This is a genomic window from Sphingobium nicotianae, from assembly GCF_018603885.1.
In the GTDB taxonomy this organism is placed as follows: Bacteria; Pseudomonadota; Alphaproteobacteria; order Sphingomonadales; family Sphingomonadaceae; genus Sphingobium; species Sphingobium nicotianae.
Map to the genome: position 1 here is coordinate 1 of NZ_JAHGAW010000012.1, position 110,729 is coordinate 110,729.

General features: G+C 65.4%; 125 protein-coding genes, 1 tRNA gene and 1 pseudogene (1 of these 127 running past the window's edge). 57 read left to right on the forward strand and 70 right to left on the reverse strand.

The window, feature by feature from the left end:
• Positions 1–124: 124 nt before the first annotated feature.
• The 7 genes from KK488_RS16860 to KK488_RS16890 all read right to left on the reverse strand — a co-directional run bounded on the left by KK488_RS16860 (position 125) and on the right by KK488_RS16890 (position 6,014).
• Complete coding sequence (locus KK488_RS16860; protein ID WP_214624879.1) at positions 125–325, reverse strand: hypothetical protein; 201 nt, start codon at positions 323–325, stop codon at positions 125–127.
• 901 nt (positions 326–1,226) lie between these two features.
• Positions 1,227–3,245, reverse strand: coding sequence for a relaxase/mobilization nuclease RlxS (rlxS, locus tag KK488_RS16865; protein WP_214624880.1), 2,019 nt, complete (start codon positions 3,243–3,245; stop codon positions 1,227–1,229).
• A 197-nt stretch (positions 3,246–3,442) separates the two neighbouring features.
• The gene (locus KK488_RS16870) at positions 3,443–3,802 is read right to left on the reverse strand and encodes a hypothetical protein (protein ID WP_250890622.1); all 360 of its coding nucleotides are present in this window, start codon (positions 3,800–3,802) and stop codon (positions 3,443–3,445) included.
• A 232-nt stretch (positions 3,803–4,034) separates the two neighbouring features.
• Positions 4,035–4,643, reverse strand: a complete 609-nt coding sequence (locus tag KK488_RS16875) for a lytic transglycosylase domain-containing protein (RefSeq protein WP_214624882.1) — start codon at positions 4,641–4,643, stop codon at positions 4,035–4,037.
• Positions 4,631–5,212, reverse strand: a complete 582-nt coding sequence (locus KK488_RS16880) for a S26 family signal peptidase (RefSeq protein ID WP_214624883.1) — start codon at positions 5,210–5,212, stop codon at positions 4,631–4,633. The genes KK488_RS16875 and KK488_RS16880 overlap by 13 nt, the downstream gene beginning before the upstream one ends.
• The gene (locus KK488_RS16885; RefSeq protein ID WP_214624884.1) at positions 5,209–5,439 is read right to left on the reverse strand and encodes a helix-turn-helix domain-containing protein; all 231 of its coding nucleotides are present in this window, start codon (positions 5,437–5,439) and stop codon (positions 5,209–5,211) included. Before KK488_RS16885 ends, KK488_RS16880 begins: the two co-directional genes overlap by 4 nt.
• 275 nt (positions 5,440–5,714) lie before the next feature.
• Complete coding sequence (locus tag KK488_RS16890; protein WP_214624885.1) at positions 5,715–6,014, reverse strand: DUF736 domain-containing protein; 300 nt, start codon at positions 6,012–6,014, stop codon at positions 5,715–5,717.
• A 411-nt stretch (positions 6,015–6,425) separates the two neighbouring features.
• Between KK488_RS16890 and KK488_RS16895 the strand changes: the two genes are divergently transcribed.
• Positions 6,426–6,614: a hypothetical protein gene (locus KK488_RS16895; protein WP_250890626.1), complete on the forward strand. Its 189-nt coding sequence runs from the start codon at positions 6,426–6,428 to the stop codon at positions 6,612–6,614.
• Between the two features lie 15 nt (positions 6,615–6,629).
• On the opposite strand, the gene KK488_RS16900 is transcribed toward KK488_RS16895, so the two are convergent.
• The 5 genes from KK488_RS16900 to KK488_RS16920 form a co-directional block, all read right to left on the reverse strand.
• Positions 6,630–7,385, reverse strand: coding sequence for a hypothetical protein (locus KK488_RS16900; protein ID WP_214624887.1), 756 nt, complete (start codon positions 7,383–7,385; stop codon positions 6,630–6,632).
• A 148-nt stretch (positions 7,386–7,533) separates the two neighbouring features.
• Positions 7,534–9,306, reverse strand: coding sequence for a ParB/RepB/Spo0J family partition protein (locus tag KK488_RS16905; RefSeq protein ID WP_214624888.1), 1,773 nt, complete (start codon positions 9,304–9,306; stop codon positions 7,534–7,536).
• Positions 9,307–9,391: 85 nt separating this feature from the next.
• A complete protein-coding gene (locus KK488_RS16910; protein ID WP_214624889.1) occupies positions 9,392–9,802 on the reverse strand; it encodes a DUF2958 domain-containing protein in 411 nt (136 codons plus the stop codon).
• Complete coding sequence (locus tag KK488_RS16915) at positions 9,799–10,767, reverse strand: ArdC family protein (protein ID WP_214624890.1); 969 nt, start codon at positions 10,765–10,767, stop codon at positions 9,799–9,801. The genes KK488_RS16910 and KK488_RS16915 overlap by 4 nt, the downstream gene beginning before the upstream one ends.
• Before the next feature lie 367 nt (positions 10,768–11,134).
• A complete protein-coding gene (locus KK488_RS16920; RefSeq protein WP_214624891.1) occupies positions 11,135–11,392 on the reverse strand; it encodes a hypothetical protein in 258 nt (85 codons plus the stop codon).
• Positions 11,393–11,398: 6 nt separating this feature from the next.
• Here KK488_RS16920 and KK488_RS16925 point away from each other — a divergent pair, with 6 nt between their 5' ends.
• Entirely contained in the window at positions 11,399–11,701 is a 303-nt protein-coding gene (locus tag KK488_RS16925) for a helix-turn-helix transcriptional regulator (RefSeq protein WP_250890629.1), read from the forward strand.
• A gap of 64 nt (positions 11,702–11,765) precedes the next feature.
• On the opposite strand, the gene KK488_RS16930 is transcribed toward KK488_RS16925, so the two are convergent.
• The 10 genes from KK488_RS16930 to KK488_RS16970 form a co-directional block, all read right to left on the reverse strand.
• A complete protein-coding gene (locus KK488_RS16930; protein ID WP_214624892.1) occupies positions 11,766–12,275 on the reverse strand; it encodes a DNA -binding domain-containing protein in 510 nt (169 codons plus the stop codon).
• Between the two features lie 25 nt (positions 12,276–12,300).
• The gene (locus KK488_RS21825; protein WP_432653868.1) at positions 12,301–12,471 is read right to left on the reverse strand and encodes a transcriptional regulator domain-containing protein; all 171 of its coding nucleotides are present in this window, start codon (positions 12,469–12,471) and stop codon (positions 12,301–12,303) included.
• An 11-nt stretch (positions 12,472–12,482) separates the two neighbouring features.
• The gene (locus KK488_RS16935) at positions 12,483–13,319 is read right to left on the reverse strand and encodes a phytanoyl-CoA dioxygenase family protein (RefSeq protein ID WP_214625057.1); all 837 of its coding nucleotides are present in this window, start codon (positions 13,317–13,319) and stop codon (positions 12,483–12,485) included.
• Between the two features lie 26 nt (positions 13,320–13,345).
• Entirely contained in the window at positions 13,346–13,951 is a 606-nt protein-coding gene (locus KK488_RS16940; RefSeq protein WP_214624893.1) for an acyl-homoserine-lactone synthase, read from the reverse strand.
• Between the two features lie 69 nt (positions 13,952–14,020).
• On the reverse strand, positions 14,021–14,764 hold the full coding sequence (locus KK488_RS16945) for a LuxR family transcriptional regulator (RefSeq protein ID WP_250890631.1): 744 nt from the start codon (positions 14,762–14,764) through the stop codon (positions 14,021–14,023).
• A 125-nt stretch (positions 14,765–14,889) separates the two neighbouring features.
• Positions 14,890–16,119 (reverse strand): NAD(P)/FAD-dependent oxidoreductase, encoded by a 1,230-nt coding sequence (locus tag KK488_RS16950; RefSeq protein WP_214624894.1) that lies wholly within the window; start codon positions 16,117–16,119, stop codon positions 14,890–14,892.
• Complete coding sequence (locus tag KK488_RS16955; RefSeq protein ID WP_214624895.1) at positions 16,116–16,469, reverse strand: NIPSNAP family protein; 354 nt, start codon at positions 16,467–16,469, stop codon at positions 16,116–16,118. Before KK488_RS16955 ends, KK488_RS16950 begins: the two co-directional genes overlap by 4 nt.
• Positions 16,470–16,473: 4 nt before the next feature.
• Positions 16,474–18,030 (reverse strand): spinster family MFS transporter, encoded by a 1,557-nt coding sequence (locus KK488_RS16960; protein WP_250890632.1) that lies wholly within the window; start codon positions 18,028–18,030, stop codon positions 16,474–16,476.
• Between the two features lie 116 nt (positions 18,031–18,146).
• Positions 18,147–18,665 (reverse strand): cupin domain-containing protein, encoded by a 519-nt coding sequence (locus KK488_RS16965; protein ID WP_214624897.1) that lies wholly within the window; start codon positions 18,663–18,665, stop codon positions 18,147–18,149.
• Positions 18,666–18,865: 200 nt separating this feature from the next.
• A complete protein-coding gene (locus KK488_RS16970) occupies positions 18,866–19,816 on the reverse strand; it encodes a LysR family transcriptional regulator (protein ID WP_214624898.1) in 951 nt (316 codons plus the stop codon).
• A 296-nt stretch (positions 19,817–20,112) separates the two neighbouring features.
• Between KK488_RS16970 and KK488_RS16975 the strand changes: the two genes are divergently transcribed.
• From KK488_RS16975 to KK488_RS16990, 4 genes are read left to right on the forward strand one after another with little or no spacing between them, the layout of a single operon-like run.
• A complete protein-coding gene (locus tag KK488_RS16975; protein WP_214624899.1) occupies positions 20,113–20,811 on the forward strand; it encodes a dienelactone hydrolase family protein in 699 nt (232 codons plus the stop codon).
• Positions 20,812–20,837: 26 nt separating this feature from the next.
• The gene (locus tag KK488_RS16980; protein WP_214624900.1) at positions 20,838–21,827 is read left to right on the forward strand and encodes an amidohydrolase family protein; all 990 of its coding nucleotides are present in this window, start codon (positions 20,838–20,840) and stop codon (positions 21,825–21,827) included.
• Between the two features lie 31 nt (positions 21,828–21,858).
• Entirely contained in the window at positions 21,859–22,470 is a 612-nt protein-coding gene (locus KK488_RS16985) for a glutathione S-transferase family protein (protein ID WP_214624901.1), read from the forward strand.
• 56 nt (positions 22,471–22,526) lie between these two features.
• Positions 22,527–23,252 (forward strand): class II aldolase/adducin family protein, encoded by a 726-nt coding sequence (locus tag KK488_RS16990; protein WP_214624902.1) that lies wholly within the window; start codon positions 22,527–22,529, stop codon positions 23,250–23,252.
• Between the two features lie 5 nt (positions 23,253–23,257).
• Here the strand turns inward: KK488_RS16990 and KK488_RS16995 are convergent, their stop codons facing one another.
• From KK488_RS16995 to KK488_RS17025, 7 genes are all read right to left on the reverse strand, one after another.
• Positions 23,258–23,767 (reverse strand): MarR family winged helix-turn-helix transcriptional regulator, encoded by a 510-nt coding sequence (locus KK488_RS16995; RefSeq protein ID WP_214624903.1) that lies wholly within the window; start codon positions 23,765–23,767, stop codon positions 23,258–23,260.
• A gap of 99 nt (positions 23,768–23,866) precedes the next feature.
• Positions 23,867–24,217: a non-heme iron oxygenase ferredoxin subunit gene (locus KK488_RS17000; protein WP_284732224.1), complete on the reverse strand. Its 351-nt coding sequence runs from the start codon at positions 24,215–24,217 to the stop codon at positions 23,867–23,869.
• Complete coding sequence (locus KK488_RS17005; protein ID WP_214624905.1) at positions 24,214–25,539, reverse strand: Rieske 2Fe-2S domain-containing protein; 1,326 nt, start codon at positions 25,537–25,539, stop codon at positions 24,214–24,216. Before KK488_RS17005 ends, KK488_RS17000 begins: the two co-directional genes overlap by 4 nt.
• Before the next feature lie 184 nt (positions 25,540–25,723).
• Entirely contained in the window at positions 25,724–27,856 is a 2,133-nt protein-coding gene (locus tag KK488_RS17010; RefSeq protein WP_214624906.1) for a TonB-dependent receptor, read from the reverse strand.
• A gap of 114 nt (positions 27,857–27,970) precedes the next feature.
• A complete protein-coding gene (locus KK488_RS17015; RefSeq protein ID WP_214624907.1) occupies positions 27,971–28,624 on the reverse strand; it encodes a c-type cytochrome in 654 nt (217 codons plus the stop codon).
• Between the two features lie 5 nt (positions 28,625–28,629).
• Positions 28,630–30,567, reverse strand: coding sequence for a thiamine pyrophosphate-dependent enzyme (locus KK488_RS17020; RefSeq protein WP_214624908.1), 1,938 nt, complete (start codon positions 30,565–30,567; stop codon positions 28,630–28,632).
• Positions 30,568–30,676: 109 nt separating this feature from the next.
• The gene (locus tag KK488_RS17025) at positions 30,677–31,951 is read right to left on the reverse strand and encodes a gallate dioxygenase (protein WP_214624909.1); all 1,275 of its coding nucleotides are present in this window, start codon (positions 31,949–31,951) and stop codon (positions 30,677–30,679) included.
• Positions 31,952–32,150: 199 nt separating this feature from the next.
• Between KK488_RS17025 and KK488_RS17030 the strand changes: the two genes are divergently transcribed.
• From KK488_RS17030 to KK488_RS17045, 4 genes are read left to right on the forward strand one after another with little or no spacing between them, the layout of a single operon-like run.
• Positions 32,151–32,522 carry a c-type cytochrome gene (locus KK488_RS17030; RefSeq protein ID WP_214624910.1) on the forward strand — a complete coding sequence of 124 codons (372 nt, stop codon included), beginning with the start codon at positions 32,151–32,153 and terminating at the stop codon, positions 32,520–32,522.
• Positions 32,523–32,536: 14 nt separating this feature from the next.
• Positions 32,537–33,376 (forward strand): class II aldolase/adducin family protein, encoded by an 840-nt coding sequence (locus KK488_RS17035; protein ID WP_214624911.1) that lies wholly within the window; start codon positions 32,537–32,539, stop codon positions 33,374–33,376.
• A gap of 35 nt (positions 33,377–33,411) precedes the next feature.
• Entirely contained in the window at positions 33,412–33,552 is a 141-nt protein-coding gene (locus KK488_RS17040) for a hypothetical protein (RefSeq protein ID WP_214624912.1), read from the forward strand.
• A 42-nt stretch (positions 33,553–33,594) separates the two neighbouring features.
• Complete coding sequence (locus KK488_RS17045) at positions 33,595–34,443, forward strand: hypothetical protein (protein ID WP_214624913.1); 849 nt, start codon at positions 33,595–33,597, stop codon at positions 34,441–34,443.
• On the opposite strand, the gene KK488_RS17050 is transcribed toward KK488_RS17045, so the two are convergent.
• Together KK488_RS17050 and KK488_RS17055 are read right to left on the reverse strand one after the other, a co-directional pair.
• Complete coding sequence (locus tag KK488_RS17050) at positions 34,410–35,786, reverse strand: tyrosine-type recombinase/integrase (protein WP_214624914.1); 1,377 nt, start codon at positions 35,784–35,786, stop codon at positions 34,410–34,412. The two genes, KK488_RS17045 and KK488_RS17050, sit on opposite strands and share 34 nt — an antisense overlap.
• 182 nt (positions 35,787–35,968) lie before the next feature.
• Positions 35,969–36,059: transfer RNA gene (locus tag KK488_RS17055), tRNA-Ser, on the reverse strand.
• A gap of 78 nt (positions 36,060–36,137) precedes the next feature.
• Here KK488_RS17055 and KK488_RS17060 point away from each other — a divergent pair.
• From KK488_RS17060 to KK488_RS21460, 4 genes are all read left to right on the forward strand, one after another.
• Positions 36,138–37,070: a peptidylprolyl isomerase gene (locus tag KK488_RS17060; protein WP_214624915.1), complete on the forward strand. Its 933-nt coding sequence runs from the start codon at positions 36,138–36,140 to the stop codon at positions 37,068–37,070.
• A gap of 11 nt (positions 37,071–37,081) precedes the next feature.
• On the forward strand, positions 37,082–37,396 hold the full coding sequence (locus KK488_RS17065) for a DUF1905 domain-containing protein (RefSeq protein ID WP_349356919.1): 315 nt from the start codon (positions 37,082–37,084) through the stop codon (positions 37,394–37,396).
• 66 nt (positions 37,397–37,462) lie between these two features.
• Positions 37,463–37,648: a DUF1328 domain-containing protein gene (locus KK488_RS17070; RefSeq protein ID WP_214624917.1), complete on the forward strand. Its 186-nt coding sequence runs from the start codon at positions 37,463–37,465 to the stop codon at positions 37,646–37,648.
• A 251-nt stretch (positions 37,649–37,899) separates the two neighbouring features.
• Positions 37,900–38,910 (forward strand): PEPxxWA-CTERM sorting domain-containing protein, encoded by a 1,011-nt coding sequence (locus tag KK488_RS21460; RefSeq protein ID WP_250890634.1) that lies wholly within the window; start codon positions 37,900–37,902, stop codon positions 38,908–38,910.
• Here the strand turns inward: KK488_RS21460 and pyrE are convergent.
• The 3 genes from pyrE to KK488_RS17090 all read right to left on the reverse strand — a co-directional run bounded on the left by pyrE (position 38,897) and on the right by KK488_RS17090 (position 41,055).
• Entirely contained in the window at positions 38,897–39,418 is a 522-nt protein-coding gene (pyrE, locus tag KK488_RS17080; RefSeq protein ID WP_214624918.1) for an orotate phosphoribosyltransferase, read from the reverse strand. The genes KK488_RS21460 and pyrE overlap by 14 nt on opposite strands.
• Before the next feature lie 154 nt (positions 39,419–39,572).
• Complete coding sequence (locus KK488_RS17085) at positions 39,573–40,874, reverse strand: dipeptidase (protein WP_214624919.1); 1,302 nt, start codon at positions 40,872–40,874, stop codon at positions 39,573–39,575.
• Positions 40,875–40,881: 7 nt separating this feature from the next.
• Positions 40,882–41,055: a hypothetical protein gene (locus tag KK488_RS17090; protein ID WP_214624920.1), complete on the reverse strand. Its 174-nt coding sequence runs from the start codon at positions 41,053–41,055 to the stop codon at positions 40,882–40,884.
• Positions 41,056–41,061: 6 nt separating this feature from the next.
• Here KK488_RS17090 and KK488_RS17095 point away from each other — a divergent pair, with 6 nt between their 5' ends.
• The gene (locus tag KK488_RS17095; RefSeq protein WP_214624921.1) at positions 41,062–41,448 is read left to right on the forward strand and encodes a hypothetical protein; all 387 of its coding nucleotides are present in this window, start codon (positions 41,062–41,064) and stop codon (positions 41,446–41,448) included.
• Between the two features lie 253 nt (positions 41,449–41,701).
• Here KK488_RS17095 and KK488_RS17100 read toward each other — a convergent pair whose 3' ends face one another.
• Together KK488_RS17100 and KK488_RS17105 are read right to left on the reverse strand one after the other, a co-directional pair.
• On the reverse strand, positions 41,702–42,409 hold the full coding sequence (locus KK488_RS17100; RefSeq protein ID WP_349356920.1) for a metallophosphoesterase family protein: 708 nt from the start codon (positions 42,407–42,409) through the stop codon (positions 41,702–41,704).
• Positions 42,410–42,417: 8 nt separating this feature from the next.
• Positions 42,418–43,257 (reverse strand): diacylglycerol kinase family protein, encoded by an 840-nt coding sequence (locus tag KK488_RS17105; RefSeq protein WP_214624923.1) that lies wholly within the window; start codon positions 43,255–43,257, stop codon positions 42,418–42,420.
• Between the two features lie 166 nt (positions 43,258–43,423).
• Here KK488_RS17105 and KK488_RS17110 point away from each other — a divergent pair, with 166 nt between their 5' ends.
• The 13 genes and pseudogenes from KK488_RS17110 to KK488_RS17170 all read left to right on the forward strand — a co-directional run bounded on the left by KK488_RS17110 (position 43,424) and on the right by KK488_RS17170 (position 59,003).
• Complete coding sequence (locus tag KK488_RS17110) at positions 43,424–44,209, forward strand: succinate dehydrogenase iron-sulfur subunit (protein WP_214624924.1); 786 nt, start codon at positions 43,424–43,426, stop codon at positions 44,207–44,209.
• A 31-nt stretch (positions 44,210–44,240) separates the two neighbouring features.
• On the forward strand, positions 44,241–44,708 hold the full coding sequence (locus KK488_RS17115; RefSeq protein WP_214624925.1) for a GFA family protein: 468 nt from the start codon (positions 44,241–44,243) through the stop codon (positions 44,706–44,708).
• A complete protein-coding gene (zapE, locus tag KK488_RS17120) occupies positions 44,705–45,820 on the forward strand; it encodes a cell division protein ZapE (protein ID WP_214624926.1) in 1,116 nt (371 codons plus the stop codon). The genes KK488_RS17115 and zapE overlap by 4 nt, the downstream gene beginning before the upstream one ends.
• A gap of 63 nt (positions 45,821–45,883) precedes the next feature.
• A complete protein-coding gene (locus KK488_RS17125; RefSeq protein ID WP_214624927.1) occupies positions 45,884–47,581 on the forward strand; it encodes a glycosyltransferase family 39 protein in 1,698 nt (565 codons plus the stop codon).
• Entirely contained in the window at positions 47,578–48,678 is a 1,101-nt protein-coding gene (locus KK488_RS17130) for a glycosyltransferase (RefSeq protein WP_214624928.1), read from the forward strand. The genes KK488_RS17125 and KK488_RS17130 overlap by 4 nt, the downstream gene beginning before the upstream one ends.
• A gap of 82 nt (positions 48,679–48,760) precedes the next feature.
• The gene (locus KK488_RS17135) at positions 48,761–50,332 is read left to right on the forward strand and encodes a hypothetical protein (protein WP_214624929.1); all 1,572 of its coding nucleotides are present in this window, start codon (positions 48,761–48,763) and stop codon (positions 50,330–50,332) included.
• Between the two features lie 147 nt (positions 50,333–50,479).
• Entirely contained in the window at positions 50,480–51,442 is a 963-nt protein-coding gene (gene mdh, locus KK488_RS17140; RefSeq protein ID WP_214624930.1) for a malate dehydrogenase, read from the forward strand.
• A gap of 49 nt (positions 51,443–51,491) precedes the next feature.
• A pseudogene (locus tag KK488_RS17145) lies at positions 51,492–51,787 on the forward strand (GIY-YIG nuclease family protein).
• A gap of 55 nt (positions 51,788–51,842) precedes the next feature.
• Entirely contained in the window at positions 51,843–52,727 is an 885-nt protein-coding gene (gene sucD, locus KK488_RS17150; RefSeq protein ID WP_214624931.1) for a succinate--CoA ligase subunit alpha, read from the forward strand.
• A 102-nt stretch (positions 52,728–52,829) separates the two neighbouring features.
• Positions 52,830–55,652: a 2-oxoglutarate dehydrogenase E1 component gene (locus tag KK488_RS17155; protein WP_214624932.1), complete on the forward strand. Its 2,823-nt coding sequence runs from the start codon at positions 52,830–52,832 to the stop codon at positions 55,650–55,652.
• 27 nt (positions 55,653–55,679) lie between these two features.
• On the forward strand, positions 55,680–56,957 hold the full coding sequence (gene odhB, locus KK488_RS17160; protein ID WP_214624933.1) for a 2-oxoglutarate dehydrogenase complex dihydrolipoyllysine-residue succinyltransferase: 1,278 nt from the start codon (positions 55,680–55,682) through the stop codon (positions 56,955–56,957).
• Positions 56,958–57,039: 82 nt separating this feature from the next.
• Positions 57,040–58,443, forward strand: coding sequence for a dihydrolipoyl dehydrogenase (gene lpdA / locus KK488_RS17165; protein ID WP_214624934.1), 1,404 nt, complete (start codon positions 57,040–57,042; stop codon positions 58,441–58,443).
• A gap of 71 nt (positions 58,444–58,514) precedes the next feature.
• Positions 58,515–59,003, forward strand: coding sequence for a hypothetical protein (locus KK488_RS17170; RefSeq protein WP_214624935.1), 489 nt, complete (start codon positions 58,515–58,517; stop codon positions 59,001–59,003).
• Between the two features lie 38 nt (positions 59,004–59,041).
• Here the strand turns inward: KK488_RS17170 and KK488_RS17175 are convergent, their stop codons facing one another.
• On the reverse strand, positions 59,042–59,632 hold the full coding sequence (locus KK488_RS17175) for an NADPH-dependent FMN reductase (protein WP_214624936.1): 591 nt from the start codon (positions 59,630–59,632) through the stop codon (positions 59,042–59,044).
• 121 nt (positions 59,633–59,753) lie between these two features.
• The gene (locus KK488_RS17180; protein ID WP_214624937.1) at positions 59,754–60,071 is read right to left on the reverse strand and encodes an antibiotic biosynthesis monooxygenase family protein; all 318 of its coding nucleotides are present in this window, start codon (positions 60,069–60,071) and stop codon (positions 59,754–59,756) included.
• A 268-nt stretch (positions 60,072–60,339) separates the two neighbouring features.
• On the opposite strand from KK488_RS17180, the gene KK488_RS17185 reads away from it, so the two are divergent.
• On the forward strand, positions 60,340–61,002 hold the full coding sequence (locus KK488_RS17185; RefSeq protein ID WP_214624938.1) for a trimeric intracellular cation channel family protein: 663 nt from the start codon (positions 60,340–60,342) through the stop codon (positions 61,000–61,002).
• A gap of 48 nt (positions 61,003–61,050) precedes the next feature.
• On the opposite strand, the gene KK488_RS17190 is transcribed toward KK488_RS17185, so the two are convergent.
• The 7 genes from KK488_RS17190 to KK488_RS17215 all read right to left on the reverse strand — a co-directional run bounded on the left by KK488_RS17190 (position 61,051) and on the right by KK488_RS17215 (position 64,101).
• Positions 61,051–61,458 carry a DUF1801 domain-containing protein gene (locus tag KK488_RS17190; protein WP_214624939.1) on the reverse strand — a complete coding sequence of 136 codons (408 nt, stop codon included), beginning with the start codon at positions 61,456–61,458 and terminating at the stop codon, positions 61,051–61,053.
• 137 nt (positions 61,459–61,595) lie between these two features.
• On the reverse strand, positions 61,596–61,853 hold the full coding sequence (locus KK488_RS17195; protein ID WP_214624940.1) for an SRPBCC family protein: 258 nt from the start codon (positions 61,851–61,853) through the stop codon (positions 61,596–61,598).
• A gap of 3 nt (positions 61,854–61,856) precedes the next feature.
• Positions 61,857–61,967, reverse strand: a complete 111-nt coding sequence (locus KK488_RS21830) for an SRPBCC family protein (protein ID WP_432653869.1) — start codon at positions 61,965–61,967, stop codon at positions 61,857–61,859.
• Positions 61,964–62,269, reverse strand: coding sequence for an ArsR/SmtB family transcription factor (locus KK488_RS17200; RefSeq protein WP_250890636.1), 306 nt, complete (start codon positions 62,267–62,269; stop codon positions 61,964–61,966). The genes KK488_RS21830 and KK488_RS17200 overlap by 4 nt, the downstream gene beginning before the upstream one ends.
• An 89-nt stretch (positions 62,270–62,358) precedes the next feature.
• Positions 62,359–62,712 (reverse strand): TfoX/Sxy family protein, encoded by a 354-nt coding sequence (locus KK488_RS17205; protein WP_214624942.1) that lies wholly within the window; start codon positions 62,710–62,712, stop codon positions 62,359–62,361.
• Positions 62,702–63,199 (reverse strand): GNAT family N-acetyltransferase, encoded by a 498-nt coding sequence (locus tag KK488_RS17210; RefSeq protein ID WP_214624943.1) that lies wholly within the window; start codon positions 63,197–63,199, stop codon positions 62,702–62,704. Before KK488_RS17210 ends, KK488_RS17205 begins: the two co-directional genes overlap by 11 nt.
• Positions 63,196–64,101 carry a DMT family transporter gene (locus KK488_RS17215; RefSeq protein ID WP_214624944.1) on the reverse strand — a complete coding sequence of 302 codons (906 nt, stop codon included), beginning with the start codon at positions 64,099–64,101 and terminating at the stop codon, positions 63,196–63,198. The genes KK488_RS17210 and KK488_RS17215 overlap by 4 nt, the downstream gene beginning before the upstream one ends.
• A gap of 93 nt (positions 64,102–64,194) precedes the next feature.
• On the opposite strand from KK488_RS17215, the gene KK488_RS17220 reads away from it, so the two are divergent.
• Positions 64,195–65,376 carry an oxidoreductase gene (locus KK488_RS17220; RefSeq protein WP_214624945.1) on the forward strand — a complete coding sequence of 394 codons (1,182 nt, stop codon included), beginning with the start codon at positions 64,195–64,197 and terminating at the stop codon, positions 65,374–65,376.
• Positions 65,377–65,518: 142 nt separating this feature from the next.
• Here the strand turns inward: KK488_RS17220 and bla are convergent, their stop codons facing one another.
• The 5 genes from bla to KK488_RS17245 all read right to left on the reverse strand — a co-directional run bounded on the left by bla (position 65,519) and on the right by KK488_RS17245 (position 68,941).
• A complete protein-coding gene (gene bla / locus KK488_RS17225) occupies positions 65,519–66,439 on the reverse strand; it encodes a class A beta-lactamase (protein ID WP_214624946.1) in 921 nt (306 codons plus the stop codon).
• Between the two features lie 280 nt (positions 66,440–66,719).
• Entirely contained in the window at positions 66,720–66,902 is a 183-nt protein-coding gene (locus KK488_RS17230) for a hypothetical protein (RefSeq protein WP_250890637.1), read from the reverse strand.
• Between the two features lie 113 nt (positions 66,903–67,015).
• Positions 67,016–67,243, reverse strand: a complete 228-nt coding sequence (locus KK488_RS17235) for a hypothetical protein (protein WP_214624947.1) — start codon at positions 67,241–67,243, stop codon at positions 67,016–67,018.
• A gap of 101 nt (positions 67,244–67,344) precedes the next feature.
• The gene (gene ispG / locus KK488_RS17240) at positions 67,345–68,511 is read right to left on the reverse strand and encodes a flavodoxin-dependent (E)-4-hydroxy-3-methylbut-2-enyl-diphosphate synthase (protein ID WP_214624948.1); all 1,167 of its coding nucleotides are present in this window, start codon (positions 68,509–68,511) and stop codon (positions 67,345–67,347) included.
• A gap of 94 nt (positions 68,512–68,605) precedes the next feature.
• Positions 68,606–68,941 (reverse strand): metalloregulator ArsR/SmtB family transcription factor, encoded by a 336-nt coding sequence (locus KK488_RS17245; protein WP_214624949.1) that lies wholly within the window; start codon positions 68,939–68,941, stop codon positions 68,606–68,608.
• A gap of 87 nt (positions 68,942–69,028) precedes the next feature.
• Between KK488_RS17245 and KK488_RS17250 the strand changes: the two genes are divergently transcribed.
• Both KK488_RS17250 and KK488_RS17255 read left to right on the forward strand, forming a co-directional pair.
• Positions 69,029–69,994 carry an acyl-CoA desaturase gene (locus tag KK488_RS17250; RefSeq protein ID WP_214624950.1) on the forward strand — a complete coding sequence of 322 codons (966 nt, stop codon included), beginning with the start codon at positions 69,029–69,031 and terminating at the stop codon, positions 69,992–69,994.
• The gene (locus KK488_RS17255) at positions 69,991–70,179 is read left to right on the forward strand and encodes a hypothetical protein (RefSeq protein ID WP_214624951.1); all 189 of its coding nucleotides are present in this window, start codon (positions 69,991–69,993) and stop codon (positions 70,177–70,179) included. The genes KK488_RS17250 and KK488_RS17255 overlap by 4 nt, the downstream gene beginning before the upstream one ends.
• Positions 70,180–70,214: 35 nt before the next feature.
• On the opposite strand, the gene KK488_RS17260 is transcribed toward KK488_RS17255, so the two are convergent.
• The 4 genes from KK488_RS17260 to KK488_RS17275 all read right to left on the reverse strand — a co-directional run bounded on the left by KK488_RS17260 (position 70,215) and on the right by KK488_RS17275 (position 72,716).
• Positions 70,215–70,493, reverse strand: coding sequence for a hypothetical protein (locus tag KK488_RS17260; RefSeq protein ID WP_214624952.1), 279 nt, complete (start codon positions 70,491–70,493; stop codon positions 70,215–70,217).
• 104 nt (positions 70,494–70,597) lie between these two features.
• On the reverse strand, positions 70,598–71,473 hold the full coding sequence (locus KK488_RS17265; protein WP_214624953.1) for an SH3 domain-containing protein: 876 nt from the start codon (positions 71,471–71,473) through the stop codon (positions 70,598–70,600).
• Positions 71,474–71,574: 101 nt separating this feature from the next.
• Positions 71,575–71,775, reverse strand: a complete 201-nt coding sequence (locus KK488_RS17270) for a type II toxin-antitoxin system antitoxin (protein WP_214624954.1) — start codon at positions 71,773–71,775, stop codon at positions 71,575–71,577.
• 20 nt (positions 71,776–71,795) lie between these two features.
• Complete coding sequence (locus KK488_RS17275; RefSeq protein ID WP_214624955.1) at positions 71,796–72,716, reverse strand: SPFH domain-containing protein; 921 nt, start codon at positions 72,714–72,716, stop codon at positions 71,796–71,798.
• Positions 72,717–72,841: 125 nt separating this feature from the next.
• On the opposite strand from KK488_RS17275, the gene KK488_RS17280 reads away from it, so the two are divergent.
• Positions 72,842–73,069, forward strand: a complete 228-nt coding sequence (locus KK488_RS17280) for a hypothetical protein (protein WP_214624956.1) — start codon at positions 72,842–72,844, stop codon at positions 73,067–73,069.
• Positions 73,070–73,073: 4 nt separating this feature from the next.
• On the opposite strand, the gene KK488_RS17285 is transcribed toward KK488_RS17280, so the two are convergent.
• On the reverse strand, positions 73,074–73,952 hold the full coding sequence (locus tag KK488_RS17285; RefSeq protein ID WP_214624957.1) for an SMP-30/gluconolactonase/LRE family protein: 879 nt from the start codon (positions 73,950–73,952) through the stop codon (positions 73,074–73,076).
• A 230-nt stretch (positions 73,953–74,182) separates the two neighbouring features.
• Here KK488_RS17285 and KK488_RS21465 point away from each other — a divergent pair, with 230 nt between their 5' ends.
• Positions 74,183–74,923: a PEPxxWA-CTERM sorting domain-containing protein gene (locus KK488_RS21465; protein ID WP_250890638.1), complete on the forward strand. Its 741-nt coding sequence runs from the start codon at positions 74,183–74,185 to the stop codon at positions 74,921–74,923.
• Between the two features lie 69 nt (positions 74,924–74,992).
• On the opposite strand, the gene KK488_RS17295 is transcribed toward KK488_RS21465, so the two are convergent.
• The 8 genes from KK488_RS17295 to argH all read right to left on the reverse strand — a co-directional run bounded on the left by KK488_RS17295 (position 74,993) and on the right by argH (position 81,593).
• Positions 74,993–75,604 (reverse strand): winged helix-turn-helix domain-containing protein, encoded by a 612-nt coding sequence (locus KK488_RS17295; RefSeq protein WP_349356921.1) that lies wholly within the window; start codon positions 75,602–75,604, stop codon positions 74,993–74,995.
• 36 nt (positions 75,605–75,640) lie between these two features.
• Positions 75,641–76,588: a transposase gene (locus tag KK488_RS17300; protein ID WP_214624958.1), complete on the reverse strand. Its 948-nt coding sequence runs from the start codon at positions 76,586–76,588 to the stop codon at positions 75,641–75,643.
• Positions 76,588–77,460, reverse strand: a complete 873-nt coding sequence (locus tag KK488_RS17305; RefSeq protein ID WP_214624959.1) for a HEAT repeat domain-containing protein — start codon at positions 77,458–77,460, stop codon at positions 76,588–76,590. Before KK488_RS17305 ends, KK488_RS17300 begins: the two co-directional genes overlap by 1 nt.
• Positions 77,461–77,465: 5 nt before the next feature.
• Complete coding sequence (locus KK488_RS21615; RefSeq protein ID WP_284732228.1) at positions 77,466–77,597, reverse strand: hypothetical protein; 132 nt, start codon at positions 77,595–77,597, stop codon at positions 77,466–77,468.
• A gap of 66 nt (positions 77,598–77,663) precedes the next feature.
• Positions 77,664–78,437: a precorrin-2 dehydrogenase/sirohydrochlorin ferrochelatase family protein gene (locus tag KK488_RS17310; protein WP_214624960.1), complete on the reverse strand. Its 774-nt coding sequence runs from the start codon at positions 78,435–78,437 to the stop codon at positions 77,664–77,666.
• A gap of 58 nt (positions 78,438–78,495) precedes the next feature.
• Positions 78,496–79,758, reverse strand: a complete 1,263-nt coding sequence (lysA, locus tag KK488_RS17315) for a diaminopimelate decarboxylase (RefSeq protein WP_214624961.1) — start codon at positions 79,756–79,758, stop codon at positions 78,496–78,498.
• 12 nt (positions 79,759–79,770) lie between these two features.
• Complete coding sequence (locus tag KK488_RS17320; RefSeq protein ID WP_214624962.1) at positions 79,771–80,214, reverse strand: hypothetical protein; 444 nt, start codon at positions 80,212–80,214, stop codon at positions 79,771–79,773.
• Positions 80,211–81,593 carry an argininosuccinate lyase gene (gene argH / locus KK488_RS17325; protein ID WP_214625063.1) on the reverse strand — a complete coding sequence of 461 codons (1,383 nt, stop codon included), beginning with the start codon at positions 81,591–81,593 and terminating at the stop codon, positions 80,211–80,213. The genes KK488_RS17320 and argH overlap by 4 nt, the downstream gene beginning before the upstream one ends.
• A gap of 31 nt (positions 81,594–81,624) precedes the next feature.
• Between argH and KK488_RS17330 the strand changes: the two genes are divergently transcribed.
• The 3 genes from KK488_RS17330 (at position 81,625) to KK488_RS17340 (ending at position 84,013) form a co-directional block, all read left to right on the forward strand.
• The gene (locus KK488_RS17330) at positions 81,625–82,272 is read left to right on the forward strand and encodes a TlpA family protein disulfide reductase (protein WP_214624963.1); all 648 of its coding nucleotides are present in this window, start codon (positions 81,625–81,627) and stop codon (positions 82,270–82,272) included.
• A 238-nt stretch (positions 82,273–82,510) separates the two neighbouring features.
• Positions 82,511–83,224: a Bax inhibitor-1/YccA family protein gene (locus KK488_RS17335; protein WP_214624964.1), complete on the forward strand. Its 714-nt coding sequence runs from the start codon at positions 82,511–82,513 to the stop codon at positions 83,222–83,224.
• Between the two features lie 27 nt (positions 83,225–83,251).
• Positions 83,252–84,013, forward strand: a complete 762-nt coding sequence (locus KK488_RS17340; RefSeq protein ID WP_214624965.1) for a TerC family protein — start codon at positions 83,252–83,254, stop codon at positions 84,011–84,013.
• Between the two features lie 130 nt (positions 84,014–84,143).
• Here KK488_RS17340 and KK488_RS17345 read toward each other — a convergent pair whose 3' ends face one another.
• Positions 84,144–84,425, reverse strand: a complete 282-nt coding sequence (locus tag KK488_RS17345) for a hypothetical protein (RefSeq protein WP_214624966.1) — start codon at positions 84,423–84,425, stop codon at positions 84,144–84,146.
• A gap of 261 nt (positions 84,426–84,686) precedes the next feature.
• On the opposite strand from KK488_RS17345, the gene KK488_RS17350 reads away from it, so the two are divergent.
• From KK488_RS17350 to KK488_RS17375, 7 genes are all read left to right on the forward strand, one after another.
• Positions 84,687–86,102, forward strand: coding sequence for a hypothetical protein (locus KK488_RS17350; protein ID WP_214624967.1), 1,416 nt, complete (start codon positions 84,687–84,689; stop codon positions 86,100–86,102).
• 143 nt (positions 86,103–86,245) lie between these two features.
• A complete protein-coding gene (locus KK488_RS17355; protein ID WP_214624968.1) occupies positions 86,246–86,503 on the forward strand; it encodes a YjhX family toxin in 258 nt (85 codons plus the stop codon).
• A 138-nt stretch (positions 86,504–86,641) separates the two neighbouring features.
• Complete coding sequence (locus tag KK488_RS17360; protein WP_214624969.1) at positions 86,642–87,472, forward strand: alpha/beta fold hydrolase; 831 nt, start codon at positions 86,642–86,644, stop codon at positions 87,470–87,472.
• Between the two features lie 175 nt (positions 87,473–87,647).
• Positions 87,648–88,400 carry an ImuA family protein gene (locus KK488_RS21470; protein ID WP_349356922.1) on the forward strand — a complete coding sequence of 251 codons (753 nt, stop codon included), beginning with the start codon at positions 87,648–87,650 and terminating at the stop codon, positions 88,398–88,400.
• On the forward strand, positions 88,306–89,871 hold the full coding sequence (locus KK488_RS17365; RefSeq protein WP_490166840.1) for a Y-family DNA polymerase: 1,566 nt from the start codon (positions 88,306–88,308) through the stop codon (positions 89,869–89,871). Before KK488_RS21470 ends, KK488_RS17365 begins: the two co-directional genes overlap by 95 nt.
• A complete protein-coding gene (locus KK488_RS17370) occupies positions 89,868–93,284 on the forward strand; it encodes an error-prone DNA polymerase (protein WP_214624971.1) in 3,417 nt (1,138 codons plus the stop codon). The genes KK488_RS17365 and KK488_RS17370 overlap by 4 nt, the downstream gene beginning before the upstream one ends.
• A 460-nt stretch (positions 93,285–93,744) precedes the next feature.
• Complete coding sequence (locus tag KK488_RS17375; RefSeq protein ID WP_214624972.1) at positions 93,745–94,911, forward strand: L-lactate dehydrogenase; 1,167 nt, start codon at positions 93,745–93,747, stop codon at positions 94,909–94,911.
• 45 nt (positions 94,912–94,956) lie between these two features.
• On the opposite strand, the gene KK488_RS17380 is transcribed toward KK488_RS17375, so the two are convergent.
• Complete coding sequence (locus KK488_RS17380; RefSeq protein ID WP_214624973.1) at positions 94,957–95,331, reverse strand: MerC domain-containing protein; 375 nt, start codon at positions 95,329–95,331, stop codon at positions 94,957–94,959.
• Positions 95,332–95,528: 197 nt separating this feature from the next.
• On the opposite strand from KK488_RS17380, the gene KK488_RS17385 reads away from it, so the two are divergent.
• The 5 genes from KK488_RS17385 (at position 95,529) to rpsI (ending at position 98,774) form a co-directional block, all read left to right on the forward strand.
• Positions 95,529–96,581 (forward strand): COX15/CtaA family protein, encoded by a 1,053-nt coding sequence (locus KK488_RS17385; RefSeq protein WP_214624974.1) that lies wholly within the window; start codon positions 95,529–95,531, stop codon positions 96,579–96,581.
• Positions 96,578–96,895, forward strand: a complete 318-nt coding sequence (gene cutA, locus KK488_RS17390; RefSeq protein WP_214624975.1) for a divalent-cation tolerance protein CutA — start codon at positions 96,578–96,580, stop codon at positions 96,893–96,895. Before KK488_RS17385 ends, cutA begins: the two co-directional genes overlap by 4 nt.
• Positions 96,892–97,620 (forward strand): hypothetical protein, encoded by a 729-nt coding sequence (locus tag KK488_RS17395; RefSeq protein WP_214624976.1) that lies wholly within the window; start codon positions 96,892–96,894, stop codon positions 97,618–97,620. Before cutA ends, KK488_RS17395 begins: the two co-directional genes overlap by 4 nt.
• 156 nt (positions 97,621–97,776) lie before the next feature.
• Positions 97,777–98,256: a 50S ribosomal protein L13 gene (rplM, locus tag KK488_RS17400; RefSeq protein ID WP_214624977.1), complete on the forward strand. Its 480-nt coding sequence runs from the start codon at positions 97,777–97,779 to the stop codon at positions 98,254–98,256.
• Entirely contained in the window at positions 98,256–98,774 is a 519-nt protein-coding gene (gene rpsI / locus KK488_RS17405) for a 30S ribosomal protein S9 (protein WP_214624978.1), read from the forward strand. The genes rplM and rpsI overlap by 1 nt, the downstream gene beginning before the upstream one ends.
• A gap of 302 nt (positions 98,775–99,076) precedes the next feature.
• Here rpsI and KK488_RS17410 read toward each other — a convergent pair whose 3' ends face one another.
• On the reverse strand, positions 99,077–100,660 hold the full coding sequence (locus KK488_RS17410) for an ATP-binding cassette domain-containing protein (protein ID WP_214624979.1): 1,584 nt from the start codon (positions 100,658–100,660) through the stop codon (positions 99,077–99,079).
• Positions 100,661–100,766: 106 nt separating this feature from the next.
• Entirely contained in the window at positions 100,767–101,297 is a 531-nt protein-coding gene (locus tag KK488_RS17415; RefSeq protein WP_214624980.1) for a hypothetical protein, read from the reverse strand.
• A gap of 247 nt (positions 101,298–101,544) precedes the next feature.
• Here KK488_RS17415 and KK488_RS17420 point away from each other — a divergent pair, with 247 nt between their 5' ends.
• The 3 genes from KK488_RS17420 to KK488_RS17430 are packed head-to-tail and all read left to right on the forward strand — an operon-like array spanning position 101,545 to position 103,670.
• Positions 101,545–101,775, forward strand: a complete 231-nt coding sequence (locus tag KK488_RS17420; RefSeq protein WP_214624981.1) for a zinc-finger domain-containing protein — start codon at positions 101,545–101,547, stop codon at positions 101,773–101,775.
• A gap of 15 nt (positions 101,776–101,790) precedes the next feature.
• Positions 101,791–102,768 (forward strand): TauD/TfdA family dioxygenase, encoded by a 978-nt coding sequence (locus tag KK488_RS17425; protein ID WP_214624982.1) that lies wholly within the window; start codon positions 101,791–101,793, stop codon positions 102,766–102,768.
• Between the two features lie 20 nt (positions 102,769–102,788).
• The gene (locus KK488_RS17430; RefSeq protein WP_214624983.1) at positions 102,789–103,670 is read left to right on the forward strand and encodes an aldo/keto reductase family oxidoreductase; all 882 of its coding nucleotides are present in this window, start codon (positions 102,789–102,791) and stop codon (positions 103,668–103,670) included.
• An 88-nt stretch (positions 103,671–103,758) separates the two neighbouring features.
• Here KK488_RS17430 and KK488_RS17435 read toward each other — a convergent pair whose 3' ends face one another.
• Complete coding sequence (locus KK488_RS17435; RefSeq protein WP_214624984.1) at positions 103,759–104,484, reverse strand: Crp/Fnr family transcriptional regulator; 726 nt, start codon at positions 104,482–104,484, stop codon at positions 103,759–103,761.
• A 165-nt stretch (positions 104,485–104,649) separates the two neighbouring features.
• Between KK488_RS17435 and KK488_RS17440 the strand changes: the two genes are divergently transcribed.
• The 4 genes from KK488_RS17440 to KK488_RS21725 are packed head-to-tail and all read left to right on the forward strand — an operon-like array spanning position 104,650 to position 108,071.
• Complete coding sequence (locus tag KK488_RS17440) at positions 104,650–105,042, forward strand: response regulator (RefSeq protein WP_214624985.1); 393 nt, start codon at positions 104,650–104,652, stop codon at positions 105,040–105,042.
• A 57-nt stretch (positions 105,043–105,099) separates the two neighbouring features.
• Positions 105,100–106,542, forward strand: a complete 1,443-nt coding sequence (tldD, locus tag KK488_RS17445; protein ID WP_214624986.1) for a metalloprotease TldD — start codon at positions 105,100–105,102, stop codon at positions 106,540–106,542.
• 7 nt (positions 106,543–106,549) lie between these two features.
• The gene (locus tag KK488_RS17450) at positions 106,550–106,924 is read left to right on the forward strand and encodes a putative signal transducing protein (protein WP_349356923.1); all 375 of its coding nucleotides are present in this window, start codon (positions 106,550–106,552) and stop codon (positions 106,922–106,924) included.
• A 31-nt stretch (positions 106,925–106,955) separates the two neighbouring features.
• Positions 106,956–108,071, forward strand: a complete 1,116-nt coding sequence (locus tag KK488_RS21725) for a DUF924 family protein (protein ID WP_349356924.1) — start codon at positions 106,956–106,958, stop codon at positions 108,069–108,071.
• Positions 108,072–108,090: 19 nt separating this feature from the next.
• On the opposite strand, the gene KK488_RS17465 is transcribed toward KK488_RS21725, so the two are convergent.
• Positions 108,091–109,230, reverse strand: a complete 1,140-nt coding sequence (locus tag KK488_RS17465; protein ID WP_250890640.1) for an ATP phosphoribosyltransferase regulatory subunit — start codon at positions 109,228–109,230, stop codon at positions 108,091–108,093.
• A gap of 118 nt (positions 109,231–109,348) precedes the next feature.
• Between KK488_RS17465 and KK488_RS17470 the strand changes: the two genes are divergently transcribed.
• Positions 109,349–110,263 (forward strand): hypothetical protein, encoded by a 915-nt coding sequence (locus KK488_RS17470; RefSeq protein ID WP_214624987.1) that lies wholly within the window; start codon positions 109,349–109,351, stop codon positions 110,261–110,263.
• A gap of 131 nt (positions 110,264–110,394) precedes the next feature.
• On the opposite strand, the gene serA is transcribed toward KK488_RS17470, so the two are convergent.
• A protein-coding gene (serA, locus tag KK488_RS17475; protein WP_214624988.1) for a phosphoglycerate dehydrogenase crosses the window boundary here: on the reverse strand, positions 110,395–110,729 show its 3' portion. Its footprint extends 1,243 nt past the window's final position; the window shows 335 of its 1,578 coding nt (coding positions 1,244–1,578); the start codon falls outside the window, past its right edge; its stop codon occupies positions 110,395–110,397.

Sequence of the window (110,729 nt, forward strand, 5' to 3'; positions counted from 1 at the left end):
TGCTTCGGTCGCCTCAAGCATTTCCGCCGCTTCGCCACGCGCTACGATCGGCGCACTATCCATTTCGCCGGCTTCATCCACCTCGCTGCCGCCATGATCTGGCTTCGCTGAATGTCGATCCGGCCTAATTGGCGAAGTTCGAAGCATCCTGGTCCGGCATCGCTTTCGAATGCACGAAAACAAGATCTCGATCGTTCCGCCCGGTGGGCGGAAAGTGGTTCTTGGGCTGCTTGTCGATCGCGATCGCCCGCGCCTTTCGCGAGAGCTTCGCAGCAGGCTCGAGGATCACGTCAGAGGCATCGAGCTGTTCGGGATTGCCACGCACGCCGACAATCGCGGATTTGCGTCAAAAAGCGGCATGATCAATCATATTGCGGGTCTCATCAGGTTCGCCCGCGATGTTGAATGCGGCTTCTCTGACACGCTCCGCTCCCGCTTCGAGGCCGCATTGGCGAAGTGGAACTGGACTCCGCTCGACTAATGGATCGTATGTGGCGAACGATCGACCCGACGCTGACTGCTGTCACCCGCAAGCGGCTTGTCGGTGAACTGATGGCAGCGCCGCAAGCCGTCGCTACTGCCAACCGGAAACATGACCATACAACAGAGGCGACCGCCTCTGAGGCGGTTGCGCGCGCAAAGACTGCGCTCGGAGAGCGTGGTCCGGTCTGGTGGAGCGACAGTGCTCCTAAACTCAACCGCCATCTCGCCCGAACGGGGCCTCATGCAGACTGGGACGCGAAACTGCCGGGAAAAAAAGGCCGGCCCCGAGAGCCGGCTCCAAATTGATGCATGGGTGGATTATGGGACGTTACAGGGACAGTGCGTCAATGCCGACCGTGTGAAAAAGCACCGTGATTGGTGCAGCCTTCGCGAGTTCGCGGATCATTGATTTGCCCATATCTACCAACCTCGTCTTGTGTTTCCTTTTCGTCTTCTTCGTCTTACACTTGTTACACATCGGTCTGGCCTTGTCGTCCGGCGCCAAGAACCGGCATGCTACGATTGCGGCAAGAGCGGCCCAAGTGAGGACGGGACAAATCCCGCCCAATGTCGTCACGGCGGCGAGGACGAATCCACCCACGGTCTCTGTAACGTCCCACCACTGGCGTCGCCGAAGCGTGTCCCGTGGGGGCAGCTGCTATATAGGCGTCCGATCGACGAAACCCAAGGCCATCGAGCCTGCGCAAGATCCCTTCGTGCTGAACAGGCGCGCGCCTTTCGATCTAGGATATCTGCGGTCCTGATCGCCCTCGCGCGAACTGCCAGCTGATGCCGTCCGCGCGCAAAATCCCGGACGCCGCCTTGCCGATGTTGCGGTCAAGCACGTCACGCCATGGCACCAGCGTAAAATCCCGCGACCGCTCGACCACCGCAAAACTCCCGCTTTCGAGGTCGACCTTGCGCGCGATGACACCCTCGATCCGCTCTCCCGTGCGGGCAGGCTCGAAGCGCTTGCCGAGATCGCTGCCGAGCCGCTGGCCGGCCTCCCGCAATTCGCGCTGGCGAAGGCTGTTGATCGCGCCGTCGCGATACCTGAATGCTGACCGCTCGCCATCGGCCAGTTGCTGCTCGATCAGCCACTGCCGCCGCGCCGCCAGAGCCGTCCGGACCTCGCGCCCGAAACCGGCATCGCGAATGGCGCCATGCCCACCTTCGGCGAGCTCTCGGTCGAGCCATGTCGATGCCTGCCTGACAGCAAGTTCGGCGACCGGAGAACGCGATACGATCGACAGCGTCACCGGACGATCACGCTGCTGGCGCGCGGCATAGGCTTCCGCCCGGGCAAGATGGTCGTCGGGGATCGTCCAGTTCCCGTCCGCCAGGCGATCGGGCCCGGCGCCTGCGCGCCGCATCGCTTCCAAGCGGCGCACATGCCTTGTCGCGAATGCCTCGCTTGCGCTCGGATCATGGCGCAGATGGAGGTCGACCGAATAGCGTCCGTCATTCGCCCGCGCGACCGCATCGATGGTGCGGTCCGCCCGATTCGTCTCAGCCTTTGAAGGGTCGATCCGGATCATCGCGCCCTCGGGCACGGTCGGTGTCGCGTCGCCGCGGCCGATATCGACATAGTGGACCCGCCCGTCGACGCCATCCACCAGCACATAATGCCGATCGCCATGCTCGTCGGAAAAGCCGCGCTGGATCAGCCGTCCGACGATCGGCGCGCGCTCGCCGCTCGAGATCACCTGCTCGACACCGGCGCGGTCGAGTCGGCGTGCGGTCAGCTCGCGCTGCATAAGCCGTATGATGTCGCCGCGCTCGCCCATGCGACGCAGCGTGTCCTCAAGGCCGCTCGCAAGCCGATAGCGCCCACTGCCGATGTCTTCGGCGAGATCCATCGCTTTCAGCTTGCGCAGCCGCCCTGCCGCGACTGACTGCTGGAAGGGATCATTGTCGGCGGGAGACACCACGCGATCGGCATCCATGCGTCGCAACAATCGCCGGTCGATCGCCGTCAATCGCTCCTGGTCGACATCGTGGCGCAGCCGGGCCTCGATCTCCTGGTCGGTGCGTGGGCCAAGGTCGAGCGTCACCAGTTCGGAGGCGCGCTCGCGCAGCCCGTGTGAAATATACTCGCGCGCGATGATGAGATTGTCGCCACGATCGTCGACACCGCGCAGCACGATATGGGTGTGCGGGCGCTCGGTGTTGAAGTGGTCGACCGCAACCCAGTCTAGCTTAGTCCCAAGGTCCTGCTCGACCTGCGTCATAAGCCGCCGGACATAGGGCTTGAGGTCAGGATATTCGGCGCCGTCCTCGGCGGAGACGATGAAGCGGAACTGGTGGCGGTCGCCATCGGTGCGCTTTAGGAAATCATCACCGTCGGCGCGGTCGGTCCGCGGACCATAAAGTTCGCCCGGCAAGCCTTCGCGAGTAACTCCGTCGCGCTGGATATAGCGCATGTGGGCACGGGCGACCTGGCCGGCCTTGCCCTGCAGCCGGATGAGGCTCGCCTTCACCACTGCCCGGCGACTGCGGAACCCGGCCAGCCGCTCGCGGCTCGACAGCAGCCGGCCCATGCTCGCGCCGCGCCCAATGCGACTGCCATCAAAGCGCCGTGCGCGGACCCCTGTCTTGGTGCCAGCAAGCCGGGCGGCGGCAAGGATGCGCCCGCCATATTTGACGACCTTCTTTCCGTCCTTGGGACGCTTGCGACCGAGCTTCGGGGTGAAGTCGTCGTCAGGCATCGCAGCGTACCCGAGTCTCGCGATTTCGGGGCGTAAATGGCGGATTTTCGCCATTTCTTGCGCGACAGTCTCGCAGCCGCAGGCTGCTGTCTCCCAAAAAAAGGATGTGCAGACAATCACTTAAGTAGGGTCGCGAGACACTGCCTTTATCTTGTTTTCCCTTCTCCCCATCCTCCTCACCCTTCCGGCTCAAAAAAGGGGGAGAAGCAGCGCCGGTCCGACGCTGCCTCTCCCCGCCGATCCACGCGCGATCAGTGCGCATCGACCATCGCTTCGTGGGCCAATTTCCGCGACCGGCAGAACCGCTTTCCCATCGTCCCGTGCGCCATTCCCTCGCCATCCACGAGCATCACGCTCGCGAACCAGCGACCGCCCAGCCGCCCGCAGATCGCTATCCGATCCAGCTCCAGGTCATCGTCGTCGACGCTCTCGTAGGACCCGAGCCAGCGCTCCTCGATCCGCGCATCCCAGAGGAAATCGGTCTCTTCGGCTTCGAGAAACCGATGTGCCAGGGCCTCCCCGGCACCGCGTCCAAACTCCAATTCCAGACCCACCATCAACGTCGCCATCACGCGATCCGACGCCGTTCCGATGCTCTGATACATGCCCATGATGACCTCCAACGCTTGCGTCCTCACCATCGAGAACGGCGTCCGAGGGACGGGTGGCGGAGCGGCTGTCAGGGCCGCGAAGCGTAGCGTAGCGCCGCGAAGCGGACGCGGGGGGAACCGATTTGCGCAGCAAATTGGGGGGCACCCGCGGGCCTTGATAGGCGGTCCGCCAGCCGTCATGCTGGGCCTGTCGAGACGAGCCTCCCACCTCTCCGGCGACCGCAACCTCGCCTCACCGACTGTCATGGCGCACCACGAACAGAAACGCTGGAGAAGGTGCGAGAACCGGCGAATCAGGCTCGTTCGGCGTCCGATATTGAACGGCGAACAACGTCTCGCGCGGCGTTGCGGCAACCGTTCCGGTGGCAACTGAGGGCACACCGCCGACGGTCTGGAGGTAGGCGATCGTTTCGCCCGGAAGCGCGCTGCCGGTCGCAAGATGCGCGGCGTAGCGCCCGGGACCGGCATTGTAGGCGGCGAACAGGCCGGGATAGCCGAACCGATCGTACATCATGCGCAGGTAGAAAGTGCCGGCGAGGATATTGTCGCGCGGATCGTCGGGATTCGCGCCCAGGCCGAGCGTGCGGCGCATCGCTTCCCAAGTGTCGGGCATCAGCTGCATCAGCCCCATCGCGCCGGCACGACTTCGGGCCGGGCGACCATCGAGCCGGGTCTTCCCCCGGCTTTCCGCCTGCATGACCCGCTCGATCCAGGCGCTCGGCACGCCGAAGCGTAGCGACGCCTCGGTAACGTAGGGACGCCAGTCGGCGACGCTTTCCCCCTGCACTGGCGAAGCCACGACGAGCGCCGCCGCACATGCGATCATCCTCAGCGGCGCCACAGCAGACGCGCCTTTCCGATGATGTCCCGCCCCTCGGTGGCACCAAAATAGCGGCCATCGAAGGAGGCCGGATTGTCCATTAGCAGGAAGAGCTGGCTGCCATGGAGCCGGACGCAGCCCGACCACATCGGCATCGGCCGTCCCTGTCCATCCACTAGCCGGCGCTCGGCGGCCCAGCGGCCGTTGACGAATATCTCCTGCCCGAGGGCGCAGACCTCGTCGCCGGCATAACCCGCGACGCGCTTCACCAGCGGCACGTTTATCGGCACGTAGTGGCGCTCGGCCGCGAGGCGTCGGAAGGGATCAGGAACCTGCCCTATCACCATGTCGCCGGGCTCGGCCGAAGCGCCGGGCTTGACCGCATAGAGGCCGATCGCCGCGCTGGCGCTCGCGTTCCAGACCAGCCGCGGCGCGGGCGGAATGGCCGCGCTGGCGAGCAGGACGGCGATGCCGGTGCCGGTGATAGCAATGCGCCGGCGCAGCCGTGCGCGGCGGGTCTTGGCGGTGCGGAGCGCATCGCCCCAGGCGAGAAGCGGAGCGTCGCCGGCGCGGTCGCGGCGGCCGTTCATCGCCCGATCTCCCGCGCGGCCTGTTCGCCGGACCAGGCATCGAGGTCGTCGATATGGTACTGGACGAAACGGCTGTGGCGACGGAACACCGGTCCCTTGCCGGCCCGGCGCAGGCGCTTCAGCAGCCGGCTCGACAGCTTGAGATAGGCTGCGGCCTGGTCAGTATTGAGGAAGGGCGAGCCACGCTTGGCACGGCTGGCCCGGGAAATGTCATCGTCGGTGTCCATCGGGATCGGCATCCTTCGCGGGATCGCGACCGTGCGGTCGCGGCACCGGGGATGCCGCCGGGAGCACCTGTCGGGCAGTGTCGAAAGCCGATGATCGATTTTCGACACACCCGGGAGGCGAGCGGTGCGGGTTACACCGGGAGGCACGGGTCCGAGGTCCCGTGCGACGGAAAGCGGACCAGGCAGACGCCCTCGCCTGCAAGGTCCCTCGTGAGCTATGGCAAATCCGGCTCACCGCTCGAGTCCCGCGCGCCGGAGCGCGCGGGGCGTCGGGTTCAGCGCGACCAGATGAGCTTGTGCTCGCCGTTGTCGCCCTGCGTCAGGGTGGCGTAGATGGGCGCCGGGAAGGACGGATCGTCGAGCTTGAGGCTCAGATATTCGGCGCCGGTGTCACGCGCCGCCTTGGTCCAGCCCGCGCCGAACTCGACGCCGCCGGCGATCACGCGGTGATCCGGTGCCTTGTCATGCTCGCGCTCGACGGGCCGGATGCTGGCCTTGACGCGAAGGGTGAGGGTCCGGATTTCGCCATTGTAGACGCCGCCGTCGCCGCGAGTGAAGCTGCCGATCTGTGCCATGATAACCTCCGTTCGATGGATCGATGCCGCCCCATGCGGCCTCGATGCGGTTGTCAGGCCGCGGGCCTGACGGCGCGCACCGCCAGGCCGAAGCGGAGCGGAGGACGGCCCGAGCCGGCCTTCTTGTCTCGCGAGGAAGGCGCGGACACCGCGCCGGGGAAGAAGGTCGGCGAAGCCGTTGCGCGCCAGAGGAAGGCTTGCGGCAAACCGCGATCGATCAGGGCCGCCGGGGTTGCAGAGACCCAGAACGAAGCTGATCGCACACATGAATTGGCTCAGTCACCACCGCGATGACTGCACATCTACGGACGATAACCGTCGTCGCCGTGATGCTGGTTGGCCTTCCGTCCATCGGAAGCTAGACCGTAGGGGCAAGGGGGCGTGATGACGGTATTGGACCAGGTTCGCGGCTTGATCGAGCGGCTGTCGCCGGAGCCGATCTGCGATGACTGCATAAGCGAGCGGCTCGGCCTGTCAGTTCGCCAGCATGCCAATCACAAGACGCGGGAGCTTGCCGGCACACGAGGATTCGAACGCCGAAAGGACGCCTGCTCCATCTGCGGGGGCGACAAGAAGGTGATCCGTTTTCGCGCCAAATAAGGCGTGGCCAAGCGGTCAGGCGGCCAATGGCTGCGCATCCAACAACAGCTCGAACCGTCCCTCGAACGATGCCACCGCCTGCGCCGCGACCTCGTCGAACGGGCTACCATTGCCCGCGTATATGGCATCGCGCTTGAGCAGGTAGCGCCGGACCGCACAGGCGGCCATATCGGCTATCTGGAGCCCGATGACCTTGTGGGACTCGACCGAAATAGCGCCACCGCCGAGCAGGTTGCCAGCGTTTTCGATCGGATGGAGAACCGGACCGGGAGTGTTCTTGTCCCGATCGATGACGAGGACCGGGGTCGGCGCCGCCAGATATTCGGCCATGCTGGACAGGAAGACGGTCTTGAGGCTGCGCTTGTAGTCAGCAGTGATCAGGCCACCGCATTGCGCGACGAAGCCGTCGTGATCCTGCTTCGACAGATAAAGGTACGGGACGCGGGATCCGGCCATGCCCAAGGCTTGGGTCAGCCGCTCGAAAGCGTCGAGCCGGAGCGCGAAGGGCACGTCGCGCCACGGAGTACCGGCCTTCGGATTGACGACCTCGGTCGCGTGGAATTCCGGGAGCCCGTGCGCCGTCAGGAACGTGCCGAGCGCTTCCGCGACCGGGCCGTAGACCTCGGAAGATACGACGATGCCGACTTGGAGCCGCAGGTTCGCAACGAGCGTCGCCGTCGGCTTCTCGGTCAGGTTGGTCTCGTCGCAGAAGGCGAGCACTCGCGCGGGCGCGGCCAGGTCCTGGAGGATAGCGTCGAGATTCGCGTTCATCACGCGGTCGTATACCGCAACTCGTTGGCCCGCTGCCGCCCGAAAGCCGAATGCGTAAAAAGACCGCGCGCCGACGCCGGAACGGCGGAGGCGCGCGGCCGAATTTGAGGCCCCAATGGCGGGCGGGGTTGCCCCCGCCCGCTCGTGATCACGCCGCTTCGGCGAACGGCTCGGCCTGCTCGTCGGGGTCCGGTGCGGCCCGCAAATCGCGTGCGACAATGACCTTGGCGTGGGCCGCGACGGTGCCGACGCTGCCCCGCGCAGTATAAGCGCTCGGTGGGAACTGCATCCAGCGCGGCACCCAGCGCTCCACCTTGGCGCGGCCATCGGCACCGGCAAGATGGTCGCCGATGATCCGCTTCAACGTCTTGGACTTCTCGCCTGCATTGGCGGTGGAAACCATCTGGCCAGCCACGTCGGCGACGATCCGGCCCAGTACCTCGCGGTCACGGATCAGCCCGAACAGCGCGTCGTCGGCCTGCCACCAATCGGCCATGTCGATGCCGATCTCGGAGCCGACCGGCTCGACGGCGGCACTCCCCGCCGCCATCGTCTCGCCGATCACGACCGCGATCACTTCCATGACAGCGGGGTCCGGCAGCTCGATCAGGCGCAGGAATACGCCCGCCAGGCCATAGTCGTCGCCGTTGCCGCCGGTGACGGTCGGTTCTTCCGCCGAGAAGCCGAGCAGGTCGAGCACGGCACGGCGGCGCTCGTCGAACACCGTTTCCGCGCGGGACGTCTCGACGCTTTCACGCACCTCGTCGTTGCGGGTCGTCTGCGGCACGGGCCGCACGCTCCAAAGGTGCGAGCCGACGATTGCATGGGCGGCCATGAGGCGAAGCGCCACTTCTGGCCGGGTCAGCAGCGCGGCGCGGACGGCGGCATGACGGTGCAGATCGACATAGGTCTGCAAGGTCGAGGTCAGCTCGGGGCGCTGCGGCTTCGGCCCTTCCGGGGCATCGCCGCTCGCCACACGCCGCGCTTCCTTGCGGGTCAGATAGCCCTCCTGGAAGGTCACTTCGCCGGTCGAGCGGACATCGACATAGACCCGCCCGCCCTTGCGCTTCGCGGCCTTCTCATATTCCCAAGAATGGAAATGCTCGGAGGGTGGGACGATCACGACATCGCTCCAGCCATCCTCGATATAGGCCGCGCGGCGCGCGTCGATGGCCGCGCTCTGCGCCGTCCAGAAGGCATCGGGGTCCGCGAAATAGCGGTCGTCGCCGAACAGGTCGGCGACGGTCGCGCCCGCATAGCTGTCGAGGTCGAACAGCGCGACGTTCGCCGCGATCGACTGCCCCCCGAACAGCCATGCCTTCAACTGGTGGCCGGTCGGCGTGTAATTGTCGGGATCGTCGTAAAGCGCCAGCCACGCGCGCTGCTGACTCTTGCTGGCAAGGGTCAGGTGGCGGACGGTGGTGCGGTCGATCTTCTCGTCGCGGTAGAGATTGCGGATGCGCGGCAGCAGATTGCCGAGCGCCAGCACGCGGCGGATCGTGAGGTCTGGCAGGCCGAAGGTCACGGCGATGTCATCCACCTCGCGGGCTTCCTTCACCAGCCGGGTGAAGGTTTCCCATTGGGTCACCTCGTCGGGGTCGAGCCGGGCGATGTTCTCGATCAGCGAGGCTTCAAGTGCGGCGGCATCGTCGCCCGCCTCCATGATCGCGGACGGCACCCGGCCAAGCTCGGGGTCCGCGCCTTCCTCGGCGTGCGCCAGCCGCGCGGCGTGGACGCGCCTGCGTCCTGCAACCAGCTCGAAGCGGCCTTCGGCAGCGCCGGGGCGCAGGATGACAGGCACGATGATGCCGCGCCTGCGCACGGTCGGCAGGATGTCGGACACATCGGGAGGCTTCTTGCCGTGGCGCATGTTCACGGCGCTGTCGTCGATGTTGCCAATGTCGATGAATTCGAGTTTCATGACGTCACTCCTTGTGAGTGCCGGTCCGTCGCTCTTTCCGGGGTTGGCGGATCGGCTTACGAATGGCGGCGAACGGCCGCCCGCGTCATCCGCCTCGGGGCGGAAGCTGGTTGACTCCGGCGCTGCGGAGTTCCTGTTGGGCTGATAGGATCGATCCGGTTCGGCGGGCGGCATCGGCCCAAACCGACAAGCTGTGCGGCGTCGCGAAGGCGATGTCCTGCTCGATGCAGAGACCGAACGGCAGGCGAACCGAGGCGATCTCGGACAGGCTGAAATAGCCGAGTTCGGGGCAGCCGAAGCCAAGGTCGGCAAGGCCGAACAGGGTGTCGCCGTCCTCGTCGAGTTCGGTCGCGAGCCATGTCGCCGCGCCCACCGGATTGAACAGTTTCAGTACCGGCACCGGATCGGGTTCGGGCTTCTCGTCGCGCTGGGCGGCGCGGTGGTTGATCGCGTTGGCGCGCAGCGCGAAGCGAAGATCGGGGGTCAGGAGGATCATGCCGCGATCCTCCCTTGCGCGCGCGCCTCTTGGGCCTCGCGGTGCCGCGCAAGCAGCCAGTCGGCGGCTTTGGTGGCGGCGCTGGCGGCGCGGAAGATCGCGCGATTGTCCTCGCGCAGCACCTCGAGCCACGATCCGATATAGTCGGCGTGCCGCACGGTGGGGACGATGCCGAGCGCGGCGCAGAGGAAGGCCGAACCCATCTCGGCGACCAGTTCTTCCCGCGCATAATCCTTGCTGCCGAAGGCATTCTTCAAGTCGCGCCCGAGCCGCTTGGGGTGGCCGGTCGCGTGGGTCAGCTCGTGCAGGCAGGTCCGATAATAGTTGATCTGATCGAAGAAGGCGGGCTGCGGCGGCACCTGCACGAAATCGGGGTCCGGCGCGTAGAACGCCTTGGACCCGCCAATGCGAAAATCGACACCCGAAGCTGCGATGACTTCCTCGGCAACGGGCACGATCTCACGTTCGGGCAGCGGCGCAGGATCGGACGCCAGCCCGGCGCGCAGCCCTTCGCACTGCGCGACATTGAAGACGGTGAAGCGCTTCAAGAACGGCACGGCGCGGGCTTCGTCGCCGTCGCGCTGGGCGCGTTCCCTCTCGGCCTCGGGAGTGAAGCGGTCGGCATAGACCACGGTCACGCCATGCTCACCCTTGCGGACGCAGCCGCCTGCCTCCTGCGCCTGACGGAAGGTGAGCCACGATTGCGAAGGCCAGTCATGCTCGATGACCGCACCCCACAGGATCAGGATGTTGACGCCGGAGTAGGTCCGGGCGGTGAGCGCGTTGCGCGGCAAGCCGGGACCGGTGCCGCCGGTCCTCCCCCACGGCTGGACCCACGGGAAGCGCCCCGCCTCAAGCTCACTGATGATGCGCGCGGTCACCTCGTCATAGAGGTTCGCGCGGGGTTCCTGTTGCTGCTCCTGCGACGCCGGGCGGCGGGCACTGCGGCTCGATGATCTGGGCACGGCCTGTCCTCCACGCCACCCGAAAAGGCACAAAGCCTCCCCGCGAAGGCGGGGGTGGGCGGCGAGACGCGACCAAGAGGCCCGGCTTCGAGCGGGCGAAGACACCGCAGGGAGGAACGGACGTGGAGCACCCCGAAGGGGTTGGCTTCGCCCGCGTCGGGCCTAGCCGGGAGCGCCGCCCGCACCCGCCGTAACGGGAGAGGCACAAGCAGCGCCGCCGCGCGGGAGCGCGGCGTCCGCAGCCACGCCAGCGATCGTCACCGGATGGCCGAGACCCGGCACGGGGCTCGGCGGAGACCGCGTCCAAGCGGTCGAAGTAGAGCGCGGTCGCACTGCGGTGCGAGGCGCAGACATCAGCCTGTTCGTACTACTGCGTCACCTGCCGGTTCAACGCGACCAGCGCGGTGCCGAGGCCTTCGCCAACGATCCAGCGGGCGCGTTCGAGATGCGAGCGCCAGCAGGCTTCGGTATTCTCGTCGGCCAAGTCGAGGCGCATGAGAGAGGACGCGGCTTCACGCCAGTCGCGACCGGCATCGTCTGCCTCGAGCAGCGCCGCGTAGAGCGCGAGGTTCTTTCGGTCATATTCGACCACCTCTTTTCCCGAAGGAGCCAATGCCTCGCTCATGCCCAATTGAACAACTCTCCCGATCACCTTGACGAGTATACTCCGTGGATTGTCACTCGACTATGGCGTCCTTTTCGGCTGGTGGCCAGTCGAGAACATCTTGCCAGGAATCTGAAGCGCTTGCGGACAGCCAAGGGGCTCTCTCAGGAAGCGTTGGCTGATGCGGCGGGAATCGACAGGACGTATGTGAGCGCGCTGGAACGGCGGAAATATAGCTTGAGCATCGACCGGCTCGACCAAATCGCTCTGTCCCTAGGTGTTGAGCCGCACGTCCTCCTGATGCCGGTGCCGCCCGCGTCTGAGGATTGATCCATTTTGGTGTATAACGAAGCGGACCGCCAGCACTTACGTTAGCGGACGGGTCGGCATGCCCTCAGGTGTCGAGGACGGCGCGCGGACCGGCGCGGATCATTCGGTCGCCAGTGGCGATCATGCGTCGGACGAGGGATTTCCGGTGTTCGCCGTCACCGGGCCAATCACCATGGCCGAACAGGCCGTCGGCGATCTCCCTGAGGCTTGCCCCCGCCGCGCGGGCCTCCGCGGCATGTAACGCCTGGAGCCTGCCGGCGAGTTGAAGATGGTGGCGGGTGATGGCCGGCTTCGCGACGAAGGCGCGAACGACGGCGAGCCTGTCCTCGAGCCGGCGATCGTCTGGCAGCTCGAAACGCAGAAAAACCGGTCCCGCCAGCACAGTGCCGTCGATGACGTCCAGCCGGAACAGCGCGCCTCCGCGGTCGACCAGCACGTGCTCGCCGGCCGAGCCGCGGACGACGCGCCCGGCTTCCCGGATCATCTCGAAGTTGCGCTGGTCCCGCCCTCCGGAAGGCGAGGCGCGCACTGCAAGCACGCGCGGATCGGCGGCCGCCGACCAGATCGGCAGCACGAGAGCGCAGCTGTGCGCCGGGTCTTCAGGGAAAGTGCAGCCCCCAGTCGGCGGCGAATGCCGGTTCCGGCTGCGTCGGATCAAGACCGGCGAATGCCGCCTGGTAGGCCGGGTCCCGCCGCAACACCTCCCACGCAAGCGCCGGACGACCCCGCCGGATGACCGCCGCAACTGCGTCGGGATGGGGCGCGATCACTGAGCCGGACCTCAGCCGAGCTCGCCCATCTGGGATCGGACAAACAATGCGGCGGCCTCCGCCTGGTCAGGTCGAAGCGCGTCGATTGCGGGCAGATGCTCGGGAACATGATCGCCGAGCAGCACCGACGGGCACTGACCCTCGACATTGCCGAGGTTCGGCCGATGCTGCGCGTAGCCGACCAGCGCTGCCAATTCGGGCGAGAAGCGCCGTGCGACCTGGGGCGGGTAGACCAGCCACTGGAGCTCGAATGGTTTCAACCAGCCAAGGCAGTAGCTGATGATGATCCCCCGGCGCGGTGCCGGACTTCCGTTGCCGCCTCCGCCATGCAGGGTGGAGCCGAGAAACAGCAGGGCATCACCGGGCGCTACCGTCGGCACGAGGCTGTCGTTTTCGGGGAGCACGGCCACGTCCTGATCGAAGTGACTTCCCGACCATAGCCGGGTGCCGCCATTCGCGCGCGTGAACGGTGTCAGCGGCCACATGACGTTGACGAGATATTCGATGCTGCCCTTGGGGCCTTGCCACATGTCCTGGTCGCGATGCGGCAGCCGCGGGAGAGCGCCGGGATGGATCTCGATCGCCTGGGTCAGGTTGAGCGCGATCCGCTCGCACCAGGGCAGCAGCATCTGCTCGACGAGGCCGAGGATCAGCGGGTGCATGACCAGCTTCTCGATGCCTGCCGATCGGGTCAGCAGCGAGCCGAAGCGCTTGGTCCGCGCGCCGTAAAAAACGCCTTCGCACAGCGGCGTCGCCTGGAAGCGGGCGTCCAGGTCGGACTCGACCCCGGCAACGAGCTCCGGAGTCACGGCCTGGCTGAAGACGCACCAGCCGTCGCGCGCCAGCATGGCGGCGTGGCGATCGACCACCGCGCTCACGCCGCCACCCGATCGGTCGCGTCCGGATAGACGCCGGTCCAGCGCAGGCGCTCGCGCGTGTCAGGCCGGATGTGGATCAGGAAGGCGCCGATCGGCCCGCCGGGGATGCGCACGGCCGGGCCGAGCGGTTCGGCCTGCCAGCCCATCGAGAGCACCTCCTTGCGGAAGGCATCGGGGATGACGCCGGTGTAGCGCTCGATCCCGCGTTCGAGCGCGACGTCCACCATCGCGGCGAACAGCAGGTTGCGCAGCTTCCGGCGACGCTCGGCACCATGCCGCTGCGGCAGGCAAAGCCGGGTGCTTTCCCACGTGGCCTCGTCGGCTGGGACACCGAACGGGCAGAGATGCGGGAAGAGCGTTCCGAGCATGTGCGGCTGGGCACTGGGGAAGAGTCGGATCGACGCGGCGTGGCTGCCGTCGCTCTCCGCCGCAATGAGGTAGACCGTGTGCGAATTGTCGAACTGGTCGATCTCGTATTGGCCGTCCACCACCGGCAAATCCCAACCGAACAGGTCGACGAAGAGGCGCTTGCGATCGGCGAACATGGACTGGAGCAGCGGACGGTTCTCCAGCGCCAGATGGTTGTCGATGATGTGGATCAAGGGATGCTCCCGCTCGTGGTTTCGCCTGCGAGAAGAGCAGCGGCGGATCAGCCGAAATAGACCGAGTGATTACTCGGGTTGACGAGGCCGGAGTTCGTCCAGGCCGATCTCCCCGGCGAGAACGGCGCTCACCACCAGCTCCGTCCGGTCATGGGCATCGAATATACGACGGGCTTCCGTAAGGTATCCGTCGACAGTCCGCGGCGTCAGTGCGAGCGCGCGCGCGATCTCCTTGTTGGAATAGCCGCGCCCGGCGAGGATCACGCAATCACGCGGTCGCGGATGCAGTCCTGGCAGGGCCGGGACAATCGGCGCCTGGCCCAGCACCAGCCTCCTGGCTGCCTGAAAGGCGAAGATGCCGATCATCTGCGAGGCACCCAGATAGCGATGCGCCCGTTCGGGTTGGTGCGTGCCCGCGAAGGTGCAGGATCCCATGCGATCACCAAGCCGGACATATGGCACGGTGATACCTTCGTTCAGGCCTTCCCTGGCGCCCAATTCAAAGCTGGCGAGATCCTGTCGATCGAGCTCGATGAGGCGCGGCAGATCGGACCAGAGAAAGGCGCTATCGGCGAAGATGCATCCCCGGATGACTGGATCGCGACGATAGCGATGCTGTCCGATCAGACGCTCGGTGATCGCTGCAGGATAGTCCTTTAAATCAACGCGATCCGTGCGAGCTTCCCGGAGATCGTCGTGATGGATCAGCGCGTAGTGACGAAAATCCATTGCTCGTGTGACCGACTCCATCACGCTGGCCAGCTCCAGGCGCGAGCCGACCGCACGCAACGCGTCGACAACGGCGCTCGTCAACGCAAGGCAGGATAGGCTACGCAACTTGGCGGGGGCACGCGACACTCAGTAACCCCAGTCTCTCCCCATCGAGATTTCACAGGTCGGAGCATGCGAGCTCCTCATGACAAGTCAGATTGGGTGCATCATGCGACCAGCATCTCGCGGAGCGGGATTTCCGTTCTCGCAAGCATCGCTGGATCGGGGGAGACGCCCTTCGCGACCATCAACCGGCCTCCGACGTAATCCTTTGTGGCGTTGACGCAGTCCATCGCGATCGCGCGTCCATCCTTCAGATAAACCACGGTGAAACTGCGTGATGCCGGGCTGCCGCGAAGTATTGCGCGATCGTACCCCGACGATATGCCAACGGTCTGCAGGACCAGATCATACTGGTTGGACCAAAACCAGGGCAGAGCATCGTAAGCGACCTCGTGGCCCAAGATGGTCTTTGCCACCACGGTCGCCTGGTCGGTGGCATTCTGAACGGACTCGATACGAACCTGTGCGCCCGCGTAGCGGTTCTCATGCAGTGCACAGTCTCCCACCGCGAACACGTGGGTCAAGCTGGTCTGACACTGGGCATCGACCGCAACCCCGTTCCCGCCGACCGCACCTGCCTCCAGCAGCGGCGCCACCTGCGGCACGATGCCGATCCCGACAATCACCAGATCGCAGTCGATGCGCTCGCCTCCGGCCATAAGCACATGGCTGACCCGGCCATCCCGCTCCCCGATTGAGGTGACACAGGCGTCAAGGCGAACGTCGACTCCGCGGCTTTTGTGTTCGCGCTCGTAGAAGCGCGAGATTTCCGCGCCGGCTACTCGAGCAAGCAAGCGGTTCGAGGCCTCCACGAGCACGACATCCGTGCCGCATTCGCGAAGGGCTGCAGTAGCTTCAAGGCCGATATATCCTCCCCCGACGACAACGGCGCGCCGGGCATTCGGAATTTCAGCCCTCAATTTCCGAGCATCGCCGAGCGAGCGAAGCGTGTGCACGCCGGAGACCTCATCCCCGGCACAGCCGAGCCGACGGGCGCTGCCTCCCGCGGCCCATACGAGCTTGCCGTAGCCAATGTCCTGTGCACCCGGGCGCCCCACATGTCGCAGGACGGGATCTATCCAGCTCACACGTTGTCCCAGCAACATGACGATCGACTGCTCCGACCAGAACTGGGGTGGCCGGATGAGCATCTGGTCGAGCGTCCGCGTCCCGCAGAGATACTCCTTGGACAGCGGGGGGCGTTCATACGGTAGGTGCGGCTCTTCGCCGATCATGGCGATGCTGCCGTCGAACCCGCTTTGGCGAAGGGCAATGGCGGTCTGCGCGCCTGCGTGTCCGCAGCCGACGATCACGACATCGTAACGGGCGGTCACGCACACCTCCCGCTGTCGGCGTCAGACGAGGCGGCCGCCGCAACGCCATCCAACCTAGCAGGGACCATAAGGCGGCTTTCCTGCGCGACGACGATCGGTTTTATCGCCTCTATGAACTTGAGCCACGCGGCGTCGTTCCAAAGGGCAGCTCGCCGCGCCATGCGGTCCTCGAAGGAGGAATAGCTCCACAGGTGCACGACCTGATTCAGCGGGCCGACCTCGGTTGTGTAGTAACCGACCGGATTGCCGAGAATGCGCCACTGGGGAGCTTGCCCAAGCTCTCGGTAATGATCGAAGTATCGCGCCGTCGTTCCGAACGCCAAGGTATATGTGCGCAGCTCCGTGATCATCGTATCAATCTCCCCGGCCGAGCGTGGAAGCCGCTTGCGCGCGCGACTCGCGCGTTTCTTCAAGTTCGACGAGCCGGCGCGATGCGAACCAGAGCACCGCCAGAGTGAAGGGGGCGACGATATAGAGGGAGAAGATGCCGACACGCAGGCTGCCGGTCGCCATGCCGATCTTCCCGGCGACATAGGGGCCTAGCGCAAGACCGACGAGGCTCATGCCGAGGAGGAAGGTGGCACCTGCAGTTGCACGCATGCGGGGAAGGACAAGATCGTTTATGGTAGCGATTGCTGCACCCGACCAAGCCGAGCTCACGAACGTCGTGAGAGGCACCAGCGCGAAGAAGGTCAGGGGTTGCTGCGTCGCAAACATCACGGCGGTCAGAGGCGCGGAAAGGATCACGGAACCCGCAATCGTGAAGATTCGTCCCCTAGGATCCCTGCGCCGCCAGAAGTCTGCCACGAGCCCGCCAGCGATCACGCCGAACGCCGATCCGATCGCGGAACCCCATCCCACCAAGAGCGACACCTCCTGGAGCGGTGTCGTGTCCTGAAGGAAGCGCGACTGCGCGCCCGAGCCTTCGTAGAAGGTACGCAGGGCGTATGGTGACGCCCAGAAGCCGGTCGAATATGTGATGAAGGCGATGGCTCCGAACGCGATGACAAGTGCGACGACCACCGGAGTGCCCCACAACAGATCGAAGGTCGCTCTATCGCGATGTCGCAGCGCCTGCGCCCACGATGCGACGGCGTACACCCCTGTTCCATAGATCAGCCATTGGGCGACGTCGCCGCTCGCCCACGCCACCGCGGCCGAAAGGATGGCGACGACTGCCAGTATCGCGAGGTTGATGCGAAGTTCCCCTCGACGGCGGGAGGCCGCGAACAGGGTGAGCGGAGGAACGATGGTCGACAGTTCATCGCCCAGCCGGCGCCACGGCGTCGCGCCAGCAATCCTGCGCTGCTCCCACTCGGGATCACGAATGGCGAGGACGACGGCAGACATCAGCAGGCCAGGAATGCCGAGAAGGGCGAACGTGGCCTGCCAGGCCGAGAGGCCAAGCGGGGCGGCCGCCGGCGAGGGGAAGTAGGTCTTCCACAATGTCATGAGCATGCCGCCCACGGGCAGGCTGAGGCCGAGCCCGATGTAGAGCCCGCTCGTGTAGATCGAAAGCGCTGTCGCCCTGCGTCGCTGAGGAAAGAGATCGGTGATGAGCGAATAGGCGGCAGGCGAGGTACTTGCCTCGCCGATACCCACGCCGACGCGTGCGATGGCCAGGATGGCGAAGGTGCTCGCGAAGCCCGACAGGCTTGTCATGAGCGACCATCCGATCAATCCCGCGGCGACCATCCACACGCGGTTCCAGCTGTCCGCGAGGCGACCCAGCGGTATTCCGAAGAGCGCATAGAAGATGGCGAAAGCGGTGCCGTAGAGAAAACCGAGCTGGGCATCGTTCAGCCTGAGGTCGAGCTTGATGCTTTCAGCGAGGATCGAGAGGATTTGCCGATCGATGAAGCTGATGACGTAGACGAGCGTGAGTACGCCGAGGACAAACCACGCTCGCATTCCTCCCGCCGCCTGAGGGCTCGCTTGGGGTAACATTCATCTCTCCCGCTCCGCGCGACGCGCACCGCGCTTTGTCGCACATCATAGGAGTCGAGCGGATATAGTCAATACATTGACTATATCCGCTCGTGGCTGTTGTTCGGTTCGCCAGCCTCGCGGGCCTTCTTGATTGCCTCGAAACGCTCTACCTGCTCGGCGAATCCGCCTTGAAAGTCATCAATGAGGTTGGTGGTCTTTCGACTGCCGTCAGGCTGTTCGGTGATCCGCTCGTAGGCGCCCACCGCCTTGGCGAAGACCTCGACCGTAATGCAGCCATCAGGACCGGCCGTCTTGGGCCCGTAGAGCTCGTTTGCCGCGTGCATAAGCACGTCGCCGGGTCCGAGCGTCCGCCCGTCCACTTCGAGAGTGCCTCGGACGATGGTCTCGAAACGATCACAAGGGTGCGCGTGGCGCGTGATCACGAAACCTGGCTCCATCTGAAGAATGAAGGCCATTGGCGTATCGTCATCGTTTGGGTCACCGATGGCGAACAGCGACGCCCTGTTCCCGATGGTGGAAGCCTGTTCGAACATCGACTGGAAACGGTCTGGCGACTGCCAGTATTCGGCATCATGATCCAAAGAATAGGTGGGCATCGCGCACTCCTGTAGCTGTTCGCAGGTTCGCGCCGCACATGGGACAGCGGCAATCCTGCAGTCTCTTTGCAACTCCGCTGGACGGAAGATGTGTTGCGCAGGATTAGGGCGCCGTATCGGCACCTTCAAACCACTTATGAAGCCGAAGATATGACTGAAAGGACTGCCTCGCGGTTCGAAAAACGAAAGGCGTTCCGTCGTCATCGGTTCGCGAGCGGTCTGATCGTGCTACCTTCGAGCAAAAGCTGTTGAATGCCGTCCCGCAACAATTCGGCGAGCCTCCTGGCCCCTCTCGTCGGGGAGCGGTCGGCGCACCACATGAGACCGGAAGGGCGAAGGGCCTGATCGGCCGGGATCGGCATGGCCTTCAATGCTCCACGCTCGAGTTCACCCGCTACCATGAGGGCTGGCAGCACCGTGATCATGTCCGACCAGCGCAGGATTTCGCAGAGAAAGCCGACGGATCCGGCTCGAACGAGGTTGGACGGGCGAAGTCCCAGTGCCTCGGCGAAGGCCTCGATTTCCCGTCCGAACCGCTCGGAATGGGTGGGCAATACGCACTCGAAAATCGAGAGCCCCTCGGACTCGTCGATGAAGATGGGGTGATCGGCTCTAGCGATCACGGCGAGAGGCTCGTCATAAAGCCGTTCAGCAATGAAGCGCTCCTCCTCCGTCCCCCTGTAAATCCTGCCGAGGACGAGATCGATCTCCCCCGATGACAATTGCACGAGGAGGTCGCTGGTCACCCCGTCGACGACGCGGACCTGCAGGCCGGGGAGCCGGTCGACAACCGAAGCTAGAAGGCGCGGCAAGAGGCCTATTGCTGCGGATTGCAGCGCTCCGATCGTCACCGTATCGATCGATCCGCTCGCGCTGCGATCAAGCTCGTCCTCGAGACGCTTCAGGGTGGCAAGGATTGTCTTCGCGGCCCGTATGGGTCCGTCGCCTTCGGCACTGCGGGTCGCTCCGCGCGCCGAACGCTCGAAGACCCGGACCTGGAGGATGCTTTCAGCCTCGTGCAACGATTTTGACAATGCCGATTGAGTCATTCCCAGCGACACAGCGGCGCGAGACAGACTTCCGCACTGATCTATCGCTGCAATTGCTCTCAGCTGTCTTAGCGACAGCCGACTGTTCAAAAAGCGTTGCATGGATTCTCACTCCATCGATGTGGCCCTGCCGGACTCCTTCGAGGTTGCGGCCCATGCCGGAGAAGACTGGGGAGAACCGACGAACTGGCCGCGACGATCGCCAGCACCGGTGCTCGCAGCAATCACGGTATGAGCAAATGGCATGGGCAAAGCCGGATTATTCGCACCTGCGCCGCATTTAGTAAAGGTATTGATGAAATTGGCCGCCGCGGTGAGCGACGCGGTTGTGGTGACACCGGCCTGCCGTCGAACGACGGCACATTCTGACCGGCAGCAAATGGAAAGACGAAAGAGAGATGACCTACTCCACTACTGTCTCGGCGCGTGATGGCAGCGGCGAATTCGCCGTCTACGTAGCCGAACCTGCGGGCACGCCGAGGGCGGCCATCGTCGTCGTCCAGGAGATTTTCGGTGTTAATGCCGGTATTCGGCGGAAGTGCGATCTTCTGGCGCAGGAGGGCTATCTGGCTCTTGCTCCCGACCTGTTCTGGCGCCTCGAGCCCGGATTGCAGCTGGATGCGGACAATCAGGCGTCCATGGCCAAGGGCGTGGAGCTCGTGATCAGGTTCGACACGGATGTGGGCGTCACGGACATCCAGGCCACCATCGATCATGCACGCACACTCTCCGGCGGGCTCAAGGTTGGCATTGTGGGTTATTGTCTTGGCGGACGCATGGCGGCCTACGCGGCGGCACGCACGGATGCCGACGCATCGGTGGGGTACTACGGTGTGATGATTGAGCACATGCTGGGTGAACGGGACTCGATCCGCAACCCGCTGATGCTGCACATTCCCGAGCACGACGACCACGTTCCTGCGGATATTCAGGCAAGAATCCACGCTGCTCTCGACGGTCACCCGTGCGTGACGATCCATGACTATCCTGGCGAGCATCACGGCTTCGCCGACACCTTCGGAATCAGGCGATCGCCGGCGGCTGCCGATCTCGCTGACCAGCGAACCAGAGAGTTCTTCGGATCAAAGCTGGGCTAGCACGAAATACATGGTGGAAATGCTTCATGAAGATCATCGCCTTGGAAGAGCACGTCGTTCCCCGCCACATCAGTGAAGAGTGGGTGCGAACGGCCGATCGGCAGGACAGCAGCGTCGCTTACAGCCCTCAGCATCTCACGATGCGGCTTGAGGATCTCGACGCGATTCGCCTCGCCGAGATGGCGGACTGTGGCATCGACAAGCAGGTGCTGTCGTTGCCCGCGCCAGCCCTCCAGAACTTCGAGACGGGTGATGCCATCAGGCTTGCTCGCGAATTCAACGACGGGATGGCTGCGGCAGTGGCGCGAAGACCCGACAAGTTCGAAGCCTTCGCATCACTGCCAATGCCCTCTCCGGACGACGCCGCAGCCGAACTCGAACGGTGCGTGCGCGAGCTGGGCCTGCAGGGCGCGCTCCTATGTGGACGGACCGGTGAACGTCACATGGACGACCGCGCTTTCGACCCTGTCTATGGCGCAGCCGAGCGCCTCAACGCTCCATTGTACATTCATCCGCAGATGCCGCCTGCGAGCGTGATCAACGCCTACTATGACGGCTTCGAGCCAGTCGCCGGCTTCATGCTGGCTACCGCGGCGATCGGTTGGCATTACGAAGCGGGACTCGAGTTTCTCCGTATGGTCATGGGAGGTGTCTTCGATCGATTCCCGAAGCTCCAGGTGATGCTCGGGCATTGGGGAGAGGTGGTCCTTTTTTACCTCGACCGGATCGCGCTCCTGGATAAGGCGAACCTCAAGCTTGATCGCCCGATCAAAGAATATTTCCAGCAGAACGCATATTACACGCCGAGCGGGATTTTCACCCAGCAATACCTCGACTGGGCCATCACCACTGTGGGTGTCGATCGGATCATCTTCTCGCAGGATTACCCGTATCAGATGTCTGGCGGCGGGGGCGCCCGGGCCTTTCTGGAGCAAGCGGCGATCTCGCAGGAGGACAAGGAGCGGATCGCGCACCGCAACTGGGAAGATCTGACATCGCGGATCGTGCGCTCGTGAAGGCAAGTCCGATAGCGGGAGAGCGATTGACATGAAGCTCTATTATTCGCCCGGCGCATGCTCGATGATCGTGCGAATGGTGCTTCACCAGGTCGGTGAATCCTTCGAGGCCACGCAGATCGACCTGTCTGTCGGCGAGCAACGCTCCTCCTCGTTCCTTTCCATCAATCCGAAGGGCAAGGTGCCAACGGTCGTGAGGGACGATGGGTCGATCCTCACCGAGCTTGGCACCATCCTGACGTGGATCGCCGAGCGACATCCTGATAGCGGCCTTATGCCGCGCGAGCATGATCAGGCTCTGCGAACAAGGGAGGCAGTCGAATACTGCATCTCCACGATCCACGCGCTGGCGACGACACGGATCTTCGTGCCCTCTTCGTTCGGCTCCGTGGCCGAAGAAGAGGCGATCAGAGCGGAAGGTCGGCAGCGCCTGACCGACGGCCTCGCGATCCTGAATGAGCAGTTTGCCGCTGGAGATCACTTCACGGGTCGATTGACGATCGCCGACTTCATGATTTTCTGGCTGGCGCTCGGAGCGCTGATGTCCGGCCTTCAGCTGCCGAGCGCTGTCCAACGCGGCTACGAGGCGATGATGCAACTGGACTCCGTGACGCGGGCCTTGGCTGAAGAGGGTTTCGCCTAGGTCGCCAAGCACTGCCTCTGCCCGTTCAAAGCGCACTCAACGGCGAGACAAAACTGATGAAGAACATCGACCACGTGAAGCGAGAACTGGTCATCGCGAACCGCATCCTTGCGCACGAAGGCGTCATGGACGCTTACGGTCACGTCAGCATGCGAAACCCTCTGAACCCCGATCGCTTTCTGCTGTCACGGTCATGCAGCCCAGGCCTCGTCGATGCCGAGGATATTCTGGAATTCGACCTCGACGGTCGGCCCTCGGGCATTGATGATGGCCCGCTGTATATCGAGCGCTTCATCCACGCTGCCATTTACGCGGCAAGGGAAGACGTTTCGGTCATCGCGCACAGTCACGCGACCGATGTGCTGCCTTATACCGTCACAAATACCCCGCTGCGCCCGCTCATTCACAGTGCAGGCGTGATCGGTCATGAACTGCCATGCTGGGACATCCATGATCGTTTCGGCGAGACGAACATGCTCGTCGTCGACATGGATCAGGGGCGCGATCTCGCGGAGCGGCTCGGACCGAACAAGGTGGTGCTGATGCGTGGCCACGGCTTCAGCGCGGTCGCTAGATCATTGGTGGAGGTCATCCGCATATGCATCTATCTACGTGTCAACGCAGCTGTGCTCGGCAAGGCATTGGCACTGGGCGATGTCACCTATCTGACTACGGGCGAAATCGACCGGATCGGAGCGATCGATCCTTCGGCCCCCGAAGTCCAGCGCGCCTGGCGCTATTGGGCTGCCCGAGCCGGTTGTGACGGCATGCTTGCCGAGTGATCATCCTATCGGGGCATGGCCCCCAGGTCCTCCGGATGTTCCCCCGCCAGCTTCATCTTCACGTCCACGGCCTCTCGCAGGGCCTTGAAGAGCTTGTCGTAGACTTTCGGATTGTCGGAACGGAACTCCTCGTCGGCACGACGGAGGATGGCGGCCGCCTCCTTAAGCTTGGCTTCACCCTCGGCGCTGAGGCTGACGACCCGGGCGCGCGCATCGCTGGCATGGGGGCCGACTTCGACCAGGCCCTTCTTGGTCAGCGGCTTCATGACCTGTGACGCTAGCGCCGTGCTGATTCCGCAGGCGTCGGCCAGCTGTCGCTGGGAGACGCCTTTGACATTGGATTCGAGCAGCCAGCCAAGACCGATCATGAGAACGAACTGCATCTCGGTGAGTCCGATCTTGGCGAGCTCAGCATTGAGTTGCCGGTGCCAGATCGACGACATCAGACGGAGAAGGTACCCCAACACGTCGTAGGAGGAGCTGTAGCCCGTGATCTCCGAAAGCTTCAAACTCATTTCCGAAAAAGACCCCTACTCGATCGCGCACCTCATCGAGCGTTATGGGTCTGAGGACGACAGTGTCAACCGAACAGCGGGAGACCCTCGCTAAGGAGGCTACGGCGTCGCAGCGGCCCTGGCAGCTGGACAGACGAAGACAACCCCGTCCTCCACCTTCGTTGGATAGGAGGCGACCGGCTCGTAACAGGGCGAGGCGATAGCCTCGCCCGTGCGAATGTCGAAACTCCCTTGGTGCAAGGGACAGAATATCTGATTGCCTTCGGTATGGCCGTCCGAAAGTCGGGCATACGCATGCGAGCAGATGTTGCCCAACGCGAAGAAGCCGTCATCTGACCTGCACAGGACCATTTCGACGTCATCGACGATCACCATCGACGGGAAGTCGGAGTCGATGTCGGCCGCCTGCATCGTCGCGACCCAGCTCGCCGCTTGCCCAGGCTGACTCATGCCGGAAGCTCCGCATTCGCGCTTCGGTCTGCCTTCAAGATCGGCATGGGAGGGTTCTGCAGATAATCGCGGCCCACCTGCTCGGCCACCCGTACCAGAACGGCAGGATCGTTGGGCGATCCGCCGATCGCGTCTACCGGCACGACGCGATCGTTCGCGAAGGTCGGTGGCAGGTCCACCTCCGGCATATAGAAGCCCTTGGGGTCCTTCCCGTCGGACACTGCCTTGATGCCTTGCCGAACGAACCGTCGGAACATGACGATTCCACGATCGTGCGTTCCAAGATGCTCGAGGGCGATGATGTTTATCGGTCCTTGTCCGACTTGCGCCTCATGGTCGCCCGGCAGATACTGTCGCTCCGCATAGGGACGGTCGTCGCGCTGACCGAAAATCTCCAGTGCACGCCTCTTCTCGAATGGCATCGTCTCCTCGGAAGCGACGTGGCTAATGTAGAAGTTGATGCTCCTCTCGTCATCGACGGGGAGCGTCCAGAACGTCATGAAGGGAGGAGTGGCGTCCTTGGGGGAGGCGCCTGCCTCGAAGATCGAACTGATACAGTGGATGTTCGGCCCGAAGAATTCGGCAGAGCGAATCCAGATATTGTCGCCCGAGCGTCGGGCGGCGAGATACATCGCGCCCGCCGGCGTCTCCATGAAAGTCAGTTCGGGGAAATGCTCGAATTCGTCCGCGAAATGTTCGACACCGCGCCGCTGCGGGATCGTGTGCAGGATGTTGGTGTGGTGCGGGTCGACGACATTCTCCTTGATCTGCACCCAGTTGCATTCGAGCTCGAACCGAACTCCGGGTACCAGTTCCACGCCAGGTATGTCGAACCGATCGAGCATGGGGAAGGCCGGGATCCGTTCCGGCGGACCCATGTAGGCGAACACGATGCCCGCGAAGACATGCACAGGATAACCTCCTTGCGACACTTCGCACATGAGGCGTTCTGCATTGGGGTCACCGGGGATTTCCAGAAGGGTGCCATCAGGGGCAAAGAGCCGACCATGATAGCAGCACCGGATGCCGCGTTTCTCGACGATGCCGAACTCGAGAGATGTGTTGCGGTGGCAGCAGTGCAGGTGCAGCACGCCCACCTCGCCGTTTCCGTCCCTGAACGCGACCAGATCCTCACCCAGTGCCCGAATGCGCAGCGGCAGCTCTCCGAGTTCGCTGAGATAGGCGACCGGATGCCAGAAGCGCCGCAGATATTCGCCTCCCGGGGTGCCACGGCCGACCCCGCAAAGCATCATGTCCGGTGCGGCGACCTGCTTGCGATAGTAGCCGTCATAGGCTGCGGGTGTTTGTGTGCCGTTCGTCATAATCCTCGCCTTGCTATTCACCCGATGGGGGAAATTAGTCAATGTATTGACTATATTTGTGCTGGCCTGAAGTCAACGGGCAAATGCCGCGCAGAGCAGGTCAAGCACTTCACACGCGAATGGGCAGGAAGCTGCTGAACTTCCTGCCCATTGCCTGATTCGGTCGGCTTGCGCCCGAAGACGGCTACCACTTGATGGAGAGGCGTCCCCCGAACGTGCGGGGCGGCTCCAGGCCTCCGCTTGCAGCCGCGGTTGCGGACCCGCCGTTGATCGTCGTGAACACCGTAGCGTTCTCGATGTTACGGACGAAGATCTGCACGTTCCATCTGTCACTCGCCGGCGCGTACATCAGTGAAGCATCGGTACGATGAAACGCGTCCTGCCGCTGGGTCGGCAGGTTGTTGAATGCGCCATAGTGGCCGTCCTCATATTGGGTATCAACGCGTGCGGTGAGCGTTGCGCCGCCGGCCAGCTCGAAGCGCTTTTCGATGCCGCCCTGAAAGTTGACGTCCGGCGCGTTGATCATCTGATTGCCACTGAAGTTGTAGCCAACTCCTGCGAAATTGTCGTAGCGAGCGTGCTGCAGAACGAGGGCAGCATACACCGAGAAGCTAGGCGTGATGCGTGCGCGCAGATTGATGTCGACGCCGTAGATCGTCGACTTTTCCGCATTCAGGACTGTCGAAAGGCCGGTGGCGCTGACAAACTGGATCGCCTGAAAGTTCTTGTAGAGGTAATGGAAGCCTTCGACATTCGCCTCCAGCCGATTGTCGAGAAGGCGCGATTTGAAGCCGCCGGAGATCGCGGTGAGCTTCGACTCCGGAACGATCGGATTCTGCGGGTTTGTCGCCGTCGGTCCGACATCGGGATTGTAGCCGAAGCCGATATAGCCGGATTGCAGGTTGGCGTAGACCAGCACGTGATCGGCAAGGTCGTAGTCCACGCCGAGCTTGTAGTCGGGGCGGGAGTGCGCATGGTCGAACGCGATCCGCACGCCTGAGGCCCCGACGCCGTTTGCCACGATCTTGTCGCGCGAGTAGCGCGCGCCGCCCGTAATCCGAAGGCGATCGGTCACTGAGAGGATCGCCTGAGCGAAGGCAGCGTAGCTGGTGTTGGTCTGGTCGGTGATGTTGAGCAGAACCGGCGTGAAGGTGGTCGGTCCGGTGTAGCGCTGCTGCGTGTCAGTGAAGTCGGTGGTGTTTCGGAGATAGAAGAGGCCGGCGGTCAGCTTGACGGGCCCTAACCCGCCGTTCCAGCGCAGCTCCTGAGAATGCTGGCGCTCGCGGTCATAGACGAAGAGCTTGTTGCCGACCGCGCCGCTGAAATAGAGGTACTCCGCCTTGAAGTCGACATATGCCGGAATGTAGGTGAAGGTGCTGTCACCGACGTCCAGGGAGATGTTGGCCCCGACAATGTCATTGCGGTTGTCCTGATAGGTCTCGCGACCGTTCAGCGGATTTCCTGCAGCGCCGGTCGCTGGAAGGCGGAAGGGGTGATCGGGGTCCGCAGGCGGGTTGGTCACCAGATTTGTGATCGGCTTGCCGGTATCGTGACCGTGCGTATAGAAGATGTGCGCGCTGAAATTGTCGGTCGGCTTGAAGAGCATCGACGCCCGGCCGCTCCAAGCGTTCTGGGAGTTCAGGCCGTTTTTGTAGAAGGAGTCTCGACGCTTGTAGTCGCCGGCTACGCGGAGACTGAGCGTGTCTGACACCGCAAAATTCTGCCCCCCTGTAAACTGCACCGTGTCGTAACTGCCGTAGATCCCTTGCAGATAACCTGAAAAATCGTCTTTCGGCGCCTGCGAGAAGAGATTGATCGCGCCGCCTGCCGCGGACCCACCGTATAATGTGCCCTGCGGGCCGGCGATCGATTCCACCCGCTCCAGGTCGTAGGTGAGGCCGAACGTGCCATAACGCTGGATGATGACGCCGTTGTAGAGCAGTGCCGATGCCGCCTGGAAATTGGGAAGATCGGTTCGCGAACCGATGCCTCGAATGAAGACCTGGGTCACCGGTCCCTGAGTTCTCAGATTCGCGCTCGGCAAAATCTTGCCCAACGATATGGCATCGGTGATACCGCGGTTCTGCAGTTCTTCGCCGCCGACGGCGACGATCGACGCGGGCGCGCGCTGCAGATTTTCCGACGTCTTGCGCGCTGTGACGACGATGTCTTCGAGGCTGCTCGCGCCTCCAGTCTGGGGTGCTTCCGAAGCGCCTGCAGCAGGCTGAGGGTCGGCGGTCTGAGCATGAGCGGTTGCGCTCAAAGCAAAAGCAAGAACGGCTGCCGATGCGCTTATCAGGTGACGGAAGTCTTTCATTGTCTCTCCCCTAGGGCTGCCGCCTCTTCGAGCGGGCAACCAATCCATAGACGCGGCCGCACATATAATCAATACATTGATGATCAATGTATTGTCATAGAGCTCCACGCTCGACTATCGGACGTCCGCGACAAAGCGGGCAACGGCCTCGACGTCCTTGTTCGTCAGGGGTTGCGGGCTGAGCTTGGGCATCCCTCTCGGCGGGTTGGCCAGCAGCGCGGCGATTGCGGCAACGTCTCGCTTCCTTCCTGCGCCGATGAGGCTTGGCGCGATGCCGCCCTCCCGAGATTCGCCGTGGCATGCGGCGCAATGACGCTGGTAAATCGCCCGCCCGCTGGGCGAGAGCTGCGGCTCCGCGGCGTGATCGCTGGATGATCCGACCCTCGCGAGAGCCGGGATTGTCTTGTAGGGCCGACCGGGAGGCAAGGAGCGGATGAATGCCTCGATGCTGTCGAGGTCGGCGTCGGCGAGGACCCGCTTCGTGTAGGGAGGCATGGCGCCCTTCGGGTTCCGGACATACCTTCGGAAGGCGTCGCTATCGATCCGCAGTGGAGAAAGGCTCGGACCCGAAAGGATCGACCCCTGGCCCACGAGCCCGTGGCATTGGTAGCATCCCTGTCGGACATATTGTCTCTGTCCCGGATCGCGGGTTTCGTACGGAGCGGTGAGAGCATCGCTCGACTGCGCACCCAGGCGGGCCTCGACAGGATCGCGTAGGAGCATCGCCGAAAAGACGCAGCATGCGACGGCGAAAGTCAATTTGCGCATCGGAATCACCTCATTTGTGTGAGGGTGTCGAGAAGGGCGGGTTGCCCGCTACGGACCACCGCAAGCGCCCTGGACAGTGCACCCTTGAGCTCGGCCGGTTTCGAGATCGGTCCCTCGGCGTAGACGCCCATGCCCTTCGCGATCTTCGCGAAGTCGATTTCGGGATCGGTGATCGTCGTGCCCACCGCCCATGTATGCGGATCGCGGTCGCGTCGTCCGGCCATGCGCTTGAGATGCATCGTCTCCTGATGCCAGGACCGATTGTTATGCATCACCATCAGCAGCGGGATCCGGTGGTGCGCGGCTGTCCAGAGCGTCCCGGGCAGCATCATGAGGTCACCATCACATTGAATCGCCACGGCGATGCGGTCCGCGTCCCTATGCGCGAGCGCGGCACCGACGGCCGCGGGCGCCCCGTAACCCACGCCGTAACCGCCCTCTCCGCCGATATACTGGTGGTATTTGGTGAAGTCCCACAGACGCTGGGGCCACGAGCTGATGAAGGCGTGGTTCGAGACCAGTCCCCAGTCCAGGTCTTTGATCTGCTCCCATATCTCCATCGAAAGTCGCGCCGTGCTGATGGGCGATGCGTCCCATCCGATTGCTGCCGCGGCAGCATCGCTCGCTCGCATCTCGGCATACGCAGACCGAAGCCTTGCCTTCTTCGCCGCCACCGCCTCACGCTGCGCGCCCGACATCTTCCGGTCGATGGCGGTGATCAGAGAGGGCAGACTCGCTTCGGCATCCGCGGCGATCGCCACATCTGCCGCGAAATAGCGCTGAGCGTCCTGCACCACCGATCTGACGTAGCCGTAGCCGGTGCTGATCCCGATCACCTTCGCTTCCGGCCGAGCGACCCGGCGTGAAGGTCGACCCGGAACATCGGGCACGCTGTTGATCGTTCCCCAGAGGTCGGTGAGCTCCAGCCCTATGATCGCGTCGGCCTCACGGATGAGGGTATTCTGCAGACTTGTCTGGCAGAGGAAATGGGTGGTCGGCATGTTGAGTCGCCCGGCGCGATCGATCACCGGTGCACCGAGTATTTCGGCAAGTTGCACAATGAGCTCGACACCCCGCTGAGATCGCGCGGCACGATCGGCGACGATAAGCGGAGCCGATGCCGCCAGCAGGATGTCGGCAGCGCGATCGATTGCTTCAGGAGGCGCCGCCGGCGGCGAGACGGGCGCCGGCGCTGGAATCCTCAGCTCGATGTCCGCGTCGACCTCCTCTTCCTGCAATTCGGAATCAGCCACGATCATCACAGGCTCGTAGGGCGGCGTCATCGAGAGTTCGTGCGCGCGCATGTAGGATTCGGCATAGTGCTGGAGACTGATCGGAGCGTCGTCATACTTGATGTATTCGCGGACAAGAGCGCCCAGATCCTGCGCAGAATGCACCCACTCGACCCCCGGGCGGCGCTTCGTCGCATCAAGCCCGTTGCCCGCGATGACCATGATCGGAGCACGATCGCACCAGGCGTTGTAGATCGCCATCGACGCGTGAAGGAGACCGACGGTGCTATGAACAAGGCAGGCCATCGGCTTGTTGGCCACCTTGGCGTAGCCGTGGGCGATGCCTGCCGATATTTCCTCATGCACACAGACGATGAGCTCCGGTGCCTTGTTGCCTCCGTAGTTCACGATCGATTCGTGAAGTCCGCGAAAGGTGGAACCCGCCATCGCTGAGACATAGCGTGTGTCGGTTGCCTTCAGCAGATCCACCATGAAGTCCGACCCCGGCCGATGGATGAGATGAGGTGCGTCGTCCGCCTCTGAGATTGCGCCGTTTTCGGCGGTCGCGGCAGCCGATCCCGGTGGCGAGACCTTGCTGGGAGCAGGCGTGCTCTCGCGCTTCGCAAGCGCGGGAATTGTCGGCGTCGCAATTCCCGCGAGAACTGACGCCTTGATGAAGCTCCGGCGTCCGAGATACTTGGCGTCTTCCATTTCTCTCCCATCCCTGGCGATGTTTCTCGCTCGGACGACGGGTCGCACAGGCATGCCATTTAGTCAATACATTGACTGTTTTCCGCTCTGTGCAGTGTGTCCTGGCAGTTCAGTCTCGGGGCGCGATTTCAACCTCGGCGTCGCTCCCAAATGCCCGTCCGACCGAGTAGAGCGCACCTGGCGCGTTGCGGCTTGCCTGGAATTCCTCCAGCGTCTCCCCCCGCATTCCTGCATAGATGACCGCATTGGGCATTCCCAGAACGGCGGCGAGCTTCTCAAGTCCGAAGAAGATGGCTCCGCGTTCGATGAGTCCGCTCCAGTCCCGTTGCCGAATGAGATGCTGATCGCTTGGATCGAGTCTCGAGCTGGCAAGGCTGGCTTCCTCGTCGGCGAGGAAGGCGCTTCGATGTTCAGGTTCCACCATCTGTTGCAGGAAGCGGTTGAGATCGTACCGCTTCACACTGAGGTCGAGCGTGAACGGCTGACTTTGTGGCGGGCTCAGGGTCGCGGTATCCAGGGCGGATGCCGGGCTCAGTGCTGCGCTGCCCGACCGGTTCTCCAGAAGGAGCGTGGCGATGCCTGTCATCGACGGAAGGTAGTAGTCGCGCGATAGCACCTCGGGACGGGCCGCCAGTGCACCGCGCATGATCAGCCACATGACCACTTCCGAGCTCTCCCAGCCCCCGCGCATCGCCAGCTCGGCCTGGCTCATGCGCGCCAGGGTCTCGGGGTCGTCAACCAGCAGATCGACGAATAGCCGGTCCCATTCGGGATCGTTGAACCCTGCGCGCTTGCCGTGGACCTGATGTGACAGCCCGCCGGTGGCGACGATCGCTACCGATAGATTCTCGGGGTAACTCTCGATCGCCCGGCGCAGGGCCTGGCCCAGCATCCAGCACCGTCGGGCGCTCGGCACCGGGTTCTGGAGAACGCCGACGGCCAGCGGGATCATCTTGAAGGGCCAGCCTTCCGAATAGTCTGCCAGAAGGCTCACGGGGGAGAAGCAGCCGTGGTCCAGCTTGCGGCGTTGGAAGAACGACATGTCGAACTCATCGGCCATCAGGCTCTCGGCAATGTGCCGCGCCAATGCGGGATGTCCGTCGATCGGCGGAAGGACCCGGGGACCACCGCCTTCATCGGCCACCGAATGTCTCTCGCCGACGCCGAGTGCGAATGCCGAATAATGATCGAAGAAGAACGACGTGGCATGGTCATTGTAGATCGTGAACACGACGTCGGGCCTGGTCTCGTCCAGCCAGCTCCGCAGTGGGGAATAGGCCTCGAAGATTGGCGCCCAAGTCGGATCCTGCTGCTTCCCCGCGTCCAAAGCGAAGCCGATAGTCGGGGTGTGCGATGTCCCGATACCCCCGATGATGCGAGCCATTTCTTCGTCATCCAAGCTGTTTCAACAACCGCCTTCGGCTTGGGGGGGGGCGTCGATCGAACGGCCCGCGAGCCCGCGACCACCATCTCCTCTCCCTGCTTCGATGCCGGAGACTGACCGACTAGAGTCGTCGTAAAATAAAGTCAATATATTGACTAAATATGCGGCGCCGTGTCAGGAGGCATCCCAAGGAGAGAGGATGAGACACATAGCACTCGGGATCGGGCTCTGCCTGACGATCGGAACCGCTGTTCTTGCCGCGCAGCCCCGGGGCAGCGTCGAACGGGGCCGGCAGATCTACGCACAATGTGCCGCATGCCACTCGATGGACGGCTCCGTCGGAGTCGGCCCGAGCCTGCGTGGAGTCTACGGCCGCAGGGCGGGCGGCGGGTCGGGTTTCAGCTACTCACCGGCGCTGAAGTCTTCCGGGATCATCTGGGATGCTGCGACCCTCGATGCTTTCCTGCGAGCGCCGCAACGCGCAATACCTCGCAACAAGATGCCCTATGCAGGGATGGCGGGCCAAGGTGACCGGCAGGATGTCATCGCCTATCTCGCCGCGACCAGGTAGGATTTATGAGCGCTATGCAGATCAGAGAAGTTCGAACCGTAGACAGGCGTAACGTGGTCGCGTCGGCGCTTGCAGCAGCGATCATTGGCCTCGCACCGCGGGCGGTGATGGCGCAGACTCCGGCGCCGGCGCAGGGGATTGAGCGCGCCATACTCGACCTGGTGATCGCAAACCGAATCCTCGCTGATCAGGAGGTCGTCGATGCCTACGGGCATGTCAGCATGCGCCACCCGACCAACCCCGACCGTTTCCTCCTTTCCAGATCACGCAGCCCGGAACAGGTCCAGGCCTCCGACATCGTTCAATTTGGCCTCGACGGCAGCCCGGTTACCCCTGGCGCCGCCCCGTTCTACATCGAGCGCTTCATCCACGCGGCTATCTACGCTGCGAGACCCGATGTGAAAGCAGTCGTGCATGCGCACGCGGCCGAGGTACTTCCTTTCACTATCTCGAAGACGCCGCTCCAGCCTGTCATCCAGAATGCCGGCGTTGTCGGCTCGCATGTTCCCGTGTGGGACAGCCGCGCGCATCTGGGCGACACGAATCTCCTTGTCAGCGACATCCGGATGGGGACCGATCTCGCGCAGACCCTCGGCAACGACCATGTCGTGCTGATGCGCGGGCATGGCTTCGCCGCGGCCGGACGCAACCTGATCGAGGTGCTGCGCATGGCGATATATCTTCGTCTGAACGCCAAGGTTTTGACGGAGGCCCTTAAGCTTGGCCCGGTGGTGGCGCTGTCCGAAGGCGAGATCAAAAAAATCGCCGACGTGTCGCCGAACGCTCCCGAATTGCAACGCGCTTGGATATATTGGGCGACGAAAGCGGGGTGCGCAGACCTGCTTGAACGTTGATTGGCGAAGCGAAGCGTCTTCTCGAGCAGCTCGTCATGGGCCGTGTGCTGGTCTGCCGTGCGGGCCGGCGAAGCTATGATCGCGTGATCGGATATTGCACGGTCGACCGACGCCCGCTGGGCGACCTGCTGCGCGCGCGCGGGGACGTCGAGGGTGGCCGCGGCTGGCGCGGATGACCGTCGGGCTTGCGCTTGGCAAGCGAGGGAGATCGAAGCGGTATGGCCGGGCGCTTTGTGATCGACACGAATTGGCTGAGTGACGCCGCCCTGACCGAATTCCTAGCTCGGTCCGCGGCAGACTTCGCCGTGATCCCCGAGATGACGCTCGTCGAAGTTCACAAGGATGCCGCAGCGAAGAATGGTCGCAAGCTGCTCCAGACCCTCTGCGGTCGTCCCCGGCAAGTCATCATCCTGCGCGGCACGCATGATCTCTATCGCGATAGCGGTGTGAGCAAAGGCCTGTGCAACCGCCTGATCGAACCCGCCCAGACAGCGAATTTCGGCGCCTATTGCCGGACGGTGATCGACGTGGCGGACGACGATCTCACCAATGCCCATTTCTCGCTTATGGAGGAGCAGTCCCGGGACCAGATCGCCGATCTGCGGGCCAATGTCGGCAACATCCTCACGCTCTTCGAGCGATGCACGACCATCTTCGAGAAGGGCGACCTTGATCGCCTGCGCAAGCGGATTCCGTACAGCGGAGACCTGCAGCGCAAGCTCATCCATCTGAGCATGGACATGCACAAGATGCTGCTCCGCTCGCTCAACATCCAGCCGCAGTTTCATCCGCGCGACTTGCGCCGGGCGCTCGACACATTCGTGTTCCGCTATGCTCTTTGCGTGGTGATCTTCCTCACCCGCTGGATCCGTCAGGGGGAGACGAAGACGATCAAGGAAGAGCGCCTCGTCAATCACGTCATGGATCTCAAGACCGTGGCTGTCGCGACCTTCTTCGACGGCCTGAAGACCCATGACGAGATGCCGCGAGACGTCCATCGCGAGGTCAAGTTCATCCTCGGCGCCATTGGCGCCTATGTGAATTGCGGCAACGGACCGCGCCGATAGGCTAGGCACCCCCTTCGCCGGATCGGGAACCGGAACTCCGCATCCAGCGGCGGCGCGAAGCTCCGGCGCGAACATCCGCCGATCGCCTTGACCGGCAGTTCGATCAACGTGCCCGGCTCGGGCAGGCCATCGCTCAGCATGTCCGCCCAGATCGATGCCAGCTCGCGCCGCCGCGGCATGTAGGCCGCACGATTGTAGGCGCCCTCGACCTTCTCCTTCGGAACATGGGCGAGCATCAGATCGATGACCTTGCGGTCGTGATCCTTGCCCTCGCGCTCGGCCCACTCGTTCATGATGGTCGAGAAGGCCGCCCGGAAGCCGTGGGGCACATGATGGCCATGGTAACCGGCGCGGTTCAGCAGATAGCCGATCGCGTTCTCGCTCATGGGGCGGTGGGTATGGCGGTTGCTCGGAAACAGCAGCGGCCCTTCGCCGGTTAGCGGCCACAGCGCCTTGAGCACCGCGACCGCCTGCGGTGTCACCGGCACGAGATGATCGCCGTCGGACTCCTCCTTGCGCTCGAGGTCTCCCTTCATGCGGGCGGACGGAATCCGCCACAGCGGTTCCTTGCCGTTCAGCTCCTCGAACTCGTCCCATCGCGCGCCTCGAAGCTCGCTCGGTCGAACCGCCGTGAGCGCGAGGAAGCGCAGCGCCAGCCGGGTGATGGGCCGGGCATAGTCCTGCTCCGCCGTCGCGATCATCTTGCGCAGCGGGACAAGCGTGGTGATCGCCGGCTGTCGGCCCTTGCGCAGCGGCTTGAGGACCGCGCCGAGCTTCTCGGCCGGGTCGGTCGTCGCGATGCCCTGCGCGATGGCGTAGACAAAGACGGCGGAAATCCGCTGCCGGATGCGCTTGGCGGTCTCGATCGATCCGCGGGCCTCGACCTCGCGCAGCGCCGCGAGGACCAAAGGCGGTGTCAGCTGGGCTATCGGCAGGTCGCCGATCGACGGGAAGATGTCGCGCTCGAGGCTGCGGATGATGTCGGCGGCATGGATCTTCGCCCATTGCGCCTTGGCGTTCTCGTGCCACTCGCGCGCGACCTTTTCGAAGGTCTGGCGCGCGGCTTCGAGGTTCGCCTCGATCCTGAGCTTCTTCGCGACGCCCGGGTCGTTGCCTTCGCTCAGGATGGCATAGGCATTGTCCCGCTTGGCACGAGCGTCGGCCAGCGAAACCATCGGATAGGCGCCGAACGCCATCGTCTTGTTCTTGCCGTCGTAGACATAGTTCCAGCGCCAGAGCTTGCCGCCGCCGGGGGCGACCAGCAGGAAGAGGCGGTTGGTGTCGGTCAGCTTGTAGGATTTCGGCCGCGGCTTGGCGTTGCGGACCTTGGTGTCGGTGAGCATGGCTCGGTCTCCTGAGATACCTCGTTTTTCGACCGGCGACACCTCGTTTTCGGCCCTCCGAATCGCTGGATGGGCATGGACGGGCACGGACGGCCGAGGCCGAACCGGTCTGCTAAACGTCGGTAATCAGGAGGACAAAGTCGATCCTAGTGGTCTTTTGCGGACCCCTGTGGAATGGTCCGTGGCGGAGCGGGAGGGATTCGAACCCTCGATACGCTTTTGACGTATACTCACTTTCCAGGCGAGCGCCTTCGACCACTCGGCCACCGCTCCGCATGCTCTGGAGATTGCGCGCCCTAGCGACCTCGTACGACTTTCGCAAGGCTCGCGCCTATGGCATGTCTGGGCGCCATGAAACCCGCACTGCTTCTGCCCGTCCTGCTTGCCGCCGCCGCCGCGAGCGGCCTCGCCATCGCCCAGCCGGTCAAACCGGCCGCCAAGCCCTCGCCGGGCGAGATCGTCGCGGCGGCGCCGGCCGGTGATTGGGTGGATATCGCGCCGGACGACCTGCTGGTCATGACGCTCGCGCCCGATGCCGGGGGCAAGCCGCGCGCGGTCGTGATCCAGCTCATGCCCGCCCCGTTCAGCCAAGGCTGGGTCGGCAACATCAAGACGATCGCCCGGGCGCATTGGTGGGACGGGACCAGCGTCTATCGCGTGCAGGATAATTATGTCGCGCAATGGGGCGAGCCGGATGACGCATCGGCCAAGGCCAAGTCGCTGCCGGCCACGCTAAGGATGATGCCGGAGAGCGACTATGCCGTCGCCGGCGTGGTCAGGAATGAGCTGGCCGCGCCGCGCGTCACCGACGCTTATGGCGCCGGAGGTTTCAGTCGGGGCTGGCCGTTCGCCATCGGCAAGGCGCAGGCTTGGCCGGTCCATTGCTACGGCGCCGTGGGCGTCGCGCGCGACATGTCGCCCAATACGGGCACCGGGTCGGAGCTCTACGCCGTGATCGGCCACGCGCCCCGCCATCTTGATCGCAACATCGCGGTCGTCGGCCGCATCATCGAAGGCATCGAGCATCTCTCCAGCCTGCCGCGCGGCCCGGCGCCGCTGGGTTTCTACGACAAGGCGGAGGAGCGTACCCCGATCCTCTCGGTCCGTCTCGCCAGTGAGACGCCGGCCACGGAGCAGCCGCATTTCCAGTATCTCGCGACGGCCAGCCAAAGTTTTGCCAAATATGCTGAGGCGCGGGCCAATCGGCGTGATCCCTTCTTCCTGGTGCCGGCGGGCGGCGCGGATCTATGCAACATCCCGGTGCCGATCCGGCGCAAGCCCTGAGCCGATCGGCCGTGGAGCAGATCTCCGTCGAGGGCGATCTGCGGGTCTTCCGCAGCGCGAGCGAGAACAGCCAATCGCATTATATCGTGATCGCCGGGGAGGCTGCGGACGCGATTCGCTACGCTGCGATGAGCGGGCAATGGCTGAACGGGAAACGTGGCTTCGGCTCGGCGCGCGTCACCGTCACGGTGGGCGAGACCATCTGGCAGACATCGGTCTTTCCCGAGAAAGAAAGCGGCGGATGGTTCCTGCCGATCAAGGTCGCGGTCTGCCGCGCCGAGGGCCTGTGCGAAGGCGACATGGTGTGCGCGTTCGTCGCACTCTGATAGAGTGAGGGAACTCCCGCGTCCGGCCGCGCGTTTGAAGGCATCTGGTCACAAAGGACTATTGTCATGATCCGTCTTGCCATCATCGCGCTGATCATCGCCGCCGTCGCGGCCCTGCTCGGCTTTGGCGGCGTCGCCGGCGCGTTTGTCGGCATCGCCAAGATCCTGTTTTTTGCCGCGATCGCGCTGTTCGCGATCTTCCTCGTGCTCGGCCTGCTGGCCGGCAAGGGCATCTCGAACGCGATCGACTAGCGGGCAGGATCAAGCCATCCTCAGCGACAAAGGCAGCGCTACGCAGCCACGCTCTCCTCGCTGGTTTTGTATCGAAACGGTACATATTATATATCTTTTGATTAAGACTCGTTAACCGTGAATGAGCGTGATAATTCCTGCCTGCTGAATGCGCCTTTCACAGTCGCAAGCGGCATTTTTGAACTGGGTTGAGTCGGAGAGTGGGTTTCTGACTGATGCTGCAGATTGACCTGTTTGGTGGGAAACAAGGCATGACTGCTATATCCAAACATTTTCTGTCGTTCGCGACCGCGACGATCGGCATCGTTGCCGGATCGACCGCCGCATATGCCGCTCCTTGCAGCCCCGGCATCGTCTTTGGCGGCGATTTCACGGGTAGCTACACCTGCACGACGCTGGGCACACCGTCTGGTATCCCCGCCAATCTTGGCGGTCTGACCTTTCTCGACAATGATACCCTGATCATCGGCGGCGCGGCCAACGGCACGGCAGGCTATTTCGCGACCATCGACGTGGTCCGGGACGCCGGCAAGCATATCGTCAGTTTCAGTGGCCCGTCGGCCTTTTTCGTGGACGGTGACTATAATGACGGCGGTGTCACCTTCGGCCCGGGCGGCGTGCTGTTCGCCGCGCGCTGGCCGGTCAACGAGATGGCGCAATACAAGCCGGGCAGCATGACGCCGGACAAGATCACGCCGATGACGGGGTTCCCCAGCTCGCTGAGCGCGCTCAACTTCGTGCCGGCGGGCTTCGATGGCGCCGGCAAGATGAAGATCGTCTCCTATGGCGGCGGTGCGTGGGCCGAGGTCGGCCTTACGCCGGATGGCAGCGGCACCTATGATCTTGCAATCTCGCCGGTGTTCCTGACGCTGAGCGGCGGTCCTGAAGGTTTTGTCTATGTCGACGGCGCCAATGCCGGCTTCAACGGTCTGGATAGCCTGCTGGTCTCCGAATATGGCGCCGGTAAGGTCGGCCTCTACGCAATCGACGCCAATGGCGATCCCATCGTGGGTAGCCGTCGCGACTTCCTCACCGGCCTCGGTGGCGCGGAGGGCGCGGTGATCGATCCGCTGACCGGCGACTTCCTCTTCTCCACCTTCGGTGGCGGCGATCAGGTCGTAGTGGTTTCGGGGTTCTTGGCCCCGCCTCCATCGCCGGGCGTGCCCGAGCCGGCGACCTGGGCGCTTATGCTGGTCGGTTTCGGCCTGATCGGCCATGGCTTGCGCCAGGCTAGGCGGCGAACCACCATCAGCTTCGCCTGACGGCGCGGGTGAAGGCCGCGCGCACTGGCAGATCCGGCATCACCGTGATGCCGGGGGCGCCATCGCCCCGCCAGATCGCGCAGACGACGCCGATGATCTGCGCCCCGGCCGCGCGGACCAGCGGAACCGCATCGGCGATCGCGCCGCCGGTGCTGATCACGTCCTCGACGAGCAGCACGCGCTTGCCGGTAACGTCACCGCCCTCGACGGCGAGGCAGGTACCATAGCTCTTGGCCTGCTTGCGCACGAACACGGCCGGGAGGCCGCTCGCCAGCGACATGGCTGTCGCGATCGGGACGCCGCCCAGCTCCAGCCCGGCGAGCAGCTGCGTCTCCGCCGGGACAAGCGCCAGCATCGCATCGGCGAGGCGGCGCAGCAGGGCGGGATCGCCCTCGAAGCGATATTTGTCGAAATAGGTGTCGGCGATCGTGCCCGAGCGCAGGAGGAACGATCCGCGCAGCGTCGCGGCGGCGGCGAGATCGCGCGCGAGGGTGGGATCGGTGCTCATCCCTTAGCGTATCCGTTCGTGTCGAGCGAAGTCGAGACACGGTTAGCGCTGTGCCAACGTGTCTCGACATCAGCCAAAGGCTGAAGTTTATCCTGAGCGCCCGCCCCGCGGGCAGTCGAAGGGCTCGATACGAACTGGAGGTTGGAAATTTCCCTCACTTCGTCGCCGGGCCGTCGAACGTCGCCACCGATCCGGTCGCGGGCGGCTCGTTCGCCAGGCTCGCCGCGACCTTCTCCGCTGCCGCCATCACGCGCAGGATGTTGCCGCCGGCGAGCTTGGCGATATTCTCGTCGCTCCAGCCGCGCTTCATCAGCTCGAGCAGCAGGGCAGGGTAGCTCTCGACGCCCTCCATGCCCTGCGGCAGTTCGCCCAGGCCGTCATAGTCGCCACCCAGGCCGACATGGTCGTAGCCCGCCACCTTGGCGATATGATCGACATGATCGGCGACCATCGCGAGAGTGACGACCGGCTTGGGATGCTCCGCGTCCCACTTGGCCAGCGCCGCCTTGGCCCGCTCCGGTTCGCCGATATAGAGCCCGCCGAGCGGCGGCTGGTTGTAGAGCGCCGACAGCGCGCCGCGCTCGGCGCCCCAGACCCTCCGCGCCTCGGACACATATTGGGGCGCGAAATTGACCATCACGATGCCGCCATTCCCGGCGACCTTGCTGAGCACCGCATCGGACACGTTGCGGCTGTGGTCGCAGAGCGCCCGCGCGCTCGAATGAGAGAAGATGATCGGCGCCTTCGATGCGGCGAGGGCATCCAGCATCGTCGCCTCGCTGACATGAGAGAGATCAACCAGCATGCCGAGGCGGTTGAGCTCATGCACCACGGCGACGCCGAACGGTGTCAGGCCGTCATGTTGGGGATTGTCGGTTGCGCTGTCCGCCCAGCTGATCGTCTTGCTGTGGGTGAGCGTCAGATAGCCGACGCCGAGCGCGGCATAGGCGCGCAGCACCGAGAAGCTCTCGTCGATCTGGCCGCCGCCCTCGGCGCCCATCATCGAGGCGATCTTGCCCGCCTTGTGCGCGGCGCGGACCTCCGCGGCGGTGCGGGTCAGGGCGAAGTCGGCCGGGTAGCGGCGCACGATCGACTTGACGAGATCGATCTGGTCGAGCGTGTCCTCAACCTGTTCTGCCGGCGGCAGGCCCGCCGAGACGTAGACCGACCAGAATTGCCCGCCCATCAGGCCCTGCCGGATGCGCTCGATGTCGGTGTCATAGGCGTCATGATCGAGGCTGTGCAGATCCATCGTCCAGCGCTTCTCGCCCGCCTTCTCGGCCAGCACCTCGGCCCAGTCGTTATGCCCGTCGATCAGCGGGGTCGCCTTCAGCACCTTGCGCAGGCGCGGCAGGTTCGGATCGTTGGGATCGGCCGGCGCGGCAAAAAGGGTGGACGCAGTCGCGAGCAGGGTCGCGGCGATGGCAGCCTGAGCGGCGAAGCGGATCTTGTGCATGGCGCCGTTAGAGCAGGCTGGCGCCTACATGGGAACCCGCAATTGTGCGTACGCCGCCAGGCAGCCTTTCCTTTTTCTTCAGCATGCCCGGCAAGGATTTGTTCGCCAGCCGAGCCATATTTTTGCGGTGCGGTGTGAGGTGTATAAAATGCAGGATATTGCGAGTCTGATCGACGATCATGACGCCATGGATAAGCTTGCCGATCGACTCATCACGGCGGCGCGGGCCAGGCAGACCGATCCGGTGGCCTGTCGTGCGCTCATGACCGAGTTCGAGCGGCGCTACGCCTGTCATCGTGCCGAGGAAGAGGCCTTCCTCATCGAGGATCGCACCAACCCCGCCCGGTCGATCTTCGATCGCGAACTGATGAGCTTCCGCGAGGAATTCACGATGCTCACCGAGAGCTGGGAGGCTTATCTCGATTATTGGAGGCCGGCGCAGATCGCGGCGGACCGCAACAGCTACATCGGCGAGACGGCGGACCTGATGACCGCCTTCAAGCTGCGCATCGCACTGGAGAACCAGCTGCTCTGCCCGCTGGTGCTGGAGACAGGGCGGGTGGGGCTGAACTGAGCTGTGGTTTCGGACGCGGACTGTCGGGATACGACCCACTTGCTGACGCTGCATGGCTAGCCCGCTTTCGCGGGAGAGGGTTTGGGTGGGGGTCTTTCTTCTTTATCATGGCAGGTGAAGCTTTTTGAGGGGCAAGTTCAAAGACCCTTCCGCTTCGCGGGTCCCTCCCTCTCCCACGAAAGCGAGAGAGGGGCTAAATTGACTGTCCGCTTCCCTCCAAAACGGACGTTGATGACCTTACGCCCGAACGCCACTAAGCCGCATACCGGATCTCCACCGCCAGCGCCTCGCCCTCGGTCCTGATCGCATTGTAGCTTGGGCGGCTGTCACGCACGCGCTCCGAGAGGGTGCCTGCGCCGATCAGGCGGACCGGCTGGCCTTCGATCTCAATCGTGCGATCATAAGGATCGTGGACATGGCCCGAAAGGATGCCGTCCGCGCCCGCCAGCGCTAGGGCCTCCAGCGCCTCGCGGCCGCCATGGGTGCGCGCCGTGCCGCGCGTTTCCGGCTCGATCAGGGGATGGTGGCAGGCGATCAGCCGGATCGGGCCATGCGCGCGGACCAGCGAGCCTTTGGCCTGCTCGACACGCGCCGGCGTCATATGGCCCTTCGACCAGTCGAGCCGCCATTGCACCCGCGCCGTGGTGCGCAGCGGAATGATGTCGAGGCCGGGCAGATCGAGCCGCCGCTCTATATCGCGCTCCAGCCTTTCGAAGCGCCCATAAGGGTCGGCAAAGCGGGCGAAGAGGTTGAAGAAGGGCAGGTCATGATTGCCCACCTCGATCGAGAGCGGCGCGGGCAGCGTCTCGAGCCAGTCCTGCGCCGCGCGGAACTCGCGGCGCCGGGCGCGCATGGTGAGATCGCCGGTGACGATGATCGCATCGGGTCGCTGAGCCTGCGCCTCGCGCGCGAACCAGGCCAGCGCGGCTTTGTCCTCCGCGCCGAAATGCAGGTCGCTCACATGAAAGATCAGGGCCATGCGACATCGTCGAGCACGGCATGGAAGTGCACGCGCGATTTGTCGGCATAGACGTCCAGCAGATTGGGCGCCTCCTCCTTCTCGCCGTCGACCAGCAGGTCGAGCCGGGCGCTGCCGGTGCGGAAGCGCATGTTGCGCGCAGTGCCCAGCGGCTCGGACGGGCCGTTGCGGAAATCGCCAGACAGCCAGGCCCAGCCGTGGCCGAAGAGGTCGCCAGCGCTGCTCGCCAGCACGCCATAGGCCCGCAGCCCCGTGCGGCCCGGCTCGACGAAGATGGCGGGATATTCGCCGGCATGCTCGTCGAGCACGACGCCCGGCTCCTTGAAGGTCGCCGCCAGGGCGCGGGGTACGTTGGCCGCAAGCGCCGCCACGTCGAGATTGCGCAGATCCTCGCGCACGTCGCCCCAGGCCGCCGTCGGGCCGATGATGATGCCGGTATAGGCGGTGAGATCGCCGGCGCGCAGCACCGGCACCTGGAGCACCGAGCCCTTCCCGGCAAGATGCGCCGTCACGACCTCCGGCGCGGTCAGATCGCCGTGCAGCGCGTGGGACAGCAGGTTCATCGTCCCGCCGGGCAATACCAGCAGCGTGCCGTCCCAGCCTCCCAGCCGATCGGCCACCGAGCTCATCGATCCGTCGCCGCTCAGCGTGACCACGAGATCGAGCCGCTCCGCCCTCGCCGAGGCCGCAGTTGGCAGATCCGCCTCCCCGAGCGCGAGCTTGCGGCCGATTGGCCGGCCGGCATCGGCGAACAGTGCCTCGATCTCGGCGAGCAGCGCGGGATCGCTCCGTCCGCTACGTTCATTATAGATGAGCAAGCTTCCAGTCATATCGATCCAACGCCCCATTGTGCATTAGGATGCGCAATGCGCTCCGAATCCGCTAATCGGAGCGCCTTCCGCGCTGCCCCTTGAGCCGGCGGGAGCGACGCGCTAGGAGGCGCGCATATTTGCGACGCGGCGCGGTCTGCGCGCCCTGCCAGGGATCGATCGAGCAATGGCCGAATTTTCTCTCCCCAAGAACAGCGTCATCCGCAAGAACGGGACGGTGCACAAAGCGGCCGACGGCGCCACCAACGTCAAGAGCTTCAAAGTCTATCGCTACGATCCGGATTCGGGCGAGAACCCGCGCTACGACACGTTCGAGATCGATCTGGACGATTGTGGCCCGATGGTGCTCGATGCGCTGATCAAGATGAAGGGCGAGCAGGATAGCTCGCTCACCTTCCGTCGCTCGTGCCGCGAGGGCATTTGCGGCTCCTGCTCGATGAACATCAACGGCAAGAACGGCCTCGCCTGCACCACCGCAATCGAGGACTGCAAGGGCGACGTGCGCATCACGCCGCTGCCGCACATGGACGTGATCAAGGACCTTGTCCCCGATTTCACGCATTTCTATGCGCAATACAGCTCGATCAAGCCCTGGTTGCAGACGGTGACGCCGCCGCCGTCTGGCAAGGAGCGGCTGCAATCCCCTGAAGACCGCGAGAAGCTCGACGGGCTCTACGAGTGCATCCTGTGCGCCTGCTGCTCGACGGCCTGTCCCAGCTACTGGTGGAACAGCGACAAGTTTCTGGGCCCGGCGATCCTGCTCCAGGCCTATCGCTGGCTGGCCGACAGCCGCGACGAATATACTGGCGAGCGGCTCGACGAGCTGGAAGATCCCTTCCGCCTCTATCGCTGCCACACGATCATGAACTGCGCCAATGTCTGCCCCAAGGGCCTCAACCCGGCCAAGGCGATCGCCGAGACCAAGAAGATGTTGGTCGAGCGCGCGCTCTGAGCGCATCATCGCCGGCGATGGGGGGACGAACATGGTGGCTGACGGCGTGACACTGGAGGGCGGATGCCTGTGCGGGGCGATGCGCTACAAGCTGACCGGCCCCAGCCTCTTCGTCTCGCAATGCGCCTGCAAGGATTGTCAGAAGGCGACCGGCACCGGCCACACGACGATCGTCGGCATCCATAACAGCCAGCTCGACCTGACGGGCACCCCGGCCACCTACACCAATGAGGGGGACACCGGCGGATCGGTCACGCGGCATTTCTGCGGAACATGCGGCGGACGGCTCTATACCTCCGGCACTTTGCCGGGCGAAGTGATCATGGTGCAGGCGGGATCGCTCGACGATCCGAGCGCCGTCTCGCCCGACAGCGTGATCTACGTGAAGGACGCGCCAGCCTGGGATTATTTCGATCCGGGCCTGCCCAAATATGAGGCGATGCGTCCGCGCCCGCATCACACCATCCCGGTCGCGGAGGCACAGCCGAACGGCGCGTGATCACGCTACTCAACCGCTACGACGAGCTGATCGCCGACGGCGAGCTCCAGCCCGATCCCGCCCAGCGCAAGGCGGCCGTCCGCCTGACGCAGCTCCAGCAGGAGCTGGAGGCGACCCCCAGGCGCGGCTCGGTGCTCTGGCGGATGCTGCGCAAGGCGCCCGAGCCGATCCGCGGCGTGTATCTCTGGGGCGGCGTCGGTCGCGGCAAGTCGATGCTGATGGACCTGCTGCGCGATTGCCTGGAAGGCCCGGCCAAACGCCGCACCCATTTCCACGAATTCATGCTCGACGTGCACGCCCGGCTGCGCGCCGCGCGCGAGAGCGAGAGCGGCGATCCCATTCCGCCGGTCGTTGCCGCCATCGCGGAGGAGGCCAAGGTGCTGCTGTTCGACGAGATGGTCGTCAACAATCCGGTCGACGCGGCGATCATGTCGCGGCTGTTCACCGGGCTGTTCGACGCCGGCGTGACCCTCGTCGCCACCTCCAACCGCGCACCGGATGATCTCTACAAGGACGGGATCAACCGCGACCTGTTCCTGCCCTTCATCGCCCTGCTGAAGGAGCGGCTGGACGTCCTGCCGCTGAACGGCCCGATCGATTACCGGCTCGATCGCCTTGGCGGCATGGACACATGGCATGTGCCCAATGGCGATGAGACGACCGCGAAGCTGCGCGAAATCTTCTTCCGCCTGACCGACTATCCGCCCGAGGACAGCGCCAATGTGCCGAGCGAGGAGCTGGCCGTGGGCGGCGGTCGGACCATGTATGTGCCCAAGAGCCTCAAGGGCGTGGCGGTCTTCTCCTTCAAGCGGCTGTGCGGCGAGCCGCGGGGCGCGAGCGATTACCTCGCCATCGCCCGGCGTTTCCACACGGTCATCATCGTCGGCATTCCGGTGATGGGACCGGAGAATCGCAACGAAGCAGCGCGGTTCGTCACCTTGATCGATGCGCTCTACGAGAAGAAGGTCAAGCTGATCGCCGGCGCGGACGCCCAGCCTGCCGATCTTTATCCCGCCGGCGACGGCAGCTTCGAGTTCGAGCGCACCGTCTCGCGGCTCATGGAAATGCAATCGCTCGATTATCTCGCCCTGGGGCATGGTGCGTCCGGCTGAGCCGGAACCATGCTGCAATGCAGAAAACGAGGTTTTCTTTTGGCGGCCGATCCTTTAGTCCGCGTGGCTCCAGGGTCCGCCGCGCCGGCCGATCCGGATCGGCTGGGGGCACTGGTGACGCAAGGCATGGGTGACAAGCAGGTGCTTTCCCCGGCTCTGCTCCTCGTCCTGATCGCCGTCCTGATCATTTTCGCCGGCAGCGCCTTCTATTTCGCGCAGATCCAGAATGTCTGGGTCGACGAGACGACGCAGCTTTCCGGCGCCACGCTGGCGCCCGGCACACTGATCGGCTGGCTGGCCGGCAAGCTCACTCTCCCGCTCGGCGTTCCTGCCGATCGCATGCCGCCGTTCAGCTATTTTCTCGACATGATCGGCTGGCGGGTCTGGGGCAACAACGTCCTCGCGTTCCGCCTCTATCATGCCGCGCTGACCGCTGGCGGCATCGCTTTGCTGGTCGCCGCGACCGGTCGACGCTTCGGCTGGCTCGCGGCGCTGATCGCCGGCCTCACGCTGGCGCTGTCACCCAAGCTCATCGAAACGGCCGTGGAGATCCGCGCCTATCCGATCTTCTTCGCCCTGAGCTGCGCGCAGGTCGCGATGCTGGTGCATGGAGGCGTGTCCGCGCGGCTCGCGCGGTTGGCACTGTTCACGCTGCTCGGCATCGCCGGCCTCTATACCCATTTCTTCGGTCTCGTCGCGGCCTCGGCTTTCTTTGCCGCCGCCTTTGTCGATGCGAGGGATAGACGTGACGCCGTCCGCGTGATCATCGCCTATGCGCTGCTGCTGCTGATCGCCGCGGGCCTCATGCCTTTCGTGTTCGGCGCGACCGCCGCCAGCTCGCTGGTCGCACCGCCCGCCACCGGGCTTGGCGGGCTGGTCAGCTATGGCCTCCAGCTGATCAGCAACAGCACGATCCTGATTCAGCCCGCCGTCGCCATCCTCTACTTTGCCGGTGCGGGGCTTCTCATCCTGATCGCACTGATGGGGGTCAGCGCCCGGATCGGTCGCGAACGGCTGGCCGCCCGGCACGATCCGGCGATCCTGCTGACGCTCGCCCTGCTCGCCGGCCTCGTCGTCACGATCGGCGCGGGCTTTCTCGTCAAGGGCTTCCAGACCATGACGCCGCGCTACAGCATCTGGATGCTCCCGCCCATCGCCGTGCTGGTCGGCGCGGCCGCGAGCGGCGCGCTGACCCCGACCGGCCGGATCACGACCTGGCTGCGCGGCGGCGCGCTGGCGATCTTCGGCATCGGCGCCGTGCTGGGACAGGCGAATTTCCTGAAGCGCGCCGACTGGTTCATCCATGGTCCGTCGACGACGCTCGAGGCCATGGCAGCGCAGGGCGGGCGATCCGTCGCGATCCTGCATGTCGGCCCGGCCTGGCAATGGGGTTTCTTCCCGCTCAACTGGCGCCATCATTCAACCATGCCGCAATGGCTGCTCCTGCCCGACGGCCGTTCGGTCGCGCGCCTGGATGGCGGCGATCATCCGGAGGAGCACCCACTGCCGCTGAGCACGCTCGACGGCTATGGAACGCTCGTCGTCAGCGCCGTGGAGCTCAAAAATTATCACGATCTGCGCGCGCTGGCGCAGACCGGCGCCTCGCCGCCGCCCGGATCGCTCGCACCCGCGCTTGATCTGGCCGGCTGGACCAGCGAACCGGCCGTCGAGAAGCCCGGTAACTTCAATTTCACGGGTCAGCTCTATCGCCGCAATCCGTCGAGCCGCGCTGTCGCGCCCCTGCCGAGAGATCCAGATTGACCGAGCATCTGCACCCCGCCCGCCTCGCGATCATCGTGCCGACTTTCAACGAGGCGCAGAATGTCGGCCTGCTTGTCGATCTGGTCGACAAGGCGCTGCCGGGCGTCGCGTGGGAACTGGTCTTCGTCGACGACAATTCGCCGGACGGCACGGCGGAGAACGTGCGCAATCTGGCGCAAGCCGATCCACGCGTCCGCATCCTGCACCGGTTCGGCCGGCGCGGCCTGTCGAGCGCCTGCGTCGAGGGCATCCTCGCGACCTCCGCCCCCTTCGTGGCGATCATGGACGCCGACCTCCAGCATGACGAGACCCAGCTCAACGCGATGTTCGAGCGGCTGAGCGCGGGCGACGTCGATCTGGTGGTGGGCAGTCGCTATGTCGAAGGCGGCGGCATGGGCGAATGGAGCGCCAACCGCGTGAAGATGAGCCAGTTCGCGACCAAGCTCGCATTGAGGCTCACCAAGACACCGGTGTCAGATCCCATGAGCGGCTTCATGATGATGCGCCGCGATGCCTTCATGCGCTCGTTGCCGCATCTCTCGACGGTCGGCTTCAAGATCCTGCTCGACATTCTCGCCAGCGCACCGACGCCGCTGCGCGTCGCCGAGGTGCCCTATACCTTCCGCACCCGCCAGCATGGCGAGAGCAAGCTCGATAGCCTGGTGCTGTGGGAATATGTCCAGCTCCTCATGGACAAGATGGTGGGCCATCTGATTCCGGTCCGGTTCCTGAGCTTCGCCATGGTCGGCGGCTTCGGCGTGGTCGTGCACTTCGCGATCCTCACCACCCTGTTCAAGGCGTTCAACACAAGCTTCAGCACCGCGCAGACCTGCGCGACCCTGGTCGCGATCACCAGCAACTTCCTGTTGAACAACATGTTCACCTATCGCGACCAGCGCCTTACCGGCTGGCGCCTGCTGCGCGGCTGGGTCAGCTTCAACCTAGTCTGCGCCTTCGGTGCCGCCGCCAATATCGGCGTGGCGGACTGGTTGTTCGCGCACCGCTCCTACTGGGCGCTCTCGGCGCTTGCCGGCATCATGGTCAGCGTCGTGTGGAATTATGTCATGTCTGCCTTTTTCACTTGGAAGAAGCGGTAAGGCTTACGCGCTCGCTGATGGTCATGGCGCGATTATGCGCTATGATCGGGCGATGGGGCGACGAACGGGTGGGACTGTTGCCGTGCGCGGCAATCTGGACGGCATGCTGCGGCGCCTGCTGCCCTTGTCGCTGCTCGCCCTCCTGCTCAACGGCCTGCGTTTCGCCCTGACGGGCGCGCCCGGCGTCGACCATGTCGCGCATCTGCGGGCGATCAGCCTGCCCTTCGGTCGCCTGCTGGCCTGGATCACCGGAACGCCCTTACCCGATCTGGTGCCGACGCCGCTCCGCTCCGCGCCCCTTCCCCTGCTCGTCGACTGGCTGATCTGGAGGGCCGTGCCGTTCGGGATGGCCGGGCTGAGGAGCGTCCATCTGCTCATGGCCGTCGCCGCGGTCGGCCTGCTGCTGCGGGCCTTGTCCATGCGAATGGACCTGCGCACCGCCGTCGTCGCCGGTTTCGCCATCGCGCTCTCGCCGCGCCTGATCGAGCCGATCACCAATCTCGGCCCCGATCCCTTCGTCATCATGCTGTTCTGCGTGCAGCTCGCCATGCTGCTCACGCGCGGCAAGATCGGCGGGCCGGCGCCGCTGGTGATGCTTGGCGCGAGCGCGGCCGCCTCGGGCCTGTGCGGCGTCACCGGCATGCTTGCATCGGCCAGCCTCCTCACGGTCCTGCTGTTCTCCGCACCGGACCGCAGCGAATTGCGGCGCCGGGCGCGGATGGTCCTCATCGTCCTGCTGATCTGGGCCACGCCCTTCGCCGTGCAAATGGAGGCCGACGGACATGTCGACGCAGGGTCGAGCCTGCTCCTTGCGCGGCTCGGCACCAAGCTCGCCGCGCACAATGCCGATCTGCTGCTCCTCCCCGGCGCGGCATTGCTCGCGACGGGCACGGCGCTCCTCATCCTGCTCGGCGCCTACAGCTATTTCGGCCGGTTGCGCCGCAATGGCCTCTCCGAGCGGACCCATCCCTTCGCGCTGCTGCTGGTTGCGACGCTGACCGGCGGCCTGCTCGTCCTCCTCGGTGGCCCGGTGCTGCGCCTGTATGTCTGGACCGAGCCGCCCGCCCAGGCCTGGCTCGCCTTGCTGTTCATCCTGCTGGCGGCCGCCTGCTTCACGCCGCGGCTCCTGCCCGCGACCGAAGCGGTGCGGCGGGTCCGGCGCGTGGGCACCGCCATGATGATCGCCGGGGCCATCATGGGAACCATCGCCTACCAGCATCGCGCCGACTGGTTCGCGGCCGGACCCGAAGCGGGGCTGGCGCGCGCGCTCGACGGGGCCGGGCACAATCACGCCCTCGTCTACGCCGGCATGGATTGGGGACGGGCCTATTTTCCCCATGCCTGGCTGGCGCCGGGCGACAATGAGCAATGGCTGCTCTCCTTTGACGGCACCACGATCCAGCGCGTGCTGCCGGGCGGCCAGCTCGGCCCGGCGCAACCGCTCGGCGCGCTGGACGGCTATGACGCACTGGTCATCGCGCGGATCGACCGGCGCGGCTGGCGTGATCTCAACGCCGTGACCAACACGCAGGCGATCGGAGCCATGCCACCTGCACCGCTTGGCGCCTTTCAGAAGCTGTGGCAGGCCGAGCCGGCGCAGGCGGCGCCCGGCGAATACTGGCTGACGACCCAGCTTCTCAGAAAATCCGGCTGACCGCCGTGACGTTTTTGCGGCCTCTATCGCTATTGCGAATGAATTGCAAAGAAAAGCGGAAAACTGCGGCGATCGTCATTGAACCGTTAGGAAATTGGGCTTAAGGCCGGCTCCATTCCGACCACCGCCCCAAAAGGAGACAGGCGCATGGCCCGTAAGAAGATCGCGCTTATCGGCGCAGGCAATATCGGTGGCACCCTCGCCCACCTCGCCGCGCTGAAGGGCCTTGGTGACATCGTCCTGTTCGATGTCGTCGAAGGCGTTCCCCAGGGCAAGGCGCTTGATCTTTCGCAGTGCGGCCCGGTCGAGGGTTTCGACGCCAAGATCACCGGCTCCAACGACTATGCCGACATTGCCGGCGCCGACGTCATCATCGTCACTGCCGGCGTCGCCCGCAAGCCGGGCATGAGCCGCGACGACCTGCTCGGCATCAACCTCAAGGTCATGAAGGCGGTGGGCGAGGGCATCAAGGCCAACGCGCCCGACGCCTTCGTTATCTGCATCACCAATCCGCTCGACGCGATGGTCTGGGCGCTGCGCGAATTCTCCGGCCTGCCGCACAACAAGGTGGTCGGCATGGCCGGCGTGCTCGATTCGGCGCGCTTCAGCCATTTCCTCGCCGAGGAGTTCGAGGTCTCGGTCAAGGACGTGAACAGCTTCGTGCTGGGCGGTCATGGCGACACAATGGTGCCGGTGGTCCAGTACTCGACCGTCGCCGGCATCCCGATCCCTGATCTCATCAAGCAGGGCCGCTCGACCAAGGAGCGTATCGACGCGATCGTCCAGCGCACCCGCGGCGGCGGCGGCGAGATCGTCGGCCTGCTCAAGACCGGCTCGGCCTTCTATGCGCCCGCGACCAGCGGCATCGCGATGGCCGAGGCCTATCTTTACGACCAGAAGCGCTTGCTGCCCGCAGCGGTTCATCTGACCGGCCAGTATGGCGTCGATGATCTCTATGTCGGCGTGCCGGTCATTATCGGCGCCGGCGGCGTCGAGCAGATCGTGGAGATCGCGCTGGACGAGGAAGCCAAGGGTTATCTTCAGGTCAGCGTCGACGCGGTCAAGGAGCTGCTGGTGGCATGCAAGGGCATCGATAGCAGCCTCAACTGACGGCTGGCCACCGCGGCGCAGGCCGGGGTCCAGCAGGACCGACGTCGCGATGACGGGACAAGCTTATGTCTACATCATGGCCAACAAGAGAAACGGCACTATCTATCTGGGTTCCACGATCGATCTGGCAAAGCGGGCCTGGGAGCATCGCAATGAAGTCGTCGAAGGGTTCACGAAGAAATATCGGTGCCATCTCCTCGTCTGGTTTGAGTGTACGAGAGCTGGGAATCGGCGCGGTTGCGAGAGCGTCGGATGAAAGAATGGAAGAGAGCCTGGAAGGTGCGGGAGATCGAAGGTCTAAACCTGGAATGGGACGATCTTTACGATCGCGTCGCGCAACCGTGATTGCGTTGGCCATCTGGACCCCGGCCTTCGCCGGGGTGGTAGGAACAGGAACGATATGAGCATCCTCGTCGACAAGAATACCAAGGTCATCACGCAGGGCATGACCGGCGCGACCGGCACGTTCCACACCGAGCAGGCGCTGGCCTATGGCACGCAGATGGTCGGCGGCGTGACGCCCGGCAAGGGCGGCACGACCCATATCGGCCTGCCCGTGTTCGACACGGTCGAGGAGGCCGTCGCCAAGACCGGCGCCACGGCATCGGTCATCTATGTGCCGCCGCCATTCGCCGCGGACTCGATCCTGGAAGCAATCGACGCGGAAGTGCCGCTGATCGTCACGATCACCGAAGGCATTCCGGTGCTTGACATGGTGCGTGTCAAGCGTGCGCTTTCGGGCTCCAAGTCGCGCCTGATCGGTCCCAACTGCCCCGGCGTCCTGACGCCCGGCGAGTGCAAGATCGGCATCATGCCCGGCTCCATCTTCAAGAAGGGCTCGGTCGGCGTTGTTTCGCGCTCTGGCACGCTTACATATGAAGCTGTGTTCCAGACCAGCAATGCGGGCCTTGGCCAGACCACTGCCGTCGGCATCGGCGGCGACCCGGTCAACGGCACCAACTTCATCGACGTGCTGGAGCTGTTCCTCGCCGACGACGCCACGACGTCGATCATCATGATCGGCGAGATCGGCGGCAATGCCGAGGAGCAGGCGGCGCAGTTCCTGATCGACGAGGCGAAGCGCGGCCGCAAGAAGCCGATGGCCGGCTTCATCGCGGGCCGCACGGCGCCTCCGGGCCGCCGCATGGGCCATGCCGGGGCGATCGTCTCGGGCGGCCAGGGCGGCGCGGAGGACAAGATCGCGGCGATGGAAGCGGCCGGCATCAAAGTGGCGGCGAGCCCTTCCGAGCTCGGCACGACCCTGCTCGAGGTACTGAAGGGCTGAACATGGTTTACGGGGGTTTCACCATTGGCCGTTAAGCCGGGCCGATTGTGAAGACCGGCCGGGGGTTCCGGCACAGGACGTGGCAGGGCAAGGATTCGAGCCATGGGATTTGAGACTCAGGATTTCGTCGGCACGAGCGAGGTCGAGCAGGGCCCGAGTTGGGCGCGCAAGGGCTGGCCGCTGGACGCGACCGACGACCTGACCGCCGCGCTGGACCCGACGCAGATGCAGGTCGCCATCAAGGCCGCCGCTGCCAAGGCCGGGGCGCCCGCCGTCTCGGAAGGCGACATCGCGAAGGCCGCCGGCGATAGCATCCGTGCGATGATGCTGATCCGCACCTATCGGGTGCGCGGTCATCTCGCGGCCAATCTCGATCCGCTCGGCCTCTCGGCACGCGACCTGCCGGCCGATCTCACGCCGGAATATCACGGCTTCTCGGGCGCCGATCTTGACCGCAAAATCTATGTCGGCGGCTCGCTCGGCTTCGAGTGGGCGACGATCCGCGAGATCGTCCAGATCCTGCGCGCCAATTATTGCGGCAATGTCGGCCTCGAATATATGCACATCTCCGATGTGGAGGAGCGCCGCTTCCTGCAGGACCGCATGGAAGGCAAGGACAAGGAGATCGTCTTCTCCGAGATCGGCAAGAAGGCCATCCTCGCCAAGGTGATCCAGGCCGAGCAATATGAGAAGTTCCTGGGCCGCAAATATGTCGGCACCAAGCGCTTCGGCCTCGACGGCGGCGAATCCATGATCCCCGCGCTCGAAGCGGTGATCAAATATGGCGGCCAATATGGCGTGCGCGAGATCGTCTATGGCATGGCTCATCGCGGCCGCCTGAACGTGCTCGCCAATGTGCTGGCCAAGGGGTTCCGCGTCATCTTCCACGAATTTTCGGGCGGCACCGCCAATCCCGAGGATGTCGGCGGATCGGGCGACGTCAAATATCATCTCGGCACCTCGACCGACCGTGAGTTCGACGGGATCAGCGTCCACATGTCGCTGGTGCCCAATCCCTCGCATCTCGAGACGGTCGACCCGATCGTGCTCGGCAAGGTGCGGGCGCAGCAGGTGTTCCGCGACGATATCGGCCCCGGCAAGCACAAGCAGGTGCTGCCGGTGCTCATCCATGGCGACGCGGCCTTTGCCGGCCAGGGCATTGTCTGGGAATGCTTCGGCTTCTCGGGCGTGCGTGGTTACAATACCGGCGGCTGCATCCACTTCGTCATCAACAACCAGATCGGTTTCACCACCAGCCCGCAATTCTCGCGCGGCTCGCCTTATCCGAGCGATGTCGCCAAGGGCGTCCAGGCGCCGATCCTGCACGTGAACGGCGACGACCCGGAAGCGGTGACCTTCGCCTGCAAGCTGGCCGTCGACTATCGCCAGACCTTCCACCGCGACATCGTGATCGATATGTGGTGCTATCGCCGCTTCGGCCACAATGAGGGTGACGAGCCGAGCTTCACCCAGCCGCTGATGTATGCGCAGATCAAGCAGCATCCGCCGGTCAGCGAAGTCTATGCCGCGCGCCTCAGGGAAGAGGGCGTGATCGACGACGAGTTCCTCAATGTCACCACCGAGGCCTTCGTCGACCTGCTCGAGGAAGAGTTCGAGGCGGCCAAGACCTACAAGTCCAACCATGCCGACTGGTTCGCCGGTCGCTGGTCGGGCCTGCACCAGCCCGCCGACGTCGAGACCGCGCGCAAGAATGTCGAGACCGCTATCCCGTCCAAGCTCTTCGAAGGGCTGGGGCGGACATTGACCACCGTGCCCGAGGGCCACAACGTCCACAAGACGCTGCGCCGCGTGCTCGATGCCAAGGCTGAGATGTTCAAGACCGGCGAGAATTTCGACTGGGCGACCGGCGAGGCTCTGGCCTTCGGATCACTGCTGTCGGAAGGCTATGGCGTGCGCCTCTCCGGGCAGGATTCGGGGCGCGGCACCTTCAGCCAGCGCCATGCCGTCTGGGTCGATCAGGAGACCGAGAAGAAATATATCCCGCTGACCACTGTGCCCCACGGCCATTTCGAGGTCTATGACAGCCCGCTCAGCGAATATGGCGTGCTCGGCTTCGAATATGGCTATGCCATGGCCGACCCGAAGTCACTGGTGCTCTGGGAAGCGCAGTTCGGCGACTTCGCCAATGGCGCGCAGATCGTCATCGATCAGTATATCGCCTCGTCGGAATCGAAGTGGCTGCGCGCCAACGGCTTGGTTCTGCTGCTGCCGCATGGCTATGAAGGCCAGGGTCCGGAGCATAGCTCGGCCCGTCTGGAGCGCTTCCTGCAGCTTTGCGCGGAGGGCAATATCCAGGTCGCCAACTGCACCACGCCGGCAAACTACTTCCACATCCTGCGCCGCCAGATGCTGCGCTCGTTCCGCAAGCCGCTCATCATCATGACGCCCAAGTCGCTGCTGCGCCACAAGCTGGCGGTCAGCAAGGCCGAGGACTTCATGGGTGACAGGCATTTCATGCGCCTCCTGTCGGACACCAATGGCGCGGCGGACGCGGAGACGACCCGCCTCGTGCTCTGCTCCGGCAAGGTTGCCTACGACCTCATCGAAGCCCGCGACGCCGCCGGGGATCAGGGCATCCAGATCGTCCGCATCGAGCAGCTCTATCCCTTCCCGACCGATGCGCTCGCCGCGCGCCTCAAGCGCATGACCAATCTCGAGGACGTCGTGTGGTGCCAGGAAGAACCGCGCAACAACGGCAGCTGGTTCTTCGTCGAGCCGTTCATCGAGGAAGCGCTGAAATGCGCCGGCAAGGCGCCGATGCGCGCCCGCTATGCCGGCCGCAAGGCCGCCGCCTCGCCCGCGACCGGCCTCGCCAAGCGCCATCTCGCCGAGCAGGGCGCGCTGGTCGCCGACGCGCTCGGCCACAGCGTGCGCGAAGAAATTCGCCGCCAGAAGAAAGCTTAAGACCCACACGGGTTCAGGAGGAAAGACATGGCCACTGAAGTCAAAGTGCCAACACTTGGCGAATCGGTCACCGAGGCGACCGTCGGCCAGTGGCTGAAGAAGCCAGGCGATCCCGTGAAGATCGACGAGCCGATCGCCAGTCTGGAGACCGACAAGGTGGCGATCGAAGTGCCCTCGCCGGTCGCGGGCGTCTTCGGCGAGCAGCTCGTCAAGGAAGGCGACACGGTCAATGTCGGCGCGGTGATCGCGACGATCGAGGCCGGTGGCGCCGGCGGCGCCAAGGCGGCGAGCGCGGCGCCTGCTCCCGCCAAAGCGGAGGTGGCGCCTGCACCGACTCCGACGGCTGCACCCGCTCCTGCCCCGGCACCTGCCACCGCTCCGGCTGCAGCGCCCTCCGCCGAGGCCGATGCCGGCTCGATCACCCTCTCGCCGGCCGTGCGTCGCCTGGTCCTCGAGCATGGCCTCGATCCGAGCCGCATCCCCGGCTCCGGCAAGGACGGCCGCCTGACCAAGGATGATGTGATGGCCGCGATCGCGGCGGGCACGGCCGTTGCGTCGGTCCCAGCCAGCGCCGCACCGGCTGCTGCCGTGTCGGCAGGCCCGTCGCGCCATCAGGAGCGCGTCAAGATGACGCGCCTGCGCCAGACGGTCGCCAAGCGTCTCAAGGAAGCGCAGAACAACGCCGCGATCCTCACCACCTTCAACGATGTCGACATGACGGCCGTCATCGAGGCGCGGGCCAAATATAAGGATCTGTTCGAGAAGAAGCATGGCGTTCGCCTCGGCTTCATGGGCTTCTTCGTGAAGGCCGTGTGCATGGCGCTCAAGGACATTCCGGGCGTCAATGCGCAGATCGAGGGCGACGAGATCGTCTATAACGACTTCTGCGACATCTCGGTCGCGGTGTCGGCGCCCAACGGCCTGGTCGTGCCGGTGATCCGCAATGCGGAGACGATGAGCATCGCCGAGATCGAGAAGACCATCGCCGAGTTCGGCAAGAAGGCCAAGGACGGCACGCTGACCATGGCCGACATGGCCGGCGGCACCTTCACCATCTCCAACGGCGGCGTGTTCGGATCGCTGATGTCGACGCCGATCATCAACCCGCCCCAGTCCGGCGTCCTCGGCCTGCACCGCATCGAGGAACGCCCGGTCGTCAAGAACGGCCAGATCGTCGCGCGCTCAATGATGTACCTCGCTCTGTCATATGATCACCGCATGGTCGACGGGCGCGAGGCGGTCACATTCCTCGTCGCGATCAAGAATGCGATCGAGGATCCGACGCGGTTGCTCATCGATTTGTAATCATTGACGTCACCCCAGCGGAAGCTGGGGCCTCATGCCGCAGGAGATGCCAGCTTTCACTGGCATGACGCCGGAGGGAAATATGGCAGACCAGTTCGACTATGACGTCCTCGTGATCGGTTCCGGCCCCGGCGGCTATGTCGCGGCGATCCGCGCCGCGCAACTGGGGCTGAAGACCGCCTGCGCCGAGAGCCGTGAGACGCTCGGCGGTACCTGCCTCAACATCGGCTGCATCCCCTCCAAGGTGCTGCTCAACGCGTCCGAGTTGTTCAAGGAAGCCAGGAGCGGCACGCTCGCCAGGCATGGCGTCAAGCTCGGCAATGTCGAGCTCGATCTGCCGACCATGCTCGCCGACAAGGACGAGGCCGTGAAAGGCCTGACCGGCGGCATCGAATTCCTCTTCAAGAAGAACAAGGTCGACTGGCTGAAAGGCCACGCGACCTTCACGGACGCCCACGCGGTCGAGGTCGCCGGAAAGAGCGTCACCGCGAAGAATATCATCATTGCGACCGGCTCGTCCGTCACCCCGCTCCCCGGCGTCTCCGTCGACAATGAGAAGGGCATCGTCGTCGATTCGACCGGCGCACTGAGCTTCGCCAAGGTGCCGGAGCGTTTCGTCGTCATTGGTGGCGGCGTTATCGGGCTGGAGCTTGGCTCGGTCTGGCAGCGCCTGGGTGCCAAGGTCACCGTCATAGAGTTTCTCGACCAGATCCTGCCCGGCATGGACGGCGAGGTGCGCAAGGAAGCGGCGAAGATCTTCCTCAAGCAAGGCTTCGAGATCAGGACCAGCACCAAGGTCACCGGCGTCACGGTCAAGGGCAAGAAGGCGAGTGTCACGATCGAGCCGGCGGAAGGCGGCCCGGCCGAAACGATCGAGGCCGATGCCGTGCTTGTCGCCATTGGCCGCCGTCCCAACACCGAAGGGCTCGGCCTCGACAAGATCGGCCTGGAGCTCAACAAGCGCGGCCAGATCGAGACCGATCATGAGTTCGCCACCAGGGTGCCCGGTGTATGGGCGGTCGGCGACGTGATTCCCGGCCCGATGCTCGCGCACAAGGCCGAAGACGAGGGCATAGCGGTCGCCGAGAATATCGCCGGCCTCACCGGCCTCGTGAACCACGATGTCATCCCGAGCGTCGTCTATACGCATCCCGAGATTGCCGGCGTCGGCCTCACCGAAGAAGCGGCGAAAGAGCGCGGTGCGGTCAAGGTCGGCAAGTTCCCGATGCTCGCCAACAGCCGCGCCAAGGCGATCCACGACACGGATGGCTTCGTGAAGGTCATCGCCGACGCCGCCACCGACAGGGTGCTGGGCGTCTGGATTATCGCCGGCCCCGCCGGCACGATGATCGCACAAGCCGCGCAGGCGATGGAATTCGGCGCCTCGTCCGAGGACATCGCTTACACCTGCCATGCCCACCCGACGCACAACGAGGCGCTCAAGGAAGCGGCGATGGCGGTGCTGGGCAAGCCGATCCATATTTAGCTTTATAAATTTTTAATTGATTTCTATTTTATATAGCTCTATAAGCTATTTATCAGCTTATGGAGGACTTCATGAATCTTACGCCTGATCAACATGTTATTATAGCACTTAGAGCTTTATGTGCTGCAAACGAGTCAGCTCGTCGCCTCTTTAAAAGCTTCGCGGACCGGCAAAAAGACTCGCGAGAGACAACTGTCGAGCGAGCTGCGATTGCGGCTGGCGCTGATTATAATTCGATGGTGCAAGTCTTTAAGCAGTTGGATAAAATAGGAGTGGGCCGTTTCATTCCTGGCAGGCATGGCTATTCGTCCAGAATCGAATGGAAATTCAGCCTGCGCAGTCTTGGTAGAGTGGCACAGGGAGACGGGAGCAGACTTGAAGAGGTGCCCGTTGATGCGGCGGTCGAAGATCGCCTCGTGGAGACCAATGGCAAACCCGCACTTCTAGATCATGAATTCCAACTGCGAGGAACTCTGAAAATTAAGTTCAGCCTACCTGCAGATTTGACGGAAAAAGAGGCAGCCCGTCTCGGAGCGTTTTTACATACGTTACCTCTCTAGCAAGCAAACTTCGCCAACAGCGCGCTACAAACGCGCACTCAATAAGGCGGCGACTGACGCGCCCGCTGCGCCTTCGCCGCCTCCGCCCACCATTCGAGGTCGGCCGCGAAGCGCGGGAAGCTGCGGTCCAGCGCCTCGCCGCCTTCGCCGATCGGATTGGCCTCCTCGTCGAGGCTGGCGGTGATGCCGCCCACCGTCACCGTGCTGGAGATCACCACCATACCCATTTCCGAGAGTGTTCCATGCCAGATCGAGTTGGACCGCGCACCACCCAGCCGTCCGGCCGAGTAGCTGACGATCGCCGCCGGCCGCCAGAACCATTCCTCCAGATAATGATCGGTGAGGTTCTTGAGGCCTGGCTGCATGCCCCAATTATATTCGCCGGTGACGAACAGGAAGCCGTCCGCCGCGACGATCTGCCGCGCGAGCTTTTCCATCGCCTCGGGCGCCTCGCCGCGCGGATATTCCTTGTACATGCGATCAAGCATCGGCAGCCCGACCGCCTTGGCATCGATCAGCTCGACCTCATGGCCGCGCCCGCGCAATTGCTCGACGCAATAGCGCGCGAGGCGGATGCCGGCGCGGTCGGCGCGATAGGAGCCATAGAGAACGAGGAGCTTGAAGGGCATGCGCGGCTCCCTGTTGGCGCGAGTCAGGCGGATGGGGCAGCAGCTTAGGCGACCGGCTGCGATAGCGCGAGCCATGCCTTGAGCCGGGAGGCAGCGTCGACCACCACCTCCCGGTCGATCGTCAGCGCTCGAGCGTGAAGGCGACCTCGTAAAGCCCCGGATGCGCTTCGCCGTAGGCGCGATTGCCCTCGATCAGGCCGCAGGCGTTCAGATGCTCGAACACCCGCCGCGCCGCATCGAGATCGGCGCTCTGGGCATAGTTCACGACCCGCCTGCCATCGAGGCTGCGGTGCAGGCTTGCCGAGAGCCATCCGTCGACCTCACGCGAGACCGCCGCGGCGCGGGCGAGATAGTCGATGAGCGGTGTCTGTTGGCCGGGCGGCACGGTGAAGACGTTGATCTGCGTGATGATGGATGTGTCGGTCTGTATGAGCGGCATGGTTGCGCCTCCTGATGAGGGCGAGCGACGGGGACGGAGCGATCACGCGGAAAGGGACCATGCGCGCCAAGCCCCGGCCGATCTCGCCGGTTGCTTGTCGCGGGTTCGCCCGGTGGGCGACACGGAGCCTCTTGCGAGGGAACGGGCTTACCAATGCCGCTCAGGTCCTTTTCGACAGGGAATTTTTAGCGCCCCTTCGAAGGAGCGGCAAGCCAGCATGGCGGCGGCCAAACTCGACACGCTCCCCGACCCGCTCTAAACCGCCGCGATGACGCCGCCCGACATTCACGTGCCCGTCGGCCCCATCCTGGCCGCGCTCAACATCGTCGGCACCTTCGTGTTCGCTGCGTCCGGCGCACTGGCGGCCGCGCGACTGCGCCAGACGCTCGTCACTTTCGCCTTCTTCGCGCTCACCACGGGCGTGGGCGGCGGCACGGTGCGCGATCTCCTGATCGGCGCGCCGGTCTTCTGGGTGCATGACGTGAGCCAGGCACTGATCTGCCTGGGGGCGGCGCTCATCGTCTTCATGACGCCCGTGCGCTGGTGGCCGGAGCGTATGCTGGACTGGCTGGATGCGATCGGGCTCGCCGCCTTCGCCGTGTTCGGTACGGCCAAGGCGATCAGCTACGGCATCCATCCGCTCATCGCCGCGCTGATGGGCGTCTCGACCGCCTGCGTCGGCGGCATCATCCGCGATCTGCTGGCCGGCGTTCCGTCGATCCTGCTGAGGCCGGAAATCTATGTGACGGCCGCCGCGCTCTCAGCCGGCCTCTATGCGCTGCTGCTGAGCCTCGGCGCGCCCGCCGCTCCTGCCGGCGCGCTCGCGGCGCTCGCCGGCTTCGCCCTGCGCGCACTGGCGATCGCACGTGGGCTGGCGTTACCTTCCTATGGCGAAGGGCCGGAGGGCGAGCCTGCAGCGCCGCCGGACTGAAGCGATTCTGAGCGCCGCGCAGACCTCCCGACATCCGGCGACGCAGCCTTATCGGCGCTTCGTCTTCGACCGATTGAGGGCGACGGCGGCCTGGACGAGCGCTGTCAGGGCTTCCTCGTCCACCGCATCGCCTTCATGGAAATCAATCGCGCGGCGGACATTGCCATCCAAGCTGGAATTGAACAGCTTGCTGGGATCGTCCAGTGTCGCGCCCTTGGCGAAAGTCAGCTTGACGACCGCCTTGTAGGTCTCGCCGGTGCAGATCATGCCGTCGCGATACCAGACCGGCACCCCGCGCCATTTCCATTCCTCGACCACCTCAGGCTCGGCTTGCCGGATGAGCGCGCGCAGCCTCGCGAGCATCTCGCCCCGCCAGTCGCCAAGGGCGGCGATCCGTTCGTCGATCAGCTCGGACGGGGACTTTTCCGCCGCCGTTTCGGTTTCCGTCTTGCTCATCTTTTCCCTCTGTCTCCGCGTCCCGGGACTGCCACGCCCGTCATCTGATTAACCATAGTGAGACTCGCCAGCGCCCGGATGCGCCCATTCGTTCGCCCGGTGCCTGGCGCGCGGAGTCGGCTACGCGACATCATCCATCACGCCATGCCCGCCACGATCGTCTCGAGCTTGGCGAAGAACTGCGCCCAGCCATATCTGGCACCCTGATAAGCCTGTTCCTGATCCGGCCGGAAGCCCCGCTGCTCCATGCGCAGATGCGTGCCGGTCGCGGTCGGCGTGAGCGTCCAGGTCACGATGCTCTCAAGGCCCATCGCATCCCAGCGATAGGAGAGGGTCTTGTTCGGCTCGATTTCCATCACCTGGCAATCGACGCTGCCCCAGTCGCCACGGTTCATGAGTCATTCCTCGATGAAGTGCGGCAGGGTCAGCGCCCGCCAGATCTTCTCGGGCGGATAGGCGAAGTCCCGCTCGACGATCACTGAGCGCAGGTCCGTGGAGGTATTGGTCATTGATCCATCCTTTTCAGCAGATCCTCGAGCTGGTCGATCCGGCCGTCCCAGAAGCTGGACATATCCTTCGTCCAGTCGACCAGTGGGGCGAGCGCGCGAATCTGCGCGCTGTAATGGGTCTGACGGCCCTCCTGCCGGTCGTTCACCAGCCCGGCGCGCTTGAGCAGGCCAAGATGCTTGGAGACCGCCGGCTGCGAGACGCCCGCACCCGCCGTCAGCGCGCCGACGGTCTGCTCGCCCTCGCGGCACAGGCGCTCGAACAGCGCGCGCCGGGTGGGGTCGGCAAGCGTTCGAAAGAGCATGTCCTGCGCATTTTCCATCATGATTCATAACTCATCGGCTATGGATTGATCCATAACCAAATCGTGATGAATGAGTCAAGCGAGGGAGATCATGCCTTGCTCGCCTTCTTCTTCACGGGACCCCGCAGCCCGGCTTCCAGCGCCAGCTTCGCCCATTCCCTTAGCGCCTCGCCGTCGTCATAGGTCTCGGCCGGCGCGCGGCGATAGTTCATCGAACCGGAGCGACCCTCGCCCATCTGGTAGGTGAAGCGCGGGCAGCCGGCCTCGTCCCAGATCGCGTCGCTCATCGCATCGGCCTTGAGCCACAGCTCGCCGTCGTCGAGAATCGCGAACACGGTGCCGTCGAGATACAGTGTCCGGCCGCCCATCATCGCGCGATGCGAGAGCGTGCCAAGCGGCGCGAGCTCTTCGGCCAGCCAGTCGATCAGCCCGTCATCCGCCATTGGGTCCTCCGCTCGCCAATCTGGTCAACGCCTCGCCATCGACGCGGTTGACTGTCCAGTCTTCCATCGAGCGGGCGCCGAGCGCGTGATAGAAATCGATCGCAGGCTGGTTCCAGTCAAGTACCGCCCATTCGAGCCGGGCGCAGTCGCGTTCGATCGCGAGCTGTGCCAGCCGGACCAGCAGCGCCTTGCCCGCGCCGGCGCCGCGCGCCTCGGGCGCCACGAACAGATCCTCCAGATAGATGCCGGGTCGCCCCTCGAAGGTCGAGAAATTGTGAAAGAACAGGGCGAAGCCCACAGGAGCGCCGGCAAGCTCGGCGACCAGCACCTCCGCCATCGGCCGCTCGCCGAACAGGTGGCGGGCGAGCACATCACGGTCGGCGCGCGCTTCATGGGACAGTTGCTCATAATCGGCGAGTGCGCGGATGAAGCCGAGGATGAGGTCGATGTCGTCCGGCACGGCGGCGCGGACCGAAAGGGTGGTCATGCCGCCTCCGGTTCGATGTTGGGATGTGGGCGGCCCGGCTGCTGGCGCGCGGCCCAGAGGCAGCCGGCAACGATCATCGCTGCGCCCGCGACGGTGGCGGGCAGGACATGCTCGCCGAACAGCCACCAGCCGAGCAGCGAGGCCCAGATGAAAGCGGTATATTCGACCACGACCAGCCGCTGGGCCTCGGCCCGCGCATAGGACCAGGCGAGCAGCATGATCGCGCTGGTGCCGACGACCGAGGCGAGCAGAATGGTCGGCCAGTGCGCGACATCGGGCACGGTCGCGAGCCAGGGCGCCGCCGTGCCATAGAAACAGGCGGCGACCAGATTGAAGGCGAAGGCGACCTCGATGGGGCTCGCCGCCATCGACTGGCGCCGGCCGATCACCAGGCTGATGGCCCAGAATATCGAGGCGATCAGGATGGCGACAGCGCCGCCGATCGTGCCGCCCTTGCCCTGCGCGCCGGACTGGCCGGCGAGGATGACGAGCACGCCGGCAAAGGCGACCAGCGATCCCGCGACGGCGCGCCGGCCCACGCGCTCCTTGAGGAACAGGGCGGCGAGGCCGAGCGCGACCAGCGGTGCGACGAAAGAAAGCGCGATGCCCTGCGCGAGTGGCACGCGCACCAGGCCCCAGAAGAAGAGCAGCACCGACAGGCCGCCAGCCAGGCTGCGGCTGACATGCAGCGCCAGGATGCGCCGGTCAGGCACGCGCCCGACGGCGGCGAGAAAGGCGGGAGCCAGCATGACCGCGCCTGTGAGCGTGCGCCAGAGCAGTGCGTTATAAGGGCCGATCGCGATCGACAGGCCCTTCATGATCGCATCCATGACCGAGAAGATCGCAACGCCGAGGCAGGCGACCGCAAAGGGGAGCAAGGTGGAGGCGCGCGGCGAGGTCATCCCGGCTCTCCTAGGAGAGGGCGTGCGGCGATGCGAGACCATTGTTCGGCCACCCCGTCGCTGCCATAGTCGCGTCGACATACAGGAGAGGCCATGACTGATCCCGATCTTTCGCCGCTGTTCAAGCCGCTGGCGCTGGGCAACGTCACCTTGCGCAATCGCTTCGTCATGCCGGCGATGCAGATCGGCTTCACGGAGAATTGCGGGCCGTCGCTGCGCACGATCGGTTATCTGCGCGGCCGGGCGGAGGGTGGCTGCGGCCTCATCTTCTCGGAAAGCTGCGCGCCCGATCATCCGAGCGGCTACTGGCAGGGGGCCTTCTGCGTGATGAACGGCGAGACGCGCGGGCGCTGGGCGCAGCTCAGCGATGCCGTGAAAGGCGCCGGAGCGGCCTTCGCAGTGCAGCTCTGGCATCCGGGCGGGCAGCGCCGCCCGATCGAGGGCTTTCCGCACGCCGATGCGCCGACGCTGAGCCCCTCCGGCCTGATCCAGGCGGATCGCGAAGGGGGGCGGGCGATGACCCGCGACGAGATGGACGACCTTGCCGCGACCTTCGTGCGTGCCGCCGAGGATGCCAGGGCGATCGGCGCGGACGGGATCGAGCTGCATTGCGCGCATGGCTACCTCATGGACCAGTTCCTGTGGGCCGAGACCAATGTCCGCGACGATGGCTATGGCGGCGAGGCGATCGCCGACCGGGCGCGCTATCCACTCGCCGTGGCCGCCGCGATCCGGCAGGCTGTGGGGCCGGACTTCCTTGTCTCGCTGCGCTTCTCGCAGTTCAAGGAAGTCGATTATGGCGCCCGGGTGTTCCGCACGCCCGAGGAACTGGCCGAGTTCGGCGCACTGGCACGGGCCGCCGGCGTATCGATGCTCAACGTTTCCTCGCGGCGCTTCGGCAAGCCCGAGTGGCCCGAGCGCGACCCGGATCTCGGCATTGCCGGCTGGGCCAAGAAGCTCACCGACCTGCCGGTGATGACGATCGGCAGCATCGGACTCTCGACCGACATCTTCGCCGATCTGTTCGACGGTGAGGACCCGGGCCTGCGCATCGCCGCCGATCTCGGCGACCTGATGCGGCGCTTCAACGGCGGCGAGTTCGACATGGTCGGCGTCGGGCGTATGCAGATCGCCAATGCCGACTTCGTCAACAAGCTGCGCGAGGGCCGGTATGATGCGCTGCGGCTGTACAACAAGGCCGTCGATTTGAAGCACCTCATGGCGCAGGTGGTGCCCGGCGCCGTCGAGGAGCATCGCAAGACGGCGGAGGCGTGAGGGGAGGGCGCACCTGCGCCTCTTTCGCGACCCCGCGCTCGCCTCCCGTCACCCCAGCGGACGCTGGGGTCTCTGGCGGTAGGGAAGTGCAGGCTCGGATGAGATCCCAGCTTTCGCGGGATGACGAGGTGACAATCCGCCATCAGGGCAGCGCGCTGATCCAGCCCGCTGCGATCCTGCCCGCCTGCGCCAACACGGCTTCGTCCTCCGGCCTTGTATCGCCGCCGCGTGCCCTGGTTTCGAGGAAGGCGGCGATCAGGAAGGGCTCGGCGCGGTCCGGGCGCCAGACAATGGCGAGATCGTTGACCTTCCCGGCATAGCTGCCGTCGCCGGGATTGGTGCCGGACTTGTCGCCCGCGCGCCAGCCGGCGGGGAATCCACCGCGCAGGCGCTTGAGGCCGGTCTGCGTGCCCACCATCCAGTCGATCAGGCGCCCGCGGGAGGCGGCCAGCAGCGCCGGGCGCGTCAGCATCGTGCGCATCGCATTGGCCATCGCGGCCGGCGTAGTCGTGTCGCGCGGGTCGCCGTCATGGCTGGTGTTGAGAGCGGGCTCGTTGCGGTCGAGGCGCGAGACATCGTCGCCGATCGCGCGCCAGAAATCGGTCAACGCCGCCGGTCCGCCGATCTTGCGCAGGAGGATGTTGGCCGCGCCATTGTCGCTCTGGGTCTGTGCGGCCTCGACGAGCGCGAGGATTGGCAGGCTGGTCTTGCCGGCGTCGAGCGCGCCGCGCAGCACCGGCGAATGACCGACCGGGTCGCTCTTGGCGATCGGGAGCGTCGCGTCCGCGGCGATCTCTCCCGCATCGATCCGCGCGAGGATCGCGGCGGCGAGCGTCAGCTTGAAGGTTGAGCACATGGCGAAGCGCTCGTTCAGCCGGGCGCCGGTGATCATGCCGGTCCTGCTGTCCAGCACCGCAACGCCGAGCCGCCCGCCCGACGCTGTCTCCAGCGCGGCGAGATCGGCCTCGACATTGGGCATGGCCCTCGTGGTCGCCAGTCCCGCGATCGGGGTGCCGGCAAGGGCGAGTCCGGCGGCCAACAGGGTGCGGCGATCAGTCAGCATGGGGCGCCTTTCGGTAATGGAGTGTGCATTGAAGCACACACGATGCGGTTTCCGGTGCGAGTCATGACGCGGATTTCGGGCCGGGCCGCGCGCGCAGGGGCGCCAAGTCCCGGAAAGATAGGGCAAATGCGTGCCCGCCGGTCGAAACTTCTTCAACCTCGCACATATGCGCAATAGTCATTGATAAAAGTCTCGCTATTTCATCGGCTTGCGTCGAAGCTTCTTAGCTCGGCGCGATGAAATAGGACATGGGATATTTGTCCCATGGCGCGGCTTGATCTCAGGGCGCCTCGGACGATTCGGCCTCCTCGTCGAGACGAGCGATCTTCCCCACCTCCAGCCGATCGATCCGCAGCCGGCGGATCCGCGCGGAGCCGATCGAGAGCCGTCCGATGGCGAGCGCGCCCAAGGCGACGGCGCCCATGGCGAGCGCGCCCAGCGCCGCGGCGCCGAGCAGGGTCATTCCGGTGGCCGATGCGCCCGTCGCCGCGGCCCCAGTCGCGACGGCGCCGTGAGCACGCTTCGTTACCGGTGATTTGGCATCCCGTCCCGCCACTACAATATTCCCGCCGCCGCTCATCGCTCGTTTCCAGGGCGCAGTTCCGCGATGAAGCCGATCCTGCGATAGCCCATTCTCTGCAGCGTGAAAATCGTGCCGCCGATGCATCGATAGGGAAGGTCCGATCGCGTGTCGGCCTGCACATGGAGCGGCGTATCGAGCGAGCCGAGTTTTGCGTTCAGCCGCTTGAGTGTGGCCGGGTCATCGAGCGGTTCATAGCGCTGTCCGTCAATCTGGACGCCCACATGACCCGCCGAGTCGCAATAGGGTAAGATGGTCTTGGGTTGATGCGCGCCATCGCTACAACCTGTCAAACTCGCCATGGCAGCAACGACGAGTGTGCGCTTCACTCCGCCGCGACCGCCGTCGCCTTGCCGGCGTCGGTGCCTTCGGCTTCCAGCTTGGCAGCCTCAATCTCGGCGGCCTTGGCTTCGACGAGGCTGACGATATGGTCGATCATCGTCTCGTCCTGGATGTGGTGATCGGTGACGCCGGACAGATAGACCATATGCTTGCCGTTGCCGCCGCCGGTGATGCCGATGTCGGTCTCGCGCGCCTCCCCCGGGCCATTGACGACACAGCCGAGCACGGAGAGCGAGATGGGCGTGTTGATATGCTGGAGGCGGGTTTCCAGCGCCTCGACGGTGCGGATGACGTCGAAGCCCTGACGCGCGCAACTCGGGCAGGAGACGACGCGCACGCCGCGGGTGCGGATGCCGAGCGACTTCAATATCTCGTAGCCGACGCGGACTTCCTCCTCCGGCTCGGCGGAGAGCGAAACGCGGATCGTGTCGCCGATGCCGGCCCAGAGCAGATTGCCGATGCCGATCGCGCTCTTGACCGTGCCGCCGATCAGGCCGCCCGCCTCGGTGATGCCGAGATGCAGGGGGCAATCGACCGCGTCGGCGAGTTGCATATAGGCGGCGACGGCGAGGAACACGTCGCTGGCCTTCACCGCGACTTTGTATTCGTGGAAATCCTGATCCTGCAGCAGCTTGATATGGTCGAGCGCGGACTCGACCAAAGCCTCGGGGCAGGGCTCGCCATATTTCTCGAGCAGGTCCTTCTCGAGGGAGCCGCCATTGACGCCGATGCGGATCGCGCAGCCATTGGCCTTGGCGGCGTCGACCACTTCCTTCACGCGCGCCGCCGAGCCGATGTTGCCGGGATTGATGCGCAGGCAGGCGGCGCCGGCGTCGGCAGCCTCCAGGGCGCGCTTATAGTGGAAATGAATGTCCGCGATGATCGGCACCTTCGCGGCGCGGACAATCTGCTTGAGCGCGGCGGTCGACTCGACGTCCGGGCAGGAAACGCGGATGAGGTCGACGCCGGCCTCCTCGCAGCGGCGGATCTGGTCGATCGTCGCGCGCGCGTCCGAGGTCGGCGTGTTGGTCATGGTCTGCACGGTGATCGGCGCGCCGCCGCCGACGGGCACGTTGCCGACCATGATCTGGCGGCAGTCGCGCCGCGCAATGTCGCGCCAGGGGCGCAGGCCGGGATTATGCTCGGACATTTGGGCTCCGCGGGAGAGGCGTCATGGCGGGCTTATAGCGACGCGAGGGAGCGGAGGCGAGGGTGGAGTTGGGGTCGGTACGGGAGCGCGATAGTCAGGACTCGGGGTCGGCCTTTGGCGACGCCTTGCGTTTCCTGGCGATGTTTGCGCTTTCCGCCTTGAGCGGGCGGGAGACCGGGCAGACCTCCTGGACATAGGCGTTGAGCGTGTTGGTCAGATTGTCCGGCATGAGCCGGTAGTAGATAAATTGTCCGCGTTTATCGCTCTCGATGAGCCCGGCATTTTCGAGAATCGCGAGATGCTGCGAGACAGCAGGCTTGGACATGGCGAATCGCGAGGCGATCTCGCCCGCATTCAGCTCGGTATGCGCCAGATAGGCGAGAATCTTCCGGCGCGGCGAGGAGGACAGGGCTTCGAAAATCTTCTGCATGGGTTGGTATTTAAGGAATAAGCTAACCACTTGACAAGGGCAACGCATTATTTAAGAAATTAGCTAAATAGCTTGAGGAGTCGAGTCATGAGGGAAGCGCAGGATCGATGCCAGGTCAACAGCCTGGTCGAGACAGCGGGATGCAGTCCCGTCGAGGGCGTCGTGCGCTGGGAAGCGGTCCATTCGCTCTGGAATGGCAGCATGCTCGCCGTCTCGCTGCTTGTGGCTCCGCTGCTGTTCAGCCCGAGCGCGTTCCTCGTCTTTCTGCTGCTCACCGGGGCGTCGCTGCTGCTCGGGCATAGCGTGGGCTTCCATCGCCGGCTCATACATCGCAGTTTCGATTGCCCCCTGTGGCTCGAGCGGGTGCTGGTGTGGATCGGCACCTGCGTCAGGATAAGCGGGCCGTTCTGGATGATCCGCGCCCATGATCTGCGCGACTGGGCGCAGCGACAGGCCGGTTGTCACGACTATCTCGCGCATCGCCGCCCCATGCTGATCGATGCCTGGTGGCAGATGCATTGCCGGCTGGCGCTTGCCCATCCGCCGCACTTCGATCTCGGCCGCGCGGGCCGCGATCCTTTCTACCGCTTTCTCGAAGCGACCTGGATGGCGCAGCAGTTGCCCATCGCCGCGCTGCTGTTTCTCGGCGGGGGCTGGTCATGGGTCGTGTGGGGCGTGTGCGTGCGGGTCAGCGCCAGCGTGACAGGGCACTGGTTCGTCGGGCATCTTGCCCACCGGCGTGGCCCGCAGAACTGGCTGGTCAAAGATGCCGGCGTACAGGCTCATGACGTGCCCTGGGCCGCGATTCCGACCATGGGCGAGGCCTGGCACAACAACCATCATGCCTTCCCGGGCTCGGCGCGCATCGGCCTCTATCCCGGTCAGAGCGATTGGGGCTACATCTTCATCCGGCTGCTCGCCTCGGTGGGCCTGGCATGGAAGATCATGCTGCCTGAGGATTTACAGCGCGTCGACGCGCTTCGGCGTGCGCCGCGTGTGGAAACTCCACGGGCAACACGCGCTGCAACCGCAAGCAGGAGTCTGAGCCGGTGAGCCGCTTTTCGATGCGCAATCCAATCGGCCCGCTTGCCTATCTGCTTCTTGCCCCGCCGCTGTTGTTCGCGCAGCAGATCGCCACTTTGTTTGTCTTCAAGGCAGCCGGGCAAGGGTTCGATCCTGATCTTCTCTTCTGGCTGATACCGCTGCGCGCCGTATTGTCGCCCCGCTTGGGGGGATAGAAGCGCTGGGGTGAATCGATATTCGGCGATCAGCCCTACTCCTTGCCACCCCAACGCCAGCGCCAGCCGCCGCGCGTCTTGCGCTGGCATATGCGCACGAAGAGTAGGGTGGCGGCGACGGCGAGCGCGAAGAACAGCATCGCCTGCGCCGGATGCAAGGGCGCGAGCGAGATGCCGAGCAGCATGATGCCGGGCAACAACAGGAGAAAGGACAGCATCAGCACCCAGCCCTGCCAGGCGATGGGCAGGCCGGCGCCGAGGCCATAGCGCTTTGGCGCGAACCAGGCGCCTTCCTCGAAGAGTTTGTGCAGCATGCGCTTTTCTTCCTTCCGTTTTCCTCCCCTCGTCATCCCAGCGAAAGCTGGGATCTGGTCCGCACGAGATCCCAGCTTCCGCTGGGATGACGAGGAGTGAGTATCTAGACCCTGGTCATCGTCCACTGGCCGTCGTTGCCCTTGCAGGCCTGATAGGTCTCGGCCTGCTCGGCTTCGCCCGGCACGCTGACGCTCTGGGTCACCATCTTGCAGCTGTTGGCGGCGACCAGCGTCGAGCGCTTGAGCAGGGCGGCCGAGACATAGCCCTGGCCCACGCCATTCTCGGAGACCAGCATCCAGGGCTGGCCCTTGACCTGTGCCGGCACCCAGACGCGCTGGCCGGCAGGCAGCGTCGCGCGCACGGCGGCGCTGGTGCTCGGGGCGCCGCGCAGATTGACGCTGCTGCTGGTCGTGTAGCTCTCGCCGATCTTCACATAATTGCCGGCCGGCTCGACGCCCGAGGCGAAGCGCAGATTGCCGAGGCCGGCGCCGTCGCTCGTGCCGTTGACGACGTCGACGCGGCCGGATGCACCGGTCTCCTCGTTGCGCCAGCTCTGGCTCGTGCCGGTGTCGAGCGCGGCCTGCGCTGCGCGCTCGGCCTTGTCGCGGTCATTGCGCTGCAGCTTGCAGCCGACCGCCGAGCCCGCCGCCGCACCGAGCGCGCCGCCGATCAGCGTGCCGAGCGTGCGGCTGCCCGATCCGGCGATGCGATTGCCGAGCAGGCCGCCCGCGACGCCGCCGATCGCCGCCGCGATGCCCTGCTTGTTGCCCTCCGCCGAGCAACCGAGAATGCCGCCGAGGAAGCCGCGATCGTTGGAGCGGGCCTGGCCATAGCCGCCATCCTGTGCGGCGAGGACTGGGGCATTGCCGCTGCTCGTCTGGGGCTGGGCCTGCTGCGTCGCCTGCGTGCCGATGGCGGCGGCGGGACCGGCGGCAGCGAGGGCGGCGAGCGAAGCGGCGGTGACGAAGGTGCGGATCATAAAGATGCTCTCCTCATGGGGGTCATTGGGCCGGATTCGCGCATGTTTCGGGCTTCGGTTCAAGAGTCCGCGCGGCAGAACGCCCCAGACGTTACATGCCTTCATAGATCGTCCTTCGGCGGGCGTCCCCGCTTGCGCGCTTCGGGCGGGGCGAGCCTGACGCCGCGCTTCGCCAGCCCCTCGCGCAGCATCAGCTCGATCTGCGCGTTGACGCTGCGCAGCTCGCCGGCCGCGCAGCGCTGCAGCGCATCGAAGAGGGCCCGGTCGACCCGCAGCGCGAAGGGCTTTTTGGCCTCGCTCACCGTCCCGTGGTCCTCCGCTCCTATTGATAGAGCGAGCCGGCATTGACGACCGGCTGCGTGTCCCGCTCGGAGCAGAGCACGACCATGAGGTTGGAGACCATCGCCGCCTTGCGCTCGTCGTCCAGCTCCACGACTCCCTTCTCGGAAAGCATGGTCAGCGCCATCTCGACCATGCCGACGGCGCCCTGCACCAGCTTCGAGCGCGCGGAGATGACCGCTTCTGCCTGCTGACGGCGCAGCATCGCCTGGGCGATCTCGGGCGCATAAGCCAGATGGGTGAGGCGACACTCGTCGATGATCACGCCGGCGCGCGTCACCCGGTCCTGCAGCTGGTTCTCGAGCTGCTCGCTGACTTCGGCCGCGTCGCCGCGCAGGGTCACCTCATGATGCTCGATGTCGTCATAGGGATAGCGCGAGGCAATGACGCGGATCGCGCTCTCGATCTGGATGTCGACGAACTCCTGATAATTCTCGACATCGAACAGCGCCCGCGCCGTGTCGGTCACGCGCCACACGACGTTGGTGGCCACCTCGATCGGGTTGCCGCGCAGATCGTTCACCTTGATCGTGTCCGAGGTCACATTGTGGATGCGCACCGAGATTTTCTTGCGGGTGAGCCAGGGCAGCAGCCAGCGCAGGCCGGCGCTGCGGTCCGTGCCCTTGTAGGTGCCGAAGAGCTGGATCGCCGCCGCCTGATTGGGCGAGAGCAGATAGAAGCCCGCGACCGTGAAGGCCGCCAGCAGGGCGCCCCCGATGATCGGGATGATGCCGATCTCGGGCCGGTCCGGCACCAGCGTGAGGCCATAGATGATCGCGGCGATGGCGAGCAGCAGCACGATCAGCATCGGATAGCCGCTCATCGTTGCGGCTTCATATTCCTGCGACGCGGTGAGTGCGGGGCCGCGTGGCGCCGAGTCGCTGACGGAATTGGCGGTGTTCATATCAAGCCTCCCGAAAAATCATGATATCATATTTATATCATTCACCGGAGGGGTGCAATGCCGTGCGACGGGTGGGGGAACCTGCGGGAATCTCGCTCGTTGCGACGTGTGGAAGGGGAAGAGACGTGACCCATCTACCCGACATGACATCGTTCGCCGCCGGCTATGTATTGCTCTATCATGAGGGCCATGTGAACCATTGCCCCGGCTGCGAGGGAACCCACTGGTTCGTCGGCCGCACCAGCGCGCAATGCGCCCGCTGCGAGACCGCGCTGCCGCTCGCGCAGATGACGGAGACGGCCAACCGCCCTTTGTTCGTCAGCCGGTTCAGCACCACAGCCTGCCACGCCTGAGCGCTCAGCCGGCGAAGGGTGGCTCGGGCAGGCCCGGCACCGCGACCGGGAAGGAGAAGAGCGCGCCGGCATGCGGCTGCGCGGCAAGATCGGCATCGGACAGCCCGCTGCGTGCGGTCGTGACATAGGCGGTGCGCAGGTCGGCCCCGCCGAACGCGATCATCGTCGGCCGGCTGGCCGGCAGCGTAACGGTCTGGAGAATTTCGCCCTCAGGGGACAGGCGCACGACGCGGCCGCCATCGAACAAGGCGCTCCAGTAGCAGCCCTCGGCATCGAACGACCCGCCGTCGGGGCGGCCCTTGCCCTGCTCGAACTGGTGGACGATGCGGCGCCCGGAGAGCGTTCCGGCGACCGGATCGACGTCATAGCCGCGCAGCGCATGGCTCGGCGTGTCGGCGTGGCGGAAGACGGTGCCCTCGGCATTGAAGGCGGCGCCGTTGCAGGTCAGCATGTCGCCCTCGACCCAGCTGATCGTGCCATCCGGGTCGACGCGGTAGAGTGCGGCGTCGCGCGCGCTCTTGGTCATGTTGACGCTGCCGACCCAGAAGCGGCCGGCCGGATCGGTGCGCCCGTCGTTGAAGCGGATGTCGCACTTGCCGGCGAAGATCTGGTTGCCGAAGGGCACAGGCGTGCCGTCCCAGTCTTCCAGCAGCGCCAGCCCGTCCTTCATCGCCAGAATGAGGCCGCCGGCCTTGCGGAAGGCGAAGCAGGCCACCGGCTGGTCGAACCGCCGCACCTCATCAGTGCCGGTCGCGGGATCGAAGCGGTGCAATTCGCGGGCATCGATGTCGACCCAGTAGAGGCGCTGCTCTCCGCCATGCCAGCGCGGCCCTTCGCCAAGGCTGGCGCGCGCGTCGAGGGCGATGGAGACGGGGCGAGTCATGGCGCTCGTGAATGTCGCCTTTCCGACCCGGAAGCAAGGGTCCGCGCGGCGCAGGACAAGTGACAATATCGTGACGGCATCGTTCCGAAGCGGCACGAATATTAACCATGATATACGGTAAACGAAGGTTTAATCGACTATAACGTCCGTTAATATCGTTTGCGTGGAGTGCGTTGCGATCTTCTGGTGGAGGAGGTCGAACCGCTACCGCAGAGCAGTGGGAGTTTGCCATGACTATTCGTCTTCATATGCTGGGCGCCGTCAGCGCTCTGACCTTCTTTGCTTCGCCGGCCCTGTCGGCCGTCGAGATGTTCGACAATGCCGTTACCCTGAGCCCGACTCAGGCCGCCGGCGCCTGGTACACCGACCGTTACGCGCCCAACGGGTTCGTTTCGCCGGTTGTCTTCGATGGTGACAATCGCCTCAAGCAGACGATCAGCTCGGCCGATCTCCAGGCGAGCGAATTCTACAATACCCAAGGCCGCAAATATGACGTCAACACGACGTCGGCCAGCATCCAGCTCTATGTGCCCCAAGCCTGGTCGACGACCAATGCACGCATGGCGAGCTTCTGGGCAACCGGCAACGGATCGGACCCGATCTATCCGATCATCGAGTTCAACCAGGGCGGTTTCCGCGTGTGGGACTCGGGGAATGGCTGGGTCAATCTGGCCGGTGCCGTCAACTATGACTCATGGTACTCGCTGAGCTTCGCGATCAACGGCAGCAATGTCGACTATAAGGTCGGCAATCTCAGCGCGTCGGTCGACGCCTATGGCGCCACCTCGCTCGTCAACGTCATGCTGCAGGGTCACAACACGCAGGGCGTCGCGAGCTACGACATCTACTGGGACAACCTCTCGACGCCGGCTGCTGTTCCCGAGCCGGCAACCTGGGCGCTGATGATCGGCGGTCTCGCCCTCGTCGGTGCCAGCATGCGTCGTCGCAAGACGACCGTCGCCTTCGCCTGATCCAGGACGAAGCGATGTGAGGGGCGCGTTGCCGACTGGTCCCGGCAACGCGCCCCCTTGCTTTGGGCCTCACGCCAGAGCGCCGGTCACCAGCGCATAACCCGCGCCGCGCACCGTGCGCAGCATCGGCCAGGCGAAGCCGCGATCGAGCCTGGCGCGCAGTCGCGAGACGTGAACTTCCACGACATTGGTGCCGGGATCGAAGCCGAGCCGCCAGACCGCGCGCAGCAGCGCCTCGCGCGAATGAGGCTGGTCCGGGCAGGTGGCGAGATAGTTCAGCAGCTCGAACTCGCGCTGAAGCAGGCCGAGCGTGCGCCCCTGCCGCCGCGCCTCGCGCTCGATCAGGTCGATCTCCAGCTCACCCAGCTGCATCTGCGTCTCCGGACCCTGCCGCAGGCTGGTGACGATCGCGACGAAGCGCAGGCAGCGCGCCAGTGCCTCGTGCGTCGGCATCCAGGGGCCGATGCCATCGAGAGCGCCGAGGCTGAGGGCGCTGGCTCGATCGATGGAATCATCCTGCCATTGCCAGATCAGGGCGTGGCGCGGCAGGCCCGCCGGACCGCGCGGCAGGACGGCCAGCACCGGCTGGACATGGGCATTGCGCAGCGCCTGGACGAGGGCGCTCAGGCAAGCGTCCCGCCGGTCACCTTCCTCACAGAGCCAAAGATCGATGCGCTGCACTGTCCCCCCGAATGGCGCGCGCTGAGTCGAGCGAGACTAGGCGATCCGCGCCCGCGCGGGAGATGGGATTGATCCGGATCGGAGCAGGTCGAGCGACCGCGTGCCAGCCCGGCGCAGATGCGGACAGGTGCTGCGCAGCGCTGTCTCGGCATGCGCGAGGCGCGCCTCGTGGTCGTCGGTCGCCGCGTCGATCGCGCTCCACGCGGCGAGGCGGATGCGGGGGTCGTCGTGGCCGCGCATGAAGCTTTCGGCGAGGTCGCGGCCATTGCCACCAAGCTCATCGCTGTCGAACTGCACGCACAGGCGCAGCAGCAGCTGGGCGCTGGTCGCCGTCATGTCGCGGATGATGCGGCCGCCTTCGACATCGAAATGATATTGCCTGCGCGCACACTGCGCCTCCGTCAGGGTCATGACGTTGATCGAGACTGACAGGCTTTCGGGCGGAAGCTGATCGTGAATATCGCGATTGGCCCGGTAGAGCAGCATCTTGTCCGGCGAGAGCTGGCTGCGCTCGACGAAGCGCAGGTCGACCGGCTCGCCCGGCAGGCCCAGGATGCTCTCCGGCTCGACCTCGTAATAGTCGGACCAGTAACCTGGGCCGAGATGGCCGATCGTCAGGAAGTCGAAGGCGTGATCGTGCGGGAAGTCATAGAAGAAACTCGCCGCGCCGCTGGTGCGCAGGCAGGGCTCGCCCGCGCTCGGCCAGATATTGGCGCGCAGGAAGAAATTGCCCTCGGGCGGATGCAACAGGATGACCTGCGCCGAATAGGTGTTGGTGGCGAGCTGAGTGCGGCAATTCTCCTTGAGTGCATCCAGTGCGAGGGCCGGGAGGAACTCCCGATTGTTGCCGAGCGCGCGCAGGACGGGTGCGACCGCGAGCAGGCCATCTGTGCTGCCGCCATCGAAGGCCGGGGAGCGGCACGCATCGGCGAGGTCGGCCACATCGGCGACCTGATCGGTCTCGTGAGCGAGCAGGAGAGGCATCAGGCCGCCTCTCCGATGGAGCCATGCCGCGCCAGCACGGCCTGCGCGGCATGGCGGACGCCCTCGTCGGGGTCGTGCGCCGCCATGCGGGCGAGATAGGGCCAGGCCGCGATGGCATCGAGCGCGAGCAACTCGCGCATCACCGTCCAGCGCTCACGGCCGGAGGGGCGATCGAGCATGCCGATCAGCACGGGTATGGCCTCGCGCGTGCCGGCGGCGCGCAGGACGGACATGAGCATGCCGGCCCGGGCGAAGCCGTCGTCGCCCTGCACGGTACCGAGCGGGCGGCCATCGTCGAGCGCGAGCCTGCGTATGGGGGGCGCCGGGCGGCGGTCGATGCGGCCATGGAGCATCAGGACGGGGCGATCCTGCGGCTCGATGCGCAGGGTTTCGTGGCGCTCGTCGAGCGACAGCCACTGGCCGGGCAGGAGCGAGATCGCCCGCGTGTGCAGGCGGTCCCCGTCATGCTTGCCCAGCATCGCCTCGACCGGCGTCGGCGACAGGAGCCGGTAGAGACCGCGCGCGCCGGAGAAGCTGATATGCGGCTGGCCGACGATCCGTTCGCCATCGTCCCCGCGCTCGGCCGCCCCCTCGATCAATCCCAGCGCCAGGCGCACCGGTGGCTGGGCGGCAAGGGTCATGCTCAGGATCGAACCACTGCTCCGCACGGCCGATTGGGTCGGCAGTGCCGCAGGATCGCCCCGCATCGGCGCGATCCAGTGCGTGGCAAGCGCGAAGAGCCAGTCAATGTCCGCAAAAAGTGGCGCGAGGCATTCGGCCGCCTCGTCAACGTGCGACGCGGCCGCTGCTTCGGCAACGGCATCGAGCATCCGCTGGCGGGCATGTCGGGGTTTGCCCGGCGCCGTCGCCACGCCCGTCAGCCGGTGATTATGGCGATGATGACATAGGTCTCGCCGCCCTGCAGGCTGGCCATGTCGACCGCTGCGTTGAATAGGGCGGCTTCGTCGTCAAGCAAGGGCAGCTCGTCGATGGCAATGGTTTTGGGCATGGATCGTCCGTTTCTTGGCGGGGCCTGGCTCTGAAAGGCTAGGCGAAGCGCTGCCGGCGATTCCAATTACATCGGTGTAATTCGCAGGATGACGGTGAGGCCCGGCGCGCCGGGAACTGTCGCATCCACAGGCAGGACGATCCGCGCGGCGTCGGCGCGGGCGCGGGCGAGGATGGCGTCCGGCACGCGGCCGTCATGGACGATGCGGTCGGCAAGGCCGAGCGACCGCGCCTCGCGCAGGGTGAGGTCATCCGGATCGGCCGAGCGCAGGTGAATGATCTGCGTTTCCGCGGCCAATCCGTCGCCGGGCTCATCGAGCCAGAAGCCGACATCTGGATCGGCGCCGAGCGGATCGAGCACACCTTCCGGCGCCAGCGCGCGAGCGAGCATGTGGCGCCGCTCGGCGGGATCTGGCCAGATCGCGCGCATTTCGCTCCGCGCGGCGTGGAGCGCCGTCGCGAGGTCGCCGAGCCGGGCAGGCAGCAGATTCTCGAGCCGCTGGCGCAGCGCGGCGGCGAGGCCCGCCGACATGCCGCCGGTGGCGATGGCGACAAGCACCGGATCGCGATCGACGATCGCCGGGGTCGTGAAGTCGCACAGGGCCGGGCGGTCGACGACGTTGATGAGCAGCCCGCGCGCCTTGAGCCGTGCGGCGACGGCTGCGGCCTCGGCCTCGTCATCCAGCGCGACGAAGGCAATGCGCGCTTCGCCATTGTCCTCGCCGACCGGCATGGCGCCCGCGCGCGCGATCAGGCGGCGCTTGGCGTCCGCTGCCTCGCCGGTGCCGATCAGGATCACTGGTCGACCGGCCAGGGTAAGGAAGAGGGGCAGGCTATGCATGGTCTGCCTCCTAACAGTTTCCTGAAACGAGAACGAGCGCTGCCGGATGGCTCAAGCGCTAATCCTGCAGGAAAGCCGGCACATGCTCCGCCGCGAGGATGGTCTCGGGGAGGATGCGGTCGGCGACCACGGCGAACTTGTCGCCGTCGACCATCACTTCGGGCACCAGCGCGCGGCTGTTGTAAGTGCTCGCCATCGTCGCGCCATAGGCGCCGGCGGTGCGGAAGACCGCGAGGTCGCCGCTCTTCACCACGTCGATGTCGCGCGCCATGGCGAAGGTGTCGCCGCTCTCGCAGACCGGGCCGGCGATATTGGCGATCATCCGCTCGCCGGTGGGGGCGACGGCCTCGAAGTCGTGCCAGGCATCATACATGGCGGGCCGGGCGAGATCGTTCATCGCCGCGTCGACGATGATGAAGGGGCGGACCGCGCCGGGCTTCACCCAGATGACACGGGTCAGCAGCACCCCGGCATTGCCGACGATGACACGGCCCGGCTCGAAATAGAGCGTGACGTCCCAGCCCTTCGTCGCACGCTCGACCATCGCGCCGTAATCGGCCGGCGTCGGCGGCACCTTGTCGCGCTCGTAGGGCACGCCGAGGCCGCCACCGAGATCGACGCGGTCGATGGCGTGACCTGCAGCGCGGAGCTGCGTGACCAGCTCGCCGACCTTGCGATAGCCCGCCTCGATCGGCGCGAGATCGAAGATCTGGCTGCCGATATGCAGCGCCAGCCCACGCAGGTTCAGCCCCGGCAGCGCAGAGAGGCGGGCGAAGATGCCGGGCGCCTCGTCGATCGGCACGCCGAACTTGTTCTCCTTCTTGCCAGTCGAGATCTTGGCATGGGTGCCGGCGTCCACGTCCGGATTGACGCGCAACACCGCATCGGCGCGCTTGCCCATTGACGCGGCGATCTGCCCAAGGACGGCGCCTTCCTCCTCCAGCTCGATGTTGAACTGGCCGACACCGTCTTCCAGCGCCGCCTTGAGCTCGGCATGGGTCTTGCCGACGCCGGAGAAGACGATGTCGTGCGCCGGCATGCCGGCCGCCAGCGCGCGCTTGACCTCGCCGCCCGACACGACATCCGCGCCATAGCCCTGCCGCGCCAGCACCTTCAGCACGGCGAGGTTGGGATTGGCCTTGATCGCGAAGGCGATGTGCTTGCGTTCGATGCCGCGGAGTGCGTCCCGGAACACCTGCGCATGGCGCTCCAGCGTCGCGCGCGAATAGATATAGACCGGCGTGCCGACCGCCTCGGCGATCAGGCTCAGCGGCACATCCTCGGCGTGGAGCACGCCGTTCCTGTAATTGAAATGATCCATGGTAGCCGCTTTCTATTGCGCGCTGTTGCCCGGCGGTGCCGGGGTGGGTGTCGCTGCATTCGGGGGCGGCGCGTTCGGGTCGTCCGGCCGGTCGTCATCGGGGTTGATCGATCGCGGCATGCCCTCGCGCGTGTCGTTCCTGTCCTGCGCCGTGTTGGTCGGTTTGGGGACGGACGAGGGGCCCTCGCCGCCGCCGCGCAGCGCCGCGCGCCCGCTGTTCGGCCCGGGCGGCAGCGCGAAGGGATCGTCCTGGCGTTCGACCGATCTGGTGAGCAGGTCGGCCTGCCGGTCCGGCTGGGCCTGGGTGGACGGGGTCATCAGCTCGGCGGCTGTCTCGATTCGGTCGGCCGCCGCCGCCTTGGGGACGGCGGACATGCCTTCGGTCGGCCGCAAACGGGTGGTCGATCCGCAGCCGGCGAGCGCGACCAGCAGGGCGAGCGTCAGGGCGCGCCTCATTGCCCGGCCTCCACATCGAGCGCGGCCCGCGCCTCGGCGATGCGGGCGCGCACCTGGTCGGGGGCCGTGCCGCCATAGCTGGTCCGGCTCGCCACCGAGGCATCGACGGTCAGCACGGCATGGACGCGCGCGTCGATGCGTGGGTCGATCGCCTGCAACGTGTCGAGCGGCAGGTCTGCGAGCGTGGCGCCCGCCTGCTCTGCCGCCTTCACCACGCGGCCGGTGATGTGATGCGCCTCGCGGAACGGGACATTGGCCTCACGCACCAGCCAGTCGGCCAGGTCCGTCGCGGTCGAGAAGCCGCTCTCGGCGAGCGCGCGCATGCGATCGGTGCGGAAGAGCGTTGTCTCGACCATGCCTGTCATCGCGGTGATCGACAGGCCGAGCAGGTCGTGCGCCTCGAAGAGCGGCGGCTTGTCGTCCTGCATGTCCTTCGAATAAGCGAGCGGCAAGCCCTTCATCGTCACGCAGAGCGAGGTCATGCAGCCCACGATGCGCCCGGCATGGCCGCGCACCAGCTCGGCCGCGTCCGGATTGCGCTTCTGCGGCATGATCGAGCTGCCGGTCGAATAAGCGTCGGGCAGCGAGATGAAGCCGAACGGCTGGCTCGCCCAGATCACGAACTCTTCGGCGAGGCGCGAGAGGTGCAGGCTGCACTGGGTGGCGGCCATCAGATAATCGAGCGCGAAGTCGCGGTCGGAGACGCTGTCGAGGCTGTTGCGGGTCGGACCGTCGAAGCCGAGCGCCGCCGCCGTCATGTGCCGGTCGGTCGGGAAGCCGGTGCCGGCGAGCGCCGCGGCGCCGAGCGGCGAGAGGTTGATCCGCGCACGCGCATCGGCGAAGCGCGAGCGGTCGCGCGCGATCATCTCGTGATAGGCCATGAGATGATGACCGAGGGTCACCGGTTGAGCGCTCTGCAGATGGGTGAAGCCGGGCATGACGCTGTCGGCATGCTCGGCGGCGCGGTCGATGAGGGCGCGCTGGAGCAGGTAGAGGCTGGCATCCACCTCGTCCATGGCGTCGCGCACGAACAGGCGGAAGTCGGTCGCGACCTGGTCGTTGCGCGAACGGGCGGTGTGGAGGCGCCCGGCGACGGGGCCGATCTTGTCGGCGAGGCGGCTCTCGGTCGCCATGTGAATATCTTCGAGGTCGAGATCGTGCGGCAGGTCGCCGGCCTCATACTCGGCGTGGATCGCCTCCAGCCCGGCGATGATCGTCGCCGCCTCGTCGGCGCTGAGGATACCTTGCGCGCCCAGCATATTGGCATGCGCGATGGAACCGGCGATGTCCTGCCGCCACAAGCGCTTGTCGAACGGCAGCGAGGCATTTATCTCACGCATGACCGCAGCCGGTCCGGCCGCGAAGCGTCCGCCCCACATGCTGTTCGCGCCCCTGTTGTCGGAGTCCGCCATGCGCTTTTCTGCTGCCTTTGCCGTTCTTGTCGGCCTCTCGCTGGCCGTGAGCGGCTGCGATAAGCAATCCGCCGAAGGTGCGCAAGGCGCGGGCAACGGCACGGCGGCCAACAATGCCGCGGCGCCGGACGAAGTGACGGCCGATGAAGTCACCAGCGACGAAGCGCCGTCCACCGGCAAGGCTGGCGAGACCTTCAAGCATGTGGTCGATCGCAGCCACAAGGGCGAGTCGATGCCGGACAAGGGCTTCATGACGCTCGACGGCAAGCCGGTGACGCTCAAGGCCATCGCGAACGGCAAGCCGATACTGGTCAATCTCTGGGCCACCTGGTGTGCGCCCTGCGTCGCCGAACTGCCCGCGCTCGACAAGGTCGCCGCCGCCGGGGCGGCCAAGGGAATCGCGGTGATCGCTGTCTCGCAGGATCAGGAGAAGAGCGTCGTCCAGCCCTTCTGGAGCGCGCACAAGCTCATGACGCTCAAGACCTGGCTCGATCCGGATAACGCGCTCGGCTTCCATTATGGCACCGGCACTCTGCCGACCACGATCCTGTATGATGCGCAGGGCAAGGAAGTGGTGCGCATCGTGGGCGCGATGGAATGGGGCGGGGCCGAGGGGCAGGCGCTTCTGCGCGAAATTGGCGGCTAGGTAAGGGATGGGCAGGATATCCGCCCGTGCCTTCACGCCATCTTCACCAAGCTTATTCTTGATTTGGCAGCCGTTTGCGCCTATTTAAGGTCGCAATGCGGGCCGGGCCCCTCTGGCGATCGTTTCCACGGTCGTGATGTCGGACCGCATCGAGTGCGCTCGATGCTGGTCGATTTTTTCATGCTGTAAATGGACCGGCAAGAGCCACTCGTTTGACACTGAGCAAATGAGGGTTTTCATGTACGAACAAAATCGCACCTTCCAGCGCGGCGCCATCCAGAACACGGCCGCCTTCGATGCTGGTCTTCGCGCGCACATGCTGCGCATCTATAATTTCATGGCATCGGGCGTGCTGGTCACCGGCATCGTCGCGCTGATCGTGGCGTCCACGCCGGCGCTGCGCGAGGCCGTCTTCGGCACACCGCTCAAGTGGGTGTTCATGCTCGCCCCGCTGGCCTTCGTCTTCTTCTTTTCGTTCCGGATCGACCGGATGAGCGCGGCGAGCGCGCAGGCGGCCTATTGGGCCTTCGCGGCGACAATGGGCGTCTCGATGGCCTCGGTCTTCCTCGTCTTCACCGGCATGAGCATCGCGCAGACCTTCTTCGTGGCGGCCGGCATGTTTACGGCGATGAGCCTTTATGGCTACACGACCAAGGCCGATCTCTCGCGCTTCGGCAGCTTCCTGGTCATGGGCGTGGTCGGCATCCTGATCGCGATGCTGGTCAACCTGTTCCTGGGCTCAAGCGTGCTGCAGATGGCCATCTCCATCCTCGGCGTGCTGATCTTCACCGGTCTGACCGCCTGGGACACGCAGAACATCAAGTCGCAATATGCCCATAATCTCGGTCACGAGACGGAGACGAAGATGGCGGTATTCGGCGCGCTGTCGCTGTACCTGAACTTCGTCAACATCTTCCAGTTCCTGCTCAGCCTGATGGGCGAGCGCGAGTAATCCGGCGCCCATCCGGAGGACCGACCAATGCTGGAAGGACTAGCGGCGCTGGCGAGCGAGCCCACTGCGTGGGTCGCGCTCGCCACGCTCGTCGCCATGGAAGTGGTGCTGGGCGTCGACAATCTCATCTTCATCTCGGTGCTGTCGAACAAGCTGCGCGAGGGAATCCGCGTGCGGGCGCGACGCATCGGCATCGGCCTGGCGCTGATCATGCGGCTCATCCTGCTCGCCTCGATCGCCTGGATCGTGCAGCTCACCGAGCCGATCTTCGCGGCGTTCGGCCGGGGCTTTTCGTGGCGCGACATCATCCTGATCGCAGGCGGTCTCTTCCTCGTCTGGAAGGCGACCAAGGAGATTCATCACACGCTCGATCCCACGCCCGGTGACGACATGTTCGATGCGCCGGCCGCAAGCCTGGGCTTCGCCGCCGCGATCGGCCAGATCATCCTGCTCGACATCGTCTTCTCGATCGACAGCATCATCACGGCCGTGGGCATGACCGACAATATCGCCATCATGGTGATCGCGGTGGTCGTCGCGGTCACGGTCATGATGTTCGCCGCGACGCCGCTCGCCGATTTCATCGAGCGCAACCCGACCGTCGTCATGCTGGCGCTGAGCTTCCTGATGCTGATCGGCACGACGCTCATCGCCGAGGGATTCGGCGCGCATGTGCCCAAGGGCTATGTCTATGCCGCCATGGCCTTCTCGGCCTTGGTCGAGTCGCTCAACATCATTGCCCGGCGGCGGGCGCAGGCGCGGCTGCCCGAGGCGGCGCGCGAGCAGTGAAAAGGCCGCCGACGCGCTGTCGCGTCGCGGCCCGATGCCCCTGTGGCAGGTGCCACGGGTCAAACCCGGCCCGGTAAGGCGTCGCCCCGCAAGGGATGGGGCGACGCCACCGGGCTAGGGTCCGATGATGTCAGTTCTGAGCGGCCGCCTGCTGCGGATTGGCGGCGAGCTTGCCGGCCTTGTCCGCCGCGGCGACGACGGTCACGCCGCTCTCGGCCCAGTCTTCCTTGGTCTTGCAGATGTCGCGCGACATGATCGAACCGGTCGTGACACCCTGCTTGATGCAGTAGAGCGTCTGGCCATTGCGTTGCACGGTCTTGACCTTGACGCTCCGGGTCTCGCTGGCCAGCGACGGCGTGGCGAGGGCCAGCGTGGCGGCAGCGGCGATGATTGCGGTGGCAAACTTGGACATGATTTAACTCCCTAAAAACCCGATAGTTAGTGGCAGGCTATGTGCCTGTACCTGCCTTAGTGCATTAAGTGTGCCAAACAGTTAGAATATTGAAAATCAGCCATTTTTTGCAAAACGGAGCGACTCGTTCAAGGGAGTTTCATCCCACCTGTTGGTACTTTTGACCAAAGATTTGGATATTTCCGGAGGCCTTGCACACTGAGATCCGGATAGACCGCGACACGGCTTCTCATCCGTTCGGTCGCGCCCTAAAGCGTCGAGGTGATCGCACGACCGGGCAGCAGCGGACGAGGTATCTGGCAGGTGCGCCTGGCGGCGATCATCGTCCTGTGTGCATGCGCTCTGTCGCTGGCCTATTGGCCCGGCCTCGTCACGTACGATTCCGTCCGGCAATATGATCAGGCGCTGAGCGGTGCGTTCGACGACTGGCATCCGCCGATGATGGAGGCGATCTGGCGGTTGGCCGTGCCGGTCTGGCCCAGCCCCGCTCCGATGCTGCTGCTCCAGCTCGGCCTCTATGGCGCGGGCTTCCTCGCGATGATCGGCTGGGCGGCGCGGCGCGGACGGCCCCGGCTGGCGCTGGGCTTCGCGCTCTGCGCGCTGCTGCCGCTTGGCGTCGCGCTGATGGGGGAAGTGCTCAAGGATTGCCTGATGGCTGGCGCGCTGCTGCTGGCGGCCGCCTTGGCCTTGCCGGGCATAGAGGGCGGACGGCTGCCCGGACGTCTCGTCGCGGTGGTCCTGGTCCTGTTCGCTGCCACGTTGCGATTCAATGCCTTCGCCGCCGGGCTTCCCATATTGCTGGCCGCGGCCGGCCCGGTCCTGCGCGCCACCTGGCCGCGCTTCGGCCTGACGGCGCTGGCCAGCCTGCTCGCGCTGCTGTCCGCAATGCCGATCGCCAATGCCGCGCTCGGCGCCGAGAAAAGCGATGTCGAGCTGTCGCTGGTGATCTTCGATCTTGCCGGCATCACCGAGCATAGCGGGCAGAACGCCTTCGCCCCGCTCGGCCTTGCCGATGCGCCTGTGGCCGTTCATCGCTGCTACACGCCGGTCAAGTGGGACAGTTTTTCCTGGTGGGTGGACCCGATCTGCCCGCTCAATTTCGAGCGGGTGCGCCAGGCGCTCCATGCGCGGGGATTCGGCGCCTATGGCTTGCTGGCGCGCGCGATCGCGCAGCATCCGTTCGCCTATGCGCAGCACCGGCTGGCGCATTTCAACATCAGCACGCGCTTTTGGGTGACCGACGAGGTCGAGCGGCCCGTCCAGCGTGTCTCGGCGCCCAACGACTGGGGCTTCATCGTGCCGCAGGGCAATCCCGCCGATGCGATCGACGCGACGGTGCTGGCGAGCAACGGCACGCCGCTGGGCTGGCCCTGCGTGTGGATCGCGCTTGCCGGGGGCATCCTGCTGGTCACGCATCGGCTGCGCAGCGCGGGCGCGTTGTGGATGCTGGCCGGCTCGGCCTTTCTCTACGGCATGGGCTATGGCCTGTTCGGCGTCGCCGCGGAACTGCGCTATTATCTGTGGACGCTGATCGCGGTGGCGCTCGCCATCGCCATCGTCTTCGCCGATCTGCCCGCCCTGTCTGGCGCGCGCCGCTGGTCGACGCTCGCGATCATGCTGGCGCCGGCGTTGCTGATCGCCCTGGCGGCTCTTGCCGCGCGGACCGGCGCGCTGTAGCGTCGCGCCCGTGTCTAAAAAGGAGCTTGTCTGAACCGCTGAGCGTCCCCGCAAGGGAGCGACGCTGAGAGCTGCGGAGCCCGCCGCCGGCCCTGCGCCGCGCGGCGCTCCCGTCTATCGCGGTTTCAGTGACAGGTTATCCCATGAACATTTCCAGAGGCGAACAGCGCGTGCTCCACGTGCTCGCCAAGGGCGGCTATATCCGCCACTATTTCGCGCCGAATGGCCGCATCCACCTCGTCGAGTGCTACACCCATGACGGTCTCGTGCTCGCCGATTGCGACCTCGCCATCTTCGCCAGGCTGCGCCGCAAGCGCCTGATCGAATCCTTCGAATCCAGCCCCTATCGCATCTCGCGGCTGGGCCGGCAGGCGGTGCGGCCGCAGCTCGACAATCGGTGAGATTTTCGCACATCGTGCGCAAGGCTGTGAAGAGCCAACTGTCATTGGGCCGTTGTGCGCGGGCGATACGATTGGGGGCGCGAGTCGTCGCAACAATGTGGCATTGTGCACGCACCGCCAATCTAGAGGAGACGTTTGATGCCGACGATCACGACCGCCGACGGGACCGACATCTATTACAACGATCTGGGACCAAAGGACGCGCAGCCCATCATGTTCCATCATGGCTGGCCGCTCTCGGGCGATGACTGGGATGCCCAGATGATGTTCTTCTGTCTGCAGGGCTTTCGCGTCATCGCGCATGACCGCCGCGGCCATGGCCGCTCGGGACAAACCGATCATGGCAACGAGATGGACACCTATGCCGCCGACGTCGCGGCGCTGACCGATCATCTCGATCTCAAGAATGCCGTCCATATCGGCCACTCGACCGGCGGCGGCGAGGTCGCCCATTATGTCGCGCGGGCCAGGCCGGGCCGCGTCGCCAAGGCGGTGCTGATCGGCGCGGTGCCGCCGATCATGGTCAAGAGCGAGGCCAATCCGGGCGGCCTGCCGATCGAGGTGTTCGACGGCTTCCGTGCCGCGCTCGCCGCCAATCGCGCGCAATTCTACATCGATGTGCCGAGCGGGCCTTTCTATGGCTTCAACCGGCCCGGCGCGACGGTCATCCAGGGCGCCATCGACAATTGGTGGCGGCAAGGCATGATGGGCGGCATCAAGGCCCATTATGACTGCATCAAGGCCTTCTCGGAGACCGATTTCACCGAGGATCTGAAGACGATCGACGTGCCGGTGCTGCTGATGCACGGCGAGGACGACCAGATCGTGCCGATCGACGACAGCGCGCGGATCGGCATCACGCTCCTCAAGCACGGCACGCTCAAGACTTATCCCGGCCTGCCGCACGGCATGTGCACGACGCATGCGGATGTGATCAATCCGGACCTGCTGGCCTTCATTACGGGCTAGGACTGGCGGCGAGGCGGGCACATCCTCGTCTCGCCGCGGCAAAGGGCAGGGCTTGCGACCCATGCCTTGACTCATCGCTCCAGTATGAGAACATAAAGGGAACATGCATGAGTCGAGTCGTCTTCATCCCGCGCTGAGGCGGGCCCTTGCCGCGGCGGCGCCGCGGGCGCCGGCGGTGGGAGCCGCGCGTCCGCTCGGGGTGGAGAGCATCGACCGGATGCTGGGTGGCGGCCTCGGCGCGGGCAAGCTGCACGAGCTGCTGGGCGGAACGGCCCGAGACGAGGCGAGTGCCCTGGGCCTGGCCGCGATGTTCGCGCTTGCCCTGACTCGCGCGGACGCGGGCGATGGCGCCGCGCCGATTCTCTGGCTGCGCGAGGAGGCGGTGCAGCGCCGGGCGGCGCTGCATGGGCCCGGCCTTGCCGATCTCGGGCTCGATCCGGCGCGGTTGATCCTGGGCGTGCTGCCCGATCCGAAATCCCTGCTGCGCAGCGGGGTAGACGCGCTGCGCTGCGCGGCGCTGGGCGCGGTGATCCTTGAGCTGTCCGGCAATCCGCCGGTGCTGGATCTCACCGCCACGCGCCGGCTGGCGCTCGCCGCCGAAGATTCGGGCGTGACGCCCTTGCTGTTGCGTCTGCGCGGCGCCCGGCCGATGCCGAGCGCGGCGCAGACCCGCTGGCAAGTGAGCGCCACGCTTTCCGCCGCGCTGGAAGCCGATGCCCCCGGCCATCCGGCGCTCATATTGTCTCTGCTGCGCCAGCGTGGCGGCGCGGCGGGACTCGACTGGACAGTGGAATGGGATCGTGACGCAGGCAGTTTCCGGCCAGCGGCGCTTCCTGGCGCTCGTCTTCCCCTTTCTGGCGGCGGATCTCTTCCGGCTGCAGGAACGGGGAGCGAGGCCGGAGACGACGCCTGGCCCATCGCCATCTGAGGACGCGCCGCTCGCCTTCATCGTCAAGCAGCAGGGCGCCTATCGCCTGCATGCGCTGGACGAGAATGCGCTGGCGCTCGGCCTGACCCCCGGCATGGGCCTCGCCGATGCGCGGGCGCGCGTCCCCGGGCTCGATGCGCGGCCGCATGATCCCGAAGGGGAGGCGCAGCTGATGGCGCGGCTGGCGGACCAATGCGATCGCTTCACGCCCATGGTCGCGATCGACCTGCCCGAGGGGCTGGTGCTCGACGTCACCGGCTGCACCCATCTGTTCGGGGACGAGCGCGGCCTCACCCGCGACGCGGTGCGGCTGATGCGCGCACAGGGCCTGCGCGTGCGCCATGCGCGGGCCACGACGCCGGAAGCGGCGCTGGCGCTGGCACGTTTCAGCGAGGCGCGCAGGCCGGATGAGCGTCGCCAACCGGGACACCGACCGGTCCACGCCCTGCCGCTCCTCGCCTTGCGCCAAACGCCGGACGTCCGCCTCGCCCTGCGCCGGGCCGGCTTCACCACCATCGGCGATCTGGCGTCGTTGCCGTCCGCGCCGCTCGCCGCGCGGTTCGGAGCCGGACTGGTCGATGCGCTCGACCGGCTGCTTTGCCGCACCGACAGCCGCATCACGCCGCGCCGTCATCCCGCCCCGATCCGCGCCGAGCGCCGCTTCGCCGAGCCGGTCGCGCATCTCGATACGGTGATGGCCGTGCTCGGCGATCTGCTGCAGTCTGTCTGCACCGATCTGGCCGAGCGGCATCAGGGTGGCCGCCGCTTCGCCGTGCGGCTCTATCGCAGTGACGGGGCGATGCGCGATCTCGCCGTCGAGACCGGCCAGCCGGTGCGCGAGCCTCCCATCGTCTTGCGCCTGTTCGAGGAGCGGATCGAGGCGCTGGCCGATCCGCTCGATCCCGGCTTCGGCTTCGACATCGTCCGGCTCGCCGTGCCATTGCTGGAAGCGCTGGGCCATGCGCAGGACGCGCTGGATGGCGGGAAGGCGCGCGGTGCCGATCTCGCCGGCCTGCTCGATCGGCTCGCCACCCGCGACGGCGCCAAGCGCTATCGCCGCTTCGCCCTGCGCGACACGCATATGCCCGAGCGCGCGACCCAGCTCGTCGATCCCGCGGCCCGCGACCTGCCGCCCTGGGATGCGGCCTGCCCGGGCGAGCCGCCGCTCCGCCCCGTGAGTCTCCTCGATCCGCCCGAGCGCATCGAGGTGATGGCGCAGATTCCCGATGGTCCCCCGCGCCAGTTCCGCTGGCGCGGCGATATCCACCGCATCCTGCGGCAGGAAGGGCCCGAGCGGATCGCGCCCGAATGGTGGCGACGGCCGGAGGGGCATGGCGCCAATCCCGGCCTCACGCGCGATTATTATCGCGTCGAGGATGACGCCGGGCGCCGCTACTGGGTCTTCCGCAACGGCCTCTACGAACGCGAGACGGCGGCGCCCGACTGGTATCTCCACGGGCTGTTCGCATGAGCGGGATGCCCGATCCCTCCGCCTATATCGAGCTGGCCTGCACCACGGCCTACAGCTTCCTGCACGGCGCCTCGCATCCCGCGCAACTGGTGAATGCCGCCATCGCGCTCGGCCACACCGGCATCGGCATTGCCGATCGCAACACCGTGTCGGGCGTGGTGCGCGCGAAGATCGAGATCGATCGCAGACGGGAGGAAGGCGAGTATGTGCCGGACGATTTCCAGCTCGTCACCGGCGCCCGTCTGGTTTTCGCTGACGGCACCAGCGACATCATCGTCTATCCCGAGACGCGCCATGGCTGGGGCCGCCTCACCCGCCTGCTCACGACCGGCAATCGCCGCGCGCAGAAGGGGGAGTGCGAGCTTCACCTGCGCGATCTGCTGGAGCATATCGACGATCTGCTGTTGATCGCCTTGCCGGGCGCAACATTGGATTTGCTGCAGACCCTGCGCAAGGCCGCCAAGGGCCGGGTCTGGCTCGGCGCCGTCATGAACCGCGCCGGGCGGGATATGCGCCAACTCGTCCAGGCCCAGTCCCTCGCCGACACGGCGCGCGTGCCGCTGATCGCGCTCAATGATGCGCTTTATGCTGCGCCCGAGGACCGCCCGCTGCAGGACGTCATGACGGCGATCCGCCTGCACACGACCGTGCAGAAGGCCGGCCGTGCCCTCCTCGCCCATGCCGAGCGGCACCTCAAGGAACCGGCCGAAATGCTGCGTCTGTTCGCGGCCTGCCCGGACGCGATCGTGCAGACCCGGCGCTTCCTGTCGCGGATCGGCTTTCGGTTGGAGGATCTCGCCTATGAATATCCGCACGAGCCCGTCCCGCCGGGATGGGAGGCGCAGGACTGGCTGGAGCATCTCGTCATGGAAGCGGCGCACGAGCGCTATGGCCCGGTGCTGCCGAAGAAGGTGGTCGACCTCATCGCCAAGGAATTCGCACTCGTCCGTCAGGAGAAATATGCCCATTATTTCCTGACGGTGCATGACATCGTCCGCTACGCCCGCACACGCGAGCCGCCGATCCTCTGCCAGGGGCGGGGCAGCGCGGCCAATTCGATCATCTGCTTCCTGCTCGGCGTGACGTCCATCGATCCGATGCAGCATGACCTGCTCTTCTCCCGCTTCCTCTCGGCCGAGCGCAAGGAGCCGCCGGACATCGACGTCGACTTCGAGCATGAGCGGCGCGAGGAAGTCATCCAATATATGTACAAGCGCTATGGCCGGGAGCGGGCCGGCATCGCCGCGACCGTCATCCATTATCGCGCGCGCAGCGCCGTGCGCGAGGTCGGCAAGGCGCTCGGCATCAGCGAGGATGTGACGGCGCGGCTGGGCAGCACGATCTGGGGCAGCTACGCCTCGACCTATGAGCGCAAGCGGGTCGAGGAAAGCGGCTTCGATCCGGAATCGCCGCAGATCGCCCGGCTCAACGATTTCGTGCAACGCATCCTCAATCTGCCGCGCCATCTCTCGCAGCATGTCGGCGGGTTCGTGCTGACCCAGGGCCGGCTCGACGAAATGGTGCCGATCCACAATGCCGCGATGGACGATCGCACCTTCATCGAGTGGGACAAGGACGATATCGACGCGCTGCGCCTGATGAAGGTGGACGTGCTGGCGCTCGGCATGCTGACCTGCATCTCCAAGGCGTTCGACCTGATGCGCCGGCACGATCTGGGCGATCATTCGCTGGAGCTGGACATCGATGCCAGCGACGAGGCGGTCTATGAGATGCTGCAGAAGGGCGACAGCATCGGCGTCTTCCAGGTCGAGAGCCGCGCGCAGATGAACATGCTGCCGCGCCTCAAGCCGAAGGTCTTCTACGATCTCGTCGTGCAGGTCGCGATTGTCCGACCGGGCCCGATCGAGGGCGATATGGTGCACCCCTATCTGCGCCGGCGCTGTGGGGAGGAAGCGGTCGATTTCCCCGCTCCCTCACCCCAATATCCGCAGGAGGAACTGCATGGTGTGCTCGGCAAGACCTTCGGCGTGCCGCTCTTCCAGGAGCAGGCGATGCAGCTCGCCATCACCGCGGCCGCTTTCACCGATGAGGAGGCGAACGGCCTGCGCCGCGCGATGGCGACCTTCCGCAACCTGGGGACGATCGACCGGTTCCGCGACAAGATGATCGGCGGGATGGTCGGCCGCGGCTACCGGCAGGATTTCGCCGAGCGCTGCTTCAAGCAGATCGAGGGCTTCGGCTCCTACGGCTTCCCGGAGAGCCACGCGCAGAGCTTCGCGCGGCTGGTCTATGTCTCGGCCTGGATCAAGTGCCACCAGCCCGCCGTCTTCACCTGCGCGCTGCTCAATTCGCAACCGATGGGCTTCTATGCCCCCGCGCAGCTGGTGCGCGACGCGATCGAGCATGGCGTCGAGGTGCGCCCCGTCGACGTGAATGCGAGCGACTGGGACAATGGGCTGGAGTCTCCAATTAGCCCCTCCCCTTCAGGGGAGGGGGAAGGGGTGGGGACGATGCGCCAGCATCGCTCGCGAAGCGAAGAGACGCATTGTGGCAGCACCACCCCAACCCCTCCTCTGAAGAGGAGGGGCTTGCCGAGTGCGCCTGCCGTTTCCCTCGCCCTGCGTCTCGGCTTTCGCCAGATCAGCGGCTTCAAGGAGGATTGGGGCCACGCCATCATGGCTGCCCGCGCCAGGGGCGGTCCCTTCACCAGCATCGAGCAGCTTGCCCGCCGCGCCGGCCTGCCGTCCCGCGCGCTCAATCTGCTCGCCGATGCCGATGCAATGCGCTCGCTGGGGCAGGACCGGCGCGAGGCCTTGTGGGAAGTGCGCCGCACACCGACCGATGAGCTGCCGCTCTTCGCCGCCGCCCGCGCCCGCGAGCTGGGCGAGGAGGCGGCGGTCGCGCTCAAGCCGATGACGCTCGGCGAGCATGTCGCGGCGGACTATCAGACCCATCGCCTCTCACTCAAAGCCCATCCCATGCAAATTCTGCGGCATCATTTCGCGGCCGAGGGCGTGCTGCCCTGCGCGGCGCTGCGCGATGCCAGGGCAGGGGCACAGGTGCGCGTCGGCGGCGTCGTGCTGGTCCGTCAGCGGCCGGGCAAGGGAAATGCCATCTTCGTGACGCTGGAGGATGAGGACGCCATCTGCAACATCGTGCTGTGGGCGCGCCGCTTCGAGGCCTATCGGCGCGAGGTCATGGCAGCGCGACTGATGATTGTCGACGGCGAGCTGCAGCGCAGCCGCGAGGGCGTCATGCACGTCATGGCGAGCCGTGTCCTGGATCGCACCGAACTGCTCGGCCGCCTCTCGGAGACGCACGAGCCCAATCCGGTGCTCAGCCGGGCGGATGAGTTTCTGCACCCGCAGCATCCCCGCCACATCGCCCGCGCGCGCAGTTCCGGCCACCCGCGCAATGCGCGCCTGCTGCCCAACTCGCGGGATTTTCACTAGGAATTTGAAGGCACTTTCAGAGATGCAATACCGTTCCCCTCCCTTTCAAGGGAGGGGTTAGGGGTGGGTACGAGCGCAGCGAGGTTTGGCGCAAACCAGCCGTTGGCGCAGCTCACCCACCCCCAGCCCCTCCCTTTCAAGGGAGGGGAGAGTGGAGGTCGCTCTTGCATCCGGACCATCGCCTTGAATGTGGAGCGCCAAGCCACCCAGCCACGGTCCGTCCCATCCCTGCCCCGTTTTGGTGCAGCATTGCAAAAATGCTGCGGGACGCCACTGGACAAGCCCGAGCCGTGCGCGCCAAAGGATAGGAAGCTAGCTGTCTGATGATCGCGGCGGTATGACAGGCACCCGCCCGTGATCGACCCCGGCAAGAAGCAGGGACGGGCGAACGAGAGGAAGCTCATGAACGGCAAGTGCGCATCGCCCGCTCGCGGTCGGCGGAACGGGATGAACGGCTGACATGGTCTGGCCGCATGGTTTCGACGATCTGCGCGGCGCCGCGCGCCGCCGCCTGCCGCGCTTCATGTTCGATTATGTCGATGGCGGCAGCTTTGCCGAGACGGCCCTTGCCCGCAACGTCGCCGCCGTGCGCGCGGTCACCCTGCGCCAGCGCGTGCTGAACGACGTCTCCGCCTCCGACCTCTCGACCACGCTGTTCGGCGAGACGCTCGCCATGCCGCTGATGCTGGCGCCGGTCGGCATGGGCGGCATGCTGCGCAAGCGCGGCGAGATCCAGGCCATTCGTGGCGCGCACGCGAACGGCGTGCCGATGGTGCTCTCGACCGTCACGCTCTGTTCGGTCGACGAGATCGCCGCCGCCACGCAGATCCCCTTCTGGTTCCAGCTCTATGTCGCCAAGGATCGTGGCTTCGTCATGGACCTGCTGGCCAGGATCAAGGCGCTCGGCTGCAGGACCCTGTTCATGACGGTCGACCTGCCCGTGCCGGGGCCGCGCTGGCGAGACCAGCGCTCAGGCCTCTCCGGGCCGCCCGGCCTCACCGGCCAGTGGCGCCGCTGGCGCGAAATCGTGACGCATCCGCGCTGGGCGCTGGACGTCGGCCTGCTCGGCAGGCCCCACACGCTCGGCAATCTCGTGCCGATCATGAACGGCCGGCTCAAGCTCGCCGATTTCCTGCGCTGGAGCGGGCAGAATTTCGATCCGGCGGTGACCTGGCGCGATCTGGAGTTCATCCGCAATCACTGGGACGGCAAGCTGGTGCTCAAGGGCGTCACCGATCCGGACGACGCCCGGCGTGTCGCGGATATCGGCGCGGACGGCCTCGTCGTCTCCAATCATGGCGGGCGCCAGCTCGATGGCTCGATCGGCACCGCCGAGGCGTTGCCCGCGGTGGCGCAAGCGGTCGGCGAGCGATTGACCGTGCTTGCCGATGGCGGTGTGCGCAACGGGCTCGACATATTGCGCATGCTGGCGCTCGGCGCCAGGGGCGTGATGATCGGCCGCGCCTGGGCCTTTGCGCTGGCCGCCGGCGGCGAAGAGGGCGTCTCGCGCATGCTCGCGCAGATGGCGCTCGAGCTGCGCGCCGGCCTCGCGCTTACCGGATGCGCGCGGGCGCAGGATGCCGGGCCGCATCTCCTGGGTCAGCTGCCGAGCTGGTGGGGACGCTGACGGAGCGACCCTGCGGCTGCTGAGCGGCCAGCGCCGCGGATCGATTTACCAGAAAGCGCGGCGATTGAGCTCGTGGCCGAAGGCGAGCAGGGCGACGCCGAGCACGGTATAAGCCGTCTCGCCCGACCAGCCATGCGGCAGGCTGAGCGCGCCCGCCATGACGCCGAGGCCGAGGCCGCCAATGGCGATCGGCAGCATCAAGCCATGCTGACGCGCACCCTGGCCGAGCGCGATCGCGCCCAGCGCCATCGCGATGACGAGCCCGCCTTCATGGATGATCGGTGCTTCCAGCAGGCCGGCGACCGAGGACAGCAGGCCGATCATGACCGCCGTCGCGATGCAGTGAAGCGCACACAGGCCGGAGAGGCCGATGGCGAGTCGGTCGAGGCTGGGAAAACGGGTGGCGGCAAGAGTCGGCATGAGAGTGAGCGTCCTACGCCTGTAAAGATGAAGTTACAACATATCATTTGGGGTGAGTGCCGCGACGATCAAGGGGAACTGCCGGTGAGGCCGATGCCGCCGCCGTTCCTCTTTCCGCGCGGTCGGGGAGCGGAAGGGGGATCGGAATGGCGCATCCCACTTGCCTCTCTGGCCGCCCCGTCGCATTGGGAGCCGACATGCCACAGGTCGCGCACCCCACCTCCACATTCCCGGCCAGGCGCACTGCCGGCCGGCCGGTGCTGCTGGCGCGCTGGCTTTATGCCATCACGGCGCTGATCATCCTCATGGTCGTCATCGGCGGGATCACCCGGCTCACCGAATCGGGCCTGTCGATCACACAGTGGAAGCCGGTCACCGGCACCTTGCCGCCGTTGACCCAGGCCGATTGGGAGGCCGAGTTCGCGGCCTACAAGCAGAGCTCGCAATATGTGCTGATGAACCAGGGCATGACGCTCGCGGCCTTCAAGCACATCTTCTTCTGGGAATATGTCCACCGCCTGCTCGGCCGGCTGATCGGCGTTGCCTATGCCCTGCCTTTGGTCTGGTTCGCCTGGCGCCGGGCGATCCCCGTCGGCTTCGGTATGCGCCTCATCGTCCTGTTGCTACTCGGTGGCGCGCAGGGCGGCGTCGGCTGGCTCATGGTCAGGAGCGGCCTCACCGACCGGACCAATGTCGAGCCCGCCATGCTGGCGGCGCATCTCGGCATGGCGCTCGTCCTGCTCGCGGCCGTGCTCTGGACTGCCCGCGATTTCGCGCTGCTCGCCCGTGATCCGGCGGCGGGCAAAGCCCGGCTGACACTCGCCGGTGCGCTCCCCGTGCTGCTGCTGTTCGTGCAGCTCATGCTGGGGGCGCTCACCGCGGGGCTGCGCGCAGGCTATGTCGCCAACACCTGGCCGCTGATGAACGACCATTTCGTGCCGGAGGGCATCGCCTGGGCCGGATCGCTCTGGATGACGCTGACCAGTGATCCGTTCCTCGTCCATTTCCTGCATCGCTGGTGGGCCTGGGCGGCGGCGGCGGCGATCGTCTGGATGGCGGCGCGGCTGCACGGGGCGGGTGCGCAGCAGCAGGCGATCGCGCTGGTCGGGCTGACGCTCGGCCAGATCATGCTCGGCATCGCGACGGTGATCACCGGCGTCGCGCTGGTCATCGCCGTCGGGCATCAACTCGTCGGCGCGCTGCTGTTCGGCGCGGCGATCATGGGTGCGCACAGGCTCGGCACGCGATGAGCGAGATCGCCTTGGTCTATGTGCTGTTCGGCGATCGCGCCTCGGCCGAGACCATCGCGCGGGACATGGTCGAGGAGCGTCTCGCGGCCTGCGCCAATCTGCTCGGTGAGGGCCAGTCCATCTATCCCTGGGAAGGTCGGGTCGAGACGGCGAGCGAAGTGCCGGTGCTGTTCAAGACGGCGCCTGCTCGCCGCGACGCGCTGATGGCCGCACTGGCGCAGCGCCACGGCTATGATCTGCCTGCGATCCTGAGCTGGCCGGTGAGCACGACACCGGATTATGCAACCTGGGTGATGAAGGAGGCCGCAGGTTGACGCGATCCGTTCTGTTCGGTTTGGCGATGCTGATATGGCCCGCCGCCCTATGGGCCGCGCCGGTGCAGCTGCCTTGCAAGATCCCCGGCAACGCCGATTTCAGCATGACCAACGAGCAGCATGGCTGGGCGCGCGATGGCAAGCCCTTTACCGTGACCGTGACGCAGCGCTTCCATTTCCAGCGCGAGGCGGCCGGCAATCGCCTGACCCTCGGCATAATCAGCGCGACCAGCGATCTTGCTGATGCGGCCGCGAGGAAGCGGCTCGATACCGCCTTTGGCCCCAACAGGCAGGAACCGATCGAGGTGTGGCTCGACGAGACCGGGCAGATCGTGCGCGTCGATGATCTTGCGCGGCACTGGCAGGCCTATCTCGGCCAGATCGAGCAGGTCGCGCGCGACATGGAGGCGGCAGGCCAGTCCAGCGCGCGAGGCCGGGCGACGCTTGCGATCCTGCGTGATGCCGATGAGGCCACGCGCATCGGGCTCGTCGCCGGCAGTGTCGGGCCTCTGCTGCGTTACTGCGGCCAGAGCGCCGACGGTGTGGCGGCTGACGGGCAATTGCGCGTCACGGCCGAAAAGGACACGGCACAGCTGCGCGAGACCGCCTCCTATGAGATCGATCTGGCGACCGGCCTGGCGCACCGCATCGAGCGCCGCGTGACGATCAAGGCGCAGCCGGACAAGCCGGAACTGCTGCGCTGGCGCTTCGATCGTCTCCCCTGACGGGGCATGGTATCCCAATACCCGTCAGCAAAGTGGCCCTTTTGCTTGACTTTAAGGGATCGAATCGTCATTAGCGCCGCTCCGGCGGTGCCCCAGCTCCTGTAGCGCGGTGCCGCCCAATTGTTTTTGTAAGTCATATTTCTGGAGGCAGCGGCCATGAAGGCGCTCATGAAGACCACCAAGCCGGCGACCCCGGCGACGGTCGAGAAGAAGTGGCTGATCGTCGATGCGGAGGGCCTCGTCGTCGGCCGCGCCGCCACGATCATCGCCAACATCCTGCGCGGCAAGCACAAGCCGAGCTTCACCCCGCATGTGGATTGCGGCGATAATGTCATCGTTATTAACGCCGAGAAGGTGAAGTTCACCGGCAACAAACTGACCGACAAGGTCTATTACAAGCACACCGGCTATGCCGGCGGCATCAAGGAAACGACGCCGCAGAAGGTGCTTGAGGGCCGCTTTCCCGAGCGCGTGCTGGAGAAGGCGATCGAGCGCATGATCCCGCGCGGCCCGCTCGGCCGTCAGCAGATGCGCAACCTGCGCGTCTTCAAGGGCACGGAGCATCCGCACACGGCCCAGAACCCCGAAGTGCTCGATATCGCGGCGATGAACCGCAAGAACAAGGTTGGTGCCTGATGTCCGATACCGTCAACTCGCTGTCCGATCTGCAGGACCTCGCCCAGGGTACCGGTGGTGACATCGCCGTCGCGACGCCCGCCGCGCCCGTCGTGTCGAACGCGCCGCTGCGCCAGCAGGAGCTGGACAAGCAGGGCCGCAGCTATGCGACCGGCCGCCGCAAGGATGCCGTCGCCCGCGTCTGGGTGAAGCCCGGCACCGGCAAGATCACGGTCAATGGCCGCGATCAGGAGACCTATTTCGCGCGCCCGACGCTTCGCCTGGTCATCAACCAGCCGTTCACCGTCACCGAGCGGACCGGCCAGTATGACGTCGTCTGCACCGTCAAGGGCGGCGGCCTTTCGGGCCAGGCCGGCGCGGTCAAGCATGGCATCGCCCAGGCGCTGACCAAATATGAGCCGGCGCTGCGCAGTGCGGTCAAGGCCGAGGGCTTCCTGACCCGCGACAGCCGCACCGTGGAGCGCAAGAAGTACGGCCGGGCCAAGGCTCGCCGCAGCTTCCAGTTCTCGAAGCGCTGATCTTTCTCGGCGTTCTTCGCCAAGCAGAATTTGGGGTCGCCCTTCGGGGCGGCCCTTTTTCTTTCCAGAACAACAAGATGTGCGGTTTGGTGTCAAACTTCGCGAAGCTCGCGCGTGTCGCGCGTAGTGAAATTGGACGAACCGTCCCGGCGCGAACGGCGCTGGAGACTTTTAGAGGAATGGACGGTGGAAAGAGCGGCCGGTTCGCGGGCTTGCTGCCACCATGCCGATGGCGGCCTTCGTAGGACAGCCCTTCCCGCGCTGAGCTGCGGACATGCGGGCGGTTCGAATCGCCAAAATGATCATCCCAGCTCAATCCGCGCCTCAATGCCGATCCGTGCCAGGAATGCCGCGTCGTGGCTCACCGCCAGCAGCGCGCCGTCATAGCCGGCAAGCGCCTCTTCCAACGTCTCGATCGCATCGAGATCGAGATGATTGGTCGGCTCGTCGAGGATGAGCAGTTGCGGTGGCTGCGGTCCCGCCGTGACGATGGCGAGACCGGCGCGCAGGCGCTCGCCGCCACTCAGCACGCCGGCGGTTTTCAGTGCGTCGCGATTGCGGAAGGCGGCGCGCGCCAGCGCGGCATGCACCTCGCCGGCGGTCATGCCAGGATGATGCGCGCGCATATTGTCGATCAGATTGCGTGCCGGATCGAGCAGAGCGACATGCTGATCGAGCATCGCGATCAGCCCTTCCGCACGGGTGACGCGGCCGGTGGTCGGGGTGAGGGCACCCGCCGCCAGCGCGAGCAGGCTGGTCTTGCCGCTGCCGTTGGGACCTTCGATCGCGATGCGACGCGGGCCAGTGATGTCGAAGGAGAGCGGGCCGAACAGGCGCCGGCCACCGAGCTCCAGCACGACTTCCTCGAAGCGCAGCAGGGTTCGGTTGGCCGAGAGGCCAGACGGCGGCAGGTCGATGCTGAGCGGCGTCACGATCTCGACCCGCTGGCGGGCGGTGTCGAGCGCCTCGCGCGCCGCCCCGATCTGACGCTGGGCGAGCTGGCGGTCGCGCGCGCCGCTCTCCTGCGCCTGCTCCGCCATCCTGCCGAGGGCGATCCTGGGAATGCCGCCTCTGGCGCGCAGGGCACGACCAGCCTTGTCGCGCCGGGCCTTTCTTTCGGCCTGTTTCTGGACGGCACGTTGCTGGCGATCGAGGCCGCGTCGGCTGCGGTCCAGCGCCATCTCGGCGCGCTCGCGCGCGGCGTCGCGCTGCGCGGCGAAGTCGCTCCAGCCGCCGGAGACGCTGAGGATGCCGACGCCGGAAAGCTGGACGATGCGATCCATGCTTTCCAGCAGATCGCGGTCATGGCTGGCAATCAGCGCACCGCCGGGCCATCGGCCGAGCAGATCGGCAATGGCGCGTCGTCCGTCCGCATCGAGATTGTTGGTCGGCTCATCGAGCAGCAGCAGGTCGGGCTCGGTCAAAAGCATGGCGGCAATGCCCAGGCGGGTGCGCTCGCCGCCGCTCAGCGTGGCACACTCCCGCTCGAGCCCGATTGAAGCGAGGCCGACATCGGCCAGCGCGGCCGCCAGCCGTTCGGGCAGTGTCCAGTCGGCCCGCGCCGCATCGTCGAGCGTGCCGGTTCCGGCGTTCATCCGGTCGAGACAGGCCAGCGCATCCGCCAGGCCGAGCGCCCGCGCGACGTCGCCCTGATCGGGCAGGATCTGTCGCAGCGTGGCGATGCGGCCAGCAACATGGACATGGCCCGTTTGCGCGGCCGCTTCGCCCGCGATGATCGCAAGCAGGGTTGACTTGCCGGAGCCATTGCGTCCGACCAGGCCGATGCGCTCGCGGCCGATGGCGAGCGTCAGATCGGTGAAAAGCGCTGAGCCGTCAGGCCGGGCGGCCGTGACGGAATCGAGCGTGAGAAGGGCGGGAGCGGACATGGAGCACCTGTAAGCAGTTCGACAACGCGTTGCAGTCGAGTGCCAGGTCCATGATGAAAGCTCCGATGAGGGTGACGCCGCTACCTTAGTCGAAAAGGGCGAAAAATCAATTCTCTCCGACGCCGCTTCTCGCCCTGTGCAGGGCATATGCCAAGGCCAGCATCGCCACGGGGAAGGTGACGGCCCACAGCGCTCCGCCCGCGATCAGCCACGGGAGCAGCATCTGGAAGGCGAGAAACGGCAGGAGCAGGCCGTTCGCGATCATCGCGGCGCGAGCCGTGCGCCAGGCGGATGACGGCAGCGCGAAGGCGCCGGCCAGCGTCGCCAGGCTCATGAAGCTGTAGCCGAGCAGATCGACGGCGAAGAGGAAGGAGCGATAGGGAATGAACAGGAATGGCTCGAGGCCGGCCGTGTCGCCCGCCACGAGACGTGGCGCGACGAGCATCAATTGCACGAAATAGACGAGGCTGATCAGCGTCGCATAAACCGTGGCGAAGGCCAGGGCGATCTGGCTGAACACCCGGCGTTGCGGCGGCGCGAGCCGATGCAGCGCCGCCGTGAGGACGAGGAAGGCGGAGCCCAGGAGCAGCGAGGGCGTCAGCAAGAACAGGATGCCGCGCGGCGTGCTGCTGCTCATCGGGCCGCCGGCCGAACCCAGCGCGCCGGCCCATTCGAAGCTGCGCGATGATATAGGCGATGCTGAGCAAGGCGCAGGCGACAGCGGCCCAGAAGGCGACGGAACGGGCGGCCTTGTTGCCGAATGAGCGAGCCATTGGGGTCTCCCAAGAGTGCCGTCATGATCTGCCCGTCTCGCCGGCGTCGTGCATTGCGGCAGATCAATGGCCATATTGCCGACCCTTCGCGCTGGTGCTAACCGCTCATCCATGCAGGCACCGCCCGAGATTCTTCGCGTTCATGGCCGCCGAGTCGCTTGTGACGGCTCGGGTCATGGCATTTCCGCTGCGCTTGGCCATCCCAAGGTCTATCTGGAGATAGACGAGCATGGCTATGTCGACTGCGGCTATTGCGACCGGCGCTTCGTGCTGGAAGGCGGCCCGGCGGACGATGCCGGGATTGCGGGCAAGCCGGACATCGCCTCGGGCGCCAGTCTTTAGGAGGCGCGCGGGCTCGTGAACGCCCCGTTCCCCGCGCCTGTCGATGATCCCGCCGCCTGGACCGGGCCGCAGATCGGCGGACGGGAAGGCTTCACCCATCGCCTGTCGCAGCCCCAGCTCGATGCGATCGATGGACTGGTCGAGCGGACGCGAGGGCGCGCGCCGCACGAGATTCGCAGGGCGGACTTTTCTTCGCCCGAGATCGATGCATTGATGGCGGCGGCGCGCTGGCAGCTGCTCCACGGCACCGGCGCGATCATCCTCTCGGGCATCGACGCGGCGCGCTACGATCTCGATGCGCATGAGCGGCTCTACTGGGGCCTCGGCACCCATGTCGGCACCGGGGTCGAGCAAAGTCCGCGGCGCGACTTCATCGCGCATGTGCAGAGGGAGGAAGGCGGCCCGCTGCGCGGTTACACCACCGACATGGAGCTGCGCTCGCACACCGATTTCCATGAGGTGCTCTCGCTCTATTCGCTGCGCACCGCGCCGAGCGGTGGGGAGAGCGGGGCGGTGAGTGCGCTTGCGATCCACAATATCATGGCGCGCGAGCGGCCGGATCTGCTGGCGGCGCTCTACGAGGGCGCGCATATCGACTGGCCGCAGCGGGCCGTGCCGCTGGAGGAGAAGCTGCCTTTCTTCTGGACGATCGACGGCAAGACCAGCGGCTTCAACAATCGCGTGTTCATGCGCTACGGCCGCGAGCCGGAGAAGCTGCCGGAAAGACTGCGGGAGGCGCTCGCTTTCTATGACGAGATCGCGCTGCGGAGCGATGTCCGGGCCGACTTCCTGCTCCAGCCGGGCGAGATGTTCTTCTGGCACAATTTCCTGGTGCTGCACTCGCGCCAGTCGTTCAGCGACACGCCCGACCGCAAGCGTCTGTTGCTGCGGCTGTGGCTCAATGTACCGGGCGGACGGCCGATCCATCCCGCGATGGCGCGGCTGACGGCGGAAATCGACGCATTTCACGGGCGGGAACCCGCAGTGGCCTGAAAGCGAAACGGGAGAGAGCGATGACCGATATCAGCAAGGCCGGCACCTACAGGATCGGCAGTCTCACCGTGAAGCGCATGGGCTACGGCGCGATGCAACTCGCCGGGCCGGGCGTGTTCGGCCCGCCGAAAGATCGGGCGGCGGCGATCCGCGTGCTGCGCGACGCGGTCGCGGCGGGCGTCGATCATATCGATACCTGCGACTATTATGGACCGCATGTGACCAACCAGATCATTCGCGAGGCGCTGCATCCCTATCCGGACAATCTGGTGCTGGTCAGCAAGGTCGGCGCGCGGCGCGGATCGGACGGCTCCTGGATCCCGGCGCAGAGCCCGGATGAGCTGATCTCGGCGGTGCACGACAATCTGCGCAACCTCGGCATCGAGCAGATTCATGCCGTCAATCTGCGCCTGATGGGCGGGGCGGACCATGGCCCGTCCGAGGAATCGCTCGAGGAGCGCTACACGGTCATGGCCAAGCTGCAGGAACAAGGGTTGATCAGGGAGCTCGGCATCAGCACGGTGACGCCCGCGCAGATCGCCGAGGCACAGAGCATCGCCCCGCTCGCCTGCGTGCAGAACCACTATAATCTCGTGCATCGCGCCGACGATGCAATGATCGACGATCTGGCGCGGCAGGGCATCGCCTATGTGCCCTATTTCCCGCTCGGCGGCTTTCAGACCATCCAGACCGAGGCGCTGTCCGCGATCGCGGCGAAGATCGGTCTGTCGCCGCTGCAGGTGGCGCAAGCCTGGCTGCTGGCGCGCTCGCCCAATATCCTGCTGATCCCGGGCACGTCATCGCCCGTGCATCTTCAGGAGAATCTGGCAGCGGCGGAGGTGGTGCTGAGCGCGCAGACGCTGGCCGAGCTGGAGACGATCGCGGCGAGCGGGGTGCATTGAGGGCGCGTATCTCGCGCTTCCTTCGTCATTTCTGCGCGAGCGGGAACGGAGTGCCGAAGTATTCAGCCACCGTAGCGTCCGAGAACGACTATTTGCCTGCCACCGTCTCGGGATAGACCCCGGCAAGCACCTCGTCGAAATGGGCCCGGACGAGGTCGTTGCAGCCGCAGGCGCGGCGGCGCAGACCCTCATAGTCCTTGACCAGGATGCCGCCGCGGCGCGTGCGGATCAGGCCCTCGCCCTTGAGACGCTGGATCTGGCGGCTGGCATAGCTGCGGCCCACGCCCAGGATCGAGGCGAACTGCTCCTGCGTCATGACGATGTCGTTGAGGCCGGTGCGCTCGACCGAGGCGGCGAGCCATTTGGCCGCCCGCGCCTCGACCTTGTGCGTGGCATTGCAGGCCACCGACTGAAAGATCTGCGCGACGAGACAATCGGCATAGCGCGTGAAGAAGTGTTTCAGCGAGGAAGACCGGTTCTTGGCCTCCTCGAGGTCCGTGCAGGCGATGCGGGCGAACGATCCGGCATTCATCACGCTGGAGCGCGCATAGGCGGCGATCCGGCCCTGGCTCACGATCCCGCCGATCGCCCCCTCGCGCCCGACCATTGCGGTCTCGATGACGCTGCCTTCGTCCATGACGACGAGAAATGAGGCGACGGACGAACCCAACGGAAAAAAAGCATGTTTCACCACATCGCCAGGATCGTAGATGGTTTTGCCCGTCTTGAACTCGACGATTTCGGCTATGTCGCTGAGAAGCTTGCGGTCTGAGCGGTTCATGGCCGCGATCAGATTATTGTCTTCCAGAACCATGGCCGTCCCTCTGTTCTTTCGCGCCGGCAGGACAACGAGTCAGAAGCAACGAAGTTGCCTGATTGTGCACTAGTGAACAGACATGCGGATGCGCTGAGTGCAAAGGTGCACAGGCGGGCCACTGGGGGCTGACCGCGGTTCACTCAAAGTTGATTGGTCACCGCAGTGCCATCCAGTTCATCGTCGTCCGGGCATGGCCCCGCTCCTCTCGGTATCGCGCTGATCGTCGAGGACAACGTCATGATCGCGCTGGATGTCGAGGCGCAGCTCGAGGATCTCGGTGCGGAAGGCTGCGTCATTGCCGGGACGGTCGAGAATGCCCTGCTCGCGCTTGATGCGCGGGACATTGCCTTCGCCATCGTCGATGTCGACCTTGGCGCGGAGACGAGCGAGGAAGTCGCGGCCACCTTGATCGCGCGCGGGCTGCCCTTCGTCTTTGTCACCGGCTATGGCGATCCAGTCCCCATGATGGCGAGTTTCCCGGATGTGCCGGTGCTGATCAAGCCGTTCAAGGAGGAAGCGCTGCGCGCCACGCTGGTGCAGATCGGCGTCGGCTAGGCCGGCAAGCTCGCCTTCGCCCTTTGCCATGGGGTTTCGTGCGCCTATATCGGCAGCATGACCGACACAGCTCCCCAGATCCACGACCTGCGCTCCTTCCTCTATCGCGATGGCGCCCTCGACCCGGACGGTGCGCGACGCGTGACCGCCGAAGCGCTCGGCAAATGCGAGGATGGGGAACTCTATCTCCAATATATGGCGAGCGAGAGCTTCGGCTTCGATGACGGGCGGCTCAAGACGGCAGATTATTCCACCGATGCCGGCTTCGGTCTGAGGGGCGTCTCGGGCGAGATGACCGGTTTTGCCCATGCCAATGACATCAGCGAGAGCGCGATCCGCCGCGCCGCACAGACGCTGCAGCTGCTCGATCCCGCCAAACAGGGCATGACGCCGCCGCCCAAGCGCACCAACCGGCATCTCTATACGGACGCCAATCCGCTCGATCTCGTCCCCTTCGCCAAGAAGGTTGACCTCATGGCGAAGATCGACGCTGCCGCCCGCGCGCGCGATCCGCGTGTGGTGCAGGTCTCGGCGAACCTGGCGGGAAGCTGGTCGGTGATCGAGATCGTCCGTGCGGACGGCTTCGTCGCGACCGACGTGCGGCCGCTGGTGCGCCTCAACGTCTCGATCATCATGGAGGAGAATGGCCGCCGCGAGACCGGCTATTTCGGGCTGGGTGGGCGCTATCTCTATGATGATCTGTTCGAGGAGCCGACCTGGCAGCGCGCGATCGACGAGGCGCTCAGTCAGGCGGAGGTCAATCTGCGCTCGGTCAATGCCCCTGCGGGCGAGATGACGGTGCTGCTCGGTCCGGGCTGGCCGGGCGTGATGCTGCACGAGGCGGTTGGCCATGGGCTGGAAGGCGATTTCAACCGCAAGGGCACCTCGGCCTTCTCGGGCAAGATCGGCCAGCGCGTCGCGGCGCCGGGCGTGACGGTGGTCGACGACGGCTCGATCCATTCGCGCCGCGGCTCGCTCTCGATCGACGACGAGGGCACGCCGACGCAGGAGAATGTGCTGATCGAGGATGGCATCCTCAAAGGCTATATGCAGGATCGGCTGAATGCGCGCCTGATGGGTGTGCCCGCGACTGGCAATGGCCGGCGAGAGAGCTATGCGCATGCGCCGATGCCGCGCATGACCAACACCTTCGCGCGCGCCGGCAACGACGATCCGGCGGAACTGCTCAGCCGCATCAAGACCGGCATCTTCGCCAAGAGCTTCGGCGGCGGGCAGGTCGACATCGTCTCGGGCAAGTTCGTCTTCTCCTGCACCGAGGCCTACAAGGTCGAGAACGGCAAGCTCGGCGACCCGATCAAGGGCGCCACGCTGATCGGCGACGGGCCGACTGCGCTCACCAGGATCGTCGGCATCGGCAACGACCTGGCGCTGGACGAAGGCATCGGCATGTGCGGCAAGAATGGTCAGGGCATCCCGGCGGGCGTCGGCCAGCCCACCCTGCTGATCGAAGGATTGACGGTGGGCGGCACGGCGGCGTGAGCCACGCGTGAGCGATCTGGTCGAGCTTGGCCGCTATCCGGACGCGGCACTTGCCCATATCGTGAAGGGCCGGTTGGAAGCAGCTGGAATTCCGGCGTTTTGCTTCGATACGGGGATGAATGCGGCCGAAAGCGTCCCGCTGCTGTTTCAGGTGAGATTGATGGTCCTCAACGAGGATCGCGACGATGCGCTGGCCATGTTGCGCGAAACAGCTGAGGATTTTACCGGCGACCTTCCCGCAATGGAGGAGATTTCTGGTTTACCAGAGCCACGACACTATCAGACAGGGGGCCGAAGGCGTCGCTGGGCTCTCTATTGCGCCCTTGCTTACTTGGGCATTCCGATCTTGGCCTATCTCATTGTGCGGGCGACTTCGAATTGAAGCAGTGAGGAGCGGCTGATAGGTTGCCCTCATGTCCGACTTTTTCACCGCCATCTCCGACAAGCAGCGCGCGTTCATCGAGAAGCAGCCCGTCTTCTTCGTGGCGACGGCGGCGCAGGGCGCGCGGATCAATCTCTCGCCCAAGGGCATGGACAGCTTCCGCGTACTCGGCCCCAATCTGGTCGGCTATCTCGATGTCGGCGGCTCCGGCAACGAGACGCAGGCGCATCTTGCGGCGGACGGGCGGATCACCGTCATGTTCTGCGCGTTCGACCAGCCGCCGCTCATCCTGCGCCTCTACGGCCGGGGCCGTGCGGTGCTGCCCCAGGACGACGAGTGGGATTTCCTCGAGCGCAATTTCGAGATTCTGCCGGGCACGCGGCAGATCTTCCTGATCACGGTCGAGAGCTTGCAGGAAAGCTGCGGGTGGGCCGTGCCGGTCATGACGCTCGACAAGGAGCGTACGACGCTCTCACGCTATCACGAGCAGAACGAGACGCCCGAACGACTGGAGAAGATTTCGACACGCACGCAAAGCATCGACGGCCTGCCGCTGCGCGTGCAGGATCGCTTCCCCCAGCGCACGGCGCCCAAGGTCGAGGTGAACGCCGAATGGGTGCCCGCCGTGCTCAACTACTGGCTGAACGAGGTCGGGCCGCAGGGCTGGTTCGATTCGAGCGAGGAGGAGGATGCCCGCTGCCTGCACCTGTTTCGTGCGCTTCTCGACGTGCAGCGAGACAAGCCGGCCACCGATTTCCTGGCAGATGCGGACACGGCGCTGGCGGCCATCATCCTGTTCGATCAATTCCCGCGCAACATGTTCCGTGATCAGGCCCGCGCCTTCGCGACCGATGGGCTGGCGCGCGCGATTGCCGATGGGGCGCTGGCGCGGGGCTATGACGAAGCGTTCGTCGAGGCGGCTCGGCCCTTCTTCTACATGCCGTTCATGCACAGCGAGGATCTGGCGGATCAGGAGCGCAGCCTCGCCCTGTTCAGCCGGCCGGGTTACGAGTTCAACCTGGATTTTGCCCAGGCGCATTACGACATTATCTGCCGCTTTGGCCGCTTCCCGCATCGCAACGTGGCACTGGGTCGCGAGACGCGGCCGGAAGAGGAAGAGGCGATCGAGCAGGGCGCCCACTGGTAGGCCGAGCGGGAAGAAGGGATCAGCCGAGCGGCGTGATTTCCTTGCCGTCCAGCATCGCCTCGCAGCCGAGCGCCCCGGCGTCGTCGGCGCGGGAGAGCGCCGCGATCGTCACCCAGCCCTCGGCGCGCAGCTCGGCGGCGCGCCCCGCATCATGGCCGAGCGGCAGGAACAGGCGCTTGCCGCTTTCCGATCCGAAGCCGGCATCGATCAGCGGATCGGGATAGAGCGAGAAGCCCATGGCCGCTTCGCTCGTGCCGTCGGCACGCGCGACCTGATAGGCACCCCCGCGGCCGATCTCGCCGATGAACCCTTCCGCGAAGATCGAGAAGCCGAACCAGCTCTGATATTCGAAGCCGTGCCGCTCGGTCGGGTCGAGCGTCAGCGTGATATCCCAGCCGATCGGCTTGGCGATGGCACGCAGCGCCGCGATACGGCTGGCGAGGGCACCGTTCGCGCAGCCGGCGTCGATCGCTTCGAGCCGGGTCATGGCGGGATGGAACGGACCGGTCGCCTCGATGAGCGCCTGATAGGGCGCGGCGCTCACGCCCATCTCCGCGAGCGATCCGGCGTCCTTGGCGTCGAGGCGCGCGCGCAGCCGCTCGATCTCGTGCGGTGGCACCGGCATGGGCCCTTCGGCCAGCGTCGTCACCAGATCGGGCAGGGTGAAATCGATGGTGATGCCCTGGACGCCGGCCCGCTGCAGTGCCTCGATTGCGACGTTGACGATCTCGACCGCGGCGGGGACGCTGTCCGATCCGATGATCTCGGCGCCGACCTGCATACGCTCGCGCTCGGGGCGGAGCTGATCGGCGCGCAGTTTCATGACGGGGCCGCCATAGCAGAGGCGCAGCGGGCGCGGCGCAGCGGCCATGCGCGTCGCGGCGATGCGGCCGATCTGCGCGGTCATGTCCGGACGGATGGCAAGCGTGCGCTGCGAGACCGGATCGACCGCGCGGAGCAGATCCTCCGCCTTGGCCGACTGGAGGCGTGTCACCAGCGTCTCCTCGAACTCGGCGAGGGCGGGCATGACGCGGCGATAGCCGTGCCGCGCGACGCTATCGAGCACCTCGCGTACCAGCCGCGCGGACGCCTCCGCCTGCGGCGGCAGCCGGTCGGCCAGACCTTCGGGCAGGAGTCCGGGAGCGATAGCATCGATCATGTGCCGCGCTTTAGCGGATTCGCCGGAGCAGGCGAGGGGAAATTCTTCCGTGCACAAGTGATCGCTTGCGTCGGGCGTCCACGCTTGGCTTCATGCGGCGAGCTGAAGGGGGATTGGCATGACCTTGGTGTTCGACGCGGCGAATGCGCGGTTCGATCAATATGTGCTGCTGCTCATCCCGGCGGCGGCCTTGCTCGTGACCCTGTTCAACGCGATGCGCGGGCGGCGCAAATGGGCGCTGATCATGGGCGGTGTCACGACCCTGTTGTTCCTGATCGCCTTCGTGCTGCCGGTCGCCGACTATCGGCATGTGCGCGCCGCGCTGACGGACGGTTCGGCGAAGACGATCGAGGGTGTGATCAGCCAGCACAAGCGCGAAACCACGAAGAGCTGGACCGGCAGCTCGCGTGCGGCTGGCGGCGTATCGAGCTTCAGCAGCTATACGACGCATACCAGCGAGCAATTCTTCGTCGGCCGGACCTGGTTCTGGCTGTGCGTCGGCGGCTTTCCCTCGGGCGCCTCGTTTACCAATGCCAAGGATCCGCCTCTGCCGCTGCGCGATGGCATGCGGGTGCGCGTGACTTACTTCAACGATCCCTGGAACGGCGAGGAGACGCGTATCCTGAAATTCGAGATCGATGAAAGCCCGGCTGGTGCGAAGGCGCCACCCGTGGCCGCCGCCGTGGCGCCCACGGGTGCGTCAGCGTCGCTCCCTGCCGGTTCAACGCTGCCAGCGGATTTCGATGCCTTCTGGACGCGCTTCTCCAGAGCTGCGGCGGGCGGAGACCGGGCCGGCGTCAAGGCGCTGATCCGCTTTCCTTTCCTGTTCGCCGGGACGCCGCTCGATGCGGGCCGGTTCGACAGCATCTGGATGGGCATCTTCCCGGAGCCCATTCGGCCCTGCTTCCGGACGGCGGTGCCGGTCAGGGATGGCGACGCCTGGTCGGTGAGCTGCGGCGCCTATGTCTATGTCTTCGCGAAGGGTGCGACTGGCTGGCAGTTCACCGATTTCGCGGCTGATCCCGAGGGCTAGCGCCCTTCCTTCCCCGTTCGGTTCGAGCGGCCTCGAGCGAAGTCCAGAAAGTTGTCGAGAACGCTTTCTCGACTCCGGGTCTCGACTAGCTCGAACCTCAGCTCGAAACGAACGGGTCTCTAGCCAAATGCTCAGAACTTCAGCGACCGCACCAGCCGTACGTTCGGCAGCGCCTCGATCTTGCGCATCAGTTCCTGCGGCACTTCCTCATCGACCGAGAGCAGGAGGATCGCTTCGCCGCCGGCCTCGCGGCGACCGAGATGGAAGGTGCCGATGTTGATGCCGGCCGAGCCGAGGATCGAGCCGACCGAGCCAATGAAGCCGGGTGAGTCGTTGTTGTTGATGTACAGCATCCGTCCGTCGAGATCGGCCTCGACCTTGATACCGAACAGCTCGACCAGGCGCGGGCTGGCATTGCCGAACAAGGTGCCGGCGACCGAGCGCGCGCCGCGGCTGGTCTCGACCG

Coding starts and splice junctions, on each gene's coding strand:
- KK488_RS21725 (WP_349356924.1), top strand. CDS start 106,956: ATGTCCGACTTTTTCACCGCCATCTCCGACAAGCAGCGCGCGTTCATC.
- KK488_RS17265 (WP_214624953.1), bottom strand. CDS start 71,473: ATGATCCGCACCTTCGTCACCGCCGCTTCGCTCGCCGCCCTCGCTGCC.
- KK488_RS17310 (WP_214624960.1), bottom strand. CDS start 78,437: ATGCATAGCCTGCCCCTCTTCCTTACCCTGGCCGGTCGACCAGTGATC.
- KK488_RS17345 (WP_214624966.1), bottom strand. CDS start 84,425: ATGTCCAAGTTTGCCACCGCAATCATCGCCGCTGCCGCCACGCTGGCC.
- KK488_RS21465 (WP_250890638.1), top strand. CDS start 74,183: ATGACTATTCGTCTTCATATGCTGGGCGCCGTCAGCGCTCTGACCTTC.
- KK488_RS17210 (WP_214624943.1), bottom strand. CDS start 63,199: ATGACCACCCTTTCGGTCCGCGCCGCCGTGCCGGACGACATCGACCTC.
- KK488_RS17335 (WP_214624964.1), top strand. CDS start 82,511: ATGTACGAACAAAATCGCACCTTCCAGCGCGGCGCCATCCAGAACACG.
- pyrE (WP_214624918.1), bottom strand. CDS start 39,418: ATGAGCACCGATCCCACCCTCGCGCGCGATCTCGCCGCCGCCGCGACG.
- KK488_RS17155 (WP_214624932.1), top strand. CDS start 52,830: ATGGGATTTGAGACTCAGGATTTCGTCGGCACGAGCGAGGTCGAGCAG.
- KK488_RS17245 (WP_214624949.1), bottom strand. CDS start 68,941: ATGCAGAAGATTTTCGAAGCCCTGTCCTCCTCGCCGCGCCGGAAGATT.
- KK488_RS17030 (WP_214624910.1), top strand. CDS start 32,151: ATGAGACACATAGCACTCGGGATCGGGCTCTGCCTGACGATCGGAACC.
- KK488_RS17330 (WP_214624963.1), top strand. CDS start 81,625: ATGCGCTTTTCTGCTGCCTTTGCCGTTCTTGTCGGCCTCTCGCTGGCC.
- KK488_RS17340 (WP_214624965.1), top strand. CDS start 83,252: ATGCTGGAAGGACTAGCGGCGCTGGCGAGCGAGCCCACTGCGTGGGTC.
- KK488_RS17115 (WP_214624925.1), top strand. CDS start 44,241: ATGGTGGCTGACGGCGTGACACTGGAGGGCGGATGCCTGTGCGGGGCG.
- KK488_RS17410 (WP_214624979.1), bottom strand. CDS start 100,660: ATGTCCGCTCCCGCCCTTCTCACGCTCGATTCCGTCACGGCCGCCCGG.
- KK488_RS17200 (WP_250890636.1), bottom strand. CDS start 62,269: ATGCTCTTTCGAACGCTTGCCGACCCCACCCGGCGCGCGCTGTTCGAG.
- KK488_RS17230 (WP_250890637.1), bottom strand. CDS start 66,902: ATGACCCTGCTCGGCGCCGCGGCGCTGGGCGCGCTCGCCATGGGCGCC.
- KK488_RS17110 (WP_214624924.1), top strand. CDS start 43,424: ATGGCCGAATTTTCTCTCCCCAAGAACAGCGTCATCCGCAAGAACGGG.
- KK488_RS16960 (WP_250890632.1), bottom strand. CDS start 18,030: ATGCGAGCGTGGTTTGTCCTCGGCGTACTCACGCTCGTCTACGTCATC.
- KK488_RS17220 (WP_214624945.1), top strand. CDS start 64,195: ATGACTGATCCCGATCTTTCGCCGCTGTTCAAGCCGCTGGCGCTGGGC.
- rlxS (WP_214624880.1), bottom strand. CDS start 3,245: ATGGCGAAAATCCGCCATTTACGCCCCGAAATCGCGAGACTCGGGTAC.
- KK488_RS17320 (WP_214624962.1), bottom strand. CDS start 80,214: ATGAGGCGCGCCCTGACGCTCGCCCTGCTGGTCGCGCTCGCCGGCTGC.
- KK488_RS16920 (WP_214624891.1), bottom strand. CDS start 11,392: ATGAGCGAGGCATTGGCTCCTTCGGGAAAAGAGGTGGTCGAATATGAC.
- KK488_RS16935 (WP_214625057.1), bottom strand. CDS start 13,319: ATGCTGGCGCGCGACGGCTGGTGCGTCTTCAGCCAGGCCGTGACTCCG.
- KK488_RS16995 (WP_214624903.1), bottom strand. CDS start 23,767: ATGAGTTTGAAGCTTTCGGAGATCACGGGCTACAGCTCCTCCTACGAC.
- KK488_RS16910 (WP_214624889.1), bottom strand. CDS start 9,802: ATGATCCTCCTGACCCCCGATCTTCGCTTCGCGCTGCGCGCCAACGCG.
- KK488_RS16955 (WP_214624895.1), bottom strand. CDS start 16,469: ATGATCACGGAGCTGCGCACATATACCTTGGCGTTCGGAACGACGGCG.
- KK488_RS21615 (WP_284732228.1), bottom strand. CDS start 77,597: ATGCCCAAAACCATTGCCATCGACGAGCTGCCCTTGCTTGACGACGAA.
- KK488_RS17045 (WP_214624913.1), top strand. CDS start 33,595: ATGGCCGGGCGCTTTGTGATCGACACGAATTGGCTGAGTGACGCCGCC.
- KK488_RS17090 (WP_214624920.1), bottom strand. CDS start 41,055: ATGATCGTCGATCAGACTCGCAATATCCTGCATTTTATACACCTCACA.
- KK488_RS17385 (WP_214624974.1), top strand. CDS start 95,529: ATGCCACAGGTCGCGCACCCCACCTCCACATTCCCGGCCAGGCGCACT.
- KK488_RS17250 (WP_214624950.1), top strand. CDS start 69,029: ATGAGGGAAGCGCAGGATCGATGCCAGGTCAACAGCCTGGTCGAGACA.
- KK488_RS17215 (WP_214624944.1), bottom strand. CDS start 64,101: ATGACCTCGCCGCGCGCCTCCACCTTGCTCCCCTTTGCGGTCGCCTGC.
- tldD (WP_214624986.1), top strand. CDS start 105,100: ATGACCGACACAGCTCCCCAGATCCACGACCTGCGCTCCTTCCTCTAT.
- KK488_RS17175 (WP_214624936.1), bottom strand. CDS start 59,632: ATGCCCTTCAAGCTCCTCGTTCTCTATGGCTCCTATCGCGCCGACCGC.
- KK488_RS17260 (WP_214624952.1), bottom strand. CDS start 70,493: ATGCTGCACAAACTCTTCGAGGAAGGCGCCTGGTTCGCGCCAAAGCGC.
- KK488_RS17185 (WP_214624938.1), top strand. CDS start 60,340: ATGACGCCGCCCGACATTCACGTGCCCGTCGGCCCCATCCTGGCCGCG.
- KK488_RS17050 (WP_214624914.1), bottom strand. CDS start 35,786: ATGCTCACCGACACCAAGGTCCGCAACGCCAAGCCGCGGCCGAAATCC.
- KK488_RS17180 (WP_214624937.1), bottom strand. CDS start 60,071: ATGCCGCTCATACAGACCGACACATCCATCATCACGCAGATCAACGTC.
- KK488_RS17025 (WP_214624909.1), bottom strand. CDS start 31,951: ATGGCTCGCATCATCGGGGGTATCGGGACATCGCACACCCCGACTATC.
- KK488_RS16970 (WP_214624898.1), bottom strand. CDS start 19,816: ATGCAACGCTTTTTGAACAGTCGGCTGTCGCTAAGACAGCTGAGAGCA.
- KK488_RS17380 (WP_214624973.1), bottom strand. CDS start 95,331: ATGCCGACTCTTGCCGCCACCCGTTTTCCCAGCCTCGACCGACTCGCC.
- KK488_RS17085 (WP_214624919.1), bottom strand. CDS start 40,874: ATGCACAAGATCCGCTTCGCCGCTCAGGCTGCCATCGCCGCGACCCTG.
- sucD (WP_214624931.1), top strand. CDS start 51,843: ATGAGCATCCTCGTCGACAAGAATACCAAGGTCATCACGCAGGGCATG.
- KK488_RS17355 (WP_214624968.1), top strand. CDS start 86,246: ATGAACATTTCCAGAGGCGAACAGCGCGTGCTCCACGTGCTCGCCAAG.
- KK488_RS16905 (WP_214624888.1), bottom strand. CDS start 9,306: ATGAAACTCGAATTCATCGACATTGGCAACATCGACGACAGCGCCGTG.
- KK488_RS17275 (WP_214624955.1), bottom strand. CDS start 72,716: ATGAACACCGCCAATTCCGTCAGCGACTCGGCGCCACGCGGCCCCGCA.
- KK488_RS17360 (WP_214624969.1), top strand. CDS start 86,642: ATGCCGACGATCACGACCGCCGACGGGACCGACATCTATTACAACGAT.
- KK488_RS17375 (WP_214624972.1), top strand. CDS start 93,745: ATGGTCTGGCCGCATGGTTTCGACGATCTGCGCGGCGCCGCGCGCCGC.
- KK488_RS17035 (WP_214624911.1), top strand. CDS start 32,537: ATGCAGATCAGAGAAGTTCGAACCGTAGACAGGCGTAACGTGGTCGCG.
- KK488_RS16975 (WP_214624899.1), top strand. CDS start 20,113: ATGACCTACTCCACTACTGTCTCGGCGCGTGATGGCAGCGGCGAATTC.
- KK488_RS17435 (WP_214624984.1), bottom strand. CDS start 104,484: ATGGTTCTGGAAGACAATAATCTGATCGCGGCCATGAACCGCTCAGAC.
- KK488_RS17205 (WP_214624942.1), bottom strand. CDS start 62,712: ATGGCGGATGACGGGCTGATCGACTGGCTGGCCGAAGAGCTCGCGCCG.
- KK488_RS17170 (WP_214624935.1), top strand. CDS start 58,515: ATGAATCTTACGCCTGATCAACATGTTATTATAGCACTTAGAGCTTTA.
- cutA (WP_214624975.1), top strand. CDS start 96,578: ATGAGCGAGATCGCCTTGGTCTATGTGCTGTTCGGCGATCGCGCCTCG.
- KK488_RS17015 (WP_214624907.1), bottom strand. CDS start 28,624: ATGCGCAAATTGACTTTCGCCGTCGCATGCTGCGTCTTTTCGGCGATG.
- KK488_RS17190 (WP_214624939.1), bottom strand. CDS start 61,458: ATGAGCAAGACGGAAACCGAAACGGCGGCGGAAAAGTCCCCGTCCGAG.
- KK488_RS16900 (WP_214624887.1), bottom strand. CDS start 7,385: ATGAACGCGAATCTCGACGCTATCCTCCAGGACCTGGCCGCGCCCGCG.
- KK488_RS17430 (WP_214624983.1), top strand. CDS start 102,789: ATGACCGATATCAGCAAGGCCGGCACCTACAGGATCGGCAGTCTCACC.
- rplM (WP_214624977.1), top strand. CDS start 97,777: ATGAAGGCGCTCATGAAGACCACCAAGCCGGCGACCCCGGCGACGGTC.
- KK488_RS16870 (WP_250890622.1), bottom strand. CDS start 3,802: ATGGGCATGTATCAGAGCATCGGAACGGCGTCGGATCGCGTGATGGCG.
- KK488_RS16990 (WP_214624902.1), top strand. CDS start 22,527: ATGAAGAACATCGACCACGTGAAGCGAGAACTGGTCATCGCGAACCGC.
- KK488_RS17420 (WP_214624981.1), top strand. CDS start 101,545: ATGCAGGCACCGCCCGAGATTCTTCGCGTTCATGGCCGCCGAGTCGCT.
- KK488_RS17060 (WP_214624915.1), top strand. CDS start 36,138: ATGAAACCCGCACTGCTTCTGCCCGTCCTGCTTGCCGCCGCCGCCGCG.
- KK488_RS17070 (WP_214624917.1), top strand. CDS start 37,463: ATGATCCGTCTTGCCATCATCGCGCTGATCATCGCCGCCGTCGCGGCC.
- KK488_RS21830 (WP_432653869.1), bottom strand. CDS start 61,967: ATGACCAATACCTCCACGGACCTGCGCTCAGTGATCGTCGAGCGGGAC.
- KK488_RS17465 (WP_250890640.1), bottom strand. CDS start 109,230: ATGATCGATGCTATCGCTCCCGGACTCCTGCCCGAAGGTCTGGCCGAC.
- mdh (WP_214624930.1), top strand. CDS start 50,480: ATGGCCCGTAAGAAGATCGCGCTTATCGGCGCAGGCAATATCGGTGGC.
- KK488_RS17285 (WP_214624957.1), bottom strand. CDS start 73,952: ATGACTCGCCCCGTCTCCATCGCCCTCGACGCGCGCGCCAGCCTTGGC.
- KK488_RS17020 (WP_214624908.1), bottom strand. CDS start 30,567: ATGGAAGACGCCAAGTATCTCGGACGCCGGAGCTTCATCAAGGCGTCA.
- KK488_RS17195 (WP_214624940.1), bottom strand. CDS start 61,853: ATGAACCGTGGCGACTGGGGCAGCGTCGATTGCCAGGTGATGGAAATC.
- rpsI (WP_214624978.1), top strand. CDS start 98,256: ATGTCCGATACCGTCAACTCGCTGTCCGATCTGCAGGACCTCGCCCAG.
- lysA (WP_214624961.1), bottom strand. CDS start 79,758: ATGGATCATTTCAATTACAGGAACGGCGTGCTCCACGCCGAGGATGTG.
- KK488_RS17010 (WP_214624906.1), bottom strand. CDS start 27,856: ATGAAAGACTTCCGTCACCTGATAAGCGCATCGGCAGCCGTTCTTGCT.
- KK488_RS16980 (WP_214624900.1), top strand. CDS start 20,838: ATGAAGATCATCGCCTTGGAAGAGCACGTCGTTCCCCGCCACATCAGT.
- bla (WP_214624946.1), bottom strand. CDS start 66,439: ATGCTGACTGATCGCCGCACCCTGTTGGCCGCCGGACTCGCCCTTGCC.
- KK488_RS17370 (WP_214624971.1), top strand. CDS start 89,868: ATGAGCGGGATGCCCGATCCCTCCGCCTATATCGAGCTGGCCTGCACC.
- ispG (WP_214624948.1), bottom strand. CDS start 68,511: ATGTCCGAGCATAATCCCGGCCTGCGCCCCTGGCGCGACATTGCGCGG.
- KK488_RS17105 (WP_214624923.1), bottom strand. CDS start 43,257: ATGACTGGAAGCTTGCTCATCTATAATGAACGTAGCGGACGGAGCGAT.
- KK488_RS17000 (WP_284732224.1), bottom strand. CDS start 24,217: ATGAGTCAGCCTGGGCAAGCGGCGAGCTGGGTCGCGACGATGCAGGCG.
- KK488_RS17040 (WP_214624912.1), top strand. CDS start 33,412: ATGGGCCGTGTGCTGGTCTGCCGTGCGGGCCGGCGAAGCTATGATCGC.
- KK488_RS17300 (WP_214624958.1), bottom strand. CDS start 76,588: ATGCCTCTCCTGCTCGCTCACGAGACCGATCAGGTCGCCGATGTGGCC.
- KK488_RS16985 (WP_214624901.1), top strand. CDS start 21,859: ATGAAGCTCTATTATTCGCCCGGCGCATGCTCGATGATCGTGCGAATG.
- KK488_RS16965 (WP_214624897.1), bottom strand. CDS start 18,665: ATGCCCACCTATTCTTTGGATCATGATGCCGAATACTGGCAGTCGCCA.
- KK488_RS17095 (WP_214624921.1), top strand. CDS start 41,062: ATGGATAAGCTTGCCGATCGACTCATCACGGCGGCGCGGGCCAGGCAG.
- lpdA (WP_214624934.1), top strand. CDS start 57,040: ATGGCAGACCAGTTCGACTATGACGTCCTCGTGATCGGTTCCGGCCCC.
- KK488_RS17415 (WP_214624980.1), bottom strand. CDS start 101,297: ATGAGCAGCAGCACGCCGCGCGGCATCCTGTTCTTGCTGACGCCCTCG.
- KK488_RS21460 (WP_250890634.1), top strand. CDS start 37,900: ATGACTGCTATATCCAAACATTTTCTGTCGTTCGCGACCGCGACGATC.
- KK488_RS16880 (WP_214624883.1), bottom strand. CDS start 5,212: ATGAACGGCCGCCGCGACCGCGCCGGCGACGCTCCGCTTCTCGCCTGG.
- KK488_RS16885 (WP_214624884.1), bottom strand. CDS start 5,439: ATGGACACCGACGATGACATTTCCCGGGCCAGCCGTGCCAAGCGTGGC.
- KK488_RS16890 (WP_214624885.1), bottom strand. CDS start 6,014: ATGGCACAGATCGGCAGCTTCACTCGCGGCGACGGCGGCGTCTACAAT.
- argH (WP_214625063.1), bottom strand. CDS start 81,593: ATGTGGGGCGGACGCTTCGCGGCCGGACCGGCTGCGGTCATGCGTGAG.
- KK488_RS17005 (WP_214624905.1), bottom strand. CDS start 25,539: ATGACGAACGGCACACAAACACCCGCAGCCTATGACGGCTACTATCGC.
- odhB (WP_214624933.1), top strand. CDS start 55,680: ATGGCCACTGAAGTCAAAGTGCCAACACTTGGCGAATCGGTCACCGAG.
- KK488_RS17470 (WP_214624987.1), top strand. CDS start 109,349: ATGACCTTGGTGTTCGACGCGGCGAATGCGCGGTTCGATCAATATGTG.